Source organism: Lacrimispora brassicae, assembly GCF_054772055.1.
In genome coordinates, this window is sequence record NZ_BRYH01000064.1 from 1 (window position 1) to 87,994 (window position 87,994).

Annotated in this window: 78 protein-coding genes, 2 pseudogenes and 1 riboswitch; of the genes and pseudogenes, 19 read left to right on the forward strand and 61 right to left on the reverse strand. The window is 42.9% G+C overall.

Annotated elements, in window-relative coordinates; translation table 11 throughout:
• The 4 genes and pseudogenes from ACYVD3_RS27120 to ACYVD3_RS27135 form a co-directional block, all read right to left on the reverse strand.
• A partial coding sequence (locus tag ACYVD3_RS27120) for an ATP-binding cassette domain-containing protein (RefSeq protein ID WP_460645626.1) occupies nucleotides 1–380 on the reverse strand: 380 nt, incomplete at its 3' end.
• A gap of 4 nt (nucleotides 381–384) precedes the next feature.
• Nucleotides 385–2,163 (reverse strand): ABC transporter permease, encoded by a 1,779-nt coding sequence (locus ACYVD3_RS27125; RefSeq protein ID WP_460645627.1) that lies wholly within the window; start codon nucleotides 2,161–2,163, stop codon nucleotides 385–387.
• Nucleotides 2,164–2,551: 388 nt separating this feature from the next.
• A pseudogene (locus tag ACYVD3_RS27130) lies at nucleotides 2,552–2,791 on the reverse strand (IS5/IS1182 family transposase); the annotation flags it as partial.
• Between the two features lie 361 nt (nucleotides 2,792–3,152).
• On the reverse strand, nucleotides 3,153–4,382 hold the full coding sequence (locus ACYVD3_RS27135; RefSeq protein ID WP_460645628.1) for an ATP-binding protein: 1,230 nt from the start codon (nucleotides 4,380–4,382) through the stop codon (nucleotides 3,153–3,155).
• A gap of 413 nt (nucleotides 4,383–4,795) precedes the next feature.
• Between ACYVD3_RS27135 and ACYVD3_RS27140 the strand changes: the two genes are divergently transcribed.
• Nucleotides 4,796–5,311, forward strand: coding sequence for a winged helix-turn-helix domain-containing protein (locus ACYVD3_RS27140; RefSeq protein WP_460645629.1), 516 nt, complete (start codon nucleotides 4,796–4,798; stop codon nucleotides 5,309–5,311).
• Here ACYVD3_RS27140 and ACYVD3_RS27145 read toward each other — a convergent pair.
• The gene (locus tag ACYVD3_RS27145) at nucleotides 5,260–5,421 is read right to left on the reverse strand and encodes a GntR family transcriptional regulator (RefSeq protein ID WP_460645703.1); all 162 of its coding nucleotides are present in this window, start codon (nucleotides 5,419–5,421) and stop codon (nucleotides 5,260–5,262) included. The genes ACYVD3_RS27140 and ACYVD3_RS27145 overlap by 52 nt on opposite strands.
• Before the next feature lie 386 nt (nucleotides 5,422–5,807).
• On the opposite strand from ACYVD3_RS27145, the gene ACYVD3_RS27150 reads away from it, so the two are divergent.
• A complete protein-coding gene (locus ACYVD3_RS27150; protein WP_460645630.1) occupies nucleotides 5,808–7,022 on the forward strand; it encodes an ATP-binding protein in 1,215 nt (404 codons plus the stop codon).
• 238 nt (nucleotides 7,023–7,260) lie between these two features.
• Nucleotides 7,261–7,604: pseudogene (locus ACYVD3_RS27155) on the forward strand (transposase); the annotation flags it as partial.
• Nucleotides 7,605–7,874: 270 nt separating this feature from the next.
• Here ACYVD3_RS27155 and ACYVD3_RS27160 read toward each other — a convergent pair.
• The 4 genes from ACYVD3_RS27160 to ACYVD3_RS27175 form a co-directional block, all read right to left on the reverse strand.
• Nucleotides 7,875–8,372 carry a hypothetical protein gene (locus ACYVD3_RS27160; RefSeq protein WP_460645631.1) on the reverse strand — a complete coding sequence of 166 codons (498 nt, stop codon included), beginning with the start codon at nucleotides 8,370–8,372 and terminating at the stop codon, nucleotides 7,875–7,877.
• A 198-nt stretch (nucleotides 8,373–8,570) separates the two neighbouring features.
• Complete coding sequence (locus tag ACYVD3_RS27165; protein WP_460645632.1) at nucleotides 8,571–9,059, reverse strand: hypothetical protein; 489 nt, start codon at nucleotides 9,057–9,059, stop codon at nucleotides 8,571–8,573.
• A gap of 105 nt (nucleotides 9,060–9,164) precedes the next feature.
• Nucleotides 9,165–9,806 (reverse strand): DUF5071 domain-containing protein, encoded by a 642-nt coding sequence (locus ACYVD3_RS27170; protein ID WP_460645633.1) that lies wholly within the window; start codon nucleotides 9,804–9,806, stop codon nucleotides 9,165–9,167.
• Between the two features lie 71 nt (nucleotides 9,807–9,877).
• A complete protein-coding gene (locus ACYVD3_RS27175) occupies nucleotides 9,878–10,540 on the reverse strand; it encodes a hypothetical protein (RefSeq protein ID WP_460645634.1) in 663 nt (220 codons plus the stop codon).
• 346 nt (nucleotides 10,541–10,886) lie between these two features.
• Between ACYVD3_RS27175 and ACYVD3_RS27180 the strand changes: the two genes are divergently transcribed.
• Complete coding sequence (locus ACYVD3_RS27180) at nucleotides 10,887–11,177, forward strand: VOC family protein (RefSeq protein ID WP_460645635.1); 291 nt, start codon at nucleotides 10,887–10,889, stop codon at nucleotides 11,175–11,177.
• Nucleotides 11,178–11,552: 375 nt separating this feature from the next.
• Here the strand turns inward: ACYVD3_RS27180 and ACYVD3_RS27185 are convergent, their stop codons facing one another.
• The 16 genes from ACYVD3_RS27185 to ACYVD3_RS27260 all read right to left on the reverse strand — a co-directional run bounded on the left by ACYVD3_RS27185 (nucleotide 11,553) and on the right by ACYVD3_RS27260 (nucleotide 37,171).
• Nucleotides 11,553–12,050 (reverse strand): hypothetical protein, encoded by a 498-nt coding sequence (locus ACYVD3_RS27185; RefSeq protein ID WP_460645636.1) that lies wholly within the window; start codon nucleotides 12,048–12,050, stop codon nucleotides 11,553–11,555.
• Nucleotides 12,037–12,576 (reverse strand): helix-turn-helix domain-containing protein, encoded by a 540-nt coding sequence (locus tag ACYVD3_RS27190; protein WP_460645637.1) that lies wholly within the window; start codon nucleotides 12,574–12,576, stop codon nucleotides 12,037–12,039. Before ACYVD3_RS27190 ends, ACYVD3_RS27185 begins: the two co-directional genes overlap by 14 nt.
• 184 nt (nucleotides 12,577–12,760) lie before the next feature.
• The gene (locus tag ACYVD3_RS27195) at nucleotides 12,761–12,901 is read right to left on the reverse strand and encodes a Maff2 family mobile element protein (protein WP_460645638.1); all 141 of its coding nucleotides are present in this window, start codon (nucleotides 12,899–12,901) and stop codon (nucleotides 12,761–12,763) included.
• A 233-nt stretch (nucleotides 12,902–13,134) separates the two neighbouring features.
• Nucleotides 13,135–14,607, reverse strand: coding sequence for an SDR family oxidoreductase (locus tag ACYVD3_RS27200; RefSeq protein ID WP_460645639.1), 1,473 nt, complete (start codon nucleotides 14,605–14,607; stop codon nucleotides 13,135–13,137).
• The gene (locus tag ACYVD3_RS27205; RefSeq protein ID WP_460645640.1) at nucleotides 14,608–22,368 is read right to left on the reverse strand and encodes an amino acid adenylation domain-containing protein; all 7,761 of its coding nucleotides are present in this window, start codon (nucleotides 22,366–22,368) and stop codon (nucleotides 14,608–14,610) included. It lies immediately after the preceding gene.
• 83 nt (nucleotides 22,369–22,451) lie between these two features.
• Entirely contained in the window at nucleotides 22,452–24,026 is a 1,575-nt protein-coding gene (locus tag ACYVD3_RS27210) for a (2,3-dihydroxybenzoyl)adenylate synthase (protein ID WP_460645641.1), read from the reverse strand.
• Between the two features lie 23 nt (nucleotides 24,027–24,049).
• Complete coding sequence (locus tag ACYVD3_RS27215; protein ID WP_460645642.1) at nucleotides 24,050–24,799, reverse strand: thioesterase II family protein; 750 nt, start codon at nucleotides 24,797–24,799, stop codon at nucleotides 24,050–24,052.
• The gene (locus tag ACYVD3_RS27220; RefSeq protein ID WP_460645643.1) at nucleotides 24,796–28,113 is read right to left on the reverse strand and encodes an amino acid adenylation domain-containing protein; all 3,318 of its coding nucleotides are present in this window, start codon (nucleotides 28,111–28,113) and stop codon (nucleotides 24,796–24,798) included. The genes ACYVD3_RS27215 and ACYVD3_RS27220 overlap by 4 nt, the downstream gene beginning before the upstream one ends.
• A gap of 17 nt (nucleotides 28,114–28,130) precedes the next feature.
• The gene (locus tag ACYVD3_RS27225) at nucleotides 28,131–29,180 is read right to left on the reverse strand and encodes a saccharopine dehydrogenase NADP-binding domain-containing protein (protein ID WP_460645644.1); all 1,050 of its coding nucleotides are present in this window, start codon (nucleotides 29,178–29,180) and stop codon (nucleotides 28,131–28,133) included.
• 78 nt (nucleotides 29,181–29,258) lie between these two features.
• On the reverse strand, nucleotides 29,259–30,635 hold the full coding sequence (locus tag ACYVD3_RS27230) for an ABC transporter ATP-binding protein (RefSeq protein ID WP_460645645.1): 1,377 nt from the start codon (nucleotides 30,633–30,635) through the stop codon (nucleotides 29,259–29,261).
• 18 nt (nucleotides 30,636–30,653) lie between these two features.
• Entirely contained in the window at nucleotides 30,654–31,325 is a 672-nt protein-coding gene (locus ACYVD3_RS27235; RefSeq protein ID WP_460645646.1) for an energy-coupling factor transporter transmembrane component T family protein, read from the reverse strand.
• Nucleotides 31,325–31,918 carry an MptD family putative ECF transporter S component gene (locus ACYVD3_RS27240; RefSeq protein WP_460645647.1) on the reverse strand — a complete coding sequence of 198 codons (594 nt, stop codon included), beginning with the start codon at nucleotides 31,916–31,918 and terminating at the stop codon, nucleotides 31,325–31,327. The genes ACYVD3_RS27235 and ACYVD3_RS27240 overlap by 1 nt, the downstream gene beginning before the upstream one ends.
• Nucleotides 31,919–31,944: 26 nt before the next feature.
• On the reverse strand, nucleotides 31,945–32,715 hold the full coding sequence (locus ACYVD3_RS27245) for a thioesterase II family protein (RefSeq protein WP_460645648.1): 771 nt from the start codon (nucleotides 32,713–32,715) through the stop codon (nucleotides 31,945–31,947).
• Nucleotides 32,712–34,454: an ABC transporter ATP-binding protein gene (locus ACYVD3_RS27250; RefSeq protein WP_460645649.1), complete on the reverse strand. Its 1,743-nt coding sequence runs from the start codon at nucleotides 34,452–34,454 to the stop codon at nucleotides 32,712–32,714. The genes ACYVD3_RS27245 and ACYVD3_RS27250 overlap by 4 nt, the downstream gene beginning before the upstream one ends.
• Nucleotides 34,455–34,467: 13 nt before the next feature.
• Nucleotides 34,468–36,216 (reverse strand): ABC transporter ATP-binding protein, encoded by a 1,749-nt coding sequence (locus ACYVD3_RS27255; RefSeq protein ID WP_460645650.1) that lies wholly within the window; start codon nucleotides 36,214–36,216, stop codon nucleotides 34,468–34,470.
• A gap of 331 nt (nucleotides 36,217–36,547) precedes the next feature.
• Nucleotides 36,548–37,171 carry a TetR/AcrR family transcriptional regulator gene (locus ACYVD3_RS27260; protein WP_460645651.1) on the reverse strand — a complete coding sequence of 208 codons (624 nt, stop codon included), beginning with the start codon at nucleotides 37,169–37,171 and terminating at the stop codon, nucleotides 36,548–36,550.
• A gap of 152 nt (nucleotides 37,172–37,323) precedes the next feature.
• On the opposite strand from ACYVD3_RS27260, the gene ACYVD3_RS27265 reads away from it, so the two are divergent.
• The 7 genes from ACYVD3_RS27265 to ACYVD3_RS27295 all read left to right on the forward strand — a co-directional run bounded on the left by ACYVD3_RS27265 (nucleotide 37,324) and on the right by ACYVD3_RS27295 (nucleotide 42,841).
• On the forward strand, nucleotides 37,324–37,971 hold the full coding sequence (locus ACYVD3_RS27265) for a 4'-phosphopantetheinyl transferase family protein (RefSeq protein WP_460645652.1): 648 nt from the start codon (nucleotides 37,324–37,326) through the stop codon (nucleotides 37,969–37,971).
• 426 nt (nucleotides 37,972–38,397) lie between these two features.
• Complete coding sequence (locus ACYVD3_RS27270; RefSeq protein ID WP_460645653.1) at nucleotides 38,398–38,733, forward strand: ArsR/SmtB family transcription factor; 336 nt, start codon at nucleotides 38,398–38,400, stop codon at nucleotides 38,731–38,733.
• Nucleotides 38,726–39,787, forward strand: coding sequence for an ACR3 family arsenite efflux transporter (gene arsB / locus ACYVD3_RS27275; protein WP_460645654.1), 1,062 nt, complete (start codon nucleotides 38,726–38,728; stop codon nucleotides 39,785–39,787). Before ACYVD3_RS27270 ends, arsB begins: the two co-directional genes overlap by 8 nt.
• Nucleotides 39,771–40,262, forward strand: coding sequence for a GNAT family N-acetyltransferase (locus tag ACYVD3_RS27280; protein ID WP_460645655.1), 492 nt, complete (start codon nucleotides 39,771–39,773; stop codon nucleotides 40,260–40,262). The genes arsB and ACYVD3_RS27280 overlap by 17 nt, the downstream gene beginning before the upstream one ends.
• 22 nt (nucleotides 40,263–40,284) lie before the next feature.
• Nucleotides 40,285–40,659: an arsenite efflux transporter metallochaperone ArsD gene (gene arsD / locus ACYVD3_RS27285; protein WP_460645656.1), complete on the forward strand. Its 375-nt coding sequence runs from the start codon at nucleotides 40,285–40,287 to the stop codon at nucleotides 40,657–40,659.
• A 21-nt stretch (nucleotides 40,660–40,680) separates the two neighbouring features.
• A complete protein-coding gene (gene arsA / locus ACYVD3_RS27290) occupies nucleotides 40,681–42,414 on the forward strand; it encodes an arsenical pump-driving ATPase (protein WP_460645657.1) in 1,734 nt (577 codons plus the stop codon).
• A gap of 13 nt (nucleotides 42,415–42,427) precedes the next feature.
• Entirely contained in the window at nucleotides 42,428–42,841 is a 414-nt protein-coding gene (locus ACYVD3_RS27295) for an arsenate reductase ArsC (RefSeq protein ID WP_460645658.1), read from the forward strand.
• 296 nt (nucleotides 42,842–43,137) lie between these two features.
• Here the strand turns inward: ACYVD3_RS27295 and ACYVD3_RS27300 are convergent, their stop codons facing one another.
• The 11 genes from ACYVD3_RS27300 to ACYVD3_RS27350 all read right to left on the reverse strand — a co-directional run bounded on the left by ACYVD3_RS27300 (nucleotide 43,138) and on the right by ACYVD3_RS27350 (nucleotide 58,058).
• Nucleotides 43,138–43,737 carry a hypothetical protein gene (locus ACYVD3_RS27300; protein WP_460645659.1) on the reverse strand — a complete coding sequence of 200 codons (600 nt, stop codon included), beginning with the start codon at nucleotides 43,735–43,737 and terminating at the stop codon, nucleotides 43,138–43,140.
• Nucleotides 43,738–44,611: 874 nt separating this feature from the next.
• Complete coding sequence (locus tag ACYVD3_RS27305; protein WP_460645660.1) at nucleotides 44,612–45,304, reverse strand: MgtC/SapB family protein; 693 nt, start codon at nucleotides 45,302–45,304, stop codon at nucleotides 44,612–44,614.
• Nucleotides 45,305–45,385: 81 nt separating this feature from the next.
• Nucleotides 45,386–47,134, reverse strand: coding sequence for an ABC transporter permease (locus tag ACYVD3_RS27310; RefSeq protein ID WP_460645661.1), 1,749 nt, complete (start codon nucleotides 47,132–47,134; stop codon nucleotides 45,386–45,388).
• A 15-nt stretch (nucleotides 47,135–47,149) separates the two neighbouring features.
• Complete coding sequence (locus ACYVD3_RS27315; protein ID WP_460645662.1) at nucleotides 47,150–48,154, reverse strand: ABC transporter ATP-binding protein; 1,005 nt, start codon at nucleotides 48,152–48,154, stop codon at nucleotides 47,150–47,152.
• Between the two features lie 63 nt (nucleotides 48,155–48,217).
• Nucleotides 48,218–49,294 (reverse strand): extracellular solute-binding protein, encoded by a 1,077-nt coding sequence (locus ACYVD3_RS27320; protein WP_460645663.1) that lies wholly within the window; start codon nucleotides 49,292–49,294, stop codon nucleotides 48,218–48,220.
• A gap of 10 nt (nucleotides 49,295–49,304) precedes the next feature.
• The gene (locus ACYVD3_RS27325) at nucleotides 49,305–50,144 is read right to left on the reverse strand and encodes a glycerophosphodiester phosphodiesterase family protein (protein ID WP_460645664.1); all 840 of its coding nucleotides are present in this window, start codon (nucleotides 50,142–50,144) and stop codon (nucleotides 49,305–49,307) included.
• Between the two features lie 302 nt (nucleotides 50,145–50,446).
• Nucleotides 50,447–52,675, reverse strand: coding sequence for an extracellular solute-binding protein (locus ACYVD3_RS27330; protein ID WP_460645665.1), 2,229 nt, complete (start codon nucleotides 52,673–52,675; stop codon nucleotides 50,447–50,449).
• 10 nt (nucleotides 52,676–52,685) lie between these two features.
• A complete protein-coding gene (locus tag ACYVD3_RS27335; protein ID WP_460645666.1) occupies nucleotides 52,686–53,690 on the reverse strand; it encodes a LysR family transcriptional regulator in 1,005 nt (334 codons plus the stop codon).
• Between the two features lie 401 nt (nucleotides 53,691–54,091).
• Nucleotides 54,092–55,195 (reverse strand): non-hydrolyzing UDP-N-acetylglucosamine 2-epimerase, encoded by a 1,104-nt coding sequence (wecB, locus tag ACYVD3_RS27340; RefSeq protein ID WP_460645667.1) that lies wholly within the window; start codon nucleotides 55,193–55,195, stop codon nucleotides 54,092–54,094.
• A 53-nt stretch (nucleotides 55,196–55,248) separates the two neighbouring features.
• On the reverse strand, nucleotides 55,249–56,514 hold the full coding sequence (locus ACYVD3_RS27345) for a hypothetical protein (protein ID WP_460645668.1): 1,266 nt from the start codon (nucleotides 56,512–56,514) through the stop codon (nucleotides 55,249–55,251).
• Complete coding sequence (locus tag ACYVD3_RS27350) at nucleotides 56,511–58,058, reverse strand: glycosyltransferase family 2 protein (RefSeq protein WP_460645669.1); 1,548 nt, start codon at nucleotides 58,056–58,058, stop codon at nucleotides 56,511–56,513. The genes ACYVD3_RS27345 and ACYVD3_RS27350 overlap by 4 nt, the downstream gene beginning before the upstream one ends.
• Before the next feature lie 918 nt (nucleotides 58,059–58,976).
• Between ACYVD3_RS27350 and ACYVD3_RS27355 the strand changes: the two genes are divergently transcribed.
• On the forward strand, nucleotides 58,977–60,335 hold the full coding sequence (locus tag ACYVD3_RS27355) for a sensor histidine kinase (RefSeq protein WP_460645670.1): 1,359 nt from the start codon (nucleotides 58,977–58,979) through the stop codon (nucleotides 60,333–60,335).
• On the opposite strand, the gene ribH is transcribed toward ACYVD3_RS27355, so the two are convergent.
• The 9 genes from ribH to ACYVD3_RS27400 form a co-directional block, all read right to left on the reverse strand.
• Complete coding sequence (gene ribH, locus ACYVD3_RS27360; protein WP_460645671.1) at nucleotides 60,307–60,774, reverse strand: 6,7-dimethyl-8-ribityllumazine synthase; 468 nt, start codon at nucleotides 60,772–60,774, stop codon at nucleotides 60,307–60,309. The two genes, ACYVD3_RS27355 and ribH, sit on opposite strands and share 29 nt — an antisense overlap.
• A 20-nt stretch (nucleotides 60,775–60,794) precedes the next feature.
• Complete coding sequence (locus ACYVD3_RS27365) at nucleotides 60,795–61,994, reverse strand: bifunctional 3,4-dihydroxy-2-butanone-4-phosphate synthase/GTP cyclohydrolase II (protein ID WP_460645672.1); 1,200 nt, start codon at nucleotides 61,992–61,994, stop codon at nucleotides 60,795–60,797.
• 10 nt (nucleotides 61,995–62,004) lie between these two features.
• Nucleotides 62,005–62,652, reverse strand: a complete 648-nt coding sequence (gene ribE / locus ACYVD3_RS27370; RefSeq protein WP_460645673.1) for a riboflavin synthase — start codon at nucleotides 62,650–62,652, stop codon at nucleotides 62,005–62,007.
• Nucleotides 62,633–63,739 carry a bifunctional diaminohydroxyphosphoribosylaminopyrimidine deaminase/5-amino-6-(5-phosphoribosylamino)uracil reductase RibD gene (gene ribD, locus ACYVD3_RS27375; protein WP_460645674.1) on the reverse strand — a complete coding sequence of 369 codons (1,107 nt, stop codon included), beginning with the start codon at nucleotides 63,737–63,739 and terminating at the stop codon, nucleotides 62,633–62,635. The genes ribE and ribD overlap by 20 nt, the downstream gene beginning before the upstream one ends.
• Nucleotides 63,740–63,898: 159 nt before the next feature.
• Nucleotides 63,899–64,013: riboswitch (FMN riboswitch) on the reverse strand.
• 74 nt (nucleotides 64,014–64,087) lie between these two features.
• Nucleotides 64,088–64,864 carry an ABC transporter ATP-binding protein gene (locus ACYVD3_RS27380; RefSeq protein ID WP_460645675.1) on the reverse strand — a complete coding sequence of 259 codons (777 nt, stop codon included), beginning with the start codon at nucleotides 64,862–64,864 and terminating at the stop codon, nucleotides 64,088–64,090.
• Nucleotides 64,864–65,886 carry a FecCD family ABC transporter permease gene (locus ACYVD3_RS27385; protein WP_460645676.1) on the reverse strand — a complete coding sequence of 341 codons (1,023 nt, stop codon included), beginning with the start codon at nucleotides 65,884–65,886 and terminating at the stop codon, nucleotides 64,864–64,866. Before ACYVD3_RS27385 ends, ACYVD3_RS27380 begins: the two co-directional genes overlap by 1 nt.
• 2 nt (nucleotides 65,887–65,888) lie before the next feature.
• The gene (locus ACYVD3_RS27390; RefSeq protein ID WP_460645677.1) at nucleotides 65,889–67,001 is read right to left on the reverse strand and encodes an ABC transporter substrate-binding protein; all 1,113 of its coding nucleotides are present in this window, start codon (nucleotides 66,999–67,001) and stop codon (nucleotides 65,889–65,891) included.
• A 14-nt stretch (nucleotides 67,002–67,015) separates the two neighbouring features.
• On the reverse strand, nucleotides 67,016–67,468 hold the full coding sequence (locus tag ACYVD3_RS27395; RefSeq protein ID WP_460645678.1) for a MarR family winged helix-turn-helix transcriptional regulator: 453 nt from the start codon (nucleotides 67,466–67,468) through the stop codon (nucleotides 67,016–67,018).
• Between the two features lies 1 nt (nucleotide 67,469).
• Nucleotides 67,470–68,453, reverse strand: a complete 984-nt coding sequence (locus tag ACYVD3_RS27400; RefSeq protein WP_460645679.1) for a methyltransferase — start codon at nucleotides 68,451–68,453, stop codon at nucleotides 67,470–67,472.
• Nucleotides 68,454–68,981: 528 nt separating this feature from the next.
• Here ACYVD3_RS27400 and ACYVD3_RS27405 point away from each other — a divergent pair.
• Both ACYVD3_RS27405 and ACYVD3_RS27410 read left to right on the forward strand, forming a co-directional pair.
• Nucleotides 68,982–70,280, forward strand: a complete 1,299-nt coding sequence (locus ACYVD3_RS27405; RefSeq protein ID WP_460645680.1) for an MFS transporter — start codon at nucleotides 68,982–68,984, stop codon at nucleotides 70,278–70,280.
• A 229-nt stretch (nucleotides 70,281–70,509) separates the two neighbouring features.
• Entirely contained in the window at nucleotides 70,510–71,379 is an 870-nt protein-coding gene (locus ACYVD3_RS27410; protein ID WP_460645681.1) for a helix-turn-helix domain-containing protein, read from the forward strand.
• Nucleotides 71,380–71,600: 221 nt separating this feature from the next.
• Here ACYVD3_RS27410 and ACYVD3_RS27415 read toward each other — a convergent pair whose 3' ends face one another.
• The 3 genes from ACYVD3_RS27415 to ACYVD3_RS27425 all read right to left on the reverse strand — a co-directional run bounded on the left by ACYVD3_RS27415 (nucleotide 71,601) and on the right by ACYVD3_RS27425 (nucleotide 74,964).
• The gene (locus tag ACYVD3_RS27415) at nucleotides 71,601–72,455 is read right to left on the reverse strand and encodes a copper amine oxidase N-terminal domain-containing protein (RefSeq protein WP_460645682.1); all 855 of its coding nucleotides are present in this window, start codon (nucleotides 72,453–72,455) and stop codon (nucleotides 71,601–71,603) included.
• A 782-nt stretch (nucleotides 72,456–73,237) separates the two neighbouring features.
• Complete coding sequence (locus ACYVD3_RS27420) at nucleotides 73,238–73,996, reverse strand: ABC transporter permease (RefSeq protein WP_460645683.1); 759 nt, start codon at nucleotides 73,994–73,996, stop codon at nucleotides 73,238–73,240.
• Nucleotides 73,993–74,964: an ATP-binding cassette domain-containing protein gene (locus ACYVD3_RS27425; RefSeq protein ID WP_460645684.1), complete on the reverse strand. Its 972-nt coding sequence runs from the start codon at nucleotides 74,962–74,964 to the stop codon at nucleotides 73,993–73,995. Before ACYVD3_RS27425 ends, ACYVD3_RS27420 begins: the two co-directional genes overlap by 4 nt.
• A gap of 167 nt (nucleotides 74,965–75,131) precedes the next feature.
• Between ACYVD3_RS27425 and ACYVD3_RS27430 the strand changes: the two genes are divergently transcribed.
• The gene (locus ACYVD3_RS27430) at nucleotides 75,132–76,004 is read left to right on the forward strand and encodes an AraC family transcriptional regulator (protein ID WP_460645685.1); all 873 of its coding nucleotides are present in this window, start codon (nucleotides 75,132–75,134) and stop codon (nucleotides 76,002–76,004) included.
• Nucleotides 76,005–76,044: 40 nt separating this feature from the next.
• Complete coding sequence (locus tag ACYVD3_RS27435; protein WP_460645686.1) at nucleotides 76,045–76,491, forward strand: hypothetical protein; 447 nt, start codon at nucleotides 76,045–76,047, stop codon at nucleotides 76,489–76,491.
• A gap of 71 nt (nucleotides 76,492–76,562) precedes the next feature.
• Here the strand turns inward: ACYVD3_RS27435 and ACYVD3_RS27440 are convergent, their stop codons facing one another.
• The 9 genes from ACYVD3_RS27440 to ACYVD3_RS27480 all read right to left on the reverse strand — a co-directional run bounded on the left by ACYVD3_RS27440 (nucleotide 76,563) and on the right by ACYVD3_RS27480 (nucleotide 83,085).
• On the reverse strand, nucleotides 76,563–76,751 hold the full coding sequence (locus ACYVD3_RS27440; protein WP_460645687.1) for a hypothetical protein: 189 nt from the start codon (nucleotides 76,749–76,751) through the stop codon (nucleotides 76,563–76,565).
• Nucleotides 76,748–77,596 (reverse strand): prenyltransferase/squalene oxidase repeat-containing protein, encoded by an 849-nt coding sequence (locus ACYVD3_RS27445; RefSeq protein WP_460645688.1) that lies wholly within the window; start codon nucleotides 77,594–77,596, stop codon nucleotides 76,748–76,750. Before ACYVD3_RS27445 ends, ACYVD3_RS27440 begins: the two co-directional genes overlap by 4 nt.
• A gap of 72 nt (nucleotides 77,597–77,668) precedes the next feature.
• Nucleotides 77,669–78,580, reverse strand: a complete 912-nt coding sequence (locus tag ACYVD3_RS27450; protein ID WP_460645689.1) for a helix-turn-helix transcriptional regulator — start codon at nucleotides 78,578–78,580, stop codon at nucleotides 77,669–77,671.
• Between the two features lie 222 nt (nucleotides 78,581–78,802).
• Nucleotides 78,803–79,081: a hypothetical protein gene (locus tag ACYVD3_RS27455; protein WP_460645690.1), complete on the reverse strand. Its 279-nt coding sequence runs from the start codon at nucleotides 79,079–79,081 to the stop codon at nucleotides 78,803–78,805.
• Entirely contained in the window at nucleotides 79,078–80,643 is a 1,566-nt protein-coding gene (locus ACYVD3_RS27460) for an ABC transporter permease/substrate-binding protein (RefSeq protein ID WP_460645691.1), read from the reverse strand. The genes ACYVD3_RS27455 and ACYVD3_RS27460 overlap by 4 nt, the downstream gene beginning before the upstream one ends.
• The gene (locus ACYVD3_RS27465; RefSeq protein ID WP_460645692.1) at nucleotides 80,640–81,776 is read right to left on the reverse strand and encodes an ABC transporter ATP-binding protein; all 1,137 of its coding nucleotides are present in this window, start codon (nucleotides 81,774–81,776) and stop codon (nucleotides 80,640–80,642) included. Before ACYVD3_RS27465 ends, ACYVD3_RS27460 begins: the two co-directional genes overlap by 4 nt.
• A gap of 117 nt (nucleotides 81,777–81,893) precedes the next feature.
• Nucleotides 81,894–82,532, reverse strand: a complete 639-nt coding sequence (locus ACYVD3_RS27470) for a cation:proton antiporter regulatory subunit (protein ID WP_460645693.1) — start codon at nucleotides 82,530–82,532, stop codon at nucleotides 81,894–81,896.
• Between the two features lie 156 nt (nucleotides 82,533–82,688).
• Nucleotides 82,689–82,922: a hypothetical protein gene (locus ACYVD3_RS27475; RefSeq protein WP_460645694.1), complete on the reverse strand. Its 234-nt coding sequence runs from the start codon at nucleotides 82,920–82,922 to the stop codon at nucleotides 82,689–82,691.
• Nucleotide 82,923: 1 nt separating this feature from the next.
• On the reverse strand, nucleotides 82,924–83,085 hold the full coding sequence (locus ACYVD3_RS27480; RefSeq protein WP_460645695.1) for a flavodoxin: 162 nt from the start codon (nucleotides 83,083–83,085) through the stop codon (nucleotides 82,924–82,926).
• Nucleotides 83,086–83,375: 290 nt separating this feature from the next.
• On the opposite strand from ACYVD3_RS27480, the gene ACYVD3_RS27485 reads away from it, so the two are divergent.
• From ACYVD3_RS27485 to ACYVD3_RS27495, 3 genes are all read left to right on the forward strand, one after another.
• Nucleotides 83,376–83,795 carry a YjdF family protein gene (locus ACYVD3_RS27485; RefSeq protein WP_460645696.1) on the forward strand — a complete coding sequence of 140 codons (420 nt, stop codon included), beginning with the start codon at nucleotides 83,376–83,378 and terminating at the stop codon, nucleotides 83,793–83,795.
• A 283-nt stretch (nucleotides 83,796–84,078) separates the two neighbouring features.
• Nucleotides 84,079–84,309 (forward strand): hypothetical protein, encoded by a 231-nt coding sequence (locus ACYVD3_RS27490; protein WP_460645697.1) that lies wholly within the window; start codon nucleotides 84,079–84,081, stop codon nucleotides 84,307–84,309.
• On the forward strand, nucleotides 84,290–84,601 hold the full coding sequence (locus ACYVD3_RS27495) for a YbjQ family protein (protein ID WP_460645698.1): 312 nt from the start codon (nucleotides 84,290–84,292) through the stop codon (nucleotides 84,599–84,601). Before ACYVD3_RS27490 ends, ACYVD3_RS27495 begins: the two co-directional genes overlap by 20 nt.
• A gap of 10 nt (nucleotides 84,602–84,611) precedes the next feature.
• On the opposite strand, the gene ACYVD3_RS27500 is transcribed toward ACYVD3_RS27495, so the two are convergent.
• From ACYVD3_RS27500 to ACYVD3_RS27515, 4 genes are all read right to left on the reverse strand, one after another.
• Nucleotides 84,612–85,199, reverse strand: coding sequence for a helix-turn-helix domain-containing protein (locus ACYVD3_RS27500; RefSeq protein WP_460645699.1), 588 nt, complete (start codon nucleotides 85,197–85,199; stop codon nucleotides 84,612–84,614).
• 347 nt (nucleotides 85,200–85,546) lie between these two features.
• Nucleotides 85,547–85,996, reverse strand: a complete 450-nt coding sequence (locus ACYVD3_RS27505; RefSeq protein ID WP_460645700.1) for a GNAT family N-acetyltransferase — start codon at nucleotides 85,994–85,996, stop codon at nucleotides 85,547–85,549.
• A gap of 315 nt (nucleotides 85,997–86,311) precedes the next feature.
• Nucleotides 86,312–87,667 (reverse strand): LysM peptidoglycan-binding domain-containing protein, encoded by a 1,356-nt coding sequence (locus ACYVD3_RS27510; protein WP_460645701.1) that lies wholly within the window; start codon nucleotides 87,665–87,667, stop codon nucleotides 86,312–86,314.
• Nucleotides 87,668–87,695: 28 nt separating this feature from the next.
• Nucleotides 87,696–87,994, reverse strand: a 299-nt coding sequence (locus ACYVD3_RS27515) for a hypothetical protein (RefSeq protein WP_460645702.1), incomplete at its 5' end; no start/stop codon positions are given.

Here is an 87,994-nt window from a genome sequence, read left to right on the forward strand (position 1 = left end):
TTCGCCTTTTGCGTGAGTTTTTCGGTATTCCTTTTGCCCTCATGGGCGGCGGGGAGGAGGATATTATCCAAAAGATTCAAGTTTTTCAGCATGGTGGGCTGCTGAAAGACAAAGCCCATTTTTGTCCGGAGAACATCCGCAAGCGCGTTTTCACGGAGTTTAGATAGTTCGGTATCGCCAAATTTAACCGACCCGCTTGTAATCTCGTCCATGCCACTAAGCGCAAACAGCAGTGTGGATTTCCCCGAACCGGACGGTCCCATTATGGCAATAAACTCACCTTTTGCTATTTCCACATTTACTCCGTTCAGCACCTTGGCCTGCTCATTACCCCTACCAAATATCTTCACAATATTTTTACCTGTAATAATGCTATCCATGACGTCAAGCCTCCTTAATGTGTTCAGAAATTTTCAATGCCCGAATGCCGGAAACGCCAAGCATGGTAGCGGCGACGACGCAGCCTGCAATGAGCAGAGGCGAAACGAGATAGACAAACCACGGGTTTACCACAAAATCAAAGGTTGTTGCGCCAAAGGATGATATGATTGCCGCGCCGATAAGCTCTCCCAGCGTATTCGCCAGAACTGTGCCTATGATTACACCCAGCACCAGCACGGTGATGGAGCACGTAAGATACTGCCCGCGAATATCCCCACCGGTAAAACCCATTGCTTTCAGTATGGCGATAGGATATCGGTCTTTCGCCACCAGCATTTTTATAAATAGCACTGTGACCAACAGTGTGAGCAGGGCGGTCGCCCCCATAGCTACGACGGAAGCCATTTGTATGGCGTCCCGCATAGAGCCGAACATCTGCTCAATGCTTTCGTCGATGCCGGTAACTTTGGCAAAGGCGAACTGTTCCCTATACTGTGATATAACCGCCTCTACACTCTGTCGATCACGAAACGTGACCGCAATGCTGACGCTCAAAACATCTGCGTTATTTGCGTCAAAAATGGCTTGCGCCGTTCGGCCACCATTGGTGACATCAGAGTAAATCCCACAGACTGTCAGGTGCTTTTCCACGCCGTCAACGATTAAAATGATTTCATCCCCGATGTTTTTTTCAAGGTCTTCGGCATTGAGAACTGAGAGAGCCATTTCCGATTCCGCTTGCGGCGCACGCCCCTTGGAGTAGATGATGGGAAAAGCGGAATAGTCGCCAAATGCCACCCGCAGCTTCTGCGTCGTTCCGTCGTCCGCTTTCCGATCTAACATCCTGCTGGTAAACAAAGCATACTTTTCAACATTCTTATCCTCCGCCAACACATCGGCAACTTCCGCCGCCCTCCCCAGAACATCTTCCACCTGTGTCCGCATCACCCCGATATTAATGTCGCAAATTCCCATGCCCATGTAGGTGATGAAGCTTTCCGCTGAAATGGTGCTGCTGATATTTTGCGGCACAATCATAATAAATGAGGAAATGACCAGCACCATCAGCATGGTGACGTACAGTTTTTTACGGGAAAGAACATCCTTGATTCCAAGAAAAATATTCCGAGAGAAGAGCCTGTTATTGCTCAGCCGAAAGCTTCTGGACGATTTCGATTTTTCCTGCGGCGCACCGAACCGCACCGCCTGCGCTGCGGAAATTTTACGGAAACGCCGCAACACACCGTTTACATACAGCATGGCGACCCCGCAGATTACCGTCGCCCCCAAAAGTCCGCAGAGCACGCCGGGTAACTGGCTTCCGCTTTTCCCCATGTACAGGCGAATGTTTTGCATGAAAGGCGTTTGGAGCGGCAGAGAGGCCAGAAATCCAAGCGCACAGGCTGCCCCCGCGATAGCACCGTATTTCGCAAGGTAGAGCTTTTTAATCTGCGATACCCGCATCCCAACAGCCTTCAGTACACCTATTTCCTTATAATCTTCTTCAATTTTAGCCAGCAGCGTAAAGTGGATGCACAAAAACGCCACGATGATGACAAGGAGGCCTATCAACACCAACACGGCAATCATAATGCCGTCCGTAATGCCATTGATCATTTTTACTTGCGTGTAAGTGATCGCGGGCGGGCCGTTTGCCGGAAGCCCCGCATCAAGATAGGCTGCCTCGAAAGCCGGGAAGGGAACGTCCTCTGCCAGTTGGAACTCAATCAAGTATTCTAACTGTCCAAACTCACGAACTCTTTCAAAGTCCCTTTCGCTCATAAGGAACCGCTTGGAGCTTACCAGCGCCGCGTTCATGAGAGAATCCCGTAAAAATCCCGCTACGGTGAAGGCGATGTTGGAGTCAAAGTAAGAGACCATCTTCTTTTCGGGAGGATGGTCTCTTTTATCTCTATTCCATATATTGTTCTTTCTCTGTGTTTAAAGAAATCGTTAGAGTGAAAAGTTCACTACATAGGCCATGATGACACATACCTTATGTCATCAAGAGAACGCATTACTCCCTTGGCGGCAGGGTATGTGTTTTTCATTTCACCGTAAAGCACTGCACATAGAGATGCTGGCATTCATGGTCGGCAATTAGATTAGTTTTCACAAAGTAATCAGTAAGGATTTTCTGCTATTCCTCCGGCAGTGTTTTGACAATGTCATAAGCCTGAGTGCTGAGTGCGTATACCAAAATCTTGAACATCAGCTTGGGTTCGACTGCAGGTTTTCTCCCTTCCGGGGAGTATGCCTTATAAAGACTGCTATAGTCCAATTCCTCCAATATGTGGCTTAACAGGCAAACCGATTCATCATTTGGAATCAATCCTTCCAAATTTAACGGAAGAACCAGTTGATAAGTATCGGAGAATTCGATATAATCTTTAATAGTATGTTTTATTATTTACATAATTAATTATACCATGGATGGCAGGTTCTTCAGAACCTGCTTTTCTGTTTTTAGGCATAAAAATGGAGCTGTTGCAAAAGTAGATTACTCAATTTACTTTTGCAACACCCCCCTCCCCGCTACAACAAATCATCAAATCAAACGACCATAGGGAAAATATTTCCCTAACGGTCCTTGAACAAAAAATCGAACTCCGCCTTGTCAGGAGAACTCCATAGTACGGAGAAATTCTATTGGAGACCAATGTTTGCATGATGTGGCTTTCGGCCAACACACCCTTGAATCCATTAAAAACCAGTGGCTACACTGAGCCCATATTGGCGGTAATATTTAATCCAGAGCAGCCCAGTATCTTCTATATCCCCCAAATCGGCACAATCAAATTCTGGCTGTCAAACGCTGATAACCTATCCGTTGTGCAAAGTACCGCCCCTGTGCCACGCTCCAGAGAAGCCTTATCAATCACACCGAATACTCGGGTGAGCTGGCTTTGGGGCGTAGCCGTTTTTTTGATTTCCATAGGGTACAACCTGCCGCTGTCTTCCAACAAAATATCTATCTCCTTGGTATCTTTGTCACGATAGTAATAAATAAAAGCTTCTCGACCGCAGTTCTGATAGCTCTTGACAATTTCAGATACCACAAAATTCTCAAGAATCGCACCGCTCATGGCACCATTCATCAGGGTATCGCTATCGCTCCATTTGGTCAGGTATGCCACCAAACCACAGTCGTAGAAATAAAGCTTTGGTTTCGTCACCATGCGTTTGAGCATATTGTTGGAATATGGGTGGAGATAAAACACAATACCCAGTCTCTCCAAAATCCTAAGCCAGTTTTTAGCGGTAACTTGGTCAATCCCGGCAGCATCAGAGATGGTCTTATAATTCACCATCTGCCCACACAGGGCAGCAGCAGCCGTGATAAAGTCCATAAATTTAAGCGAATCAATGGCACCAGATATCTCTTTGACATCCCTGTCAATATAGGTACTGATATAGCTGGAATAAACGGCCCGATAATCACGGTACTGCCCACTGATGAGGGCAGGCATACCGCCTTTAAAAATACGCTCATAAAGTGCAGGAGTATCAACAGGAGTTCGCTCCTTTATCCGCTGTGACAGCTTCTCCAAATCCAGCACAAAAGGTACTGAGGCAGTACCGTAAATTTCAGCCTGTGACATCGGAGCCATATGGAGCAGGCCGACACGCCCGGCCAGGGATTCCTGTATTCCCTCCATCAGTTTGAACACCTGGGAACCTGTCAGCCAGAAATCACCGGCACGATGGTTCTGGTCAACATGTATTTTAATATAGGTGAACAGCTCCGGTGCATACTGTACCTCGTCGATAAACACCGGAGGTTTGTGAATTTGCAGAAACATCTTCGGGTCATTCTTTGCCATTTGACGCTCAGTCAAATCGTCCAATGTAACATACTCCCGCCCTATGTTCTCCTCTGCAGCCAGCTTTTGCAGCATGGTAGTTTTTCCGACCTGTCTTGGACCGGTGAGCAACAAAGCAGGAAACTCCTTGGAAAAGCGGAGAAATGTATTCTCCATTGCTCTGTGTATATAATTCATAAAATCACCTCTTCGTCTAAAATGAATGTTTATTATATTATAGCCGATATACAGCGTGTGGTCAATGTGATTTCGGCTATTATTTGTATTAATTATATTTTAGACGAGATTGTTCGTGTATATACCACTAAAAAAAGAGCCCCCAACGTTGAGATACCGTGGGCCCCTTTTGCTATTTCTACTGGTCAAGTTTTTATACTTATAGATAAATCTCCGCAAACAGCTTACTTGCCAGCTAAAAACCTTCATAAATACCTGCGTTTCATCAAGAGAACAAAGATGCATGTTTTGAGAAATGAACTCCTCCAGCAGCGCTTTCATCTCCGGGCACAGTTTGCTTTCAAGCTCCTCATAGGCTTTTGTAGCCAGATGATTTACCTCGTCATATCAAACCGTTTTCAAAGGATGAACTGTTGGCACGGATACGGGCTTTTTCATGGCGTTCCGACAGTCTGAGGACAAGTGATACGGTTTGCGTGGCTTCCCTTTGTCTGGATATGCGCTCCTGGGAAGTGTCCGCAGGTAGGTCGAAAACAAAACTGACTGTAACAGAAGCACAGCTTTTGGAACTCCTTATGGGCAACCAAGGGCAGGTCTTGACAAAGGAACAGATTTTGGACAGGATTGGGGGCTTTGCTAAAGAGTTTGAGAAAACGGTTCATACTATTCAGCGTTTTGGTTATCAGCAGTATTTTTATCGTTCTTGGATTGCTGGTGTACATAGGGCCTACCAACCGTTTGAGCGCACAACAATTTATTACGACAATCCTCTTTGCAATAGGCTTGGTATTTGCCGGAAGCTGGCTGTTATCCAAAGCGGCCATTCGCCCTATACAAGAGGCTTGGCAGAAACTGCGTTTTTGTGCGGTTCAGCTCATTATTTTTTCAAAATAAGTCTGTTACCGGTGTTGCTCCCATTCTCCCAATAGCGAACTTCTCTTTCAATGAGTCCTGCTTTCACCAGATCATACAGGGCGCGTTTGACGGTACTGCGGGATAGCTGTAAATCGGCGGCAATGGTTTTTACCGCAGGCAGCAGTCCGGGCTTGTTCCTCTACGGCATAGGGCTTTCCGAAGCGGATACCCCAATCAAGAAACAGTCGTAGCCTTTTTTCATGGAATGGGTGCCGGTTTTCATGACAACAAAGTTTCCCTTGGGAATGGATTTCAGTTCATCCGGCGTCATGAGAGGGCGCTGTCGTTATGAAAGCATCTGAATCGTAGCAAGCTGATTTCTTATTTTTCTTGTAACGCACTAACATAATTTCCTCCGGCTCTTTAACTGAATTTTGGTTTATAATGATGAACTTTGTAGAAATATAAATTTCATAAGTTATATCTTTCAAAATTCAATAAATTAACTTGAATTAAAGGTGTGCCTGTGATAACATAAGTATCAGATATGGTAAAGGAGGTTTTTAATTTATGATTAATCGAGAATTATATATGAGCCGCATACGTCCCTTTATCGGAAATGAACTTATTAAGGTTTTAACCGGCATCCGCCGAAGCGGAAAATCCGTCATGCTGAATTTGATTCAGCGAGAACTGGTCGCCTCCGGTGTAAATGAGAATCAGTTTATTTCTATCAACTTTGAGAATATGAGCAACGCACACCTTTGCTTTGCTGAGGCACTGCACGGGGAGATCTCTCGGCGGGTAAATGGCATTCCTGGTAAGACATATCTGTTTTTTGATGAGATTCAGGAAGTCGCTGGCTGGGAAAAGTGTATCAATTCTTTTCGGGTGGAATTTGACTGCGATATCTATATCACCGGATCAAATGCCAAGCTGCTTTCGGGAGAGCTGGCTACCTACCTTGCGGGGAGGTATGTAGAGTTTGTGATTTATCCCTTTTCCTTTGGAGAGTTTTCAGAGCTGTACCATACCGTTTTTCCTGACTCTGATTCAAGAGGGATGTTTACCCGGTACCTGATCGACGGCGGGATGCCTTATTTAAGCAACCTTCGTTATGCCGAGCAGCCGAGCCGCCAGTATTTGCAAGACCTCTACAACTCCGTTGTCCTTAAAGATATCGTAAAACGCAACAGCATCCGAGATGTTGATCTGCTGGAGCGTATCATCGCATATATTACGGCAAATGTCGGGACGACTTTCTCTGCTACGGCAATTTCAAAATATCTCAAAAGCGAGGGGCGCACTGTAGCTCCGGAAACAATTTTAAACTATATCAAGGCTTGCGAGGATGCCTTTCTGTTCTACCGTGTCCGCAGGCAGGATTTGCAGGGGAAGAAGATTCTCACTGTTAATGAAAAATACTACATTGCTGACCACGGAATCAGGGAGGCTGTTTTCGGCGGCAATATGAAGGATATTAACCTCGTTTTTGAAAACATTGTGTATATGGAACTCCTGCGGCGAGGGTATAAGGTTACAGTTGGAAAAGCAGGAGAAAAAGAGATTGATTTTATTGCTGAAAAGCAAACTCAAAAGCTATATGTTCAGGTGGCCTATCTACTTGCATCTGAGGAAACGATCCAGCGTGAATTCGGGGCATATGATACGATCAAAGATAACTTTCCCAAGTATGTTGTGTCATATGATGAATTTGATATGAGCAGAGATGGTATGAAACACATGAATATACGCGAGTTCTTGTTGTTTGAGCAATGGAATTGAGTTTGTGTTTTCTGCTTTTGAAGAGAACTGCTATAAACAAATGCCCGTCATGGTTTACTCTGCCAAGACGGGCATTTGTTCAGTTTTTTGATTTTCAGCTCGTGGCTGTTCCTTTTGATTTTTGTGCCTGCTTATCATGCCTTTGCACTTTTTTATTTCAAAATCTATCTATGAATATTTTACAATCCATTTTTACTGACTATTATGAACATATCATTCATGAGCTAAAGCCCAGGCGTTCCATTGTCCAAAACACAGAACATATATTTCTCAATACATTCCCGCCATGGATTTCATTAAACGGCTTATCATTCATATCCCGGAAAAACATTCCAAGATACTCCGCTATTATGGGATTTATGCCAAGCACCATAAACAGGAGAAAACACTACGTAAATGTACCTCTCCTGAGAAACAAAAATTTCTCTTTCAGCACTTGGACTGGTGCAGCTCCATTCTTTTGTTTTTCGGATACGATCCACTAAGCGGCCACAAATGCGGAACTTCTATTTTGGCTCTGGAAGTATACCATAAAAAACTGCACTATTTTAACGATTCTGGAAGGTCCAAGGATATGGATAAATCCATGACTCCCGTCATTTTTAAAATCGTTAAATAGTGCAGTCAACACTCGAACCAAAAAACTTCATAAATAACATCATCGAAAAGTCACACCTTCACTCTTTTACCATGCCATTTTTTATTTCAAATCCATCATACAATATTTTTTGTAATTTGAGAAGTTTTCTGTAAAGTAAAAACGGGGTAAATTGTATCCCTTTTTCAATGGAGAGCGGATTTTTATCCCACTGCCATTCTTATGATAAAGTGCAACACCCACTAATGCTTATTTTATTGGGTAATTTGCTTTTTCAGCTTCTCAAGATGCTCATCGAACAATTTTTTATGCGGCAACTGTTGAGCCATTTCAAGATAGTTCAATGCCATTTCTTTATTACCTAAATCATAAAGAAGTGCTGCTAAAAAAGAGAAAAAAAAGCTCTTATTATTATCCGTATAAAGATTATCCGGATTAACTTTCTTGGTTATTTCATATGCTTCGGAAATACAAGTAGAATCAGCCAAAATTACATTAACAGCTTTTGTCCAATAATAAAATGCTTTTCTAAAAGGCAATAGTGTCATTGGTATCGAAATATTTAGAAAAAAATTAGAAAGCTTTGTTTTTTTCATAGCGCTCAATATAAAAGCTAATCCAACCATACCAAATAAAAAATACCAAAGTATATACAGTATTATAGCAAGAAGTGTAAAATTTACGCAATAGAGAAACACGACACAAAATAATATCACAAAAGAAGAATATTCACTGATTAATCGTTTCTTCACAAAAACATCCACCTTTACATTGTATTTATATTATATGGATTTCCTACTTGCTGCTGGCATTATCCCAAGATGGAAAACCGGATTCTCTTACGATAACCCCAGTCGCATATCATCGTTCTTTATATCATTATGTACTGTTTCAATTTCATTCTCACGAGCATCAACAGTTAGATTAAACTCTTTAATAATAAGTGTATTCTAATAATGGGCGTGAATAACTCTCCACCTTTCACCTGTTGTATGCCATAAGCCGTTTCCAATTTCTTCAGAAAAATCTTCAGGAGAAAAGTCTTCTCTTGATGTATCGGGATAGACTTCAATCATAGTTTTATACATTCCTTGCGGAAAATGATAATCAAGCTCATGCAAGGTTGTATCCCTATTACAGCATGGTGTAATCACCTTGATATTGACAAAGCCTTGCCCATCTAAATATGCTGCATCCATAGCATCACCCCACCAATCATTAAGATCTTTCCTGCAAAATGGGCATGATACAGTTTCAAAATCACTACCGGCATCAGCAAATTCCACTACATAATTCTGTATGATTTCAATTTTATTCCCATACCAATTAAGCCCTTTGATTTGTTCAATCTCATATGGTTTTAATGCAAAACTAAGTTTTTCAGGAATAAATCGAATAGAATAGTCCGACGTAATAAACACCTCACTTTTAATATTCAATCCTATACACATTATAAATAATGTGCATATATATTCTTTCCACGAATACACATACTGGTTACTCTACGACCTGCTTTCTTTGATGGTAGTATCCATGTTGTCAATTTATTCTCCGTCATATAATCTTTTATTTGGCAATTGAATCTCTTTAAACATAAACTGCAATATTTCTTCATCTGAAGCTGTTTCTGGAGAAAAAATAAATATTAATTTTTTCTTTCCAGAATGTTCAATCATAATGTTATTTCTTCTTTGTCTTATAACTTTATACTTTGTGGCTCCATACATCAATTCATGAATCCGGTTGTCTTTGCCTTCATTTCTTTTGCTAAATTCTAATTCATGACCATTTTTACCTACCCGTTCTATATAGTCCAAAAGTTCTTTTGCCTTTATATCTACTTCTTCGCATTTTTCACCTGGGTTTGGATTGTAGGCCAATCTTTTTATATCGTCTTTAAGTAATATAGCTGTTTCCATGGGAAATTCTCCGATTAAATCTATAACCCAATATTTCCATATATCGTCATCTGATTCAAATACATCCCGAATATGAGGTATTAATTTTTTGTGGAATCTTGGTAGAATTTGTATTATTTCCTTAGCTACTGGCCAATTCATATCTTGAAGCCAGTTTAAGAGATTTGCTAAAATCGGTATACAGTCCTGTATACTTACAGTCTTTAATTCCTCAACAGTAGAAAAATCAGACTTGTCCTTTGGTATGAGTCTTGTTATGTCTTCCATGATTTGCATCTCCCATGTTCTCTTTTCACATAATCTCAGACATTTGATAAAATAGCAGCAATTCGAAAATATCATCTCACAATAATAAAATTTTCTTCATTTTTACTGATATAATAATGAGATACAAAGCAAAATTCATCAATTCCTATAGCAGCATACAATTCTCGAATCATTCGATATCCTAATTTGTCCTTTTGATAATTTGGGTAAGTTAAAATATGTTGTATCCTCTCACAAACATCCTGCTGAAAGCCAAAGAGTTGAAATTGCTTAATCTGCTCTGCGCCGATTCCTGAAAAGAAGGATTGAATTCTTTCTTCTACCTCAGCAGAATGTTTTTGAGTCTCTCTTTCAATATTTTTCATAACTTCATCATCAAACAATCTATCCATATATTCCTCACCATATAATTGCTGTCCGAGTTGAAAAACAAATTCTGATTCGACTCCATAATTAATGCCAAAGGTGAAAGCCAATTTTTTGCGATGTAGGATTCCAAGTTCAAAACCATGATCCTCGGCGTTTACAATATGCATTAGAGGAATATGTTCGGATAGGTTCAAAACTGCTTCAGAATAATCTGCCTCTGATATGTGATTGCAAAGATCGCTTTCTGACAGTCTGCAAAGCCACAAATCATTTAACTGAATCAGATATGTGTTCTTTTCCATGTATTTTAATACATTTTCTTTATGACATGTCTGAATCATAATGCCAGATGAAAACTCACTCATTTTGTTTTCCCTTCTTATTTATGGACAATATAGTACAATATGTAAATTTCTACGTTGACACGCATTATCCCAAGGCGGCGAAGGTCGTGTGTTACCATATCTCCGAACATTTTACAATTGATGGTTTAATTATAGCATACCATTATTGATTTACACAAATAGAAATACAGGATTCTTATTATTCGAATAAATTACCGTATACTTCATAGGAAATTAAGATAAAAGCTCGAAATTTGTCGCATAAGTATGGCTGAGGTCATGGAAGCTGTTTTTTTGAGACCAGCTTTTTCAAGCACCCGGCCAAAGTGTTCCGTTACATAGTTGGGCTGCAGGAGAACATCTTCTATTGCCCGGGTATGATAAAGAACACCCGACGCTTGAAATATTTTCCTATGACCAGCTAAAAGAAATTGTACCCGCAGAAATTAACCGTCCCGGGATTGCCCACTTAGCTTTTGAGGTAGACGATGTGGAAGCGACTTTATCAGAAATTATTAGTGCCGGGGGAAGCAGTGTTGGGGAGTTGGTTACTGCAACATATCCCAACGACTTAGAAGCGGTATTCGTTTATGCGAGAGACCCGGAAGGCAATATTCTTGAATTGCAAAGTTGGAGAAAAAAGTCAACTTCCAAATAATTGGAGGAACAATTCCGATTTATAAAGTGAGTGTCAGGAGTACCTGTCATATGCTTTTTTGAAGCATATGACCTACTCCGGTACTTTCCGCTCCGCAGCAAAGTATCGCCGGGGTGGGCAGCCTAATGGCCGCTATCAAGCCGCTATCAACGCTATCCATTTTTAGCAGCTTGTTGCATTGATCTAAACCGGCATAATAAAACACGATAACATTCCTTCTTAATACCACCGTGTCTGATAAAAAGGGCGCAACAAACCAAGCCCTCTAAATAGAGAACAGCGGCTTTGATTTCCTCAAAACTGCTTTTATAGTGCAATTATTCCCCGCCGAATAACATTTTTCCCCCTTGGACATTTCATTGTTCGTATACATAGCTATTTGTTAGGGATTGATGGTATCGGTCTTTCTGGCCGCTCTGGCTGTTTCACTAATTTTTGATCTGTCACAAGAGTAAGTTTTCCGCTTTTTGCATCGTCACTGGAAAAGCGTAGCGTATAATAGGAATAAGGCACTAAGTCAGTAACTTCAAAGTCTATTGTTTGGGCCTTGACATTTGAATAGGTTTCGCTGTAAACAATGCCGCTATCGTCATCTGAAACCACAGAAATTTCCGCAGTACCTTCAACACCTATCTTGCCGGAAAACATAATACTGTTAATTCCGTTCTCCGTATAAATTATTGTTTCGCGGTTAAAACCAACCTCTGTACCGCTATCAATAATAAAATCAAATCTTGTACCTTCTCCATTTGACAAATGAAATTGTTCAAACTGTAAAGCATTTGAAATAAGGTAATAGAGCAACGTGCCAGCCGCCATAATACAAATCCATGTAATTACGTGTGCTATTATCACTTTATTAGTTTTCTTCATCTTCTGACACTCCCCCATTTTCTGTTTCTTGGCTGATAGAGTTAGGATAATCACGGAGATATTTTTTGGTTATTCTCAAATTTACTTGTATAGCAACCGCAGTCGCAATTAATAAAACAAGAGCCAACCATGCAAAACGTAAATCTTCAACATCTGTAAAGATTTCAATATACGGCAAATGAAGAAAAGCGAAGATGGCCAATGCCACAACATATATAAATGCACAGCTCAATATCCGGTGATTTTTAACGTGCTGTTTTTGAAATTCTGCTTGTAGCCGTTCTTGCTTTTTCTCAATTGTTTCGGTTCGGATTGCTAACTGGTCTACTTCACTTGTTTTTAGCAAATAGTCAGTTGTCACATTAAACACTTTGCTTAATTCAATCAATCTCTCCATTTCTGGCGTTGACTCTCCCGATTCCCATTTAGAAATAGATTGACGGGAAACACCTGTCTTTTCGGCTAACTGTTCTTGGGACATGCCGTTGGCCTTTCTTAACTCAAATATTTTTTCTGATAAATTCATTTAATAGCCTCCTTTTCATATATGATTTTACTATAAATCACACGTTCAGGCTATATAGACAGCTTTACAAATCTGTCAACCACCACGGGCACATGCGGTTGCAATCTAATATATCCATTTTTTATATCCATTTTTTCGTCTGTTGGCTACCTATCCCATGTTTTTGTATCCGGTAGCTGCTTCCTTATGCACCCTGCCCATTTGTGCCGGGATTGTCGCTGCCGCACCCCTCAAAAAAATTGATAACACCCCAAATGACAAGTCCTGCACCGAGGACAATAACAAGAATCTGCAATACATCCACTGCGGAATTGAAAAATGACATAAATATTTACCTCCATAATTTTAATTTTGTGGTTGATTGTGAACATAAGAAAAGCACCTGCAAAAAATCAGCAGGTACTTAACCTAAAAATGAAATATTTCACTGTCTTCTTAACAGAGAGCACAGCACGTTTCAAGGTGGATTTTCCTGGTTGACATGCTATTTCTCTGTACAAATTACTACTTTAAAATCTCTTTGGGACTCAACGGCGGCGTCATCTGCCAGACATATCCTCAGCAGAATCCTTCCTTTTTCGCCTGCTCACAAGCCCTCTCTACCATCGCTGCATCCGGGGTATTCCAGGCCATTCCAAGCTGCTCCAATGCATTGATGGTTTTTTCCATACAAATGTTATATTGGTTCTTGCCGATCCAACTGATAATTTCACAGTGAAACGCCAGTTCATAAAAATGCTCCCGTTTAGACGGATCGGTCTGCTGGTAATAAGAAAAAATCTCATCCACTGACATCTCTTTCAAAGAAGCATCCCATTGCTTTCCTCTCATCAATTTTAAAATCTCTCCAATGGGCAATGGATTTGGATTGATTACATGATAAATCTGATTGATGTCCTGATTGCTGAACATTAAACGGACTATGGCCTTACTGACCATATCCACATTTGATATATCCATGGGCCGCTTAATATCTCCAGGAATGATCCCCAGCTTATACAATGCCCGGTAAAAGATATAAGCCGTACTCTGCTCCATATTCTGTTGATATCTTCCTGTTTGAGAATCAAACAAAATACCGCTCATACGGTAAATCGTGCTTTCAATCCCTCCTCTTCTGGCACTGATCAACCGCTGTTCCGCCTGGTATTTGGAAGACAAATACTGATTATTCAGGGGATGCGCTACCAGTTCATCATATTCTGTAAAAAGTGTTTTCGCATTTTCTCCCTGCTCACCATAGGCGATTCCTATTGTAGACATATGGTGAACCGCCTTTTTACACCCCGTTGAAGCAAACGCCAGAACCGTTTCCACTGTTTTTACATTAATGGAGGCAAAATCATCATTTTTACCCATATGTTTCACTAATGCCGCAGAATTTACTACAGCATCCATGGATTGAGCCAGGGTCCCATACAGATCTGCGGAGATCCCCATATATTTTTTTGTCAAATCTCCATTTACAATCTCTATCCTGTCCTCATACTGCTCATAAGAACCACCGCCAAAATAATATTCATACTGTTTCCTCAGCCTTTCAGCAGCATCCGACTGTCCGCGGACCAGGACAACTATCACTGCGGCAGTCTGAACCAACAGTTGATTCAGCAGGTAAATACCTAAAAATCCGGTGCCCCCCAACAGCAGGACCCGGCGGTATTTATCGAAATCCGGCTTTACCTGGTTTTGTCCGGCATAAGCTGACCGATACTCTTCCAGCTCACCGGCTGAAACCTCTTTTAATTCTTTAAACTGTAAAATATCCTTGAGATTCTGTTTCATGGCCTCCTGATTTTCCCGTAAGCATCCAGCAATATGCCTGACCGTCATTGCAGCAAAAACATCGTCAATATCCAGTTCAAAATGCTGGCTCAATTCAGAAATCACTTTTATTGCCCCCAGAGACGTCCCTCCCACATCAAAAAAATCATCTTCCAGTCCAAACTGTTTATGCTTTAAAACCTTACCCCATATTTCTGCCACAATTTCCTGATATGGCGTTTCCGGCAACAGTCCTTCTTCTTTCATCTATATCTCCCCTTCTATTTCGCCTGCGCACCTTGTTACTTTTTCCTGAATCATACGGCTCAAATTTCTGACAGTATTGGCTGAAAAAATATCCTGCAAAGAAATTTCCGTATCATATTTCTTGATGAGCCGGTTCATGCTTTGAATTGCAAGGAGGGAATCACCGCCGATTTCAAAGAACTTATCAGTCACACTGATGGAATCCAGCCGCAGCATCTCTTTCCACATTTCTGAAATAAAAGCTTCCATTTCATTTTCAGGCGCTGCAATTTCCTTACTTTCTTCCATACCCATTCCGGTAAACTCCAACAGACCTTTTCTGTCAATTTTCCCATTGGCCGTAACAGGAAGTTTTGGCAATACTACAACGCGATTGGGAACCATATATTCCGGAAGCTGTTTGGAGAGAAATTCTGACAATGTTTGGGTATCAATTGCTTTCACACTTTCTTTTGCCTTAGCCGCATAAAGATACCTGCCATAAACAGGCACAATCCCGTCGTGGTCACAGAATAAATCAATCAATTCCATTTTGCAGATGTTCAAATGGCGGTTCCATTCCTGCTGATCGAAAAAGGGTATCTCCGTTTCCTTCCGCTGGTCTGTAAAACGGCTGAATCCGTACTCATACAGCCCTGCAATATTTAAGTCAAAACAATTCATCTTTGTATTCTCAACAAAGAACAATACTCCTTCCGGCAGCAATAACTCCTTGATGTTCTCAAGTGCAGTATTGATGTCCCCAGCTCTGTGCAGGGTGTTGTCTGCCAGTATAATATGAAACTTCTGACCTTTTGTAAACTGCATTCGGGCTGGTTTATTCATATCAAATATTTCAAAATGGATTCCCTGATGCCGGCATTCTTTTTCTGCCAGGAAAAACTTTGACTCGTCACAATAGGTGTAATCCCACTTCTCACTTTCTTCATTTTTCAGGACTTCTTCCAGCATATTTCCGAATCTGGTTCCAATCTCCAGGACAGCTAATTTTTCTCCTTTGAAGAACCTATCAGTATATTGTTTCAATAAAAGATTCAATACATCGTAATAATACTGATTGATCTGCTGATAAAAATTCAGTTTCTTTAAAGCCGCTGTAAAATCCTGATCAAGGAAAAGTGAAATAACCTCCTTTTTTCCCTCCAGCACCTCCAGATAAGTCTGCTTCGTTCCCAAATAATATTCTGCCAAAGCTTTCATTGATGCCGGCAGTTCCCAAACCCTTTGAGAGGCCAGTGACCACTGTCCACATGTCTGGCTGCAGCGGAAGATTTCCTGTCCGCTATTTTCCTGTAAAACTGCGCCTGCCTGTTTCAACTGTTCCAGCCACTGTCTGAAAAGCGGCTGGAAACGCCGGTCTGTTTTCCTTTGAAGCATCCGGTCTGCAAATGAAAATTCATCTGTGTCATCGGTTAACATGCCAAGTTCTCTCAGAAAATCAGCCGCTGCACAAATACTCACAAAATTCATCTCTTCCAGCATCCTATGGACTGCATCCATATTCTCCTTTAGCGCCATATCCGAAGCAATATCAGTGATATCACCATGATCGGCCATCTTTAACTCACAATGGTCGTAAGGATTCTCTTCCGTTTTTGCCGTTACAAAGGCAAATAACTGCTGCTGCGGGCTTTGATCTGCAATTACTGCCACATCCTTTACATCCCCAAACTTTCCCACAGCCTGCTCAATTTCACCCAGACCGATACGGAATCCTCTTATTTTAATCTGATTATCTTCCCGGCCCAAAAATTCGATGTTGCCGTCAGGCATATATCTTGCCAGATCTCCGGTTTTATAAATCCGCTCTCCTGTAAGAGGATGGGTGATAAATTGTCCGGCCGTGCGTATTTCGTCATTCCAGTATCCTGCGGCCACACCGGCTCCGCCGATATATAGATCCCCGCAGACTCCCACCGGACAGGGCTGCAGTCTGTCATTGTAAATATACAGCACCTGATTGCTGAGGGGTTTTCCATAAGGGATGCTGTTCCAATCCGGAGATACTTCGTTCACAATGTAATAGTTGGACCAGATGGCCGCTTCGGTGGCTCCTCCCAAGCTAACCAGCATGGAAGCCGGGAAAAGTTGTCTTATCCGCTCAGGTAATGTCATGGGAATCCAATCTCCGCTCAACATCACCAGGCGCAAGGAAGCTGCAATCTCCCTAGAACCGTAAAACTCTGCCAGCATGCTCATAAAAGCCGGGACTGTATTCCAGATACTGACCTTCTGCTGTTCCAGCACAGTCACCCAATGGGCTGGATTTTTAAGCTGTGCCTGCTCCGGAATCACGACAGCCCCTCCGGCTGACAGCAAACCAAAGATATCGTAGACCGACAGGTCAAAATTTAAATTGGAAAGGGCAATGCTCCGATCCGTCTCCGTGACCTGAAAACGCTGATTGATATCAATAATTGTGTTCACTGCACTTTTATGGGTAACCGTAACACCTTTGGGTTCTCCGGTGGACCCGGATGTATAAATAACATAAGCCACGGCTTCCGGCAGCACCGGATCAAAAGAAGATGCTTTTGTTTCTGCATAATTAACGGTATCCACATCAATCCATTGCCCGGCCTTGATTCCCTCTTTTTTAATCCAGGACTGGGATAACACCAGTTGGGCTCCTGCCCGTTCTAATAGACTGTTAATTCGTTCGCCAGGATGATGAACATCCAGCGGCAGATAAGCTGCACCTGTTTTCATAATAGCCAGGGCTGCGATTACCTGTTCCATTCCTTTTTCCATATAAATGCCGATCAGCGGTTTGCTGTTTTGTCTGAGACGGATCTCAGCAGCCGTTCGGTCCACACAGCTTTGCAGTTCCCCATAAGTAATTTTCAATTTTTTATAAATGACCGCAATATTTTCAGGTGTTTTTGCGCATTGACGCTCAAATAATGAAACAAGGGTATCATCAGGAATCAATGCCTTATTTACATTCTCCTGCTCAAACTCTTTAATCCGGGGAATGGTGACCAGTTCTATATCCGGCTTTTCCCAGTTTTCTAAATGTTCATATAAACTGTCAATGAGTGTTACATATGCATGGAACATTTCCGAAATCATCCCTTTGGGGAACAGTTCTTTTACATAATCCCATATCAGAACCAGATCGCCTTGCTCCTCTGTCACCTGATGATCCAGCCATACCTGAGGCGTTTCTGAGCTGCTGTAAATACGGTTTTCGAACCAGTTTTTGTGATTATCCCCGTTTAACTGCAATCCCAGGGAACTGGTAAATACAACCGGCATCATGACTCCCTGCTGACTTTGATAATATTTTCCCAATTCACGCTGAACAGAAACACCGCAAAACAAAGGATGTTCTAAATCAGCCAGAAGCTGTTTCTGTATTTTTTTACAGCGTTCCGTAAAGGAACCGGTCATTTCTGTCTCCATATCAATTTCCAATAGAGTCAGGGAAGTAAAATCCCCCACCACTTCATTGATTTCAGGATGAACCGGCATCCGGTTAAACCGTGTCAAATTAATGGTAAACCTTTGATGTCTGCTCCAGGCTGCCAGAATTTCTGCATATGCGCCGATCAGAAATACCGATGGGGTAATGCCGCCTGTTCTGGTCAGATGGGTCTTGATTGTTTCCCATTTTTCAGAAGGAAACCGGTGCTCCACATGGGCAAAGGTGTGAACCGCAGCTTCCAGGGTGGGTAATTCCGGTGCCGGCGGGAGGCTGGAAAGACGGTTGATCCAATATTCCTTATCCTGCCTAAATGCCGGTGTCTTTCTCATTCGCTCCACTTCTAATACATAGTCTCTGAATGTGACAGCCGGACGGTGTACAGAATACTCATCCTGCTGATACATCCTGCTGATCTCCCGGAAGAAATAGAAGATGCTCCATCCGTCGAAAATAATGTTGTCAAAGCAGAGATGCAGACGAACCTTTTTCTCCGGCAGCACTGAAATCCTGATATCAAACAGCGGCCATTCTTCCGGATGAAAAACACGGTGGGACAATTCCTGACGGATCTGTTCCATATGACTGTCAATCCGTCGGCTGTCCATTTCTTCCAAATGATATTCTTTCAGTTCATAAGGCGGGATCTCCTTCAAAACCACCTGCCGCTCCCCGTCACTTAAAATTACCGCCCTCATCATATCGTGACTGGATAAAAATCCATGGAAAGCCTGTTTAAATCTGGCAATTTCAAAATCGTTATTTTCAATTTCAAAATAATAATGGGTGGATACCTGACCTAAGTCATAAACTCCCTTACGTCCAATCCAGTACGCCTTTTGAATTTCAGTCAGCGGAAATGGCTCAAATCTGCCTGCCGGATCTGTTTGCAATACAGAATCCTGATTTGACGGAATAGTTTTTTGGCCATCATCCTGCCGCAGCATTGTCTCCAGCAATTCTGCCTGTTGGGAAAATACCGGCTGTTCAAACACATGTTCCAGCATAAATGACGCACCAAACCGTTTCCGTATTTCAGCCGTCAGTTGTGTGGCAATCAGTGAGTCTCCTCCCAATTCAAAATAAGAGTCATCCAAATAAATTTCCGGTTGTTTTAAAATTCCTTTCCATATCTTAGCAAGCGTTTTCGCTGTTTCTGTTTCCGGCAGGCTTTTTTCTTCTTCCGGCTGGTGCGGTTCTGTGATTTCCAGTGTTAATAAATGCTTTCTGTCTACTTTTCCATTTTGATTTAACGGCATCTGTTCCAGGTAAATAAAATGCTTTGGGATCATATACTCCGGAATATGGTGTTTCAGCGTTTTCTTCCATTCATTGGAATCAATGCCGCAGTTCTCTCCTGTGAGAAATGCCAGCAGCTCTTTTTGCCCCGAAGGCAGCTCTTTTGCCAAAACAACAGCTTCCTCTATTCCTGAATGCTTTAAAATGGCGGTTTCTATTTCACCTAATTCAATCCGGTGACCACGGATCTTTACCTGTAAGTCTTTCCGGCCGAGAAACTCAATCCGCCCATCATGCCGGTAACGGCCCATATCCCCGGTCCGATACCAGCGCTCATGGTTATGAAGGATAAACTTTTCCTCTGTTAGCTCCGGCTCACCCACATATGACAATGCCAGACCATTGCCGCCGATCCACAGTTCTCCTGGTATCCAGTCGGGACAAGGACGAAGCTTTTCATCCATAATACAGTATTTTTGATTGCTTAAGGGATATCCATAAGGGATAGACTTCCATCCCGGTTCCAGGGGCAGCGTCACTTCATAATAGTTAGACCAGATGGAAGCTTCCGTGGCCCCGCCCATAGACAGCATAGTTGCATTGGGACACTGGTTTTTCATCCGCTCAGGCAAAGTCAGACCGATCCAGTCACCGGAAAGAAAAACCCATCGTAAGGAACTGAGAAAAATCCCTCTGCTCTTAGCCCCGATCAACAGCATATCAAACAAAACAGGAACGCTGTTCCATACTGTGACCTGATATTGATGGATGATATCCGCCCAGCACTCAGCATTTCTCCGCTCCTGATCAGGAATGCAAACAAGTGATGCGCCCATATTTAATGTTCCAAACAGATCATAAACCGACAAATCAAATTCCAGTGAAGAAACAGCCAATACCGAATCCGTCTCATGAATTCCACAGATCCGGTTAACAGCTTCTATTGTATTAACCGCGCCTCTATGGCTGATTTCCACACCTTTGGGCTCACCGGTAGAACCTGAAGTGAAAATAATATAGGCACTGCTGTCCGGTGAAACAGGGTTTGCCTTCTGCTGGGGCAATATGCCTTCACTGTCCTCTATGCATAGCATGGTCACCTGCTCATCAGGTGCAATTTCAGCCATAACTGTGCGTGTTGTCAATACATACTCTGCCTTTGACTTCCGGTACATAATCTTTCTCCGGGAAGAGGGCTGGGTGGGAGCAATGGGAGTATAACAGGCCCCGGCCGCCAGGATTCCCATCACGCCGATCACCTGAGAAATCCCCCGTTCCATGGTGATTGCAACAACAGATCCTGTTTTCACTCCGGCCTTCTGTAAATAAGCAGCGGTTTGTAAACTCTTTTGCACCAGTTCTCCATAAGTCAGTTTTTGCCCGGTTTCTGATTGGATTACCGCTGTTTTCTCCGGATGCTTTTCTGCATATGGAAACACACCGTCTAACAAGGTTTCCATTTCATTAGGAATTTGCAGATTCAGCCGCTGGTCCCGTTTTAACCGGATATCTTCAACTTTCGCCGACGGCAGCACTTGCTGCCAGTCACTGTCCGGTTCTGCCAGTTTTTCAATCCACTCACAGCAGGTGCCAAACATCTGCTCAATCATTCCGTCAGGAAAAAGCTCTTCCACCGCATCCCATCTGATATAGAGTCCTCCGTTATAATCAAAGGTCTGGAAATCAATCCACACCTGGGGAGTCTGGGATACCATAAATTCCAGTTCACCAAATGTCTTTGTAAAACTGTCATCCAACAGCGGTTCCCCTAAATTGCAGGCAAATACCACCGGAGCAATGCTTTTGGCTTGGGGAAAACGCTGCGCCAGCTCCCTTGTCACCTGGACACCGGAATAAGCGGAATATTTAATATCATTGTGAAAGCGCTGCTGAAGCTGCCTGGCACGTTCCACAAAGGTTCTGGTATCACTGCAGTCCACATCCAATAATAAAATATTGGAGAAATCCGCCACCACATCTTCAATCCCTTCAAATTCCGTGTGCCGGTTAAACAGAGGGAGGTTAACCAGAAACCGTGATTTTTCACTCCACCGTTCAAGGACTTCACAGTAAATTGTCAAAAATACCATTGCCGGGGTAATCTGACGCTGGGCGGCCTTTTTCCTGATTATTTCCCATTGTTCCGGGGTAAATCCGGCCTTGTGCGGAACAAACACCGTTTTTTCTATTGTTTCCGGTTCTTTTTTCAGGGGCAGCTCCGGCCCCAAAGGAAGTGTTGGTATTTTCTCCTGCCAAAATTCCTCTGCCTTTTTTTGTGCCTCTGCAGTCTGCTGCTGCACTGCCTCCAAATACGCCCCGAAATTCCATTCCTGATTTACAGCCAGGCTTTCGCCGCGGTACAGTCTTGCCATGTCACGAAGAATAATCTGAAAACTCTGTACATCTGCGGCCAATAAGTCCACGTCAAAGTGAATCCTGGCTTTCCCCTCAGGCAGCAGCGTTAAAGTCAATCCGGCATTCTCACCTGTTTCTACCGATAATTTCCGATGAGACAACGTCTGCCGCAGCTCTTTCAATCCACGGTCCACTTCCTCCAAAGTCCTGCTGCCCATATCACACACAGTAATCTTTTCATAAGGCGAAACAGTTAATACCTCCTGTTTCCCATCTTCCGTAAAACGGGTCCGCAGTGCGGCATGGTGCCTGATCAACTGCTTCCAGGCTTGCCGCAGTTGTTTTTCATCAATGTCCTGACCGGCAATTTCAATATAGGCATGACAGCCGGTATCCCCCAGAACCTGTCCCTTTTTTCGTCCGACCCAGTAAGCATACTGTACATCAGTTAAATCAAACTGCTTTTTTGTATGGTCTTTGGGCAATGCCAGTTTCCTTTCCCCTTCCACGGATTCAGCTTCATTGTATATGGAAAGGAGCCTCCACCAGTCCTGGAACGTAGGTTGTGAAATCAATTCTGCAAAAGTTACCTTTGCACCTCGTTTCCGCCAGTCATTGACCAGACGCATGATTTTCAAAGAATTAATTCCCATCTCAATCAGATTATCCTGATCATGTATGATCTCCGGGTTTATCTTCAGTATTTTTCCAATCTGTATCTTGATATCCTCATATTCAAACACTCTTTCATCTCCTCTTCCCCCCCGATGACCGCAGTCAAAAGGACGTTTCTTAATATTCTCGCATAAATGCAAAGAACCTTTTTTCAATTGACCTTTTTGGCAATTGCCATTTCTGTCAGTTTTTTCTTATCTACCTTTCCCACATTGGTAAGGGGAAAAGCTTCCAGTATGTACAGGCTGTCAAGGCGCTTATAATCTGACAGTCCGGTCTCCTTTAAAAAACTGTTGACGGTCAAAAGATCCAGATCATCCTCCTCGGTAATAATAAAAGCACATGCCTGATGGCCATACATCTTATCAGGAACTCCCACCACACCGGCTTCCTTAATCAGCGGGTGTTCACACAGGCAGTTTTCCAGTTCTATTGGCATGATTTTTTCTCCGGCACGGTTAATCTGCTCTGTAATTCTGCCGGAAACCACAAGATTTCCCTGGGCAGTGATCATTGCCTTGTCACCGGTACGGTAATATCCATCCGCCGTAAAGCTCCGTGCGTTGGCCTCTTCAGAACCATAATAACCGTGAATGGTATAAGGACCTCTGGCAAGCAGTTCGCCATATTCTCCCTGTGGCACACAGTTTCCCTGTTCATCTGCAATCTTGATTTCATCCAGTTCAGAAACCAGCGTCCCCTGAGTGGATAAGATGATCTCATCCCTGTCATCCAGACTGGTCATGGCAACAATGCCTTCTGCCACTCCAAACGTCTGTTGCAGCTTACAAGGAAGTATTTCAAAAATCCTTTTGGCAATGCTCTGTTCCAGTACAGAACCGCCCACCTGCAATACTTTCCAACTGGATAAGTCCCCCTCATCCCACCACTCCAGCATATCCATCAAAAGGTTTACTACCGCCGGCACCATACCGGTATGAGTAACCCGCTGCTGTGCAATCAGCATCAGAAGCTCATCAGGACTGCTGGTTTTAGCCAGAACGGTTTTCCCACCTGATAAAAAGGTCCCCATAATACCGGCATTTCCCAGAGCAAAATTGTGTGCAACAGGCAATGCTGCCAGATATACGGTCTGTTCATCCATCTGGCAGCGTTTGGCTGCTTTTTTCCCATTATATAAATAATCAGCCTGGGTCCTGGGAATTAACTTAGGCGTACTGGTGGTTCCTCCCGAAAGCAATAAAAATGCAAGATCTTCAGGCACTACCGCCTCATCTGCAGGATCTGTTTTTTTACGGTACAACTGCTGAATCGTCTGCTTGTCCTGTTTCTCAGAATCAAATACCACATACTTGATACACGGATATTCCTGCTGCAGCCTGGCTGCCAGTTCTGTATAATCGTAACCAAGATAACTTTCCGCAGCAATATAAGCAGTGGGTTGGGTAAACTGAATCATGTGTTTTAAGTCTGCTTCACGCAGTGATGGAAGCCCCATAATCGGTATGACCCCAATTTTAGCCAGTGCAAATATGGTAAAAATAAATCCGGCTGTATTGGGCAACTGCAGCAGTACATGGTCGCCTTTTTTAATCCCCATTTCCAGATATCCGGAAGCCAGATTCTCAGAATAGTTCAGCATATCCAAATACGTAAACTGCATATCTCCGTCAATAATCGCAATCTTGTCCTGATACTTGGCAGACAATTCCGTCAATTTTTGATAAAAAGTGATTTGTTCAATATCGTATTTTATTTTCATCATAACAGGAGTCCCCTCTTTCTTTTTTATGTGAATGGTTTAATCAACTCTTTTACATACCCAAGGAGCGGCATTTTGTCTTCTGCAAAATAAAAATGTTTCCCTTGAAATAGTTTAAACTCAACCGTATCTTCAGAAAATGTTTTCCAATCCTGAACCGCTTCTTTCCGCAAGGTACAGTCATCACTTCCATACATCACCTGGATAGGACAATTCAATTTCTCATGCTGTGTAAATTGATACGTTGACAGCATCTTAAGATCCATCTGATAAATCGGCAGATAATACTTTTGAAACATAACGCTGCCTGCCGTATCCGGATCAACCAGCTCATATTTCACCATCCGGTCAATTACTTCTTCATTGGATACAACCTTATTTCCCATCTCACGTTCCCTGGCCATTAAAAAACGGGGTGATTCTGAACCGGAAGCCAGAAGATACAAAGGCTCTTTCCCAAACCGCCGCCTCACCTCCAGCAGTACCTGATAGGCAAGCAATGTGCCGGTACAATGTCCCAGCAGAATAAACTTATTTTGAAACAGTTCCTGATTTTCATCAACAAACTGGGCAGTCAGCAAATCCACGGTCTCCGGCATGGGATCACGTTTCCGTAATTCCCGTCCGGGATAGAGAACAGGGAAAAAGTTGATGTTTTCCGGAATCTCATTTTTCCAGGGAGCAAACATGCTGGGACTTCCGCCTGCATAGGGAAAACAGATTAAATTGATACCGGCATCCTGATTCCTTACTTCATGTGCAATCCATTTACTCAACTGACTTTTCCCTCGCTTCTCTCTATGAACTGGCTGAAGGCCTCAATGGTAGGATAATTCAACAACTGTATGAGAATCTCTTCAAAATCATAATACTGGGAAAACCCTTCCGTTAAGCTTGCCGCAAGACGATTCATAATCAGAGAATCCGCTCCTATTCCATAAAGATCATCATGAATGCCGATATCCTGTAATTCCATAACCCGGCACACCGTACTTTTTATTTGTTCCAGACAGCAGCCATCCGAAATCATAAGCTGCTGTTCCGGCCCGGATGAGACGGAATCGATTTGGGAGCAAACCAGATTTTCAATTGTTTTTCTGTCTATTTTCCCATTTGCGGTCAAAGGCACCTGTTCCACATGGATGATGCGGTAGGGAACCATATACGATGGGATTTTATCCTTTAAAAAATCTTTTATTTCCGCCTCTTTTAACCCGGTTTCATCTCCCCATGTTATTCCGATGATTTTTGTCATATTGCCAACCGGCATGGTTACAGCCATTGCCCCTTCCACACCTGGAAACCGCTTTAAGGACGACTCAATTTCTCCCAGTTCAATCCGAAAGCCCAGAATTTTGATCTGCTTATCTTCCCGGCCCAGGAATTCAATTTCTCCCCCCGGCATATACCTTCCCATATCACCGGTGCGGTAAACTCTCTTGCCCAAGGATGGAACGAAAAAGAACTGTTCATCTGTTTTGTCTTTATCACCATAGTATTCCATCCCTAACCCCTCTCCTGAAATGTAAAGGTCTCCTTTCAGCCAGACCGGGCTTTCTTCCAGTTTTTTATTCAAAATATGAATCTGCTGGTTTGCCAGCGGCTTTCCATACGGAATACTTACCCAGTCCGGCTTCAGTCCCCGGTATTCATGGTAAATGGACCAGATTGCAGCTTCGGTGGCACCGCCCAAACTGACAATTTCAGCCGACGGCAAAAACGGCTGCATCTTCTGGGGCAGCAGCAACGGAATCCAGTCTCCCGACAGCAAAACAACTCTCATAAAATCCAGTTGCTGCTCTTTTTTAGTCTGCAAATATTCCTGGAGCATTACCAATAGAGAAGGAACAGAGTTCCAAACCGAAATCCGGTATTTTTCTATTAACCTTACCCAGTGGGATGGGTCTGAATATTTATCATTGTCAGGATAAATCACAGCACCGCCGGCACTTAACATTCCAAAAATATCATAAACCGATAGATCAAAGTTCAACTGTGACAGCCCCAGCACCCGGTCTCCTTCTCCAATTCCAAAGCGGCCATTCACATCACAGATGGTATTTACTGCAGCCTTGTGGCTGATAACGACTCCTTTGGGAATTCCAGTTGAACCAGAAGTATAAATGATATAGGCCGGAAGCTGGTCATTAACCAAAACTTCTGTTTCTTTTTCCCCGGTTTGTTCCAGTTGATCTACTACGATCACGTTTAAATGACTCCCCTGATACCTTGTCCGGCTATGGACCAGCAGCAAATCAATATCAGCATTTTTGATAATAGCTTCCGTCCGTTCAAAGGCTTCACTGTCATCGATGGGCACAAAAACCCCGCCCCACAGCAGCGTACCTAAAGCGGCAACAATCTGGTAAATATTTTTGGGCATTATAATTCCGATATGGGCTCCGTCTGCCAAACCAAATTCCTTGATGGCAAAAGCCAGATGCTTACTTTTTTCTATTAGCTGATGATAACTGAACTGATGTTCACAATCTGCCGCTGCCAGCAGCTTTGGTGTCCTTTGGGCCTGCTCCAGAACCAGTTGATGGAGGGTTTTATTCAGTACTGGTTCATCAGTCTGGTTAGCCGCTTTTCTTTCAAGCTGCTGCCATTCAGGCAAGGCAATGGAGTATTCATTCTCCCAGTTTGTTTCAGGAGAGGCAGCCTCCAGTATAACCGTTTCAAAGGTCTGAAACATATCTTCCAGATATCCGTCATAAAAAATCCCCTCTCTCACATCCCAGTTAATCCGCAGGCCAAAGGCACCATCCATTACCTGGCAGTCAACAAAGGCCTGGGGTGTCTGACTGATTCCTGTATTTCTTATTTTTCCTGTAATTTCATCATTCTGGCTGCTGATGCCTATGGCACTGGTAAAGATAATGGGCATAAATGCTGCCTCCCTGCCTTTTTGCCGGGACAGTTCCCGGAGAATTTCCACACCGGAATACAACCCATGATCCAGAGCTTCAAAAACAGCCTGATTGATCTCCAGAACCTCATTAAAAAATGGCCGGTATTCCCTCATAGTAACCGGAATCAGCGTATTGGATGTGAAATCTCCTATTATCTGATTGACCTGTTCATGAAGAGGCTGGCGGTTCAGCATGATCATATTTATGGTAAATTCATCTGTCTCACTGTATCTGGCGAGCACTTTTGCATAGGCGGCCAGCACATAACTGGTAGGGGTAACGCCGGCTGATTTGCATTTCGCCTTGATTTGTTCCCAGCGCTCAGGGGTGATTTCCATCTGCATCCGGCGGAATGTGTTTTGTAACTGTTTGCTGTGATCCTGGGGAAGCTTGGGAGCAGCTTTTATATCCGGTATTCTTTCCAGCCAGTACTGCTGATCTCTTTTATATTTCAAGGTATGTTTCATTTGCCTTTCCGCTAATACATAATCCCGGAAACCCAGTTTCAGCTTTGGCATCTGCTGCTGTCTGAAATAGATTGCTTCAAATTCTGACAGCAGCATCCAGATGCTTGTCCAGTCCACGATTAAAAACTCTGTTGAGTAATGAAGAATACTGCAGTCGCCCGGATCTGACACACCGATATCAAACAGCGGCCAGCGGTCAACGGGGTACATCTTATCAGCTAATTGACTGCGGATCTCCAAGCTGCCTTGTTCGCCATTTGCTCTGATAATCTGAAAATATGGAACTTCCGGCAGCTCCTGCTGATATCCCTCCTGAATGAACACCGTCTTTAACATCCCGTGCCTGTCAATCAGTTGATTCCACACTTCTTCCACACTGTCCGGGTCCAGGAAAGGATATTCAATTTCCATATATATATGGCAGGAAACCCCTCCGTACTGATACGTATTGTTTCTTCCTAAGAAATACGCCTCCTGGATGCCGGTAAGCGGAAATGGCTCGTATTGCTGTTCCGGATCAATCTGAAGAACTGCCTTCCCTTCCCGGTGTTTTAAAGTTTTTATGATTTCGGATTTATTGGCTTTTAAAAACTGAATATCTTCCGGTGTCAATGCCCCTTTAGGAGCATGGTATTTTATGTTTCCGTCCTGTTCATTCAGACGGATTCCCCGTTTTTCCATCTCAGATAAATTCTGTATAATCATTTCCATAAGTTCTCCTTTGCACGTTACAAAACCCCTTCTTCCTTTTCCTCCAATGCTGCATTTACTATCTTTTTCAGACTTAAAAGGCCATACTGCTTCACTTTTCCAAACACGGCTGCCGGATCTGTTAGCTTTTCAATCCAGCCGATTCCCGGCTCAATGGAGCCTTCTAAAAGACATTCACAAACCGCCGTACAAAAGGCTGCCGACAATTTGCTTTGTCCTGGGGCCTGAAGATAATATAAATTTTTCTGTGGTTCTCCCTCCCGGTTGATCCCCTCCATTTCAAGTAAGAAAGTTACCTGGGAGGGAATGAGTATATGATCCCGTTCAGCAGCCAGACAAAGTTCGGCGGCCAGCTTTTCTCTGCCCTGAAAATACTTCTTTAATAAATCTTTGTAAAAAGCATTAATATTGCTGCCGCAAATCACGTGATACCATTGTGCCTCCGGACTCTTCATTATCTCCTGAATCTGAGCCGTATCAGCGTTTTCATAAGGCAGAATGCGTTCTGCGTTTTTGTAAAATGGCTGAAGTCCATCTAATTCAGGAATTTTACCGGCCGCCGGCAAGGTCATTCCTCCATTTCCGCTAAAAACCCCAGCTATAAAATCAATCGCCGCCGTCCGGGTAAATTTACCGGTAATGCTGTAGAAATGTCTGAACCGCTCCACCTGGGTAAAATCTTCCCGAAAGACAAGGGGTAAAATTTCCGAAAATCCCGGTATAGAACCCATATTATACAAAATACACTGAGACGTATCTTTAACTGAAAGTCTGGTCACTTCACGGTTGTAACCGCAGTCAATGTAATGGCATCCGGCCTTTAAAGCACATTCCGCTGCTTTCAGAGACAATAAAGACGATGGTCCGGCCGTATTTATCACAATAGAATGCCGGTTCATAAAATGAAAAAGGCTCTCCTCTTCTTCAATATTCACATAGCTCCATGAAATTGGATCTTCTAAATTCTGCCTGCGGCTGCCGACCGTGATCCCCTTATATCCCCGTTCCGTCAACAATTTAACAACCTCCCGGCCAATATTCCCATACCCTCCAATGACACCAATCATAAGTTCCCCCTTGCCGTTTGCATTCAGTTAGTTAGTTGGTTAGTTATAACTAACCGATAGTTATGATTATCTATCAGCTTAGCCGATAGTAACCACTGATGCCCTTAAATGATTGATAAATTCTAAATCATGGGTAATGACAATGACAATTTTATTTTTTTCACATAGCATATTGATTAAATCTCCCACCCGTTTCATGTTGTCCAGGTCCAAGCCGCTGGTTGGTTCATCAAAAATAATGATTTCTTTTTGACTTAAACATCCCGTGGCTACAGCCAGCCGCTGTTTCTGTCCGCCTGATAAAGCCATAGGGTGTTTTTCTAAAAACCCGCTCAGCTCCATGGTGTTTAGAACTTCTATGGCCTCTTTTTCAGAAACACCATTTCCAAGCATAACTTCTGACAGAACACTGTCGGAAAAAAGCTGATGATTGACATCCTGCATAATTAAAAAACTGCTTTTGCAAAGCTGATTCCGGTTCATTTGCCTGCCATCCAGATACAGCTCCCCCTGCTTACACTTTCTAAGACCGCACAAACACTGAACCAGAGTGGTTTTTCCCGCTCCGTTTTTGCCGCAAATTGCTACTACGGTTCCTTTCAATGCAGTAAAAGAAAGGTTTTTCCATAGAATGCGCTGTCCTCTTTTAACCGCCAGATTTTTCACCATCAGACCGTCACTGCTCTGGATCTGAACCCGTTCCTCATAAACTTCCACCGGATTAACCGAACGGATTAACCACTTTGAGCATTGTTCAAGAGTTAAAGCCTTAAATTCCTCCTGGCTCCACTCTTTTACAATTGCCCCCTCTTCTATCCAAATTGCCCGGTCCAGCAACTCAGCCAGATACCAGACTCTGTGTTCCGCAATCACAATGGTTTTCCCCTGCTTTTTTAATTGTTTTAACAACCCTTGCAGCCGCAGTATTTCTTCCTGATCTAAATTGGCGGAAGGTTCATCAAGTACATAAATCTCCGGTTGTTCCATATATGCGGAAGCAATGGCAACCTTCTGTTTTTCTCCTCCAGACAGTTCAAAGACACTTTTCTCCATCAGTGTCTGCAGATGGTATTCTGCCACAACCTGCTGTAAGCGTCCCATAATGTCATCTTTGGGAACTCCCTTATTTTCCAGTCCGTATACCACCTCGCTGGTTGTATCCAAATTAAAAAATTGCGTTCTGGGATTTTGAAAAACAGAACCTACCGTTTCTGAGCGTTTCCAGGTTGGCTGATCGGTTGTATTCTCCTTATTGATCCACACTGAGCCGCTTAAAGTCCCGGGAATCTGTGTGGGAATCAGGCCATTGATCAGCTTTGTCAGCGTAGTTTTCCCGCATCCGCTTTTCCCGCAAAGCAGAACAAACTCTCCCCGTTTAATCTCCATACTGCAATGGAGCAAGCTGGCCTTTTCTTCTCCTTCATATGTAAACGTCACATCACAAATACGAATCATTTTGCCTCCCCATGAATTTTACCCCACCCAAATGGCTGCCGCTGCCAGCAGCAGGAAATACACCAGTACCAGAACATCCCATAACCGGATCCGGATCTCAACAATCGAAGTCTTAGGGGCAGGATTTTCAATCCCCCGGACAATGGCCGATTGTGCCAGTTCTTCACCGGTCTTTACCGCACTCATTAAAAGTGGTACATACATACTCTCTATTTTCTGCTCCATTCCTTTTATATTACGCAAACGCATGGCACTCCAAATTGCCGTCAGTTCATCTATCAGCGTGGGAAAATATCTGGCGGATACTGCTACCGCTACTGAAACAGATAATGGGATATGCATTCTCCGGAAAGCCTCCAGCAAAACCCGGACCGGCGTTGTTGCGCAAAACAGGGCCACGGCCGCACCGCATGGAAAAATCATTTTAAAGTAGACAGCTACCGATATCATACTGGCCAATGTGACATTTACATTAGGAATTACCAAAACCTGAATGACGCATAAAACCAGATAACTGATCAAAATCTGAAACATGGTTTTTCTGACTCCGAACCAATACATTAAAAATAAAATACTGGCCATAAAAATCCATTCTATGTATAACTTTGTATGGGAAAATACAATAACCACTGATAAAATGATCAGAATCATGCCGATCCGCGGATCCAATCCCCTGCTTTTTCCATACATTACTTAGCAACTCCTGCCTTCACAAAGTGTTTTTTCATCAGTTTAAAGCCTAAAAAACCACCTGCTAAAGAACCAACCAGGATACTGATGATAATAAAGACCATTGTTGGTACAGAGACCAGCCGGTTTAATGCTTCAAGATATTCGGCATTCATAAAATTTTCCGAATATTTCAAGAAGGACTCTTTGTGGAACCACAACAGATAGAAATCACCAATAAATCCAAAAGAAAAGATAACATAAGAGATCATGATCCAAAACTTATTTTCAAATTTCCCTTTTCTGAGAGCCAGTTCTGCTAAAATACCGGCAATGATCTCTGAGACGATAATCGAAATTGCTGCTGATATAAATATAATTCCTGTAACCAGGCTGATCACAAAAACAGGTCCTGTTCTCCTGGTTTTTGCTACAATCAACATATAAACCGGACCAATAAAAATTGCATCAAACATATGGGAAGCAAACCACGCAACAGGAAGAATGCCCCCTAAGATCATAAAAAGAAAACGGATCGCAATACAAATCACTCCCAAAACAGATGCTATAATGATATCTTTCATACTCATTTTACTGCTGATTCCCCTACTCATTTTATCAGTAACCTCCTTTGACCTCTTTACTTCATCACATCTTCTACTAAACCGGCAAGATAGCTTTCGTCTTCCAACACAAAAAAGTGGTTTCCTTTAAACTCACGAATCTCAAAATGATTTGTAGTTACTTCTTTCCAATGCTTCATCATTTGCCTGTCTGCTCCTGCATCTTCTGAGGCCGTATGGGCAATCACAGGAACATTCGTTGTTTCACCGTTGTAGCAAAAACTCTCACTCAGTTGATAATCTCTTCTGATTTCAGGCAGGTAATAACTCATAAACTGTTCATTCTGCAGCACATCTTCCGGAGTGAGCTGATAACTCCTCAGTTCCTCAATCAGAGCCTGATCATCCATATAAGTTTTGAACTCTGAATGATTCTCATCCTGGGGCGCCTGGCGGCCCGCTACAATCAGCTTTTCCGGCTTCACCCCATATAGCTCTAAGATACAGCAGACTTCAAATGCCAGCGCTGCTCCCATGCTGTGGCCAAACAGGCAAAAGGGTGCAGTTCCGTTTTTAACCAGAATCTGCTGCGCCAGCATCTGTGCCAGGATTTTACTGTTCCCAATAAAGGGTTCCCCCCGCCTGGTTCCTTTTCCCATCAGCTCCACACAGATGATTCTGACCGGCAGTAATTTTGTTGTCCATTTCCGGTAAGATGCGGCGGTTCCTCCGGCATGGTGGAAGCAAAACACATTCATTACGCCTTTCCTGTTCTCCGCTCCCGGGTTAACAATTAATTTACTTTCAAAGGGAAATGCTTTTTTATGCTCTGCTGCTGTTACACTCATTGGCTCACCTTCCAACTGACTGATTCTTTTCTGACGTTAATGAAATCTGCATAAATTCCCGGCTGCCTCATCAGTTCCTCATGTCTGCCTTTCTGCACCATATGTCCTTGATCCAAAACAATGATCTGATCTGCATTTCTCACTGTTTTTAACCGGTGGGCGATCATGATAATGGTCTTGTTATGAGTTAATGCCTCAATGGCCCGTTGTAAATCCGCTTCATTCTCAGGGTCCACATTGGCTGTCGCCTCATCGAGAATTACAATCGGGGCATTTTTAAGCATTGCCCTGGCAATGGAAATCCGCTGTTTTTCTCCGCCGGAAAGATTTCCTCCCCCCTCCCCCAGCACAGTATCATAACCATTCGGCAGTTCACGGATAAATTCATCACAGCAAGCAGCCCTGGCAGCTTTTACTACTTCTTCATGTGTGGCATCCGGTCTGCCGAATTTAATGTTATTTTCAATCGTATCCTGAAACAGATACACGCTCTGGAACACCATGCTGATGTGCTCTAAAAGACTGTCCAAAGTATAGTTCTTAATGTCGGTTCCTCCCAAAAGGATCCGGCCGCCGGTCACATCCCAAAATCTTGCGATCAAACTGCACAGTGTAGATTTTCCGCCGCCGCTGGGTCCGATTACCGCCACTGTTGACTTTTCCGGAATAACCAGGTTGATTTTTTCCAGTACCTTTCTTTCACTTTTTTCGTAACAAAAATCAACATCCTGAAAAACGATTTCCATACTCTCCGGAACGATCTCCCTGCCATTCTGGTCCATAATGGGAGTCTTATCAATGGCATTTGCCTTATCCATGGAATCATTCAGCATCTGAAGCATGGAAGCCATATTGCCCGCCGATTCCAGCTCACTGTAAACCATAAAGGAAGCAATCAGCAGCAGCAGGCATTTCACAAGCTCCAATCCCCCGTTCAGATACAGCCTGACTGTCATCAGCAGGATTCCTGTTCCGGCAGCCCTTACAACCAGTTGTTTTAAACCATCCCAGGGAACACTTTTCAAAGTCAGGTTGATATTTTTTTCACAGCTCCTATGTATGGTATCATCAATTTCCTGATTTCCGGCAGCTTCCAGATTAAAAGATTTCACAACACTCATTCCCTGGACATATTCCAAAATTGCTCCCACCAGCTCTTCCTGTGCAGTCTGCCGCTTCCGGGAAACAGTTTGGGAGCGGCGCTGAGCCACTTCCGTAATGATCAGATAAATAATCATTCCCCCAAAAACAACCAGGCCAATTCTGAAATCAATGATCACCACAGCAATGGAAAAAGCCAGAGACTGTAAAATACCGCTCAGTATTATGGCCAGACTTCGCGCCGCCGCATTTTCCACATCTGCCAGAGAAGTAGTTACAACTGCAGTTAAATTGCCAAGATTATTTTCATTAAAAAATCCCATGGGAATGTACTTTAACCGATCCCCGATATGTACTCTTTTATCAATGACCATGCCGTATCCGGTTTCGGTCTGTTTGATTACCGATCCATAAGTCGCCCAGGCCTTTCCGGCAATGGATACCAGCATAATCCCCAAAAGATATCCGGCAGTTTTTAACTCACGGTTATCCGCCAGAATATTCCGAATCAAAATCAACAATGCCCAAAACTGAAGCGCCGCAAAAACAGATCCCAGAAAGCTAATCCAGATTGACTGAACCAGCATCTTTTTCCGCTGTCCGGCAAAGGTAAAGATTTTTCGAAAAATATGTATCATTTTATTTCCTCCTCTACACCTGATCCTTGACATCCATATGTGCATTCCACATTTCCAGATACAGGGGGCACTGCCCAAGCAGTTCATCCTGTTTGCCCACTGCTTCAATATGCCCATGGTTTACCACTACAATCTGGTCCGCATCAACAATTGTCGATAAACGATGGGCAATTATGATTAATGTCTTTCCTTGGGTCAGGGAAGAAAGTGCTCTTTGAATTTCAGCTTCATTTTCCGGATCCATTGCTGCCGTTGCTTCATCTAAAATCACAATCGGGGCATTTTTAAGCATGGCTCTGGCAATGGTGATTCTTTGCCTTTCGCCGCCGGACAAACTGCCTCCGGCCGTTCCCACCATAGTGTCATATCCATGTTCCAGTTTCCTGATAAATTCATCACAGCCGGCACGTTTTGCCACCTGTTCCACCTCTTCATCCGATGCATTTAAATTGCCCATCCGGATATTTTCACGGATGCTGCGGTTAAATAAATACGTATCCTGTGAAACGTAAGCAATCTGACAATTCAGTTGTGACACCGGAATCTGTTTCATCTCCACACCGCCGATATGAATTTCACCTTCTGTTACATCCCAAAAACCGGCAATCAATTTGGCAAGAGTGGATTTTCCGGAACCAGAGGGGCCCACCAGTGCCGTCATCGTCCCTGCAGGAAACTTTAAGCTGACATGATCAAGCACCTGTTCATTGCCCGTACCGTAGGTAAAAGAAACATCTTTTAACCGGATATCACTCCCCTTCAATACTGCATCGGTTTCTGAACGGTTCAGTTCCCCGGCATTTAATATATCGTTAATTTCAGCAACATTGGCACCAAGTACCGCAATATCATCTGTAAATGTGAAAGCAGCCATAATCGGCCCGATAATGCCCAGAGCTAAGATGATAATTGTCAGCAGTTCTTGAAAAGCAATACTTCCTGTGGCCCAGAAATACAGTCCCGCCGGAAGCACCGTCAGTAAATTGGCCGGAAGTATGGCCTGATAGGCGCACATTGTCTTCTGATTATCTCTCATCCAGTCAATATAGTAATTTCCATTATAGGATACAGCATCCGCATACTTTTTATAAGATCCGGCTGACTGGTTGAAGGTCTTGATCACTTCGATCCCGTTGATATATTCGATAATGGCATTTACCATTTTCCGGCCTGCAATTACCGCTCCTTCATACCGTTTGGCATATCCTCTCATCCCATACATCATAACAGCCATTCCCACAATCAGTGTGATGATTGAGATAAATGCCATCCTAAAATCCAATAAAAGAAGATAAATAAAGATAAAAATGGGAATCAATATGTTTGCGGTCATCTCCGGAATCAAATGGGCCAAGGTTGGTTCCATTCCTTCCACCCGCTCTACAATTACCGTTTTATATTGTCCGGAAGGGGTATCTAATATGGTTCCCATGGGAAGCCGTGTCAGTTTTTTAATTAAACGGATCCGCAGATCCTTCAGCGATCTGTATGTAGCTTTATGAGATATGGACGTGGAAGTACAGGAAAATATGATTTTTACCAGATATCCTGCCAGTGCGGCCGCGCACCATGTAACATAAAAATTAAAATTATTATTCTGTTCCAACAGCCCGCCTACCATTTGAGCCACACAAAAATATGGAACAATTCCTCCTGCGACTCCGATCACTGCAAAAAAAATTGACAGAATGAACTGTGATTGGTATTGTTTTCCCCATTCCATCAAAATCCTGACCGAAGATTGTTTTTCATGACCCTCCATTAAAAAGACTCCTTCCTATCTGTTTCCCCTGTTACACATGCAATGGGATATCTTTAATAAAACGCGCAGTTAGATACAACTAACTGCAGTGTGTTAAAAAACGGAGCAATCATTTACTCCGAGCTTCAACCTCTTTAGATAACACTGATATTTTAATTCTAATTATAACTTTTGTCAAGGTAATTTATGGAAGAACTGGAAATTACATGGAAAAAGCTTTCCTTCCAGCATCTATATTTTAACCAAAAAAGGGAACGTAACATTCTATTCTCTGGGGTGCAGATCATAAAATATTACGTTCCTCACTGGGAACCAGCCCACACGGCTCTGACTATAATTCTATTTCCAGAAGTTTAAACCACCCGGCTTCATAAAAAACATACAGCCGTTCAATATATTCTCTGGCTTTTTCCCGGGGCATATCGTGAATCACTGTTTCGAAAATGCCTGAAAACAAAGCATTGGAGACAATATGGACCAGCTCTTTATCGATTCTTAACTGTTTTCCTCTTTCAGCCTGCAGTTGCTCAATAAAGGTCAGGCTGGCTTCTGCTTCAATTTGAACCAGTTGATCAATATAGTTCTCATAAACTGTCCCGGCTGAACAGCAGCAAATCAATTTAAACTCTTCAAAGTGATCATAAACATATTCAATTAACCAATTCTGGTCATGTTTTGCAAGCTGATCCAGATTTTCAATCTGACGATCCACATCCAGATCCCAAAACTGCCGCTGCTGTTCTTTGTACCGATCCTCAAGCTGCTCAGCAGCTTCTGATACAAGTGCGTGAAATAACGCCTGTTTATCAGTAAAATAAATATAAACAGCACCGGTTGTGGCCCCTGCTGATTTCGCGATGTTGCGCATTGATGCTTTCTGGTATCCCTGGGTTAAGAATTCCTGCTTTCCCGCATCTAAAATAGCCTGTTTTAATTTTTCATTGGTTGGTCTCATTGGCTGCCTCCAAATCTTATTTCCTTTCAGGGCCCCATTCCGCTTACAGAATGCCCTTTATTATTTATTCTAAAATTTATAAAATAATTTGACAAATCACCCTAAAATGGTACGATATAACATAAAAACATGATATTCCTGCGGAGGATTCAATGATTGAGAATTATCATTTAGAAATAACAAAATCTGTATTTTCCCATGAGGAAATGCAGTTACTGCAATTTGTCCCGGATGAAAGAAAAGAAAAAATACAAAGATACCGCTTTTTTCCCGACCGTCTGCTGTCTCTGTATGCCGCGCTGCTGACGCGTATGGCCGTGAGCAAACGAATGGGAGTTCCCGCAGACAGACTGGAAATAGCTTATGAAGCAAAGGGAAAACCTTATTTGGTAAACACAGAAAATTTGCACTTTAATTTATCTCACACCCGAAGTTGTATTCTGCTTTGTATATCCGATCATCAGCCGGTGGGGGCAGATATTGAAAAATTAAATCCCCCACCATTCGAAATTATGGAAACAGCCTTCCATCCGGATGAGATATCTTACATTGAATCTGCTTCACCTAAGACAAAAGTCCAGAAGTTTTACGAGATATGGACAAAAAAAGAAGCTTATCTCAAAAAAATTGGCACCGGTTTTATGCATGATCCCAGCCTTATTAATACGCGGATGCTTCCGGTGGATTACTGCACCTACCAGGCCGGTGATTACCTTTGCACAATATGCAGTGATACCATCAGTAACGTCATACGTCATAACATAACGGAAACAGATATTTTAAACTTTTTTCAGCCTTAGCTGCCTTTGATCATAGTTCTCCGTATGCCATGGATCAGAAATTCATCACACAATCGGTTGTGCCACCTATATGGAGTTGTTATATGAAATCCAAAGCAATATGTACAGTTTTGAATTTAGTGTACTGAATTTTTATAAAATAATCAAGTACCCATGTGAGAGGAATCAATTTACTTAGAAATTTGAGTCATTTTTTCGCTGTGTTTCTGGCACTCAGCCTGTGATAAAATAAATTTCAAAAAATGGAGGGAAGTCATGAACTCACATACAGAGGAATTTAACAAAGGATACATAGAAAATCCACCAGAAGGTATGACATCCGTGTATTTACGGGTGTCTTATTTTATTAATATAATTTCACATTGACATTTTTCAATTTGGTGCATATAATACTCATATCGAAGAATATAGATGTGAGGTGCTAATATGGAAAACTATTCGGAGTATACAAAAGTGTTTAAGGTGCTGGGCGACCCCAAAAGAGCTATGATTGTAGATATGCTCTCTTGCGGAGAGCTTTGTGCCTGCATGATTTTAGAGAAATTTGAGATGTCTCAATCCACACTGTCCCACCACATGAAGCTCCTATGTGAATGTGGGCTTGTCAAAGGCCGGAACCAAGGTAAATGGACATATTATTCTTTGGACGAGGAAACTATCAGCAAAACAAAACAGTTTTTCTGCTCTATCACCAGCGACAAAGAAAATTGCATCTGTAAGGAAAATTCAAATTGTTGCAAAGGATGTGATGACTATGAGTGAGGAAAAAAGTACTGAAATTGGATTCTTTGAAAAATATCTGACAATTTGGGTACTAATCTGTATGGCAACGGGAATTTTAATCGGTAAGTTCCTACCAGGTATTCCTGAATTTTTAAGTCGCTTTGAGTATGCACAAATATCCATTCCAATTGCCGTACTCATATGGGTGATGATTTACCCCATGATGATGAAAGTAGATTTTCAGTCCATCAAAAATGTAGGCAACAATCCCCAGGGGCTTCTTATCTCCAGTGGAACAAGCTGGCTGATTAAACCGTTTCTGATGTTTGGTCTTGCCTCATTCTTTTTCTACGTTGTTTTTAAGACTTTTATACCGACCGAACTCGCACAAAGTTATGTCGCTGGAGCCGTCTTGCTGGGTGCAGCCCCTTGTACCGCAATGGTGTTTGTTTGGAGCAATTTGACCAAGGGTGATCCCGCCCATACCTTAGTGCAGGTAGCGGTTAATGATCTTATTATCCTCGTTGCATTTGTCCCGATTGTATCCTTTCTATTGGGAGTGACAAATATTTTTGTACCTTGGGATACCCTAATTCTTTCCATTGTTTTATTTGTTGTAGTTCCTCTCGCAGGTGGTTTTCTTACCCGGTATTTCATGGTAAAGAACAAAGGCGAAGAATATTTCACACAAAGATTTATACCTAAATTTGATAATGTTACAACCGTTGGGCTTCTCCTGACATTGGTTATCATCTTTTCTTTCCAAGGGGATGCCATACTGGAAAATCCCTTGCATGTCCTCTTGATTGCTGTCCCGTTAATACTGCAAAATGTACTTACTGCCGCCTTTGCATATTGGATGTGTAAAGTGACAAAGCAACCCCATAACGTTGCGGCTCCTGCCGCACTCATTGGTGCATCAGACTTTTTTGAGCTGTCGGTGGCTGTTGCTATCGCACTTTTCGGGCCTACTTCCCCTGTAGTACTGGTCTGTACCGTTGGCGTTCTCACAGAAGTACCGGTTATGCTCTTGCTTGTAAGGTTTATTAATAAAACGAAAGGCTGGTTTCATCAAAATGAATTACAAAATTAGAGAAATGCAAAAAGGCGACTGGAAACAAGTCAGTGAAATATACCAGCAAGGCATGGATACCAACCTTGCAACATTTCAAACGAAATGCCCCACTTATGAAGAATTTGAACAGTCACATATGAAGCAATGCTGCTTTGTGATAACCCATGGTGATGTCATTGCCGGTTGGGCAGCGTTAACGCCGGTATCAAGCCGCTGTGTCTATCGTGGCGTGGCGGAAGTCAGCATTTATATCCATGATACCCATAGAGGAAAAGGTGCGGGAAGCCAACTGCTGAACTTCCTTTCAGAACGATCTGAAAAAGATGGTATCTGGACACTCCAATCAGGAATTATGGCTGATAACAAAGCAAGCATTCGTTTACATGAGAAATGCGGATTCCGTCAAGTGGGGTTCCGTGAACGAATTGGGAAAGACCGTTTTGGACAGTGGCGTAATACCGTTCTCATGGAACGAAGAAGCAATTTAATTTAATCATTTAAAGGAGATGTTTATTATGAAGAAAATGCAAATATTTGAACCTGCCATGTGCTGTGACACTGGCCTTTGTGGTGTGAGTGTTGACCCGGAACTGCTCCGCATTTCCACTGTTTTGAATGCGCTGAAAAAGAACGGAGTGGCAGTTGACCGCTTTAATCTAAGCAGTGCACCAATGGCCTTTGTCAATAACCAAGTTATCAACGCCTTTATCAATAGAAAAGGCGTCGACGAGTTGCCCGCTGTAATGGTCGATGAAGAAATTGTGATTACAGGACGCTATCCAACCAACGAGGAGCTTGTTTCTCTGCTTGAGGTTCCTGAAAGCTACTTGACCGAATCAAAATCTGCACAGCAAGGCGGTTGCTGCTGCTCTGGCGGGAATTGCTGCTAAAATGGGAAAGGAGGTTCCTCAATGCAAATTTTTAACCCAAACAAAACCACCTTAACAAAATACTTATTTTACACAGGCAAAGGAGGTGTTGGGAAAACATCTGTTGCATGTGCAACGGCTGTCAATCTTGCAGATAGGGGAAGAAAAATTCTACTTGTCAGTACAGACCCGGCCTCCAATTTGCAGGATGTATTTAACACCACACTTTCAGGGAAAGCCACTCCCATTGCAGAAGTAGCCAATCTTCATGTGGCAAACCTTGACCCTATACAGGCAGCAGCAGAATACAGGCAAAGCGTAATTGCACCTTATCGTGGTAAGTTACCGGAATCAGTCCTTGCTAATATGGAAGAACAGCTTTCCGGTTCCTGTACAGTGGAGATTGCTGCTTTCAATGAGTTTTCCAACTTCATTACCAATAAAGACTTAGAGCAGGAATATGACCACATTCTTTTTGACACAGCACCGACGGGGCATACTCTTAGAATGTTGCAGCTTCCCTCTGCGTGGAGCAATTTCATTAATAAAAGCACCCATGGGGCATCTTGCTTAGGGCAATTATCCGGGCTTGAAAGCAAAAAGGAAATGTATAAAACTGCGGTTGAAACACTGACAGACGGCGCACAAACAACCCTAATCCTTTTAACCCGCCCTGAAACAGCTCCCCTCAAAGAAATAGAGCGTGCGTCTCACGAATTGGGGGAGCTTGGCGTACTCAATCAGTCTTTGGTAATCAATGGCGTATTGGCTGATTATAACGATACCATCTCTAAAAGTCTTTATGATAAACAGCAAAAAGCACTTGCAGATATGCCAAAATCGTTACAGGCAATCAAAACCTGCATGATTCCCTTGCGGGCATATAATATTATGGGCATGGAGAATGTCAGGTCATTGCTTACAAAGGACAGCTATATCATCAGTAATGAAACCATCAAAGCAGACAGTATTCCCCAGCTAAAGGATGTCATTGATGACCTGTATCATAGCGGTAAAAAAGTCATCTTTACGATGGGCAAGGGCGGCGTTGGCAAAACCACACTCGCCGCCGCTATCGCTTTAGGGCTTTCTGACAAAGGCAAAAAGGTACATCTAACCACTACCGATCCGGCAGCACACTTAAAATTTGTTCTCGCTGAAAACAGCAGCATTACCATGAGCCATATTGATGAACATGAGGAACTGGCACGGTATCAGGAGGAAATCTTATCAAAGGCACGGGAAACCATGTCGGAAGAAGATATTGCCTATATCGAAGAAGATTTGCGTTCCCCTTGCACACAGGAAATTGCCGTGTTTCGGGCTTTTGCGGAAGTAGTGGAACGTGCAGATAATGGGATTGTTGTCATTGATACCGCTCCCACAGGGCATACGCTTTTGCTCTTGGATTCTACTTTGAGCTATCACAAGGAGGTTCAGAGGACACAAGGCAATATCCCGAATTCCGTGAAAAAGCTGCTGCCGCGTTTGCGAAGCGCTGAAACAGAGGTCATAATTGTGGCTTTGCCGGAAGCTACCCCGGTTTATGAAGCGTTGCGTCTGGAAGAAGATTTGAAACGTGCCAATATTGCTACAAAGTGGTGGATTGTGAATTCCTCTCTTTATCACGCCAAAACAACTAATCCCATGTTAGCGGCAAAAGCCAGCAATGAAATTCCGTGGATAAATAAAATAGCCAAACACACAAATGGTAATTTTGCTTTAATCCCTTGGAATGCAGATGATATTAAGGGTGATAAACTAAGAGAATTATAAAAGGAGATCTTTCATGAATAAGGAAGTAAACAAACCAAAAGTGGCATTTATTTGTGTTCACAACTCTTGCCGCAGCCAAATTGCGGAAGCACTCGGCAAGCACTTTGCCGCTGATGTGTTTGAAAGTTACTCTGCTGGAATAGAAACAAAGCCGCAGATCAATCAAGATGCCGTTAGGTTAATGAAGCAACTCTATCGCATTGACATGGAGAAAACACAGCGCTCCAAGCTACTTTCCGAAATTCCTCCGGTTGACGTCGTAGTTACCATGGGCTGCAACGTTACCTGTCCCTTTCTTCCCTGCAAATATAGGGAGGATTGGGGACTGAATGATCCAACCGGAAAAAGCGATCAAGAGTATCTTGATGTTATAACGCAGATTGAAAGCAATATACTATCCCTTAAAAAAAGGATTTATTCTTTGTAATATGTGATTACAAACCTTATCCTTTTAAAACGGAGAAATGCGGATACGATATGTTATCAAAAAGAAGATCATTTATACCATAGTAAAAAATGATTTCTTCCGTTGGAGCTCCATATACACATTTTGTTGATGAGATTCAGGTTACGTGGCAGCCAAATTCTCTTCATGCTGCTGCAGTCATACAAGAAGCCCCCAGTCACAGGCATTATAAAAGAGCCGATTGCCAATGCATTGGCAATCGGCTCTTTTATAAGCCACAGAATCACAGGACTTGGTGAATGTTTCACACTATACTCTCATTTCGGACTTTTAATATGACAACATAGAATATAGTCAAGCAGGATGTCATCGTCGTTATACAACACCTCGTGCTCCAGACCCTCCTCCTTAAACCGATACAGGACACCAAGGCTGCTTTCCTCTCCTTCCCCAAGCAAGGCGACAATCTCCTCTTGGGTCATGCCCTTACGGATCGTATATGGACCGGCCTGGATCGTTGCATCTTCCGGTGTATTCTCCGCTCGGGTCAGCCATTGGAGATCATAGAAAGGGATCTCCGTCACTGGGAGTGTATCCTTCATGTTCACAAAGTCGCTGCGTATGCCAATATAGATGAGGATGCCCTTTTTTTCCATGCGAATATAGTATGTTTCTGTGGGGTAAGCAAAAGCGACCTCTAGCCTATTGGCCGGAAATACATCTAGCACCCTATTTTTATCAACTTGCAGCACTTCAAAGCCTGCGTCCATCAGATCAGCCGCCGTCGTTTTTCCCATTGTGATCACGGTACCCGCAATTTTGGCTTGGGAAGGTGTCAGATCAGAAACCGGATTGGGGAGCGCTTTGCAACCTCCTAAAAGCAGGCATACCGCAAGAATCCCTATCCATGGTTTCATTTGGTTTCCTCCTTAAAACATAGGGCAGCAACGGCTTTGTATGCCCGTTGCAGCAGCCCATATTATATAATCTTCAAAACTTATATAATTCAAGTAAATCCCTATTTATTTTATACACTGCTGCTGGCCCCACAGTCAGCCGGCGGTGGATTGGTGGCCAATTTATCCAGTGGCACGCCATTCTCTGAACGTGCAGAAAAACTTTCCGGGCTGACATAGGCTATAAATCCTTCTGACCCAGTTCATGGGCAGCGATTGTACCTTTCTTCCATAAAAGCTTTATTGCGATAGAAAATCCGCAGAACAAACAATAAAAAGCCCTGGAGGGTGGACTGATGAATCTTACCCATGATAGGATAGCGCTTACCACAGCACTGTTGGCATAATAGGATGCATTTTTACAGGCAGGATGTATGTAATAAGATACCAATGGTGAAAAGAAAGTGAGATTTCTCCTTTGCAACCGATTATTTAAACTTCAATGCAGATTTTACTTCCTGGTTTCACTTGAACCCTTACTTTTTAATACTTACGATAGCACAATTTACCGATAATCAGCGCTGGATTTTCCCGAATTAGCACTTTTACGTACTAAATTCTTTAAACAGGAAGCTGATAGGCGTTGGACAGCCTTGAATGAAATAAAGCACAGCGGCAACCTCCTATTTGCTATGGAGTTCAATAAAAAGGGCATGTCCTTGACTTCCTCCCCCAGCGAAGCCTTTTGCTCCTTTGAAAATTTTCTCATGACAATGCAAAACAATCCCCCAAAGAATTTCAGTCCTTTGGGGGATCCCTTTTTATCCGGCAGAGCAGCAACGCTCTGCCGCCCATTACTTCAGCACCTTCTGCAGATGCTCTTTAACAATTTTTTCTAAGACGTATATTTTACAAACTGAATCCGTTCCATATTCTCCAGATATTTCAGCACTTCTTCCCGGCCCCTGTGTTCCGTATTCTTCAGATTAATAACAGCCTTCTGAAATCCCTTTCTCTTTTTTCCAAACTGAACCTCACCAATTTCCAAACCAAATCCTGCAATTTCCCGGGCGATATCTGCCATTTTGGCGGTATCATCCATTTCCACGTACACACTGAACCACACATCATCAAAAATCAGACGGTATTCCAATTTCTTAAACTGTGTCATGATCAAAGATACTGCCAGCGTAGCGATGATTCCAGCTATGTAAAATCCGATTCCAATGCTCAGTCCGATGCAAGCCGCTGTCCAGAGACCTGCCGCCGTGGTCAGCCCCCTGATTTTTGTCTTTCCAAAAGTAATGATACTTCCTGCTCCAAGAAAACCAATGCCGCTAATTACCTGAGCCCCCAGTCTTGCCGGGTCACCGGTCTGAAAATGATCATACATGTACTGCCCTGTGAGCATAACTACGGCAGCCCCCATACAAACCAACATATAGGTTCTCATTCCAGCCGGCTGATTGGATCTTCCCCGTTCAACACCAATCAAACCACCGCAAATCATAGACATCAGAATCCGCACACTGATTGAAATCAGATTCACCTTTTCTAAATACTCCACAGCTTCAGCCACCATCCTCATGCTTCCTTCTCCTCTGTTGTATGTTCTAATTCAATCCTTTGGCAGTTCCGGTCATTCCAAAACGAGCTGATGTCTATGTTTTTATCCTTTTACCGCTTTCCTCTGCATATATCTTTGTTTCCAGCGTTTGATCCCTGCCATTCCGCTTCCTTGTCCAAAATACAAGGCAATGGAGGACAGTATCATTAAAACAACCGTATATACGAACCCCATTGCTTTGGCATCAATCGCTGCAGACTCATCAGAAGCCGCCTTAATAACAATACCAAGGGGCTGGAATAACGGATGATACAAAAACACGGATAAATCGTAATCTGAAAGCATACCATTAAAATTTAAAATAATGACAGACATGATTGCAGGAAAAATGACCGGCAGTATTACCTTTATCATGGTATAAAAGGTACTGGCACCCATACACTTTGCGGCTTCCTCCAGGTCATCGTCAATGCTGAAGAATGCCGCCTTTACCATCCGGTAAGAGAATGGCAATTTAACTACTGTATAACCTACAAGCATCAGCACCAGGGTTCCTACCATAACATAATGAAACAGAATTGCATGACGTTCTCCATATGTTATGGTCAGGCCAAGTGCAATTAAGGTAGAAGGCAGCAGCCATGGAACCAGCATTCCCCATTCAAAGAATACATCATATTTATGTTTAGCTGCCCGTACAAATCTGGCACAGATAACAGCAATTACTACTGCTGTCACCGCTGCCACCAGGGAATACACAATGCTTACCAGATACGGCTTGACAGCTTCTGCGCTTGTAAACAGCTTCTGGTAATTAGCCAGTGTAAAGGAAGCCATGGTGATATTGCCTGTCTTGATGGTCAGGGAATCGCAAAAAGAATATACAACAACCAAAAAAATTGGAATGACATAAATGACAAACATGATATATGCAATCACATGTGCCAGTATATTACACACAGGATTGTTAATTTTCTGCTTGCGCAGTTTGGCCTTTGTTTTTGATACTGAAATGTAATTGCCGCCTTTTTCAATTTTGCTGAATACTGCCAATAAAAGCATGGTAGCAAGTCCCAGCAGGATTGCAAGGAATGCCGCTACCTCCCTGGAGAAACTGGACTTTGCAAATGTAATGATCATGGGGTTAATGGTCTGAAAGTTATCTCCGCCGACAATTAACGGCGCTGACATGGCTCCCAAACCCGTAAGAAACGTAAGGATCGTAATAGCAAAAAAAGTAGGCTTTAATACCGGCATGACAATCCGGAAGAAAATTCTGCTGCCGGAAGCCCCCATATTCTTTGCAGCTTCAATCGTATGATAATCCAATCCGTGAATAGCATTTTTTAAAAACATCATGTGATTCTGTGTACAGGAAAATGTCATGACAAAAACAACTGCCCCATATCCCACAAACCAATTGGGATTCATGCCTGGAACCATACTCAATAAAAGCTTTGTCAGCAATCCATTGGCCCCATAAACGTACTTGTAGCCGGATACCAGAACTACACCTCCATAGACCAGGGAGCTCATGTAAGCAAGTTTTAAAACCTTTGCTCCCCTGATATCCCAGTATTCTGTCAGAAGTACGCTTAACGTTCCCACTATATTCACGGTAACCACAAGAGTAAATGCCAGAATAAAGCTGTTTACAAGGCTTTTCATAGCTCTTGCAGAGCCAAATACCTTGCCGAATACCTCAGTGGAAAACTGGCCGCTTTTGTAGAATACACTGATCAGCAGGTTCACGTTAGGATATATGACAAATGCAACAATGGCCCATATTATGACAATTTTCAAAATCAAGGTCTGTATACGGAAAGACTGCTTTCTTGTGATATACTTCATACAAACACCCTCCTTTTAAAATTGCATAATGTCTTTTGGCTCAATGTATAAATCCAACGTCTGACCAGATTTTAAAAATGGCTTTCCATCGTTTATATGGATGACACGAAGCACACATCCCATGACATCCACACAATATTTGGTCATAACACCGTTATAGTCACAATCTTTTATAACTCCACTTAATTTCCCATAGCCAAAGCCTTCCTTTAAGCTGATTCTCTCCAGACGGATATAGGCACTTTTATTTCCATCCAGCCTGCAATCTGTCTGTCTCTTAATTTCATCCACAACCGCTGCATTCAGACGGTTAATTTCACCAATAAAATCACAGACAAATTCGGACTTGGAATGGTTATAGATATCATACGGTTTATCCACCTGCTCCACGAATCCGTTGTTAAACACGGCAATCCGGTCAGATAAGGTAAGGGCTTCTTCCTGATCATGGGTGACATACAAAGTTGTAATTCCCAGATTCTTCTGCAGCTTCTTAAGCTCGCTTCGAAGCCCTACCCTCAGCTTCGCATCCAGATTAGAAAGGGGCTCATCCAGGCACAGAATCTTCGGCTCCAAGACAATGGCTCTGGCAAGCGCCACTCTTTGCTGCTGTCCTCCGGATAATTCCGACACATTTCTCACCAAATGTTCCTCTTTAACCTCGATTACTTTTGCAACCTCCTTCACTTTCTTATCAACCTCTGCGGCTGAAAGTTTCTTGACTTTCAGTCCAAATGCCAGGTTCTCGTATACAGTCATAGTGGGAAACAGGGCATAGCTCTGGAACACCATACCTATTTTCCTCTCCTCCACCGGCGTATGAGTAATATCTTTTCCATCTATCAGGATCTGACCGGCACTTGGCTGGATAAAACCAACCAAAGACCTTAAGGTAGTAGTTTTGCCGCATCCTGATGGGCCAAGAAATGTAAAGAACTCCCCATCCTGGATTGTTAAATTTAAATCTTTAATTGCCGTAAAATCCCCATATTTTATTTCTATATTTTTAAATTCAATCATCCGATTTCTCCTTGCAAAAAGGCGGTATCATTTATTTACATAAACCATACCGCCCTCCATCACCTACTGTAAGAACTCAAGTTCACATTTTTCAACCCACTGGTCAATATTCTCAGCTACAAATCCCCAATCCATATCCTGTGGCTGAACCAGGTCAATGAATTCTTTAATGTCTGCAGGAGCCTCCTCCAATGCCTTTGGCTGGCATGGAATGGTGCCAAACTGCTTCATCCAGGCTGTTTGTGTCTCTGCAGAACCAAACCAATTTGCAAAATCAACTGTAAGGTCTCTCTTCTGGGAGCCATTAATCATGGCAATCTGCTCTGTGACATATGGAACGCCCAGTTCCGGAACCATGATCTGGAACTTATAATTTCTCTCTGTCTGATTCTGAAGCACACCGCTGCCCCATATCTCTGTAATGGGGATAGAACCGGAAATTACATTTCCAACATAATCTTCCCCCTGCTGCTCCATATGGCCATTTTGAATCCAGTTCTTCACAAACTCCCAGCCTTTATCAGAAATGCCATATTCCCCACTGTCATCTCTGAAACGAATCAGCAGACTGGACAGAATTGTCTTACCGGTTCCGCCGCCAAAATTCAGGATGTTGTATTTGCCCTTCCACTCCGGATTCACCAGGTCTGTATAATCCTTTGGGGTATTTTGCAAATCAGCATTCATGATATTCACCAATGGCTGAATAACGATGGGATAGTAATATCCGTCTTTATCTCCTAAGGACATATCCACATCTCCAACCCAGGAAGGTTCCCATTTATCAAGAACATTCTCCTTTTTCAGTTTCTCATATTCAATAGAATTCAATCCAAATACCATGTCTGCCTGTGGATTATTCTTCTCTGCAATGATTCTGTTGGCTAAATCACCGCCCTGGATTTGCACAACTTCAATGTTATAGCCTGCCGCTGCAGCCTCTTCCTTTAACCATGCATCCCTGCCATTTGAACCTGAGTTGGTATAGACGATCAGCTTCTGGCTTTTATCCACCTCACCGCTTGTTGTCTGGGCTGCCGTATCAGCCGTTGTTTCTTTGCCGCCGGACCCACAGGCTGCCAGGGACAGTACCATAGCTACAGATAATCCAAGTGCTGCAAACTTCTTTAAATTTTTCATGACTTTTCTCCTATTTTTCCTTAAATTTATTTAATATGTATCCTTTTAACAATGCCGGCCAATCAGTCTGGATAATTTCAAACCCAAAGTCCATTAACTTTCCCCATGTTTCCTCATAACCGGTCTTAATGGCATTATTATCATCCAAAAGCCCGGAAAGAATGGTATCATCATCCAGTGTAATCGCATTAACCCACGGTACAATGCCCGCTTCCTTTAACTGCTCCATGAATCCCGGACTTAAAAATTCACTTTCCAAATCTGTAAAAATCAATTCCGCTGCTGCAACATTGATATTATATTTCTTTATAGTATCCCATTCTTCCAGTCGTTTCATGATGGGCATATACATAATTCCTGTGCCGCTTTCCTCAAGCTCCTTCAGCAAATCCTCTTCCACTCCTGATTTTAACAGGATTTGGTCCTTCATATCCATTCCATCCAGAAGCGCTATGATTTCCTTCCAGTAAAACCAGGACCGATCAATATTAATCAGGCATTTTCCCCGGAAACTTTCTAAAACCTCCTCTAAATGCTCCAACTTCTGTCTGCATACATGCCTTACGGAATTCAAAGTATAAAGCTGATCCACCTCCTCTGAAGTCATGGTTCTGATATCCCGGTCAATCCCCAGTTCCAAAGGCTCTTCCCCATTATGAAACGCATAAAACACTCCGTCCGTGGTCATGGAAACATCCACCTCTATCATATCTGCTCCATGAAGCAATGCATTCTTATATGACATGCATGTATTTTGAACCACATTTCCCCCGCAGGTTCCACGATGTGCCGCAATTAAAATCTTATTCTTCTTGACAAGATTTCTAATTGATTGATTTTTTGTGTACATTATCCTTCCCTCCTTGGCTCTTTATCTATTTTATACACCACAAATTGGTACGTGTCAATATTTATTTATAATATAATTGTTTATTTTACACGATTTTATCAATAATTTTACATTTTTTTGTGCATATTATAAATATAACATCGATTTTACCAGCATTTTACATTGATAATTATTGACACGTTCAATTTTTAGCAACTTCTTCCTTCTCCTTTTGCCACAACAAAAAGGTGCTGCAGTAGAGATCAGCCAGCGTTTGACTCCTGACACTCCTACTGCAACACCTTTTCCAGATTTCATATTATTTAAGTGCTCTCTGGCACAGGATTAAAGATTCTGCTGCACTCTGCCTGTGCTTTTTCCAGAGCAATATCTGCCTCCTCAATTCCCGAAGCAATGGAACGGATCGCTTTTCCCAGAATATCTTCAAACAAGAATTCATTAAAAACATGATTTTTATCATGATGAGATATTCTCCAGCCAGGCTCAAAGGATTTCTCCATATCCTCCAGCCATGGATAAAGCTCCAGTATGTCCATATCCCTGCTGATTTCATGATTGCATACATACCCCCCAAGATAAGTAATGGTTTCAGCAATGTCTTTTCGGTACAGCCACTTTAAGAACATCATGCACTCTTCATATTTATCACTGAATTTAGAAATACCAACAGAACCGCCCCCTGACAAAGGCTGTCCCCCGGGAACCGTTCCATAGGCAATTCTTCCCACTACCTTGGATTCCAAATTATGAATCATCTCAGAAGCATAATTAGAAAATACAATGTGCATGGCAGTGCTGCCCTCTGAAAATTGTCTCGTTGGTTCTTGCCACCACTGGTAAATGTCATTGCTGGTATAGCGGCAGGTATCCAGGTAATTTACAATCGCCTGCTTCATCTCAGGGATGAGGATATTCACATATCCGTCTGCATCAAAGATATCCTTCTTAAATTCCCGGAACCTTGGCAGGAAATCGCAGGCCGCAAGGAACGTTCGCCCATAAGTAGCTGACGCTCCATACCTGGTTCTGGAAGCCGGGTTTTCTCTTTTCGTAAAAAATCTCGCCACTTCATTATACTCTTTAAAAGTCTTTGGAATCTCCAGGCGCCTTTTGCAGGTTTCAAAGAACTCCCGCTTGATCAGCTCATCTTCAAACAAATCCTTCCGGTAAAACAACATCTGCACGCAGGCATCTAAGGGAAATGCATACCGGACGCCATTTACTATGGAATAATTTTCAGACAATGCAGGCAGAATCTGCTCTCTCAGCCATCTCACTACCGGTCTGGTATCATCCAAAGGACGGTATATCTTATCTCCCAACTCTGTCATCCACGCCATATCAATCCGAATCAAATCGTAAGGATTGTTCTGGATGCATCCACGAGACATCTTATAATGCTCATCATAAGAAACCTCTATCATGTTTACTTTAATTCCAGTCTCCCTGGTAAAGGAAGGAAGAAGCATCTTAATGGCCTTACTGGTGGGATTCTGAATGGTGAGAAAACATATGCTGCTGTCCTTTTGGATGGGAGGAGCATTATAATAAAATCCATCATTTTCTACAAGAATCTGTTCTATCCGGGGTTTTCCCTGTTCTTTTGCCTTTTCAGACTGATCCAATTCCCGTTCTTCCTGGCCAAGGCCAACAATTCGCTTGCCTATGATCCTTCCCAGCAGCTTATAATTCAGCTCATATTTGCACACTTCCGTATCCATGCCAATGATTTTGCTGGTCAGGGCATAAATAGTTGGCATCCTCTTATCAGGGTTATATTGGTGGGCTGCCTTTACATAATCCCCATCCTCTTTGCTCATGGCAATGACGGCATCAAACTCCTCTTTGGAATTTAAGATATCAAACGCCTTATTGAACCATTTGCTGTCATCACTAGGAAATATCTTATAAGAGCAGCCATAATCCTCAAACACATCCACTGCCCCGTTTATAAAGCTTTTGTTATTGGAATAAATGCTGTTTTCGCAAAGCATTGCCACATTCTTATGACCATCTGCAATGCACCTCATGGCAATGTCTTGTCCCGCTTTGTCAAATGCAAAAGAAACGTAGACAGCACCGTCAGGCATCCCTTTAACCTTTCGCTCCACAAAGAAATAATTTGCTTCATCCGTAAACAACCCCCGGTTCTTTAACAGGGAACTGACCACCACCACAGCCATGGGATTTAAAGAAAGAGCTTTTTTTACTGCCCGTTCCTCACTGCATTCCATATTATTGGTGCAAATTAATTCTATGCTGAAGTCATGGTCCCGCAAGTACTGCTCTAAGCCAGAATATAAGTCATTATAGCACTTCAAAGTAATTTTAGGCACAATGATGCAGACTCTGCGGGCCATGCCGGCACGTAACTGTTGTGCCTGGACGTTCATCTTATACCCCATCTCATTGGCTATCCGTTCTACTAATTGAATCTTTTCAGCGCTAACGTTTCCTCTCTTATTCAGCACATTGGAGACAGTGCCGTGGGAGACGCCGGCTTTTGCAGCTATATCTTTGATTGTAGGCATTGACTTATCCTCACTTTAATTCGTTCAAATTAATATTTGATTTATTATAGCATGAACATATAGGGTTTTCTATCTGTTTCTGCTCCGCGGCAAGTTTAAGAAACTCCTGCATTGCCTGTGTGAGATACTTACTGATCTTAAAATAAAAGTAATTCTCTCTTGTGGCAAATTTGCTGTTGATTTTGTAATAGACCATACGCTGATCCGGTGCGACTTCCCGGACCAGCGTATCACTGATCAGCGTCGCCCCAATGCCCTGACAGGCAACATGGAACGCCGTGGCCAACTGGTCTAATTCTAACTCAATATTAGGTTTTATGTGGTTTTCGGCAAAAATATTGTCTGCACGAACCCTTGTGTCGTTGCCATACCTCAGCAAAACAAAGGGTGTGTCCTCAATCAATTTTAGTGGAACTGCAGGCATTTGTGGATTTAAATGTTTATTTCCTATAATATCTTCTGAAGTCAATCGGTATTGCTTTATATGCTTATTACATGGAAGTTTTTCAGGAATCGCTAAAATCATCTGTTCACGATAGAAAAATTGTTTTTTATAAAGAGCTTCATTGAAGGTGTAATTGTCAATAATCAAATCCAAATCTCCAGAATAAAGCTGTTTTTCCAAATGTGCGGTGTCTGCTTCCACCAAATTGATGACAACCCGGGGATACAGGGCTTTAAATTTTGTGATCAGGGTGGGAAGGATATAAGAAGCGAAGAAATTACCGGCTCCGATGGCAAGACGGCCTGTCCGCAGATGATTGAGATCATTGAGGTACATCTCAAAACCGTATTCAATATCCATGATTTTTTCTGTGCATCTAATATATTCCTCACCACAATCCGTTAATTGAATGGGCGTGGTACTTCGGTCAAACAGTTGTGAGCCAATTCCATTCTCAATTTTTTTAATAGTCAGGCTTAAGGATGGTTGTGAAATGAAAAGCTTTTCTGCCGCTTTAGAAAAGCTTTTTGCTTTATATACCTCATAAACATATTTTTTATTTGAGAACATATTGACTCCTTTTATAAATTTATATTTATAATTTTATTAACATCATTTATATATCCATATGAACTTATTATATAAAAAGATCTGCCAGAAAGCAAGGTACTATTAATCCGCACAATAAAATTACAACAAAGGCGCAAGCACTACTGCTCACGCCTTAAAAATATTATCTAATATTGACACAATTTTGCAATCGTCTCCACGTACCTTGAAGAAATAATAATGATGCTGTTTGAAGCCAGCAGGGCCTTGGGAGAAAATTATCCTTTTTAAAGAATCATCTCTCTGGTTCATTAAAATTTCAAATTAGTAAAGGGGGAGTTGCTATATAATTACATAAGGAGCAAGGTGCGGCGGGTATTCCACCCCTTTCATCCTTTCACATATTTTTATATCGTAACGTTTCAATAACCAAATGATTTCTCCAATATATCAGCAATTCTTTCAGTTGCATGTCCATCACCATATGGATTACTGGCATGGCTCATTTTTTCATACTCAACATTATCATCAAGAAGCTGTCTAAATGTTTTATAGATGACTCCTTCATCTGTTCCAACCAGCTTTAAAGTGCCGGCCGCAATCCCCTCGGGCCGTTCTGTTGTATCACGCATAACCAGAACCGGCTTTCCCAGACTTGGAGCTTCTTCCTGTATCCCACCGCTATCAGTCAATATCAAATAACATCTTGAAAGAAAATTGTGAAAATCCAAAACATCAATGGGTTCAATGATTCTTATTCTATCATGTTTGCCAAAGATTGTATTGGCAGCTTCCCTCACCAATGGGTTCATATGAATGGGATAGAGCACCTTGATATCTGGCGTCTCATCCACAATTCTTTTTATTGCTCTGAACATGTTGTGAAGTGGTTCTCCAAGATTTTCTCTGCGATGAGCCGTCAGCATGATGAGCCTGCTGCCTTTTGCCCATGTAAGCTGCTCATGCGTATAGTCTTCTCTCACCGTAGTTTTTAGTGCATCAATCGCAGTGTTTCCAGTCACATAAATGGTTGATGGGGCTTTCCCTTCATGAATTAAGTTATCTCTAGATAATTCTGTGGGTGCAAAATGATACCTTGCAATGATACCGACTGCCTGACGATTAAACTCTTCCGGATATGGTGAAAAAATATTATAAGTTCTAAGTCCAGCCTCAACATGTCCAACCGGAATTTGCAGGTAATAGCAAGCCAGAGCAGTTACAAAAGTGGTAGAAGTATCGCCATGCACTAATACCACATCAGGTTTAACTTCTTCTAAAATACTTTTAATGCCATTGAGAATGTTGGTTGTTATATCAAATAGCGTCTGATGTTCCTGCATAATTGACAAATCATAACCAGGTATTACATTAAAAGCCGTCAATACCTGATCCAGCATTTGACGATGCTGCCCAGATACACAGACTATTGTTTTTATATTCTTTCGAGTCTTCAATTCATTCACCAAAGTGCACATCTTAATTGCTTCAGGGCGTGTACCGAAGATCAGCATAACTGTTTTCATTCCGCCATTCCCTCCTTTTGTATTGTCAGATCATGTGCCGCTTAAATTTAATTTTATTTTTTTGATATATTTTCATTAATCTTTAGAAACTTAATTATTTTCAGCCAAGCTGACTTTGTATTTTCAAAATCTATATAGTGCTGTTCTACATGTGCATGATAAAATTCAAGTTCATCTAATATATTTTTAAATTGATCATTCCCAAAATAATTGCAGATCTTCGGAATAACTATTGTTAAGTCTTCTTTCATTTTTTTTATTTCAGCTTCGTAATTATCTCTTTGGGTGATATAAAGCAAAAGCGGTTTGTATCTGATCCAGCCTATGGAAGCCTTTAAAAATCTTATTGTAATAGCTCCTGAATCCGCTTTCAAAGCTTTTAATTTATTAGGAAGAACTCCCAGAAGTAAATGCTCATAATTAGAGAAACCGTCGTGGAAGGTGTAGCAAGGAACTTTTCTTATATTACATTCACCAATGCAGGTACTTAAAAAAGTATCTTCTCCTCTTGCTCCCGGTGGGTTATAAAACGGAAATAATTTATCAAGGTTTTTTAGGTTAAAACCCAAATTAGCGCCTGAAATAAATTTCATTCCATTTACTTCTTTTACTGTTTCGATTGTTTCGTTATTAATGACATCAAGGTCGGCATATGTAACGCCTCCATCCTTCATTTTTTCTTTTATTGAGTCCCAGTTAATAATATCATTGCTTATGGACTCAATAAAAATTCTAAACTCATTTTCCGAAAGCTTTTCGTTAAAATCCAACTGAGGGATCGGAGAAATATAACCGCAATGATGCCCATGTGTCATATCCGCATATTTAATATTGTTAATATGTGTTGATAAAACTTCCTGGCCTTTCCAAACAATGCTGTCGTTAATTTTAATCGTTGCAATTGGATATTCGTCGTCATCAAGGAAAATGAGATAGTCCATTTTATTTTTTAAAGCAAAATATAAAACTGCATTTCGTTTCATCGCATAGCCTTCACCAAAGATCATTTTCGCTTCTTTTAGGGTGATAACATCTTTTTCTACCAGATATTGCATTTCATTTGTTATTGCAGAATTTCCTAAATAATAAGCGGAATCCACCAATGTCAATATCTCATCGTCTGTAATTTTGTAATCGCTCACTTTTGTACTATAATACTTTAAATCATATGCTACAAACAGATGAACAGCAATTTTTTTCTTATCAATAAGTCCGGATTCATTCCAGTTATCCACATAGGTTTTTACAACATTTTTAAAATTCTTTCGTCCTGTCACAAAACCAACACCAACATTTATCTTCTTTTTTTCAATTTTCATTGCATTTGATCCTCATCCCAATTTACTAAGTTGGGATTGGTATCCAGGATGGAATCGTATTGTTCCTTAATTCCAAATATAGCATCCGAATCTAAAAGCTGATACCTTTTATACTTTTCTTCTCGATCGGCTGGCGTTGCCCAACCAAGATGTTTTACTCTGAATTCTGATGCTGCCTTTGGAAAAGAGGATGTATTTATAGGAAATCTTCCGCAATGTTGTGCTGCTTCATTCCACATATATTTAAAATCAGGTTGATATCTCATTAAAAATGGTCTATAAACGCTATGTGCATTCCAATATTTATCTTCTCGATATTGAGTTTTATTCCACATATCATATAGTCTAAAGCAATACAAATCGTAATCCGGGTTATTAATGAGTTTTTGTGCATTTTTCCAAAAATTCTTTTCTAATATTTCATCGGCATCAAGGTTTAAAATCCAATCTGGATTTGTTTTTACAGTTTCATCCCATTGCTTTTTCCTAAGTTCGGCCTCGCTGGCAAACATAGATGTATCATTTTGTATCATATGCACTGGAATTTCTTTTAGTATGGCTCTGCACATGTTTACTGTATCATCACAGCTTGCGTCATCTATGATAACAGCTTCATCAATATGCCCCTTTAAACTTTCTAATACTTCTTCCAGATAACGTCCTGCTTCATTTTTTACGATCATGGAAAGAGTGATTTTATTTCCTTCTTCTTTATATTGACGTACAAAGGCAAGGTCAGCTTGGCAGTCTTTTACATAAGCTTCAACTCCAGCCAAATCCTGCTCTCTATAAATGTGATATGCCGGATAAGCAGTATCAACAAAAAGATCAATGCCCAGCACCGCTGCACGTATACAGAAGAATCTGTCTTCCCCATGTATGGTTAAGTTTTTAATCGGCTTAAAATTAACGCCTTTCACCAATGAGGCTCTGCTTAGCAATGTGCACGCTCCCAATCCACCAACTTCGTACACGCCCGGTATCCTAAGCTGGTTTAAAAACTTAGTTTGCCGTATTTCCATCTCTTTATCACTTAAAACTTCGCCTAATCTCTTAGGAACCAAATCATATTCGTCAAACATCCAGACATTCGGCTCAAAAGGTCTGTTTTTATGCCATTGAGACCAAAATATTTCAGAAATTATATCCTTATCTTGAGTTTTCAAATGCTCTATCAAATTAGGATGCAAAACCAGATCGGAGTCCACAAAAAACAGATAATCATAATTATTGTCTATTGCATAATTGATGATGGAATTTTTGTAATTTGCTACTTTTAACATTAAGCTGTCGTTCCATAGATGAGATTCGTCATTACACTCATACACTCCCGGTCCCTTACCACGAATGATAATAACCTTTGATTCTTCTCTTTCAAAACCAGCTAAAAGCTGACTGGCGTCATCATCAATATTGTCATCAACAAACATATAGTCAATGGAAATAGTATTCCGTCTAAGATTTTTTAGTGACTTTAAAAATGCCTTTAAAATATTCTTTTTTTGATAAACCGGGCTGCCAACTAATACTCTTTTTTTATCCAAATTAAGTATCTCGCTTTCGTTTTATTTTATTATTTTTTCTTCGTTTTCTTTGCTGGGGCTGTTTCTACTGCAATTTCCGGCTGTACAGATTCTTTCCTGACTTTTTTCTTTTTTAACAACTTCTTTGGATTTTTATCTCCCATTTAAAATCACCTCTTTTTCCTTTATTCATTTTTTTAGATAAATTTTATTTATTGAAATCATGATTGTATTGCACAATTTAGAACAAAGTGCCTTCGGTGGCAGTTTTCCTTTCAGATAGCCCATAAATGAAAAAAAAGCCACTTTATACAAAGTGACTTTTATTAGCTCTATTTATTTGTATTTTGTCAGCGCTCATAATTAGTGAGTGCTAACACATCTAATATATCACTAATTCAGTATAATGTCAAGTTCGGTTCCAAAATGTACTATCCTTCAAGTTCAAATCTAAAATAGTCGTAAAATAATTTAAGCTATTGGACATAAGCTGCTTCAATGCGCCCTGTCGGTTCACCATATACAGCAATAATATCTTCCATGGCAGAATTAATCAGTGATTTCTTTCATCATTATAAATTTAGAACATTAAACAAGGAATTAAGAACATAACAAACTGAAAACTTAGTTAAAAGTGATATTTTCTCTAATAGCATCCCAAAATGGTCTTTATTTCTTAGTATTATCTCCTTTCGAAACATAACGCGCAAACTATGAACCACTTAAATGGATCGCTTCCAGCTTATGCATGTTTAACACACTTAAGATCCGGCGAAAAATGATCTATATGCCATCAATTAAGCAGAATGTCTGCGCCTGATCTTCTCTGCTTGACAATGGCAGGAATAAATGCGTTTTGTTTCATTTGTTGTCCAACGTTCTCTTTGCCGGAGTACCTGTCTGCCCCAATAGAGAGTTTTCAAGTGAGGGAGGTGTCTGATGACACTGTTATTGCGTATTTTAGCAGAATGCTTATTTACCGTTTACAGTATATCTTTCCTGATTCACCATAGAGGGAATTTTTTGATTAAGGAAAATTATTGGGTATTTTTTATAATTTCTGTATTAATCAATTGGAGCTTCAGCGCAATTTGGGGATTGGCCATATCCTCACATTATGGAGCATTGGCCCTCTTATTTATTGTTATATTGGAATTAAAATTTTTGTATCAAATGAACCCAATGCAGCTTCTTTTTGAAAGCAGTTATTTTGTCGCTATTCTATACTGGGGAAGAGGAATTGTGCTTCCGGCTTTTGCTTTAATATTAAACAGGAGCGTACAATGGGTAAGGCATGACAAATTTTATTACCCTATTGCATGGTTTCTCTCCTTGTGCATGATACTCAGTTACAATATGCTTTTCCGCCATGTTATTGCTCCTAAAGCTAAAATCCAAAAGTTTTACCGTAGCAACGAACAAATCCGATTTGTAGCTATTTTTCAAATATGCTTTTTGGGATATTTGCTGTTTATCAACTTGGGTCGATATTATGGGGTCGATCTGCCATGGTATAAAACAACTTATATCATCTCCTGTATCATCTGCTTTACTGCACAGGGATTTCTGGTCAACCGCGGAATAAGAACCAGTGCTCTTTTGGAATATGAATTACATACGCAATTGCTGCAGCAGCAGCTTGACAGACAATTGCAGCATTATAAATCGTATCAAATATATACCGAGAGCTTTCGGACATTTAAACACGATTACAATAAAATGATGACCTCTGTGAAATCCCTGTTATCTATTGAAGAATATCAGAAAGCAAAAAACTTGCTTGATACGATTGAAAAGACCATGGAGGAGCAGGTTCTGGTTCATCAAACCTATTCAAACAATATTATACTTGATGCCATCTTGCAAGATACTGCCAACCGATGTTCTGAGCAGTCCACCCGTTTTTCAGCAATGATCTGCCTTCCTGAAAGTCATAACCTGCCAGATATTGATATTGTCCGTATATTTTCAAACCTGACCAATAATGCAGTAGAGGCTTGTGCAAAAGTCACCCCTGATTCCCAACGGTTTCTAACCATTACCAGCAGTATTATTGCTCCCAATAACTGGCTGCATATCGAAATCTCAAACTCCTTTGACGGTAACGTGAAATGGCGCAACGGAATTTTTGAAACAACAAAGCCCAATCGAGATTTTCATGGTATTGGCTTAACCATTATCGAAGAAATTGTAAACAAACTGGGCGGTGTGATATGTTTTGATTCAGACAACCAAAAACGGATATTTACGGCAACACTTTCTTTGCCTGTTAAGCCTGGATCTCCCGGATCAGATTAACCATCTCAATGGCGCCCGCCGCACAGTCAAAGCCCTTATTGCCCGCCTTGGTTCCTGCCCGTTCAATGGCCTGCTCAATGCTCTCCGTGGTAAGCACCCCGAACATGACCGGAATGCCGCTGTTTAAGGATACATGGGCAATTCCCTTAGACACTTCGCTGCAAACATAATCATAATGAGTGGTGCTTCCACGAATGACTGCGCCAAGACAAATCACTGCATCATATTTGCCGCAGCCTGCCATCTTTGAGGCGATCAGAGGGATCTCAAAGGCGCCGGGCACCCAGGCAACCTCAATGTTTTCCTCGCTGACGTCATGGCGCTTTAAGCAGTCCAGGGCGCCGCCCAGGAGCTTTGCAGTAATAAACTCATTGAAACGTGCGGCAACAATGCCGATTTTCATTTCCTTTGATACAAGCTTTCCTTCAAATACTTTCATAATACATTCTCCTTCATGATTTAATAGTGTAAAATGTGGCCCATTTTGTTCTGCTTGGTTATGAGGTAAAACAAGTCATGCTCATTTGCCGGCACTTGAATGGGGACTCTTTCCATAATTTCCATACCGAAACCGGACAGTCCATAGACTTTTTCCGGATTGTTGGTAATAAGACGCAAGGTTTTTACTCCCAGATCCCGCAGAATTTGAGCGCCAATGTAGTACTCCCGCGGATCCCCGGCAAAACCAAGGGCAAGGTTGGCTTCCAGTGTGTCCATTCCCTCATCCTGTAAAGTGTAAGCGCGCAGCTTGTTGACCAGGCCGATTCCCCGCCCTTCCTGGCGCATATAGAGAAGGATTCCCCTGCCTTCCTGTTCAATCTGTGTCATAGCGGCGGCAAGCTGCTGTCCACAGTCACAGCGCATGGAACCGAAGGCATCTCCGGTCAGGCATTCGGAATGGACACGGCACAGGATGTTCTGCCCATCACCGATTTCACCTTTTACGAGTGCCACATGGTGCTCGCCGTTTAACTTGTTCACGTAGCAGCAGGCCTTAAAGTCACCGTATTTGGTGGGCATTTGGCTGACAGAGGTCTGCTCCACCAGCCGGTCGTTTTTCTTTCGGTATTCCTGCAATGCGGCAATGGTGATAAATGGAAGATTCCACTTTTGAGCCAACTGGATCAGTTGGGGCGTGTGCATCATCGTGCCGTCCTCGCCCATGATCTCGCAGCAAAGACCGCATTCTTTAAGCCCTGCCAGCCGCATCAAGTCTACGGTGGCTTCCGTATGTCCGTCACGCTCCAAGACCCCATTTTCCTTGGCCAGCAAGGGGAACATATGCCCCGGGCGGCGGAAATCCTCAGGCTTTGCCGTATCATCCACGGATTTCATAGCGGTGACGGAGCGCTCTGCCGCGGATATTCCGGTGGTGGTGTCCACATGATCCACCGAAACGGTAAATGCGGTGGTGTGATTGTCCGTATTCTCGGAAACCATCTGCGGAAAATTCAGGCGCCTGCAAATTTCTTCGTTCATTGGCATACAGATCAATCCTTTGCCGTAGGTTGCCATGAAGTTGATATTCTCTGTTGTGGCAAACTGGGCGGCACAGATGAAATCGCCTTCATTTTCCCGGTCTTCGTTATCCGTGACAAGAATGATTTTTCCTTGCTTAAGCGCTTCCAGCGCTTCTTCAATGGTATTGTATTGAAACATCGTTATCCTCCTAATAGCCAGATTTGGTTAGAAACTCTTTTGTGATGCCCCTTGACCGTTCTTGTTCCGGAGGGGAATCCATAAACTTTTCAATGTATTTCCCTACAAGGTCATTTTCCAGATTTACAGGGTCGCCAGCTTTTTTTTGAGAAAGGATGGTGGATTTTACCGTATGGGGAATGGCAGACAGGCTGAAATCCGAAGCAGTAACCGCTGCCACCGTCAGGCTGATACCGTCCACTGCAATGGAACCCTTTTCCACGATGTAGCGCAAAATACTGCTGTCCGCTGCAATGGTGTACCAAATGGCGTTGTCGTCTGTTTGTATGGCTTTCACCCTGCCCACGCCGTCAATATGTCCGGAAACCATGTGTCCGCCAAACCGTCCGTTTGCAGGCATTGCCCGCTCTAAATTGACGGCAGTCCCAGGGCGCAGCCTGCCAAGAGAAGAACGGTTCAGTGTCTCGTGCATCACATCTGCCTGAAAGGTGTTGGAGGAAAGGCCGGCAGCCGTCAGGCATACCCCGTTTACCGCTACACTGTCCCCAATGCAAAGATCATCAAATATAACCCTTCCTTGAATGGTAAGCACAGAGGAATGTACACTTTTTCGTACTTCCTTCAGTACACCGATTTCCTCAATAATTCCTGTGAACATGGGGCTGCACCTCACTTTCGATTAAAATATCCTCACCCAGGCAGGAGACTGTGCTGTTTGTGAGGAAAAACCCATCCTCCGGACAGGGAACGCCCATTCCTGCCACAGGCGTTTTCCCGTTTGCCCCGCCCAACAGTTTAGGTGCAATATATGCCTGCACCTTGTTTACGATTCCCGCCTGCAAGGCCGACCAGTTCAGAATACCGCCGCCCTCAAGCAAAATGCTGTCGACATTTTCTTCCCCCAGCTTTCCCATCAACCGGGCCAGATCCAAATGGCCGTCCTTTTGGGAAACAGGCAGGATACGGCAGCCGGCTTTGATGTATGGCCGTTGTGCTTCCAAGTCCACGGAGGCGGTGGCAATGACCGTAGGAACCTCTTTGGCGGTCACAACAATTTGGGAATCCAGAGGCGTGCGCAATTGGGTATCACAGATGATGCGCAGCGGGTTTCTGCCGCCCTCTGTGCGGCAGGTAAGAAGGGGATCGTCTGCCAGTACAGTGCCCACCCCCACCATCACGGCGCTGTACCTGTGGCGGTCCTGATGCACCCGGCAGCGTGCGGTCTCACTGGTGATCCACTTGGAAACACCTGTGTACGCTGCAGTTTTTCCGTCCATGGTCATGGCGTATTTCATCACCACATAAGGCTTTCCGGTTTGAATGAAGTGGAAAAACACCTCATTGAGCTTGTCACACTCCGCCTTGAGAACCCCTTCCACCACCTGGATGCCCTGGCCTCGAAGCACCTCGATCCCTTTCCCCGCAACAAGCGGGTTGGGATCATGGCTGCCTATGACCACCCTGCAGATTCCGCTTTGCAGAATGGCTTCCGTACATGGAGGTGTTTTCCCATAATGGCAGCAAGGTTCCAGTGTTACATACAGGGTCCCGCCTTCCGGTGATTCCCTGCAGCTTGCAAGGGCATTCCGTTCCCCATGAGGGGCGCCATACCGTTCATGATATCCCTCACCGATTATCCGGCCTTCCTTTACAATCACGGCTCCAACCATAGGATTTGGATTTACAAGACCACACCCCTTTTTGGCAAGCTCCAGAGCCAAACCCATATATCTGATATCTTCCATATCACACCACCTTAAAAAGAAAATACCTTGAACACAAGGTCCAAGGCATTTTCTGCATCAATCCATGGATTTACACCGCTACTAATACAAAACGCTCTGAAATGAGGATTCATTTCAGAGCGGAAATATCAGTTGGCGTATCAAAATACATGGATACTGCTTGATCTTCTTTTATCCAGACTTTACTGTCGGCTTCGGAATTTCACCGAATCATGCCTTGCGGCTCGTGGGCTTTACCACCGGTAGGGAATTTCACCCTGCCCTGAAGATTGCTATTCAATTGGTGTAATAATACTACCTGATTAGAAGAATGTCAATACATTGGCGGAATTATAATTTATTTGCTGCTTAAACCTCATCTAAGAATACAAAATTTGGTATTTGTTTTCCCTTATATGTGGTGTAAAGTGTCTGGGAGCGCACTGAAAAATATTTTTCAATATTATGATCTGTCATTACCTCCTGTATGGCTCCTGCCTTGTAATCATGATCACCCAATAAAAAGCATTTATCTGCGATCCTTATTGCGTGGTTGGGATAGTGAGTGTTGATCATACAGGATATATTTTGTTCCGAAACAAAACTCTGCAGCAGCTTTAACAGCCTTATTTGATTGCGAAAATCCAAATGGGCTTCCGGCTCATCCAGTATTAAAAGCTGGGGAGAGTTTATTAATGCCCTTGCAATAAAAACAAGCTGTAGCTGTCCTCCGCTTAATTCATTGCAGCATTTGTCATGCAGGTCCGTAATACCGATTCGTTCTAAAACCTCATCAGCCTTTTGGTAATCTTCACTTCGTGGCGCTGCAAAATAAGAATTGCGGCCTGCTTTTCCAAATACGACCATATCCCGGACTGTGTAGGGAAACGAGGATTTATGTGCTTGGGGCACATATCCTATTTTGCTGACAGGTTTCTTATTATCACTCTTCTGCCCTGCAACCACGGAATAACCGCTTTTCCATTTTAATATTCCTGCTATGCATTTAATAAGCGTTGTTTTGCCAATGCCATTTCTCCCCATGACGGCCATAATTTCTCCGGTTTTCATTGTGAAATTCACATCTTGCAGTATAGGTCTTTCTTTGTGATAGTAAAATGTCCCGTTATTAACTTCCAAAAGCATTACGCCCCTCCTTTTGTCCGCCGGTAGATTACAGCAAAGAAAGGAGCTCCAATCAGGGCGGTCAAAATACCAATAGGTATCTCGGCTGTTGTCAGGTTTCTTGCAATGCTGTCTGCCAGGATCATGAATACGGCACCCATTAAGCAGGAGGCAGGCAGCAGTCTGCCATGATTAACTCCTGCAAGCCGTCTGCATATATGGGGAATAACAAGGCCGACCCAGCCGATAATGCCTGATACTGTGACACAAGCGGCCGTTACCAGTGTAGAGAAAAGAATAATAAGCCAGCGGGTGCGCTGAGGGTTAATTCCCATGGTATAAGCATCTTCATCCCCAAGGGACAGGATATTGATTTTCCAACGCAGGGCGAGCAGGCCAATTATGCCCAATAAAGCGGGAATACTTGCAATTTTTATATGGGTGTATGATGTATTCGAAAAACTGCCCATCAGCCAAAAGGTTATGGCCGGTAATTTGTCCCCTGCGTCTGCCACATATTTTACAAGAGAAGTAAGGGCGTTAAAGATGGATGAAACTATAATGCCTGAAAGAACCAGGGACATGGTCTCTCCACGTCCTTTTGCACCGGCAAGGAAAAACACCAGAAAAATACTGAATATTCCAAAGGCAAAGGGAATGAGTGACGTAAGCATATGATGATCGGAAAAAAGCAGTATTCCTAAGGCCGCACCAAAGCCGGCCCCTGCGCAGACGCCCAAAAGGTCAGGACTTACAAGGGGGTTTTGAAATGTTCCCTGTAAGGCGGCTCCTGATATGGATAATCCGGCTCCCACCAAACCGGCTAACAATATTCTTGGCAGCCGGACATTTATCAGAACATGGTCAATAATTTTTAAGGTATCGTCCTGGGTGCCCCTTAGGCGGTTTATAAATACATTCCGGATATCAGTAAAACTCATTTCATAGCGTCCGACGATCAGAGCGCCGGCTGCTACAAAAATAAGCAAAACCCAGAGCACCGTAATGACGATGGAATATTGTTTTTTTGAAGTTCTTTCCATGGCTAGTTCATTTCCCTAAGGCTTAATATGGAGTTCATATCTTCGCCGGTCAGTTTGACATTATGTAATCGCTCATAATATCCGGCCAATTCCCTGCGGAAGTTTTCCTCGCTGAACAGTTCCGGATATGCTTTTGAGATCAGCCACAGCGGCATTAAGGGAGAGTCTGCACAAGGCGCGCCCCAGGAATAGGCTGTTTGGGGAATATCATAAACCGCCTGATTCTTCCAGGCGTCCAATAACGACCAATCCTGCCCCTCAATGCTGTTGTTCAAAATCCCTTTCGCCGGCGCATTATGGAAAACAAAAATAATGTCAGGGTTCCACTGGTAAACCTGTTCCATGTCAACCTCTGCGGTTCCCTGTATACCGGATGCAGCATTGATTAATCCTGCTTTATCAAAAAAGCTTTGAGCATAAGCGTCAAAGGAGCTGTCGCCAGCAACCACCAGACTGCCCCCCATATTGCTGAATACCCATAGCCCCCGTTTGGGCTGCCCGGTCTGCTTTGCTAAAATCTCTTTCACCTTTTCGTCAGAATATTCCCATTCTGCCTGCAAACCTTCACTCCTGTCAGCCTCAAAGATTTCCCGCAGTAAATTATCCCAGGCAATTGTAACTTCTTTCGGATCAGTCAGCTTTGGCGAAAAGAAATTGACCATAGGAAGCCCGATATTTTCAAGTCCTTTTTTCTGGACTTCCCCATAGTAAAGAATCAAATCAGGATCAAGCTGCAATAAGGCCTCGGTATTGATAGAAAAATCATCGCCTACAAATGTTGTTTCAACATCTTTGTAATTGGGAAACAGCTTTTCAATAACATCTGCATTTGAAAAAGCAAAGGCCTTGGGGCTGAGACCCACGATCCTGTCATTGTCAGGAATTACTTCAAGCAAAACCGATGTAACAGGCGGTGTGATGACCACAACATGTTGGATTTCTGATACCGGAGGGATTTCAACCACGGCGCCGCCCAGATCTGTAATTGTTCTGGACTGGGTTTTTATGCTGCCGGTTGTTTCCAATGTACTGACTGGCTGTCCCTTTCCGACACAACCGGTCAGAGAGCATAATACTGCGATTCCTGACAATAAACAAATAAATGATTTTTTCATTTTGTCCTCCCGTTTTATACATGGTTTTTTATTAAGCTGCCGGCGTGTTCCAGAAAACATTTAATCGCTTCTAATTGGCTGTCTGGCAATCCGGCCACATAGTCAAACAGTACCTTGTCATATTGATTGTGGTATTCTTCATGACAGTCATAGGCCAACCGGCCTTTTTCGGTGAGAAAAAGTTTGTGCCTTTTTTTATCATCATCACATGGTTCCTTACTGACAAGGCCCCTGTCTTCCAGTTTGAGCAATGTTTTATGGACAACGGCACGGGTGATGCCAAAACGGCGGGCAATCTCGGAACTGAATATGCCCGGATAATCACCGATCATTTTAATAATGTGGATTTCCCCCCGGTAAAATGTCATATCCTCACTGCCAAAATTCAAAACATTTGTCCTGCTGTTAGCAATGCTCTCTGTAAGGGCAATAAACCCATTGATAACCTCTGTTTCCAACCGTTCCATACTACACCGCCTTTTTATATAAACAGCCTTGAAAACGTCCGGATTGAATCTCCCTGACAGCCTGCAGCCGTGATTTGTCCAACGCTATTTCAACCTGGTCTTTTGTTGGGGGCAGCTTTATGCCGCTCATGTATCCTGAAAGCCAGCTTAGCATATTTTCTTTTGGACACTCTCCCCCTTCCCTATAGCCTCCAATCAGCAGAAAATATCCATGATCTGATAATGCCCCTGCAATTTTTCCCATAAAACCGTTTAAGTCATCTGCTGCAAAATCCAATATCCCGGAAGCCACAATTAAATCGTATGAGCCGCCGATATCATCTGTATTAAAATCACCAGCCAAAACCATAACACGGTTTTCCATGTTATTCTGAGCCATTATTTTGTTTGTAGTGCTTGCCACACTTGGATGTTCAAATACACAGGCCCTGCTGTTGGGATAGTGCCTGGAAAATTCCATGGCCAATACGCCGGAGCCACCGCCTAAGTCAAGCATTTTTAACCGGGATAATTCGTCCGTAAAAATTGCTTTCATTTCTTCCAGGAAACTCTTTACCCGCCCGGTGGCGTACATTTCGGGTACTGCAGCTTCTGCTAAGGCAGAAAAATCGTAGCTGGGATTTGATACATGTTCCGGACCATGCATAACTTTGTCAGCAATGTTGTAAAGCGAGGTCATTGTTTCACGGAATAAAATTGTTTTCCCAAGATAATAAGGGCTTGTTTTTGATAAATAAGACCCGCTTTCTTTTGTGTTGCAGTAATAATTATCCTGCTTCTCAATGTAACCACATGAAGAAAGCGCAAGTAAAAGCAGCTCCAGGTTTCTTTCATAAAAGCCTGTCTTACGGGCAATCTCTTCCGCCATAGCCGGATGATCCAAATAAGAAAATATATCTAATTTAATTGCCTCCAGCAGCAACTGCGCTGCCTGATACTGATTGAGTGTTTGATAATAAATATCAGGGGTAACTTTCGTTTCCAATATTTCGTCCTCCTTGTTTAGTTAGTTCTATCTAACTCAAATGTATGCTTAGCATACAACCAAACTAATTGTATGTCAAGCATACATTTTCTCAATAAGAACTTTTTTGAATTATTTATGACCGTTGACATGTCCAGAAGCAGAGTTCCCTTCTTCAAAGCAGTCCACAGGAGGATGGCGCAGGCATTAAACAGCCCACGGTCAGACGGTTAAACCTGCTGTCGGAAGATGACTTTTGCAAAGATGGCGGTCTGACACCCCATAATGCCCCATTTCCGCCAAATTTATGGCTGTGCCGTTGTTTTTCTATCTTAACTGTAGTAAAATTCAGATATCACTTATTTTATAAGTAATTCTGTTTTATATAAAAATAAAAATTGTTGAGGAACAATAAAAATGAAGCTATGCATTGGCACAGCTCCGTGCAAAGTCTGAACCGGACGAAACTGCACGGAGCGGATCAAACTCGTCCGTTGGACTTTGCACTTTCATGGAATTTTATAAATTTTTTGAAAGAGGAGCAAAGTCATGATAAAAGATTTAAAAACAAATATTCTGGAACTTCGTTCATTCCTGATTTTATGGATTACCCAGTCCTTTTCGTCACTGGGCAGCGCAATGACTAATTTTGCAGTGGTGATCTGGTCTTATGAGCAGCAGGGTTCAGCCCTTACCACCGCGCTGTTAATGGTATGTTCCTATGCGCCTTACGTTTTACTTAGCATTTTTGCAGGAGCCATAAGCGACCGGTGGAATAAAAAGGTCACAATGCTGGTCAGCGACAGTTTTGCGGCGTTTTGTACCGTTATGGTACTCCTTTTGCTGGTAACAGACAATCTCCAGGTGTGGCACTTATACTTGATCAACACATGCAGCGGATTGATGAACACCATCCAGCAGCCGGCTTCGGATGTTGCCATAACCCTTCTGACACCTGAAAAGCATTATCAGAAGGTAAGCGGGATGCGGTCCTTTTCTCAATCCCTGGTCACTGTGCTGACGCCTGTGCTTGCCACCGCAATGCTTTCATTTACAAGCATCCATTTTGTCATCTTATTTGATTTAATTACATTTTCCGTTGCATTTGTGGGGCTTCTGTGTTTTGTTAAAATCCCCAAGATGAAGGTGCAGGAAACCGCCGGGCAGGAAACCATCTTGCAGTCAATCAAAAGCGGCCTGCAATACCTTGGGGATAACAGGGGGATCCTGGATTTGATCCTGTTTCTTGCAGTGATCAACTTTACGGCCTCCATATTCAGCGCCGCCTTACCGGCAATGCTGCTTTCTCGAACAGGCGGAGGAGAATTTGCCCTTGGCATGGTCAACACCCTTACAGGGATTGCGACTGTGGTTGGAAGTATTATGGTCACCATTATGCCGCCCCCCAAAAGCAGAGTCCGGGTTATCTGCAACTGCCTGCTTTTTTCCATGAGTACGGAGAATTTCATTCTTGCTTTTGGCCGGAATACCCCCATTTGGTGTTTGGGGGCAGTCCTTGGGTGGATCTTCATTCCTGTAATGAATGCCAACATGGATGTGCTTTTCCGCACAAAAATACCGGTTGAAATCCAGGGCCGGGTTTATTCTGCAAGGAATACCCTTCAGTTTTTCACAATTCCCCTGGGATATTTATCAGGCGGCCTTCTGGTTGACCGGGTGTTTGAGCCCTTTATGGCTGCTCAATGGACTGACAGTCTGTGGGTTTCCTTATTTGGAACGGGGAAAGGCTCAGGAGCTGCCATGCTGTTTTTCGTAATCGGCATTTTAGGCGCTCTATCCTGTCTGCCGTTTCGGGCGGACAGACACATCTGGAAATTAGAGGAATAGCTGATTCCATCAATGGTATATCATATGCGGCATCAGACAGCACAGAGCAGCTCTCACGGCTCTCTGTGCTGTTTCCATATCTCCAGGATATTTCAGTACCTGCATAAAGGCGGTAGCTGTAAATGTGTTTTATAATGTGTTTTATAATAAGGGGAAAGCAGATTGGCAAAAATAGTCGAGAGGGATTTCTCCCATTGAGGTAAGATAATAACCGCAAGGAGGTGAAGGTATGAAGGAACAAATCGAAGGGGTCCAGCGAATGCAGGATTATATAGGAGATCATCTGTCAGACAGCATTACACTTGCTGATTTATCCCAGGTATCGCTTTTCTCGCCGTGGTATTCCTACCGGCTGTTTGTACAGCATATCAATATGACGCCAGCCGATTATATCAGGCGGCTCAGGCTTTCTAAGTCTGCCATTAAGCTTCGGGATGAAGAATGCAAAGTCATTGATGTTGCACTAGAGCTGGGTTTTGGCAGCGTGGACGGCTACCAGCGTGCATTTTTCCGGGAGTTCGGGCGAAACCCAAAGGAATACGCAAAAAGCCCTGTTCCTCTCTATCTTTTCACGCCTTATGGAGTCAAATATCAAAAGCTCAGAAGGGAGAATACCATGACAACAGTAAGAAATGTGTTTGTACAAGTAATTGAAAAGCCGGCACGAAAGGTACTCATTAAGAGAGGGATAAAAGCCTCCGACTATTTTGCTTATTGCGAAGAGGTGGGCTGCGATGTCTGGGGACTGCTGCAAAGTATTAAGTCCATCAGCGGCGAGCCTGTGTGTATGTGGCTGACTGCAAATTATATCACCCCCGGCACCTCCCAGTACGTCCAGGGCGTTGAGGTGCCGGAATCCTATGACGGAGTCATTCCCAATGGATTTGATGTAATCCGTCTGCCCGCCGCAAAATACCTGATGTTTAAGGGAGAGCCTTTTGCCGAAGAGGATTATTGCCAGGCAATTGAGGAAGTACAGGCTGCAATTAAGAAATATGACCCTGCCGTCATTGATGCAAAGTGGGATAAAACAACCCCCCGCATCCAACTGGAACCCATAGGAACAAGGGGTTACATGGAGCTTTTACCGATTCAATAATTCCGTACAGGGCGGCCATCATAGGCCGCCCTGTGATTTTAGTTGCATCCCAAGCGCTTTTCCTGGCGGTCTGACGGCTGAATCAGGCCGCAGTTTCCCTGACAAAAAAAGAACACAGAATGGCCGTCCTTAGTAAAGCAGTATCGTGAGAGTGAGGACAACCATAAATAGTGTTGTATGTTAATAAATAAATCTAAACGCTTAAAAATGTACCAAACAACTCACACTTTTGGGGGATTCACACCTTTATCATAAACAAAAACCCTGAAAAGAGGTTGGGTTGGTAAACGAAGAACTCGCACATATTGTCCAGTATTTGAATCGAGAAACGTATCTTCTGCTACAGCCGACAGATCCTCGGAAAAATAATCATAGTTTTCCTTTATAAAGCTATCTATTTTCTTCATGCTTTCCTGTGACAGCCGTTGCGATAAAATGTGCAGAAATAACGCTTTTCTATCCTCAAGACTAGCAGTATAAAGTCCACCGTGAAGGCTGTAGTCAATTCTTACGCCTTTTGTTCCATCTTCATAATCAGCCATATTACTAAAATCAGTGTAGCTTTCAGGTACTACAAAGCCGCCTAATACTTTTGTCTTTGAGGTAATCGTAACCGTTTTTGTTGCGGCATTCCAATCTACCGCCGCCTCAAAAGCTTCTGCAATATAATCGACAGGTACGTATACCGTGTCTTGTTCCAGCACTGCTTTTGTGTCCATCTGGCGGTTTTCTTTTGGGGCATTTTCTAAAGAATACTGTAAAACACTGAAATAATACTCGTCATTGCCTACTACAAAAGTAGCCCTTACAATTTCTTCTCCATCAATCTGACGAGAAAAAACAGCTCGTGCGGCAGTTCCGGGAATGCACTCTACTTTTGCACCCAAGGCACTTGCTATAAAACTTGCAGGAACCTGTACTCTGCCATTAGGATCAACATAAGCAGGAGTATCAGAAAAATCCATCTCCCGCCCGTCCACAATAACAGAAACTTTCTCTGCCGCAGCGCTTGCGTTTACTGGAATGCACATAAACATCATAATCATTGCCAAACAAGTTGCCAAAACTTTTTTCATAACATAACCCCTCTTTTCAATTCTTTTTTAAAATTTTCAAAACCTTAGTATATATAAATATGCTGTGATAAAGTTACACATAACTCATGGTTTTGAGATACTTTGGGCCAATGCCCGAAAATTGCTTTATGTAAAACGCTCCAACAGATATACAATATAACTTTATTGCGATTTCAATAACTTCATCTTTTAAGTCTATATTTTTTGCATAACATTATGGCAATCATAGCAAGTACTGTCTGTATCAATGCCCAGTGGAGTATAAGATGCTACATGCTACTAATGCATTTAGTATAGCATGATACAATATACAAAACAAACAATTTTCGTAATATAGCAGACTGACGCTAATGTAAAAGATAGTCCTACCACCGAAATTTTGAAGATAACAAAACTCATATCAGCCTGCATAACTCCTTCAATCAAAAATAATGGCAAATATCAGACAGACCATATCACTGCAACAATTACACAAGCCATTGCAACCGGCATTTTTTTCTCCAGTAATGGTTGTAATTCACCTCTTTAGCCAACTTCCTCTAAGCCGCCGCCTAATATCATTAAAGTTATTGTTAAGATTGCCGTTTGAACCGGAATGCCAAGCGTTCCGTTATCAAATAGAAACGGTAAGCTGATCGTTAAAACTAATGAAAAAAGCATGAAAAAGTACATCTTTACAGGTGCTTTTATTTACTTGCTTACCTGGGTTTGAAGACCCCCCTAAAGTTGATAAAATAAATATTACAAAATAGGAACTTAGTAATTATTATTCGCCATTTATCTTACGCAATTGCCTTGCAGTATACCTTTGTAGCCCAAAAAAGAGTTATTACAGTCAATGGGACAATAACAGCAAAGGCTTTGAAAACCTCGGGGCCGCTAATTGTGCCCCCGGCCAAAACACGGGAAGCCTCTACCGCATAATAAAGCGGATTAATGTGAGCTACGGCTTGCAGCCACTTTGGCCCTAAAGAAATTGGAAGCAACACGCCCGAAAGAAGTGTCAAGGGCAACTCCAATCCTGCCACGAGTGCAGCCATACTGCTAGCTTGCTTTAATATCAGCCCAAGACTTCCCGACCATGCAGATACCATTGCTGTCAACAGGCTCAAAAGCACAAGCATTACAAGCAAGCCGCCTGCATGCACTTTAAAACCAAACAATTGGGCAATGAATATAACTAAAACGGACGGCACAAGAAACGCAACAATATCTCTTAGGATTGTACCCATAAGCAGTGAAAATCGGGATACAGGTGAAACACGTAAACGCTCAATAACTCCCGTCTGCAGTTCGCCAATAACTACGTATCCTGCACCCGTACCTCCAATAAAAGCCAGTAGTGTCAGCACACCGGGGACAAATGCATCTAAAACCGTACCGGTACTTAGCGGTGGAGTGCTCAAGTTTTTTAATAACGGCGAAAATAGAGAGATATACAAAAGCGGTGTAATCAGCCCCATAAACACCCACACTGGTTGTCGAATCGTTTCCAACATTCTACGTTTGAATAACAGCCAGATTTCCAATAAAATTCTCATAATGAAGCCTCCCTTCCCGTATCTCGCAACGATTTGCCTGTTTGTTTTAAAAACACGTCATCCAGCGATGGCTGTGAAAGGGAAACTGATTCCAATTCAACGCCCTTCGCTTTGAGGATATTGAATATTTTAGGCATAGCTATTGCACCGTCCCTGACGTATAGGTTTGTTTTCCCGCCTTCTATGCGTATGTCAAGCACATCTTTATCCTTATCAAATATATGTGCAATATCATCTTGATCATTTTTGGGCTTTATGGATACTACATCACCGGAAATTTCCCTTTTTAATGTTTGAGGCGTTCCTTCTGCCACAATGATCCCCTTGTCCATAATGCAAAGGCGGTCACAAAGCTCGTCGGCCTCCTCAAGGTAATGAGTAGTTAAAAAGACAGTCATTCCGGCGGATTTTAGTTTTCGGATATGTTCCCAGAGGTTGGCGCGGTTTTGCGGGTCAAGTCCGGTCGTCGGCTCGTCTAAAAACAAAACCTCAGGTTTGTGCATAATACCCATTGCAATTTCAAGCCGTCTGCGCTGGCCTCCGGAATAGGTTTTTGCTGATCTGTCAATTATATCGCGTAAGTCCAGTAAATCCATTAAAAATTCCGATTGCTTCTCTACAGCTTTTTTAGTCACACCATAAAGTCTTCCGGATAACATCAAATTTTCACGCCCAGTGGCATTGATGTCTGCACCTCCAAGCTGCCCCACATAGCCGATATACCTGCGTACTTCCTTTGGATTTCTCCTTACGTCAAATTTGCCGATTTTAGCCTCTCCCTCATCAATGGGCAGCAATGTTGTAAGCATACGCAGGCTGGTGGTTTTCCCTGCGCCGTTTGGCCCTAAAAAACCAAAAATTTCGCCGGATTTTACTGATAGGCTTATTCCTTTTACCGCTTCCACGGTTTTCTGATTTCTCCTTCCGTAGAAACTCTTTTTCAAATCTTTAATTTCAATAGCATTCATAAAGAAATTCTCCTCCAAATATTTATTTTAGATAATCCATAAAAGTTGTTCTAATGAATGATAACAAATCTGGTTTTGCGATTCATGATAATTTTTGCGGAGTTTTTATGTTTTGCTTATCACTATTATGATATAATGAAAAAAGTATTTGGACGGGAGGAATGAGCATGGATTATCTTGTATCGCTTGAAAAAGCCATTGAATATATAGAACAGCATTTGGATGAAGAACTATTTTCGGAATGTATTGCGGATGCTGCGGGTTATTCTCTTTACCACCTCACCCATATATTTACGGCTGTTATTGGTGAGCCAATTGGTAGTTATATTCAAAAGCGCAGATTGTCAAATTCATGCAAAAAGTTGCTATATTCAAAAAAGCGTATTATTGATATTGCAATGGAGAGTAGTTTTGGTTCTTCGGAAGCATTTAGCCGTGCATTTAAGTCTGTATATGGTGTTAGTCCAGTTGTTTACCGAAAAAATAATTCAGATATGTATACTGGTTCAAAAAAGATGTTAGACCGGGAATCATTACAGCATCTTGCAGAGGGAATAACGGTTAAACCTTGTATTGTTGAATTAGATAAAATCTTCGTTGCCGGTATCCGTGGGGAAACATCCACTCTGCATAATATATTGCCTGATCTTTGGAACAGTCTGCTTGAAATCTGCAATCAAATACCTGCCCCATCTGACGCACGCCGTTTTGGTATATGTGAAACGGACAGGACAAAAGTAAGCATATCAAAAGATGGTAATGTGTTTTTTTCAGAGATGGTTGGCATAGAAGTCGATAATTTTCAACTTTTACCCAAGAATGTGGATACAAAGATAATTCCAGGCGGACGGTATGCTGTTTTTACACACCAGGGCACAGTGGCAACTCTTTTAAAAACCTATGACTACATTTGGGGTAGCTGGGTTTTATTTACGAAGGAAACGCTGGATGATCGTGAGGATTTTGAGATTTACGATAAACGCTTTCTTGGACCCAAACATAATGATTCACAAATAGACATCTACATTCCAATAAAATAAATCTATCAGACAGAACAATGTTGCCATGTAAGGAGAAATTATGGACAGAGAAGAATTAATAAATATGTTATCAACAACTTTATTATGGGAAGTCATTTCCGCCAGGATTGAAGAACTTGACCAAATTCCCATGATACTGAGAAATATTGGTCATATAACGCCTGATGAAATAGCAAAAATAAATAAATCCGAAATTCTTGATTCCGAATCTTTTGATGTTATAAGATTTGAAAAACTTACAGAAAAAATTCTAATTACCTTTGAAATGCCATTTATCTTATCCCTTTGGAGTGATAAGGAACAAATATTTAGGGTAACAGCTATTGCATCAGGTAAATGTATGATTCCGGATATTGAAAAATATGATTGGAAAAGCAGGGAGTTTGAGAATATGGACAAAGAAGGTTTATTATTAAACAAAGAACTTGTAGATCTGTTGGAATTAAATTACCCCAATGTTGAATACGACGATGTGAATGCCATATAGCATAATTGTACTTCAATATGATTAGAAAATTATACGAATAACACAACATCAACCCCGCGTAAATCATTGGTTTACGCGGGTTTTTTACTTTTTGAAGCTATTGATACGCCTTGTGGCAGGAAAAAATTCAAAAAAGGCTTTGGAATTGCCATTGTTTTTACAGCAAATCCGGTTTCCGGTTTATTTAACTCCGAACAGATATAGGTCCCCTCCCAGTCTCCATAATCTTCTGAGAGGAATACAAGGACTACTTTCTTCATGTGGGTCTTGCCTCCTTATTTAGGTTCTCTAAAATTTCATGATACCGTTTTGTCGCCAATTCGCTTGGTTTCCCTTTTTTACAGAAAGAAAGCTTCCCTAATTTTGGAACGACCCGTTCCACCACGATCCTGTTGTCAACGGTTTTTGATTTCAGGGTTTCCACTGCTTCTAAAAAACGGCTGTCATTTCTTGCCTTGGTGTAAAAAGATAAAACATAGACATATTTAAACAGGTTATAATTGCGGAATGGATATTCTACCTTCATAAACAACGTCCCTATTCCATAATGGCAGGGACCTATGGGCTTCCTGACCAGCCAATGGTCAAGCAGAAAATCCACTGCCCGGTCAAGGGCCGGCTCCTTATCCAGATGACCGGTAAAACGAAATGCGTCCAGCACATTCAGCGTAGGCAGCGGATTGGAATACTCTGTTTCCGGCCCATGTCCAAATGAAAACTTATTGCAGCGCCAGCCGCCGTCAGCATACTGGGTGTCTAAAAGGTGCTGAAAGGTCTTTTCCATTCTGCTGTCAAAAGCATATCCCATGTGACAAAGCACATGGGCGGCAATCGCCGTCTGACAGGGGTAAATTCCGCCTGCAGGATATATCTTGAAACGCCCGTCTTTTTGCCATGTGCTGAAAATCAAATCAGCAGCCTCTTTTAAAACCGGTTCCTCGGGGGACATCCCAAGCTCCAGCAAATAAAGCACACTATCAAAGGTAGAAAACGGAGAGCCCTTTAACAGCCGTTTGTCTGCCGTGGCCCAAAGGTCCGCCCCATTGTCATGCCTGTGTGATATGATCGCTTCAACATCTGATAAATATTGCATTTCTACCGCCATCTCCTATTCCTCCATAAAGTAAAAACACATGCTGCATTCCCTATTATAGAGCAAAAACATGACAACAGGGTGTCATGTTTCATATTGATTTTGTGCCTGTTTTAAAAATAATTTCATTTCATTACGCAAGGTGTCCGGTGAAATGATCTCTGCTCTGTCCCCAAAACCTGCAAATGTGCTGATTACCCATTCCGGACGCTCCGTTTGAAAAGAAACAAATATATCACGGTTTACCTTTTTCATATTCTCTGTTCCAAAAAAGTCAACGGCAAGGAATTCCAGGGATTCGTCCATTCTGACTGTGACACTCACTCCCCTGCCATTTGAAAAATCGCTTTGCAAGGGCGGAATGGTATAGTCCTCCCGTTCGTCAAAGAGTTCTTCACTTATATGCAGGTTCGTCATTCTGTTCACTTTAAAGATGCGGAAATCTTCCTTATATCTGCAATATGCGAAAAGATACCAGTTTTCCTGTTTGAAGATCAGCTTATAAGGTTCAACGCTTCTGTGGTAATAACCCCTTCCGCCGTAGTATTCCATTTCAAGGAGCCGATGACCGGCAATGGACGTCCGGATCGTCTTGATCTTCTCAGTGATGGCACTGTTATGGTTCCACGATGTAAAGTCAATGATAATGTCATTTTCCAGCAACATCTTATCCCCTTGGCTGAAACGCAGTTTCGCAAGAAGGGTCTTTATTTTTGCACTGTCATCAATGCTGGCCAATCCCTGTATTCCTGCAAGGATAACACTCATATCTTCTTTATTAAGGGCAGTTTTGCTATATCTGAAATCCGGCAACAGAGACACGCCGCCGCCTATTCCCTGCTGTGAAATCACCGGAAACCCGGCACTTGACAAATCCAATAAGTCACGATGGATGGTGCGGACAGATACTTCAAAATAATCCGCCAGCTCCTTTGCCGTGACTTTTTCTCTTTCCAAAAGAATGCACAATATTCCAAACATGCGGTTGCTTTTCATAGGGTTCACCTCCCGTATATTATAAGGAAATAAGACATTTTATGTCAAGTTTTATTTATTCTATTATCTGATCATCCACGCCTGCCCTTGTGATCAATGGAATCGTAGTTTCCTATGGCAATATCCTGAAAAAAACAGAAGGTGATCCCATGGATAAAAAGAAAAACGCCGGCAAGGTTTCCCTTAACGGCATTTGACCATTATCCTTTAATCATTAATCATTTACTCATTTATAAAAACCCGGGCCATATGAACGAGAAGCCCCAGGGTGCGCAGAAAAAGTACGCCCCCTGCAATCCAATAGACCCAGGAAAGGTTCAAAAATCCCAGCAGCCATAAGAATAACATCACAACGGCGGCATCCCGCAAATACTCTCCAAACAGAAAACCGATTTGCTCCTCCCTTGGCGACAGAGACAGCTCAGGATTTATGAGCCAGCGCCACTTAGGAGAAGAAAACACAAAAGAAAGAAAAGCAAAAAGCAGGATTCCATACATCATGATATCAATCCCTTCTCCTTCAGAAACTCTTTCGCCACATCAGCGGGGGACTGCTGCAATTCATCTACCTTGTAGTTCAGTTCAATCATAACATCATTGGTTAAAACCGGCCCCAGCTCTTCCACGATCCCGGCAATTTCCGGGCATTCCTCCAGAGCTTCCGCCCTGACAACAGGAATCGCATAATAAGGCGGGAAAAATCCCTTATCATCTTCCAGGGTTTTTAAGTCGAATTTTTTAAGAAGTCCGTCGGTGGAAAAGGCATCAATGACATTGATTTCACCGCTTTTTAAAGCCGTGTACCGGGGCGCAGCGTCTAACGTCAGACGTTTTCCCATCTGAAAGCCATATGCTTTCTGCAGCCCGGACATTCCATCCTCCCGGTTGGAAAACTCAAAGGTAGTACCGGATACAAGGGTCCCCGCTATTCCGGCCAGATCACTGATCTTATTCAGGTTATGTTTCTCTGCCATTTCCTGGGTCACGGCCAGTGTATAAGTATTATTAAAGCTCATCTGCTTAAGCACTTCCAGATTAAGCTGCTCTTTATACTCTTTCTTCACGGTCTGATATACCTGCTCCATATCACTGATGGGCGGATGCTTTAAGACATCACTGTAGGAGGTTCCGGTGTAATCAACATAAAGGTCAATGTCTCCGGTCTTTATTGCTGAGAAACATACCTGTGACCCGCCAAGGCTCAGCTTTCTGTTTACGGTGATATCGGTTCTGTCTTCGATCAGATCCGCCACCATATTTCCAAGGATCTCCTGTTCCGTAAAATCCTTGGACCCTACGGATAGGGTACGTGTATTTCCTGATACAGTGCCAACGGATGTGAAAAGAAATATGACAGCAACGAGCCCAGAGGCCGCTGCCAGCATTGCCTTTTGTGCTTTCCGTCTTTTTACCTTAACAGAACTGTCTCCCTTCTGAAGGCTGACCGGCGTTACCAGCTTCTCAACCAGGCCCAGCAGAAAGTCTACCATGAGCGCCAATAAACAGGCAGGAATGGCACCTGCCAGGATCTGATTGTTATTCACCGTACGTATGCCGGAAAAAACCAGGTATCCCAGGCCGCCTGCACCAATAAACGCAGCCATGGTCATCAGCCCCACCGCCGTTACGGAGGCGATCCTTACTCCTGCCATGATGACTGGAAGAGCAAGGGGAATCTGCACCTTTGTCAGCACCTGAAACGGCGTCAGACCGATTCCTCTGGCAGCCTCCAGGGTCTGGGGATTGATATTTTCAATTCCTGTATAGGTGTTTTTTATAATGGGAAGCAGGGAATAAAGAACAACTGCAACAATCGCCGGAATGATGCCGATTCCCAGCAATGGGATCAGAAAGCCAAGAAGAGCCATACTGGGAACGGCCTGAATCACATTTGCCACTGATAAAACCGGTTTGCTGGCTTTTGCCGCGTAGGAAATAAAAATACCAAGGGGGACTCCGATGAGAATCGCCAGACCCACCGATACGGCGGTCAGCTTCAGATGTTCGATCAACAATGACAAGATCTGGGAATAATTGCTTATGATATAATTCCAAAAATTCATTCTGTCTCTCCTCCTTCATAGTCAAAATATTGCTGACTCAGGGTCGTCACCAGACTGCTCCGCGTAATGAGCCCCTTAAGACGCCTTTGGTCATCCACTACAGGAACCGTAGACACCTGGTTTTCGGTCACTATTTTCAATGCGTCCAGAATACACTGTTCCGGTAAAAGGGTAGGAAAGTCCTCATACATATATTGTTCTGCCAACTGGGTTCTGTCTTCCACGCCTCTTAATCGGCTGGCTTTGACAATTCCGGCCAAACGTTTGCTGTCCCGTTCCACCACCAGCAGGCTGTCGACTTTGTTCCTACGCATCTTTTCAATGCATTTCAGCACAGATAAGTCTTTGCCCGCAGTGACCGGCTCTTCGATCATGATGTCGGATACCTTGATGTATTCCGGCGAGGACCAGATCCTGTTTTTTCCTACGAAGTTTGAGACAAATTCATCCACCGGATTGTTCAGGATATGTTCCGGCGTATCATACTGCAGAATATCCCCATCTTTCATGATACAGATCATATCCGCAATTTTAACGGCTTCGTCCATATCATGAGTCACAAAAACAATGGTCTTTTTCAGCTTTGCATGGAGCTGTACCAGTTCATCCTGAAGATCCGATCTGGTCATAGGGTCCAGAGCTGAAAACGGCTCATCCATCAGGATAATGTTAGGATCAATGGCAAAGGCTCTGGCAACGCCGATCCGCTGCTGCTGCCCCCCGCTAAGCTCCGTTGGATAGCGGTGCAAAAATTCATCACAGTCAAGTCCTACCATCTGCATCAGCTTCCTTGTATTGTCCTCAACGTCCTTGTCTGGCATCTTTTCCAGCCTTGGGATCAGTTCAATATTTTCCTTGACCGTCATATGGGGAAACAGGCCCGTCTGCTGGATCACATATCCGATTTTTCTCCTCAGGGCCACTTCATCCATACTTGCAATACTTTTATCATCAATGTAAATCGTACCCGATGTGGGCTTGATCAGCCGGTTGACCATTTTTAACAGTGTCGTCTTCCCGCAGCCGCTCTCACCAATAATAGCTACCAGGTCGCCGCTCTTTATCGTAAATGTAATTTGGTTCAGAACCTGTTTTGTCTTATAACGTTTTGAAATACATTCAAATTGTATCATATTTCTCCCTCCTTTTTAACAAAGTAACAACTTCATTATATTACAAAGTTGTTACTTTGTCAAATTTCAGAAAAAGACGCCTGAAGCAATCTGGCTTCAAGCGTCATCATAAAACTGCTATTTGGAGGAGTATAAAAATTCTTTTACCCGATCCGGGGTGTCATCCTGTGTTATAAAATAAATGGTATCATTTTCCGAAAGAGCAACGTATGGCCCGGGGGATTTTATGACAGTATCATTTCTGCTGACTGCGATCACAGTGGCCCCGGTACGCTGCCAGAATTGGATTTCCGTTACGGTCTTATTTAAATGAGCGCATTCGCTGGTAATCCGTATCTCAAAGGGCATAAACGGGTTCATTGACCGGAAATGGACCGAAGCCTCGATCAGATCCTTCAGGCAGTCATTTAAATATTCCATTTCCTGTTTTTGACGGCTGACGCTTTTTAAAAGATTCTCCTTGATGGTATCAATGGTCTGCCGTTTGCCGTTTTGCCTAATGTAATCCGCCGCTTTTTTCTGGGATTTAATGATGATCCCATTGCCCTTTTCCGAGGATACGATCCCCAGATCGCTGAGTATACAGATCGCCCGCCGGGCAGTCTCCGGAGATACGCTGTACTGGCTGGCAAGAGAGGAACGGGCGTAAATTTTCTCACCTTCCTCATATTCCCCATTGGCGATCCGGGCTGCCACCTCTGCCGCAATTTGCTGATAACGGGGAATCGCGGTTTTATGCTTTGACTCTATGTCCATGTAAATCACGTTTCCTTTGCCTGATTATAGTATAAAACAACATCAGTATAGCCTAAAACCCGGCACAGTGCAAGATGAGGACCTTAAAAACTCCTGTGCCAGAATCTGGGAAACGGAAATTATATGGGAGTAAAAGTTGACCGCCTGCAGTTTTTATCACCTTTTCAAAAGCCCCAGCCACACACTGCCGCCTTCCCTGACTTCGGCATCTTTAAGCTCAAAGCCAACAGGCCGGTCAACAGCCCTGATAGCAGTAATATGGATCTTTGACGAATGCAATGTTGTAAAACCTCTCCTGCCCTTCCGCCTTCCGGCGTATCCATATAGGAGCCCATGATCTTGCCGTCCATGGAAGTCATCATGTGACAAAAAAATATAAGGTCTGTTCATTTTATTTCTCCCGCTGTCCCTGATCCACCACGGCATCATAATCTCCGGTGTAGGGTATGACGGTTTGTATTTCGGCTATGTCACAGTCCAGTGCTTCCCTGATGTGTTCGGCAATGTTTCGAGTGTTGCCTCCGTAAGAATAATAAAGAATTAACGTTTTCATAATCTTTCCCTTTCCTAAATGATTGACATGCCAGCAGCTAAGTCCCACGTTTAAGACTTTCCACCGGTTCTGTTCCTGCATTTTCTCGTATTGACAAAAAGAACAGGAGGTGATAGCTTTATCTTACAACTTACAGCAAACTGTAAGTCAACAGATATTTTAAATTTTTTTATAAAATGCAAAGATAAAAACACAGTTCCGGTCGGTAGTCCGGACGCAGCGCAAGCTGTCAGTAACCTGCCTCCTTGGTTGTCCGTTCTTTGCAAGGCACATAAAAGGAGGGTATTACTATGAGAAAGACTTGTTCCAGGCTGACGGTATTATTTGAGAACCCCTTTTGGGTTGGCATCTGTGAGCGTGAATACGAAAGCAGATACGAGGTCTGCAAAATCACCTTTGGAGCAGAACCCAAGGACTATGACGTCTACGATTTCATACTCAAAAACTACCATAAGCTCCGGTTTAGTCCATCTCTGGAAACAGCAGCAATGACTGAAAAGCGCATAAATCCCAAGAGAATGCGGAGAGAAATTAACAAACACCTGCAAAATACCGGGATCGGAACAAAGGCCCAGCAGGCTTTGAAGCTTCAGCAGGAGCAGGTAAAATCGGAACGCAGATCCCATTCCAGAATGCAGAGTGAAGCGGAGAAAGAGCGCCAGTTTGAACTGCGGAAGGAAAAACGCAAGGAAAAGCACAGGGGGCATTGACCTCCCTGTGCTTTTCTGCTTCCTCCCTTGCCGGACGCTGCCATTGTAAATATTGGGGTCAATGATTTGACCATATTGTTTTCCGTCACCTTTTTAGTCATGCATTGGGCAGTAACAGGATACACCTTGGCTTTAAGTATCGCCGTTCCGTTTTCAGTTTCCTTGGGCTGGCCGCTGCTACGAAATCCGGTCTGCAAAAAAACATGCATACATATTTTTTATGCTTTATGCAGAAACTTTTTATACTACCAAAAATATTGCATGAAGACCTGAGGATGAATACATGAAGCTGCACAGAAAGAAAATCATTGCACCTCTTGTAATAACCATACTCCTTGTTATCTATTACATGGGTTTTTCAGCCGCATGTATTTTAATCAAGGGACTGCCTCTTGCAGTTAGGCTGCCTGGCACCATAATCCCCTTATTATTAGCAGGAGGATGCATCTATGTACTTGTGGAACGAATCAGGGAAATAAGGAGCGGTGAAGAAGATGATCTTAGTAACTACTGATTACATTACGGGAAAAGAACTGGAAATGCTGGGAATGGTAAAAGGCAGTACGATCCAGTCGAAAAATATCGGCAAGGACATTACCCAGGGGTTAAAGTCCCTGGTAGGCGGGGAACTGAAATCCTATGCAGATATGATGAACGAAGCCAGAGCCCTTGCAACAAAACGCATGACAGAGGAAGCCGGAGCCTTACACGCTGACGGGATCGTGGCCATCCGCTATGCCTCCTCCTCTGTGATGCAGGGAGCCGCGGAAGTCATTGCTTACGGGACTGCGGTAAAGTTCCGATGAACATCCGGCCTTACTTTAATAATTGATACTGCAGTCCGCAATCCGTACTGTACCATATCAGCATTCCATGCCCTCTTCTTGGAATGCGCACATTTAAATTCCATTCAGGATATTGCTTGATTATCTGGATACGGTCGCCTGAAGCCAGAGCAACAAAGGAAATGTAATGCTCTTTATCCATGGGATGCTCACTGGTGATATACCAGTCATCTTCTATCGCCTGAACAGACAGCCGTTCGCTCTCTTCCGCTTTTTTCAAAGCCTGGGCCTCCAGCTTCTTGCCGCAGCATGAGACTTCCGCCTCTCCTGTGCAGAGAGTTATATTCTGGCATATGGGACAGACAAAATATTTCGTATTTTTCATATTACCTCCTACAAAATTGTTAGGCGTCATATCGCCGGACAATAAATTCATGATATCAATTCCCAGAAGCTGGGAAAGCTCCGGAATAAGGGAAATATCAGGCATACCCAGACCCCGTTCCCATTTGGAAACGGTTTTATCGCTAAGATTCATTTTATCCGCAAGCTGCTTCTGTGTCATACGGTGTTCCAGACGCAGGGCGCGGATTATGCTTCCTACTTTACTGTTTTGCATGTTTTACCTCCATATCCGGAATTAAAAATCCAGTTCCTTTGTTCCGTTTTTCATTTATTATTTATTACTTCTTCTGCTGCTTTACCAGCCATAATTCCAACAGCGTATTTACATCGTCAAAAAATTCACGTTCTGTCTGTGTTTCCTTTTTTTATTTCTTCAATTACTTCAAAAGAAAATTGGGCTTCCCGGATTCCGCCGCAGATACTCCTGTACAGCCTTCTCCCTACACAGTATTGTAATTGTTCGTCATAAACTTTTCAATCTACGCTCCGTAGAGTTCCCCCTATGACGATATCCTTTCCGGAAAAAACCATGCCTCTGGGGTGACGGCTTTCATCCCTGGACTAATATTTCTTCATCACATAATTTGTCAAAAGGATGCCTTTCCGATCAACCTGCTGTTCCTTTAAAACCTGGTACCCTCGGGCTTCAAAAAATGGCTTCCCAGTTATGGAAGCATGTGTTGTAATAGGACCGGCGGGAAATCTGGCCTCCAGTCTGTCGCAAAGGGCCGTTGCAATTCCCTGTCCCTGATAGTCCTTGTGGACATAGAGGCGGTCAAGATAACCCGTATGGTCAATATCCCCGAATCCGGTGATCATACCGTTCTTCTCAGCCACAAGGGTATAATGCTCCAAAAAGGAGCGGTTCCAGGCCTCTGTATCCATGTCTTCTGCCGCCCATGCATTGAGCTGCTCCTTTGTATAGTCTACGCTGCATACTCCATGGACCGAAGCAAAAAAAAGCGCTGCCATTTCCTTAATATCCTCTGAATTATATTTTCTGATTATCATTTTCTCCCCCACTTATTCGTTGGTTTATGATGGTCTGCCCGGACGGCACCGAAAATCTATTGCGGATGTTTATGAGTATTTTACCACAAATGATTTCCGCCTGCCACCGGTTCAGCAAACCTGGCCATTTTCCAGGGAAAAAGGAAACAAGACAGAAATTTTGAAAATAATTACGATGATAATGATTTTTTATAATAAAAAAAGTCCGTGCTTCTTCTCTGCCGAAAGAAAACACGAACTTTTTCAGGCGAATCACGGATGGTATCCCAAAAGACATACACTGTCTTTTGGGATATTCTCGTTTTTTACCTGGTACTAACTGAAATACTGTCCGAATTGCTGTACGATCCCCCGTGTCATGACATCAGCCATTTCCTGAGCTTCCCTCTCAATGTCCGCAAATACGGTGACGCCATTCTCAAAATTCTGCGTCAGGATGTCATTTGCCTCTGCCTTTGTCATTGCCAGGTGGTCATAGAGCATCTCCTGCCAGTCATCCATCGACCAGTTGGGATTGATATTTGCAAGGAACGCTGCGATCTGATCTGCGTTTTCGTACCAGCGTTTTTCCGCATCTGAGGCAGCATCTACATTGCCTTCCTTCATCGCCATAACAAGCTCATTGGCGGTAGTAAGATGGGTTGTCAGCAGCTCCGCAAAGTTTGCAGCATTATCCGGCCCATAGAACGTAACCAATACTTCCTCGAAATCCTCAGGATTCTGCAGAAGACGATTTGTTACAACGTTCACATCCGGAAGGTCAAAAGCTACGCTTTCAATAACCATTCTCGTCCAGTATACATGCTGTAGCCATAAAAGCCGCAGATAGTTATTTAAATTTTGTTCCGCCTCAGTGATACACATGGGGACGGGCGGCTGAGGTTGAGGCTGTGGCTGTGGCTGTGGTTGGGGCTGAGGCTGCGGTTGAGGCTGCGGTTGGGGCTGAGGCTGAGGCTGTGGTTGGGGACGGGGGCTCGGGCAAACGGTTGGCAGCCTCTGTCCATATGGAATACAAATCACTTGACCAATAAACAGATTTGTTGGATTAAGACCTGGATTTACAGCCATGATTGCTTCAACGGTGGTCTGGAAACGCTGTGCAATAAGCCAAAGGGTATCGTCAGCTTCAATAATATAGGAATGCAATCCTCCAGGGCAGGGTCTCTCATTACTACCGCCTCTCCGCTCTTCCTCATTGCGGGGCCGGTTACGTGGTCTTTCAGGCACATTTCGATTTGTTCCCCGTGGAATACAGATTACCTGGCCAACAAACAGATTATTGGGAGTTACACCCGGATTCGCCTCCATAATCGCCTCTACAGTAGTAAAATGGCGTTGTGAAATAAGCCAAAGCGTGTCTTCGGCCTGAATCGTGTAGGGATATGATCCATCGGGACAGCGGTTCATTCTGTTTCTGCGCCTCCGGTTCTCCTCAATTAAGCCTTGAGCCTGAGTCTGGGACTGGGTCTGAGGCTGGATTTGGGTCTGGGGCTGGGCCTGGGAAGGTATATTGCGGTTTCCGCCTGACTGGGGAATACAGATCACTTGACCAATAAACAGACGATTGGCGTTTATGCCTGGATTCGCCTCCATAATTTCATCAACAGCAATGGAATGACGTTGTGAAATAAGCCATAAAGTATCACCGGCTTGAATTGTATAGGACTGCATCCCTCCTGAGCAATTGTTCATACCGTTGCTAAGATCCAGTTCTCCCTGAACTGGGGGCTGCATCATAGGTTGTGTCCGGGGCTGCGTCATTGGCTGCGCTATGGGTTGTGTCTGAGGCTGCGTTGTGGGCTGCGTCATCGGCTGCGTCTGGGGCTGCGTTGTGGGCTGTGTCCGGGGCTGAGTCATGGGTTGTGTCTGGGGCTGTGTCATGGGCTGCGTCTGAGGTTGTGCCTGGGGTTGCGTTTGAGGCTGTGTCATGGGTTGCGTCATCGGCTGCGTCTGGGGCTGTGTCATCGGCTGCGTTTGAGGCTGAGTCATTGGCTGCGT

What these genes read in the sequence shown, in the direction of transcription:
- ACYVD3_RS27185 (WP_460645636.1), bottom strand. Translation starts at nt 12,050, where the DNA reads ATGAAGAAAACTAATAAAGTGATAATAGCACACGTAATTACATGGATT.
- ACYVD3_RS27270 (WP_460645653.1), top strand. Translation starts at nt 38,398, where the DNA reads ATGGAAAACTATTCGGAGTATACAAAAGTGTTTAAGGTGCTGGGCGAC.
- ACYVD3_RS27480 (WP_460645695.1), bottom strand. Translation starts at nt 83,085, where the DNA reads ATGAAAACGTTAATTCTTTATTATTCTTACGGAGGCAACACTCGAAAC.
- ACYVD3_RS27240 (WP_460645647.1), bottom strand. Translation starts at nt 31,918, where the DNA reads ATGAGTAGGGGAATCAGCAGTAAAATGAGTATGAAAGATATCATTATA.
- ACYVD3_RS27465 (WP_460645692.1), bottom strand. Translation starts at nt 81,776, where the DNA reads ATGATACAATTTGAATGTATTTCAAAACGTTATAAGACAAAACAGGTT.
- ACYVD3_RS27355 (WP_460645670.1), top strand. Translation starts at nt 58,977, where the DNA reads ATGACACTGTTATTGCGTATTTTAGCAGAATGCTTATTTACCGTTTAC.
- ACYVD3_RS27245 (WP_460645648.1), bottom strand. Translation starts at nt 32,715, where the DNA reads ATGAGTGTAACAGCAGCAGAGCATAAAAAAGCATTTCCCTTTGAAAGT.
- ACYVD3_RS27405 (WP_460645680.1), top strand. Translation starts at nt 68,982, where the DNA reads ATGATAAAAGATTTAAAAACAAATATTCTGGAACTTCGTTCATTCCTG.
- ACYVD3_RS27310 (WP_460645661.1), bottom strand. Translation starts at nt 47,134, where the DNA reads ATGAAGTATATCACAAGAAAGCAGTCTTTCCGTATACAGACCTTGATT.
- ACYVD3_RS27230 (WP_460645645.1), bottom strand. Translation starts at nt 30,635, where the DNA reads ATGATTCGTATTTGTGATGTGACGTTTACATATGAAGGAGAAGAAAAG.
- ACYVD3_RS27260 (WP_460645651.1), bottom strand. Translation starts at nt 37,171, where the DNA reads ATGAGACCAACCAATGAAAAATTAAAACAGGCTATTTTAGATGCGGGA.
- ACYVD3_RS27505 (WP_460645700.1), bottom strand. Translation starts at nt 85,996, where the DNA reads ATGATAATCAGAAAATATAATTCAGAGGATATTAAGGAAATGGCAGCG.
- ACYVD3_RS27385 (WP_460645676.1), bottom strand. Translation starts at nt 65,886, where the DNA reads ATGGAAAGAACTTCAAAAAAACAATATTCCATCGTCATTACGGTGCTC.
- ACYVD3_RS27175 (WP_460645634.1), bottom strand. Translation starts at nt 10,540, where the DNA reads ATGAGTGAGTTTTCATCTGGCATTATGATTCAGACATGTCATAAAGAA.
- ACYVD3_RS27305 (WP_460645660.1), bottom strand. Translation starts at nt 45,304, where the DNA reads ATGAGGATGGTGGCTGAAGCTGTGGAGTATTTAGAAAAGGTGAATCTG.
- ACYVD3_RS27490 (WP_460645697.1), top strand. Translation starts at nt 84,079, where the DNA reads ATGAAGCTGCACAGAAAGAAAATCATTGCACCTCTTGTAATAACCATA.
- ACYVD3_RS27210 (WP_460645641.1), bottom strand. Translation starts at nt 24,026, where the DNA reads ATGATGAAAATAAAATACGATATTGAACAAATCACTTTTTATCAAAAA.
- ACYVD3_RS27445 (WP_460645688.1), bottom strand. Translation starts at nt 77,596, where the DNA reads ATGGCGGTAGAAATGCAATATTTATCAGATGTTGAAGCGATCATATCA.
- ACYVD3_RS27315 (WP_460645662.1), bottom strand. Translation starts at nt 48,154, where the DNA reads ATGATTGAATTTAAAAATATAGAAATAAAATATGGGGATTTTACGGCA.
- ribD (WP_460645674.1), bottom strand. Translation starts at nt 63,739, where the DNA reads ATGGAAGATATCAGATATATGGGTTTGGCTCTGGAGCTTGCCAAAAAG.
- ACYVD3_RS27510 (WP_460645701.1), bottom strand. Translation starts at nt 87,667, where the DNA reads ATGCAGTCCTATACAATTCAAGCCGGTGATACTTTATGGCTTATTTCA.
- ACYVD3_RS27330 (WP_460645665.1), bottom strand. Translation starts at nt 52,675, where the DNA reads ATGCCTACAATCAAAGATATAGCTGCAAAAGCCGGCGTCTCCCACGGC.
- ACYVD3_RS27225 (WP_460645644.1), bottom strand. Translation starts at nt 29,180, where the DNA reads ATGATTGGTGTCATTGGAGGGTATGGGAATATTGGCCGGGAGGTTGTT.
- ACYVD3_RS27220 (WP_460645643.1), bottom strand. Translation starts at nt 28,113, where the DNA reads ATGGAAATGATTATACAGAATTTATCTGAGATGGAAAAACGGGGAATC.
- ACYVD3_RS27425 (WP_460645684.1), bottom strand. Translation starts at nt 74,964, where the DNA reads ATGAATGCTATTGAAATTAAAGATTTGAAAAAGAGTTTCTACGGAAGG.
- ACYVD3_RS27460 (WP_460645691.1), bottom strand. Translation starts at nt 80,643, where the DNA reads ATGAATTTTTGGAATTATATCATAAGCAATTATTCCCAGATCTTGTCA.
- ACYVD3_RS27200 (WP_460645639.1), bottom strand. Translation starts at nt 14,607, where the DNA reads ATGAAAGAAGAAGGACTGTTGCCGGAAACGCCATATCAGGAAATTGTG.
- ribE (WP_460645673.1), bottom strand. Translation starts at nt 62,652, where the DNA reads ATGTTCACAGGAATTATTGAGGAAATCGGTGTACTGAAGGAAGTACGA.
- ACYVD3_RS27345 (WP_460645668.1), bottom strand. Translation starts at nt 56,514, where the DNA reads ATGAAAATTGAAAAAAAGAAGATAAATGTTGGTGTTGGTTTTGTGACA.
- ACYVD3_RS27500 (WP_460645699.1), bottom strand. Translation starts at nt 85,199, where the DNA reads ATGCAAAACAGTAAAGTAGGAAGCATAATCCGCGCCCTGCGTCTGGAA.
- ACYVD3_RS27430 (WP_460645685.1), top strand. Translation starts at nt 75,132, where the DNA reads ATGGATTATCTTGTATCGCTTGAAAAAGCCATTGAATATATAGAACAG.
- ACYVD3_RS27335 (WP_460645666.1), bottom strand. Translation starts at nt 53,690, where the DNA reads ATGTTCTCAAATAAAAAATATGTTTATGAGGTATATAAAGCAAAAAGC.
- ACYVD3_RS27300 (WP_460645659.1), bottom strand. Translation starts at nt 43,737, where the DNA reads ATGAAACCATGGATAGGGATTCTTGCGGTATGCCTGCTTTTAGGAGGT.
- ACYVD3_RS27415 (WP_460645682.1), bottom strand. Translation starts at nt 72,455, where the DNA reads ATGAAAAAAGTTTTGGCAACTTGTTTGGCAATGATTATGATGTTTATG.
- ACYVD3_RS27485 (WP_460645696.1), top strand. Translation starts at nt 83,376, where the DNA reads ATGAGAAAGACTTGTTCCAGGCTGACGGTATTATTTGAGAACCCCTTT.
- ACYVD3_RS27390 (WP_460645677.1), bottom strand. Translation starts at nt 67,001, where the DNA reads ATGAAAAAATCATTTATTTGTTTATTGTCAGGAATCGCAGTATTATGC.
- ACYVD3_RS27325 (WP_460645664.1), bottom strand. Translation starts at nt 50,144, where the DNA reads ATGTACACAAAAAATCAATCAATTAGAAATCTTGTCAAGAAGAATAAG.
- ACYVD3_RS27410 (WP_460645681.1), top strand. Translation starts at nt 70,510, where the DNA reads ATGAAGGAACAAATCGAAGGGGTCCAGCGAATGCAGGATTATATAGGA.
- arsA (WP_460645657.1), top strand. Translation starts at nt 40,681, where the DNA reads ATGCAAATTTTTAACCCAAACAAAACCACCTTAACAAAATACTTATTT.
- arsB (WP_460645654.1), top strand. Translation starts at nt 38,726, where the DNA reads ATGAGTGAGGAAAAAAGTACTGAAATTGGATTCTTTGAAAAATATCTG.
- ACYVD3_RS27380 (WP_460645675.1), bottom strand. Translation starts at nt 64,864, where the DNA reads ATGCTTTTGGAAGTTAATAACGGGACATTTTACTATCACAAAGAAAGA.
- ACYVD3_RS27455 (WP_460645690.1), bottom strand. Translation starts at nt 79,081, where the DNA reads ATGATGTATGGAATCCTGCTTTTTGCTTTTCTTTCTTTTGTGTTTTCT.
- ACYVD3_RS27250 (WP_460645649.1), bottom strand. Translation starts at nt 34,454, where the DNA reads ATGATACATATTTTTCGAAAAATCTTTACCTTTGCCGGACAGCGGAAA.
- arsD (WP_460645656.1), top strand. Translation starts at nt 40,285, where the DNA reads ATGAAGAAAATGCAAATATTTGAACCTGCCATGTGCTGTGACACTGGC.
- wecB (WP_460645667.1), bottom strand. Translation starts at nt 55,195, where the DNA reads ATGAAAACAGTTATGCTGATCTTCGGTACACGCCCTGAAGCAATTAAG.
- ACYVD3_RS27135 (WP_460645628.1), bottom strand. Translation starts at nt 4,382, where the DNA reads ATGAATTATATACACAGAGCAATGGAGAATACATTTCTCCGCTTTTCC.
- ACYVD3_RS27265 (WP_460645652.1), top strand. Translation starts at nt 37,324, where the DNA reads ATGATTGAGAATTATCATTTAGAAATAACAAAATCTGTATTTTCCCAT.
- ACYVD3_RS27280 (WP_460645655.1), top strand. Translation starts at nt 39,771, where the DNA reads ATGAATTACAAAATTAGAGAAATGCAAAAAGGCGACTGGAAACAAGTC.
- ACYVD3_RS27295 (WP_460645658.1), top strand. Translation starts at nt 42,428, where the DNA reads ATGAATAAGGAAGTAAACAAACCAAAAGTGGCATTTATTTGTGTTCAC.
- ACYVD3_RS27365 (WP_460645672.1), bottom strand. Translation starts at nt 61,994, where the DNA reads ATGTTTCAATACAATACCATTGAAGAAGCGCTGGAAGCGCTTAAGCAA.
- ACYVD3_RS27440 (WP_460645687.1), bottom strand. Translation starts at nt 76,751, where the DNA reads ATGAAGAAAGTAGTCCTTGTATTCCTCTCAGAAGATTATGGAGACTGG.
- ACYVD3_RS27475 (WP_460645694.1), bottom strand. Translation starts at nt 82,922, where the DNA reads ATGAACAGACCTTATATTTTTTTGTCACATGATGACTTCCATGGACGG.
- ACYVD3_RS27450 (WP_460645689.1), bottom strand. Translation starts at nt 78,580, where the DNA reads ATGAAAAGCAACCGCATGTTTGGAATATTGTGCATTCTTTTGGAAAGA.
- ACYVD3_RS27495 (WP_460645698.1), top strand. Translation starts at nt 84,290, where the DNA reads ATGATCTTAGTAACTACTGATTACATTACGGGAAAAGAACTGGAAATG.
- ACYVD3_RS27470 (WP_460645693.1), bottom strand. Translation starts at nt 82,532, where the DNA reads ATGGACATAGAGTCAAAGCATAAAACCGCGATTCCCCGTTATCAGCAA.
- ACYVD3_RS27255 (WP_460645650.1), bottom strand. Translation starts at nt 36,216, where the DNA reads ATGGAGGGTCATGAAAAACAATCTTCGGTCAGGATTTTGATGGAATGG.
- ACYVD3_RS27235 (WP_460645646.1), bottom strand. Translation starts at nt 31,325, where the DNA reads ATGTATGGAAAAAGCAGGGGATTGGATCCGCGGATCGGCATGATTCTG.
- ACYVD3_RS27170 (WP_460645633.1), bottom strand. Translation starts at nt 9,806, where the DNA reads ATGGAAGACATAACAAGACTCATACCAAAGGACAAGTCTGATTTTTCT.
- ACYVD3_RS27435 (WP_460645686.1), top strand. Translation starts at nt 76,045, where the DNA reads ATGGACAGAGAAGAATTAATAAATATGTTATCAACAACTTTATTATGG.
- ACYVD3_RS27190 (WP_460645637.1), bottom strand. Translation starts at nt 12,576, where the DNA reads ATGAATTTATCAGAAAAAATATTTGAGTTAAGAAAGGCCAACGGCATG.
- ribH (WP_460645671.1), bottom strand. Translation starts at nt 60,774, where the DNA reads ATGAAAGTATTTGAAGGAAAGCTTGTATCAAAGGAAATGAAAATCGGC.
- ACYVD3_RS27125 (WP_460645627.1), bottom strand. Translation starts at nt 2,163, where the DNA reads ATGAGCGAAAGGGACTTTGAAAGAGTTCGTGAGTTTGGACAGTTAGAA.
- ACYVD3_RS27195 (WP_460645638.1), bottom strand. Translation starts at nt 12,901, where the DNA reads ATGTCATTTTTCAATTCCGCAGTGGATGTATTGCAGATTCTTGTTATT.
- ACYVD3_RS27395 (WP_460645678.1), bottom strand. Translation starts at nt 67,468, where the DNA reads ATGGAACGGTTGGAAACAGAGGTTATCAATGGGTTTATTGCCCTTACA.
- ACYVD3_RS27150 (WP_460645630.1), top strand. Translation starts at nt 5,808, where the DNA reads ATGATTAATCGAGAATTATATATGAGCCGCATACGTCCCTTTATCGGA.
- ACYVD3_RS27420 (WP_460645683.1), bottom strand. Translation starts at nt 73,996, where the DNA reads ATGAGAATTTTATTGGAAATCTGGCTGTTATTCAAACGTAGAATGTTG.
- ACYVD3_RS27320 (WP_460645663.1), bottom strand. Translation starts at nt 49,294, where the DNA reads ATGAAAAATTTAAAGAAGTTTGCAGCACTTGGATTATCTGTAGCTATG.